The sequence below is a fragment of the Methanoculleus frigidifontis genome, assembly GCF_030464345.1.
Classification (GTDB): Archaea; Halobacteriota; Methanomicrobia; order Methanomicrobiales; family Methanoculleaceae; genus Methanoculleus_A; species Methanoculleus_A frigidifontis.
Window position 1 is genome coordinate 510,319 of record NZ_VCYH01000001.1, and the last position, 109,788, is coordinate 620,106.

Annotated in this window: 88 protein-coding genes and 4 pseudogenes (1 of these 92 only partly in view); 32 read left to right on the forward strand and 60 right to left on the reverse strand. The window is 63.3% G+C overall.

Annotation, left to right across the window (positions count from 1 at the left end; all coding sequences use genetic code 11):
• Window positions 1-558, forward strand: the 3' portion of a protein-coding gene (locus FGU65_RS02510) for a ZIP family metal transporter (protein ID WP_301662819.1). 267 nt of this gene lie to the left of the window's left edge; 558 of the gene's 825 nt are visible here — the last part of the coding sequence; its start codon lies beyond the left edge, outside the window; its stop codon occupies window positions 556-558.
• Window positions 559-598: 40 nt separating this feature from the next.
• Here FGU65_RS02510 and FGU65_RS02515 read toward each other — a convergent pair whose 3' ends face one another.
• The 12 genes from FGU65_RS02515 to FGU65_RS02570 form a co-directional block, all read right to left on the reverse strand.
• Window positions 599-1,078: a chemotaxis protein CheW gene (locus FGU65_RS02515; protein ID WP_301662820.1), complete on the reverse strand. Its 480-nt coding sequence runs from the start codon at window positions 1,076-1,078 to the stop codon at window positions 599-601.
• 15 nt (window positions 1,079-1,093) lie between these two features.
• Window positions 1,094-3,400 carry a methyl-accepting chemotaxis protein gene (locus tag FGU65_RS02520; protein ID WP_301662821.1) on the reverse strand — a complete coding sequence of 769 codons (2,307 nt, stop codon included), beginning with the start codon at window positions 3,398-3,400 and terminating at the stop codon, window positions 1,094-1,096.
• A gap of 886 nt (window positions 3,401-4,286) precedes the next feature.
• A complete protein-coding gene (locus FGU65_RS02525) occupies window positions 4,287-4,919 on the reverse strand; it encodes a V-type ATP synthase subunit D (RefSeq protein WP_301662822.1) in 633 nt (210 codons plus the stop codon).
• A 1-nt stretch (window position 4,920) separates the two neighbouring features.
• Window positions 4,921-6,324, reverse strand: a complete 1,404-nt coding sequence (locus tag FGU65_RS02530) for a V-type ATP synthase subunit B (RefSeq protein ID WP_301662823.1) — start codon at window positions 6,322-6,324, stop codon at window positions 4,921-4,923.
• Window positions 6,317-8,110: a V-type ATP synthase subunit A gene (locus tag FGU65_RS02535; RefSeq protein WP_301662824.1), complete on the reverse strand. Its 1,794-nt coding sequence runs from the start codon at window positions 8,108-8,110 to the stop codon at window positions 6,317-6,319. The genes FGU65_RS02530 and FGU65_RS02535 overlap by 8 nt, the downstream gene beginning before the upstream one ends.
• Entirely contained in the window at window positions 8,107-8,439 is a 333-nt protein-coding gene (locus FGU65_RS02540) for a V-type ATP synthase subunit F (RefSeq protein ID WP_301662825.1), read from the reverse strand. The genes FGU65_RS02535 and FGU65_RS02540 overlap by 4 nt, the downstream gene beginning before the upstream one ends.
• A complete protein-coding gene (locus tag FGU65_RS02545; RefSeq protein ID WP_301662826.1) occupies window positions 8,436-9,599 on the reverse strand; it encodes a V-type ATPase subunit in 1,164 nt (387 codons plus the stop codon). The genes FGU65_RS02540 and FGU65_RS02545 overlap by 4 nt, the downstream gene beginning before the upstream one ends.
• The gene (locus tag FGU65_RS02550; protein ID WP_301662827.1) at window positions 9,596-10,186 is read right to left on the reverse strand and encodes a V-type ATP synthase subunit E; all 591 of its coding nucleotides are present in this window, start codon (window positions 10,184-10,186) and stop codon (window positions 9,596-9,598) included. The genes FGU65_RS02545 and FGU65_RS02550 overlap by 4 nt, the downstream gene beginning before the upstream one ends.
• Before the next feature lie 15 nt (window positions 10,187-10,201).
• On the reverse strand, window positions 10,202-11,644 hold the full coding sequence (locus FGU65_RS02555; protein ID WP_301662828.1) for an ATP synthase subunit C-like protein: 1,443 nt from the start codon (window positions 11,642-11,644) through the stop codon (window positions 10,202-10,204).
• Window positions 11,638-13,629 (reverse strand): V-type ATP synthase subunit I, encoded by a 1,992-nt coding sequence (locus FGU65_RS02560; protein WP_301662829.1) that lies wholly within the window; start codon window positions 13,627-13,629, stop codon window positions 11,638-11,640. The genes FGU65_RS02555 and FGU65_RS02560 overlap by 7 nt, the downstream gene beginning before the upstream one ends.
• On the reverse strand, window positions 13,607-13,939 hold the full coding sequence (locus FGU65_RS02565) for a hypothetical protein (protein WP_301662830.1): 333 nt from the start codon (window positions 13,937-13,939) through the stop codon (window positions 13,607-13,609). The genes FGU65_RS02560 and FGU65_RS02565 overlap by 23 nt, the downstream gene beginning before the upstream one ends.
• A gap of 14 nt (window positions 13,940-13,953) precedes the next feature.
• Complete coding sequence (locus tag FGU65_RS02570; RefSeq protein ID WP_301662831.1) at window positions 13,954-14,817, reverse strand: universal stress protein; 864 nt, start codon at window positions 14,815-14,817, stop codon at window positions 13,954-13,956.
• A 288-nt stretch (window positions 14,818-15,105) separates the two neighbouring features.
• On the opposite strand from FGU65_RS02570, the gene FGU65_RS02575 reads away from it, so the two are divergent.
• The 3 genes from FGU65_RS02575 (at window position 15,106) to FGU65_RS02585 (ending at window position 16,677) form a co-directional block, all read left to right on the forward strand.
• Window positions 15,106-15,234: a hypothetical protein gene (locus tag FGU65_RS02575; RefSeq protein ID WP_301662832.1), complete on the forward strand. Its 129-nt coding sequence runs from the start codon at window positions 15,106-15,108 to the stop codon at window positions 15,232-15,234.
• Between the two features lie 127 nt (window positions 15,235-15,361).
• Entirely contained in the window at window positions 15,362-15,889 is a 528-nt protein-coding gene (locus tag FGU65_RS02580) for a zinc ribbon domain-containing protein (RefSeq protein WP_301662833.1), read from the forward strand.
• A gap of 101 nt (window positions 15,890-15,990) precedes the next feature.
• Window positions 15,991-16,677 carry a 4Fe-4S dicluster domain-containing protein gene (locus tag FGU65_RS02585; RefSeq protein ID WP_301662834.1) on the forward strand — a complete coding sequence of 229 codons (687 nt, stop codon included), beginning with the start codon at window positions 15,991-15,993 and terminating at the stop codon, window positions 16,675-16,677.
• Between the two features lie 3 nt (window positions 16,678-16,680).
• Here FGU65_RS02585 and FGU65_RS02590 read toward each other — a convergent pair whose 3' ends face one another.
• The 5 genes from FGU65_RS02590 to FGU65_RS02610 all read right to left on the reverse strand — a co-directional run bounded on the left by FGU65_RS02590 (window position 16,681) and on the right by FGU65_RS02610 (window position 20,315).
• A complete protein-coding gene (locus FGU65_RS02590; RefSeq protein WP_301662835.1) occupies window positions 16,681-17,538 on the reverse strand; it encodes a methanogenesis marker 8 protein in 858 nt (285 codons plus the stop codon).
• A 104-nt stretch (window positions 17,539-17,642) separates the two neighbouring features.
• Window positions 17,643-18,284 (reverse strand): thiamine phosphate synthase, encoded by a 642-nt coding sequence (gene thiE, locus FGU65_RS02595; protein ID WP_301662836.1) that lies wholly within the window; start codon window positions 18,282-18,284, stop codon window positions 17,643-17,645.
• Complete coding sequence (gene thiM, locus FGU65_RS02600; protein ID WP_301662837.1) at window positions 18,274-19,083, reverse strand: hydroxyethylthiazole kinase; 810 nt, start codon at window positions 19,081-19,083, stop codon at window positions 18,274-18,276. The genes thiE and thiM overlap by 11 nt, the downstream gene beginning before the upstream one ends.
• A 60-nt stretch (window positions 19,084-19,143) precedes the next feature.
• Window positions 19,144-19,794 carry a cytochrome c biogenesis protein CcdA gene (locus FGU65_RS02605; RefSeq protein ID WP_301662838.1) on the reverse strand — a complete coding sequence of 217 codons (651 nt, stop codon included), beginning with the start codon at window positions 19,792-19,794 and terminating at the stop codon, window positions 19,144-19,146.
• A gap of 2 nt (window positions 19,795-19,796) precedes the next feature.
• Window positions 19,797-20,315 carry a TlpA family protein disulfide reductase gene (locus FGU65_RS02610; protein WP_301662839.1) on the reverse strand — a complete coding sequence of 173 codons (519 nt, stop codon included), beginning with the start codon at window positions 20,313-20,315 and terminating at the stop codon, window positions 19,797-19,799.
• A 188-nt stretch (window positions 20,316-20,503) separates the two neighbouring features.
• Here FGU65_RS02610 and FGU65_RS02615 point away from each other — a divergent pair, with 188 nt between their 5' ends.
• Window positions 20,504-20,950: a GNAT family N-acetyltransferase gene (locus tag FGU65_RS02615; protein ID WP_301662840.1), complete on the forward strand. Its 447-nt coding sequence runs from the start codon at window positions 20,504-20,506 to the stop codon at window positions 20,948-20,950.
• Here FGU65_RS02615 and FGU65_RS02620 read toward each other — a convergent pair.
• On the reverse strand, window positions 20,931-22,202 hold the full coding sequence (locus FGU65_RS02620; RefSeq protein WP_301662841.1) for a serpin family protein: 1,272 nt from the start codon (window positions 22,200-22,202) through the stop codon (window positions 20,931-20,933). The two genes, FGU65_RS02615 and FGU65_RS02620, sit on opposite strands and share 20 nt — an antisense overlap.
• 120 nt (window positions 22,203-22,322) lie before the next feature.
• On the opposite strand from FGU65_RS02620, the gene FGU65_RS02625 reads away from it, so the two are divergent.
• Complete coding sequence (locus FGU65_RS02625; RefSeq protein ID WP_301662842.1) at window positions 22,323-22,844, forward strand: hypothetical protein; 522 nt, start codon at window positions 22,323-22,325, stop codon at window positions 22,842-22,844.
• A gap of 40 nt (window positions 22,845-22,884) precedes the next feature.
• On the opposite strand, the gene FGU65_RS02630 is transcribed toward FGU65_RS02625, so the two are convergent.
• The gene (locus FGU65_RS02630) at window positions 22,885-25,830 is read right to left on the reverse strand and encodes a PAS domain S-box protein (RefSeq protein ID WP_301662843.1); all 2,946 of its coding nucleotides are present in this window, start codon (window positions 25,828-25,830) and stop codon (window positions 22,885-22,887) included.
• A gap of 160 nt (window positions 25,831-25,990) precedes the next feature.
• Between FGU65_RS02630 and tsaA the strand changes: the two genes are divergently transcribed.
• Together tsaA and FGU65_RS02640 are read left to right on the forward strand one after the other, a co-directional pair.
• Window positions 25,991-26,542 carry a tRNA (N6-threonylcarbamoyladenosine(37)-N6)-methyltransferase TrmO gene (tsaA, locus tag FGU65_RS02635; protein WP_301662844.1) on the forward strand — a complete coding sequence of 184 codons (552 nt, stop codon included), beginning with the start codon at window positions 25,991-25,993 and terminating at the stop codon, window positions 26,540-26,542.
• Window positions 26,543-26,621: 79 nt separating this feature from the next.
• Window positions 26,622-27,269 carry a class I SAM-dependent DNA methyltransferase gene (locus tag FGU65_RS02640; RefSeq protein WP_301662926.1) on the forward strand — a complete coding sequence of 216 codons (648 nt, stop codon included), beginning with the start codon at window positions 26,622-26,624 and terminating at the stop codon, window positions 27,267-27,269.
• Here the strand turns inward: FGU65_RS02640 and FGU65_RS02645 are convergent.
• From FGU65_RS02645 to FGU65_RS02680, 8 genes are all read right to left on the reverse strand, one after another.
• The gene (locus FGU65_RS02645) at window positions 27,244-28,242 is read right to left on the reverse strand and encodes a radical SAM protein (RefSeq protein WP_301662845.1); all 999 of its coding nucleotides are present in this window, start codon (window positions 28,240-28,242) and stop codon (window positions 27,244-27,246) included. The genes FGU65_RS02640 and FGU65_RS02645 overlap by 26 nt on opposite strands.
• 81 nt (window positions 28,243-28,323) lie before the next feature.
• Entirely contained in the window at window positions 28,324-28,512 is a 189-nt protein-coding gene (locus tag FGU65_RS02650; RefSeq protein ID WP_301662846.1) for a hypothetical protein, read from the reverse strand.
• A gap of 168 nt (window positions 28,513-28,680) precedes the next feature.
• Window positions 28,681-30,801: a catalase gene (locus FGU65_RS02655; RefSeq protein WP_301662847.1), complete on the reverse strand. Its 2,121-nt coding sequence runs from the start codon at window positions 30,799-30,801 to the stop codon at window positions 28,681-28,683.
• 75 nt (window positions 30,802-30,876) lie between these two features.
• Entirely contained in the window at window positions 30,877-32,121 is a 1,245-nt protein-coding gene (locus FGU65_RS02660) for a radical SAM/SPASM domain-containing protein (protein WP_301662848.1), read from the reverse strand.
• Window positions 32,118-32,612, reverse strand: coding sequence for a siroheme decarboxylase subunit beta (ahbB, locus tag FGU65_RS02665; RefSeq protein ID WP_301662849.1), 495 nt, complete (start codon window positions 32,610-32,612; stop codon window positions 32,118-32,120). The genes FGU65_RS02660 and ahbB overlap by 4 nt, the downstream gene beginning before the upstream one ends.
• Window positions 32,596-33,084, reverse strand: a complete 489-nt coding sequence (gene ahbA / locus FGU65_RS02670) for a siroheme decarboxylase subunit alpha (protein WP_301662850.1) — start codon at window positions 33,082-33,084, stop codon at window positions 32,596-32,598. Before ahbA ends, ahbB begins: the two co-directional genes overlap by 17 nt.
• A complete protein-coding gene (locus FGU65_RS02675) occupies window positions 33,074-34,138 on the reverse strand; it encodes a radical SAM/SPASM domain-containing protein (protein WP_301662851.1) in 1,065 nt (354 codons plus the stop codon). Before FGU65_RS02675 ends, ahbA begins: the two co-directional genes overlap by 11 nt.
• A 156-nt stretch (window positions 34,139-34,294) precedes the next feature.
• Window positions 34,295-35,146, reverse strand: a complete 852-nt coding sequence (locus FGU65_RS02680; protein WP_301662852.1) for a hypothetical protein — start codon at window positions 35,144-35,146, stop codon at window positions 34,295-34,297.
• 119 nt (window positions 35,147-35,265) lie between these two features.
• Here FGU65_RS02680 and FGU65_RS02685 point away from each other — a divergent pair, with 119 nt between their 5' ends.
• On the forward strand, window positions 35,266-37,797 hold the full coding sequence (locus FGU65_RS02685) for a cation-translocating P-type ATPase (RefSeq protein ID WP_301662853.1): 2,532 nt from the start codon (window positions 35,266-35,268) through the stop codon (window positions 37,795-37,797).
• A gap of 9 nt (window positions 37,798-37,806) precedes the next feature.
• On the opposite strand, the gene FGU65_RS02690 is transcribed toward FGU65_RS02685, so the two are convergent.
• From FGU65_RS02690 to FGU65_RS02710, 5 genes are all read right to left on the reverse strand, one after another.
• Window positions 37,807-39,102, reverse strand: coding sequence for a sodium-dependent transporter (locus tag FGU65_RS02690; protein WP_301662854.1), 1,296 nt, complete (start codon window positions 39,100-39,102; stop codon window positions 37,807-37,809).
• Between the two features lie 15 nt (window positions 39,103-39,117).
• Window positions 39,118-39,270, reverse strand: a complete 153-nt coding sequence (locus FGU65_RS02695; protein ID WP_301662855.1) for a hypothetical protein — start codon at window positions 39,268-39,270, stop codon at window positions 39,118-39,120.
• A 278-nt stretch (window positions 39,271-39,548) separates the two neighbouring features.
• Complete coding sequence (locus tag FGU65_RS02700) at window positions 39,549-39,977, reverse strand: hypothetical protein (RefSeq protein WP_301662856.1); 429 nt, start codon at window positions 39,975-39,977, stop codon at window positions 39,549-39,551.
• Window positions 39,978-40,168: 191 nt separating this feature from the next.
• On the reverse strand, window positions 40,169-40,408 hold the full coding sequence (locus tag FGU65_RS02705) for a DUF2795 domain-containing protein (protein ID WP_301662857.1): 240 nt from the start codon (window positions 40,406-40,408) through the stop codon (window positions 40,169-40,171).
• A gap of 65 nt (window positions 40,409-40,473) precedes the next feature.
• Window positions 40,474-40,629: a hypothetical protein gene (locus FGU65_RS02710; RefSeq protein WP_301662858.1), complete on the reverse strand. Its 156-nt coding sequence runs from the start codon at window positions 40,627-40,629 to the stop codon at window positions 40,474-40,476.
• A 193-nt stretch (window positions 40,630-40,822) separates the two neighbouring features.
• Here FGU65_RS02710 and FGU65_RS02715 point away from each other — a divergent pair, with 193 nt between their 5' ends.
• Together FGU65_RS02715 and FGU65_RS02720 are read left to right on the forward strand one after the other, a co-directional pair.
• Window positions 40,823-43,735, forward strand: a complete 2,913-nt coding sequence (locus FGU65_RS02715) for a PD-(D/E)XK nuclease family protein (protein ID WP_301662859.1) — start codon at window positions 40,823-40,825, stop codon at window positions 43,733-43,735.
• Window positions 43,732-47,040: a UvrD-helicase domain-containing protein gene (locus tag FGU65_RS02720; protein WP_301662860.1), complete on the forward strand. Its 3,309-nt coding sequence runs from the start codon at window positions 43,732-43,734 to the stop codon at window positions 47,038-47,040. Before FGU65_RS02715 ends, FGU65_RS02720 begins: the two co-directional genes overlap by 4 nt.
• Before the next feature lie 608 nt (window positions 47,041-47,648).
• On the opposite strand, the gene FGU65_RS02725 is transcribed toward FGU65_RS02720, so the two are convergent.
• Window positions 47,649-48,854 (reverse strand): hypothetical protein, encoded by a 1,206-nt coding sequence (locus tag FGU65_RS02725; protein ID WP_301662861.1) that lies wholly within the window; start codon window positions 48,852-48,854, stop codon window positions 47,649-47,651.
• 967 nt (window positions 48,855-49,821) lie between these two features.
• On the opposite strand from FGU65_RS02725, the gene FGU65_RS02730 reads away from it, so the two are divergent.
• Together FGU65_RS02730 and FGU65_RS02735 are read left to right on the forward strand one after the other, a co-directional pair.
• Window positions 49,822-50,856: a DUF3089 domain-containing protein gene (locus FGU65_RS02730; RefSeq protein ID WP_301662862.1), complete on the forward strand. Its 1,035-nt coding sequence runs from the start codon at window positions 49,822-49,824 to the stop codon at window positions 50,854-50,856.
• Window positions 50,853-51,884 carry a DUF3089 domain-containing protein gene (locus tag FGU65_RS02735; protein WP_301662863.1) on the forward strand — a complete coding sequence of 344 codons (1,032 nt, stop codon included), beginning with the start codon at window positions 50,853-50,855 and terminating at the stop codon, window positions 51,882-51,884. The genes FGU65_RS02730 and FGU65_RS02735 overlap by 4 nt, the downstream gene beginning before the upstream one ends.
• Here the strand turns inward: FGU65_RS02735 and FGU65_RS02740 are convergent, their stop codons facing one another.
• On the reverse strand, window positions 51,885-52,388 hold the full coding sequence (locus FGU65_RS02740) for a hypothetical protein (protein WP_301662864.1): 504 nt from the start codon (window positions 52,386-52,388) through the stop codon (window positions 51,885-51,887).
• Between the two features lie 110 nt (window positions 52,389-52,498).
• Window positions 52,499-53,332, reverse strand: a complete 834-nt coding sequence (locus FGU65_RS02745) for a hypothetical protein (protein WP_301662865.1) — start codon at window positions 53,330-53,332, stop codon at window positions 52,499-52,501.
• Between the two features lie 210 nt (window positions 53,333-53,542).
• Between FGU65_RS02745 and FGU65_RS02750 the strand changes: the two genes are divergently transcribed.
• Complete coding sequence (locus FGU65_RS02750; protein ID WP_301662866.1) at window positions 53,543-57,871, forward strand: PAS domain S-box protein; 4,329 nt, start codon at window positions 53,543-53,545, stop codon at window positions 57,869-57,871.
• Window positions 57,872-58,351: 480 nt separating this feature from the next.
• Here FGU65_RS02750 and FGU65_RS02755 read toward each other — a convergent pair whose 3' ends face one another.
• Window positions 58,352-59,098 (reverse strand): class I SAM-dependent methyltransferase, encoded by a 747-nt coding sequence (locus FGU65_RS02755; protein WP_301662867.1) that lies wholly within the window; start codon window positions 59,096-59,098, stop codon window positions 58,352-58,354.
• Window positions 59,099-59,358: 260 nt separating this feature from the next.
• On the opposite strand from FGU65_RS02755, the gene FGU65_RS02765 reads away from it, so the two are divergent.
• Window positions 59,359-59,673 carry a peroxiredoxin gene (locus FGU65_RS02765; protein WP_301662869.1) on the forward strand — a complete coding sequence of 105 codons (315 nt, stop codon included), beginning with the start codon at window positions 59,359-59,361 and terminating at the stop codon, window positions 59,671-59,673.
• Window positions 59,674-59,703: 30 nt separating this feature from the next.
• On the opposite strand, the gene FGU65_RS02770 is transcribed toward FGU65_RS02765, so the two are convergent.
• From FGU65_RS02770 to FGU65_RS02795, 6 genes are all read right to left on the reverse strand, one after another.
• Window positions 59,704-60,681, reverse strand: coding sequence for a 2-hydroxyacid dehydrogenase (locus tag FGU65_RS02770; protein WP_301662870.1), 978 nt, complete (start codon window positions 60,679-60,681; stop codon window positions 59,704-59,706).
• Window positions 60,678-60,836: a YHS domain-containing protein gene (locus FGU65_RS02775; protein ID WP_367652342.1), complete on the reverse strand. Its 159-nt coding sequence runs from the start codon at window positions 60,834-60,836 to the stop codon at window positions 60,678-60,680. The genes FGU65_RS02770 and FGU65_RS02775 overlap by 4 nt, the downstream gene beginning before the upstream one ends.
• A gap of 497 nt (window positions 60,837-61,333) precedes the next feature.
• Window positions 61,334-61,510, reverse strand: a complete 177-nt coding sequence (locus tag FGU65_RS02780; protein WP_301662871.1) for a hypothetical protein — start codon at window positions 61,508-61,510, stop codon at window positions 61,334-61,336.
• Window positions 61,511-61,725: 215 nt separating this feature from the next.
• Window positions 61,726-63,258, reverse strand: a complete 1,533-nt coding sequence (locus FGU65_RS02785) for a site-specific DNA-methyltransferase (protein ID WP_301662872.1) — start codon at window positions 63,256-63,258, stop codon at window positions 61,726-61,728.
• Window positions 63,259-63,348: 90 nt separating this feature from the next.
• Window positions 63,349-64,710, reverse strand: coding sequence for a serine hydrolase domain-containing protein (locus tag FGU65_RS02790; protein WP_301662873.1), 1,362 nt, complete (start codon window positions 64,708-64,710; stop codon window positions 63,349-63,351).
• A 130-nt stretch (window positions 64,711-64,840) separates the two neighbouring features.
• On the reverse strand, window positions 64,841-65,236 hold the full coding sequence (locus FGU65_RS02795) for a HEAT repeat domain-containing protein (protein WP_301662874.1): 396 nt from the start codon (window positions 65,234-65,236) through the stop codon (window positions 64,841-64,843).
• 169 nt (window positions 65,237-65,405) lie between these two features.
• Between FGU65_RS02795 and FGU65_RS02800 the strand changes: the two genes are divergently transcribed.
• The 4 genes from FGU65_RS02800 to FGU65_RS02815 all read left to right on the forward strand — a co-directional run bounded on the left by FGU65_RS02800 (window position 65,406) and on the right by FGU65_RS02815 (window position 69,515).
• Window positions 65,406-67,610, forward strand: a complete 2,205-nt coding sequence (locus FGU65_RS02800) for a PAS domain S-box protein (RefSeq protein ID WP_301662875.1) — start codon at window positions 65,406-65,408, stop codon at window positions 67,608-67,610.
• 727 nt (window positions 67,611-68,337) lie between these two features.
• Window positions 68,338-68,499, forward strand: coding sequence for a hypothetical protein (locus FGU65_RS02805; protein WP_301662876.1), 162 nt, complete (start codon window positions 68,338-68,340; stop codon window positions 68,497-68,499).
• Between the two features lie 144 nt (window positions 68,500-68,643).
• Window positions 68,644-69,087 carry a winged helix-turn-helix domain-containing protein gene (locus FGU65_RS02810; protein WP_301662877.1) on the forward strand — a complete coding sequence of 148 codons (444 nt, stop codon included), beginning with the start codon at window positions 68,644-68,646 and terminating at the stop codon, window positions 69,085-69,087.
• Window positions 69,088-69,098: 11 nt separating this feature from the next.
• The gene (locus FGU65_RS02815) at window positions 69,099-69,515 is read left to right on the forward strand and encodes a hypothetical protein (RefSeq protein WP_301662878.1); all 417 of its coding nucleotides are present in this window, start codon (window positions 69,099-69,101) and stop codon (window positions 69,513-69,515) included.
• Window positions 69,516-69,619: 104 nt separating this feature from the next.
• Here the strand turns inward: FGU65_RS02815 and FGU65_RS02820 are convergent, their stop codons facing one another.
• The 3 genes from FGU65_RS02820 to FGU65_RS02830 are packed head-to-tail and all read right to left on the reverse strand — an operon-like array spanning window position 69,620 to window position 72,306.
• Window positions 69,620-70,669, reverse strand: a complete 1,050-nt coding sequence (locus FGU65_RS02820; protein WP_301662879.1) for a hypothetical protein — start codon at window positions 70,667-70,669, stop codon at window positions 69,620-69,622.
• A gap of 58 nt (window positions 70,670-70,727) precedes the next feature.
• A complete protein-coding gene (locus FGU65_RS02825) occupies window positions 70,728-72,020 on the reverse strand; it encodes a condensation protein (protein ID WP_301662880.1) in 1,293 nt (430 codons plus the stop codon).
• Window positions 72,021-72,075: 55 nt separating this feature from the next.
• Entirely contained in the window at window positions 72,076-72,306 is a 231-nt protein-coding gene (locus FGU65_RS02830) for a DUF3006 domain-containing protein (RefSeq protein ID WP_301662881.1), read from the reverse strand.
• A 228-nt stretch (window positions 72,307-72,534) separates the two neighbouring features.
• On the opposite strand from FGU65_RS02830, the gene FGU65_RS02835 reads away from it, so the two are divergent.
• Window positions 72,535-73,077 carry a hypothetical protein gene (locus FGU65_RS02835; protein ID WP_301662882.1) on the forward strand — a complete coding sequence of 181 codons (543 nt, stop codon included), beginning with the start codon at window positions 72,535-72,537 and terminating at the stop codon, window positions 73,075-73,077.
• A 347-nt stretch (window positions 73,078-73,424) separates the two neighbouring features.
• Here FGU65_RS02835 and FGU65_RS02840 read toward each other — a convergent pair whose 3' ends face one another.
• A complete protein-coding gene (locus FGU65_RS02840) occupies window positions 73,425-76,097 on the reverse strand; it encodes a PKD domain-containing protein (protein ID WP_301662883.1) in 2,673 nt (890 codons plus the stop codon).
• Window positions 76,098-76,368: 271 nt separating this feature from the next.
• Between FGU65_RS02840 and FGU65_RS02845 the strand changes: the two genes are divergently transcribed.
• Window positions 76,369-76,614 (forward strand): hypothetical protein, encoded by a 246-nt coding sequence (locus FGU65_RS02845; RefSeq protein ID WP_301662884.1) that lies wholly within the window; start codon window positions 76,369-76,371, stop codon window positions 76,612-76,614.
• 358 nt (window positions 76,615-76,972) lie between these two features.
• Here the strand turns inward: FGU65_RS02845 and FGU65_RS02850 are convergent, their stop codons facing one another.
• A complete protein-coding gene (locus tag FGU65_RS02850) occupies window positions 76,973-84,079 on the reverse strand; it encodes a right-handed parallel beta-helix repeat-containing protein (protein ID WP_301662885.1) in 7,107 nt (2,368 codons plus the stop codon).
• Between the two features lie 290 nt (window positions 84,080-84,369).
• Between FGU65_RS02850 and FGU65_RS02855 the strand changes: the two genes are divergently transcribed.
• The gene (locus FGU65_RS02855) at window positions 84,370-85,542 is read left to right on the forward strand and encodes a glycoside hydrolase family 3 protein (protein ID WP_301662886.1); all 1,173 of its coding nucleotides are present in this window, start codon (window positions 84,370-84,372) and stop codon (window positions 85,540-85,542) included.
• 36 nt (window positions 85,543-85,578) lie between these two features.
• Here FGU65_RS02855 and FGU65_RS02860 read toward each other — a convergent pair whose 3' ends face one another.
• Window positions 85,579-87,000, reverse strand: a complete 1,422-nt coding sequence (locus tag FGU65_RS02860) for a restriction endonuclease (RefSeq protein WP_301662887.1) — start codon at window positions 86,998-87,000, stop codon at window positions 85,579-85,581.
• Between the two features lie 252 nt (window positions 87,001-87,252).
• Between FGU65_RS02860 and FGU65_RS02865 the strand changes: the two genes are divergently transcribed.
• The 4 genes from FGU65_RS02865 to FGU65_RS02880 all read left to right on the forward strand — a co-directional run bounded on the left by FGU65_RS02865 (window position 87,253) and on the right by FGU65_RS02880 (window position 90,911).
• Window positions 87,253-88,101, forward strand: coding sequence for an esterase/lipase family protein (locus FGU65_RS02865; protein WP_301662888.1), 849 nt, complete (start codon window positions 87,253-87,255; stop codon window positions 88,099-88,101).
• Between the two features lie 282 nt (window positions 88,102-88,383).
• Window positions 88,384-88,824 carry a nucleotidyltransferase domain-containing protein gene (locus tag FGU65_RS02870; protein ID WP_301662889.1) on the forward strand — a complete coding sequence of 147 codons (441 nt, stop codon included), beginning with the start codon at window positions 88,384-88,386 and terminating at the stop codon, window positions 88,822-88,824.
• 1 nt (window position 88,825) lies between these two features.
• Window positions 88,826-89,260 carry a type VII toxin-antitoxin system HepT family RNase toxin gene (hepT, locus tag FGU65_RS02875; protein ID WP_301662890.1) on the forward strand — a complete coding sequence of 145 codons (435 nt, stop codon included), beginning with the start codon at window positions 88,826-88,828 and terminating at the stop codon, window positions 89,258-89,260.
• Window positions 89,261-89,618: 358 nt separating this feature from the next.
• Window positions 89,619-90,911, forward strand: coding sequence for a chloride channel protein (locus FGU65_RS02880; protein WP_301662891.1), 1,293 nt, complete (start codon window positions 89,619-89,621; stop codon window positions 90,909-90,911).
• Between the two features lie 192 nt (window positions 90,912-91,103).
• On the opposite strand, the gene FGU65_RS02885 is transcribed toward FGU65_RS02880, so the two are convergent.
• The 5 genes from FGU65_RS02885 to FGU65_RS02905 all read right to left on the reverse strand — a co-directional run bounded on the left by FGU65_RS02885 (window position 91,104) and on the right by FGU65_RS02905 (window position 95,748).
• The gene (locus tag FGU65_RS02885; protein ID WP_301662892.1) at window positions 91,104-91,631 is read right to left on the reverse strand and encodes a flavodoxin domain-containing protein; all 528 of its coding nucleotides are present in this window, start codon (window positions 91,629-91,631) and stop codon (window positions 91,104-91,106) included.
• Between the two features lie 227 nt (window positions 91,632-91,858).
• The gene (locus FGU65_RS02890) at window positions 91,859-92,017 is read right to left on the reverse strand and encodes an NADPH-dependent FMN reductase family protein (protein WP_301662893.1); all 159 of its coding nucleotides are present in this window, start codon (window positions 92,015-92,017) and stop codon (window positions 91,859-91,861) included.
• Between the two features lie 263 nt (window positions 92,018-92,280).
• Entirely contained in the window at window positions 92,281-92,547 is a 267-nt protein-coding gene (locus FGU65_RS02895; RefSeq protein WP_301662894.1) for an alpha/beta hydrolase family protein, read from the reverse strand.
• Between the two features lie 22 nt (window positions 92,548-92,569).
• Window positions 92,570-94,081, reverse strand: coding sequence for a transglutaminase-like domain-containing protein (locus FGU65_RS02900; protein ID WP_301662895.1), 1,512 nt, complete (start codon window positions 94,079-94,081; stop codon window positions 92,570-92,572).
• 206 nt (window positions 94,082-94,287) lie between these two features.
• Window positions 94,288-95,748, reverse strand: a complete 1,461-nt coding sequence (locus tag FGU65_RS02905; RefSeq protein ID WP_301662896.1) for a DUF3821 domain-containing protein — start codon at window positions 95,746-95,748, stop codon at window positions 94,288-94,290.
• A gap of 246 nt (window positions 95,749-95,994) precedes the next feature.
• Here FGU65_RS02905 and FGU65_RS02910 point away from each other — a divergent pair.
• Window positions 95,995-96,304 (forward strand): annotated as a pseudogene (locus FGU65_RS02910) (IS5/IS1182 family transposase); the annotation flags it as partial.
• Window positions 96,270-96,458, forward strand: a complete 189-nt coding sequence (locus tag FGU65_RS15970) for a type II toxin-antitoxin system HicA family toxin (protein WP_301662928.1) — start codon at window positions 96,270-96,272, stop codon at window positions 96,456-96,458. The pseudogene FGU65_RS02910 and the gene FGU65_RS15970, both read left to right, overlap by 35 nt.
• A gap of 179 nt (window positions 96,459-96,637) precedes the next feature.
• On the opposite strand, the pseudogene FGU65_RS15975 reads toward FGU65_RS15970, so the two are convergent.
• Window positions 96,638-96,877, reverse strand: a pseudogene (locus FGU65_RS15975) (DUF1016 N-terminal domain-containing protein); the annotation flags it as partial.
• Here FGU65_RS15975 and FGU65_RS02920 point away from each other — a divergent pair.
• Window positions 96,859-97,023 carry a hypothetical protein gene (locus FGU65_RS02920; RefSeq protein ID WP_301662897.1) on the forward strand — a complete coding sequence of 55 codons (165 nt, stop codon included), beginning with the start codon at window positions 96,859-96,861 and terminating at the stop codon, window positions 97,021-97,023. The pseudogene FGU65_RS15975 and the gene FGU65_RS02920 sit on opposite strands and share 19 nt — an antisense overlap.
• A 953-nt stretch (window positions 97,024-97,976) precedes the next feature.
• Here FGU65_RS02920 and FGU65_RS02925 read toward each other — a convergent pair.
• From FGU65_RS02925 to FGU65_RS02935, 3 genes are read right to left on the reverse strand one after another with little or no spacing between them, the layout of a single operon-like run.
• Window positions 97,977-98,114 (reverse strand): hypothetical protein, encoded by a 138-nt coding sequence (locus FGU65_RS02925; RefSeq protein ID WP_301662898.1) that lies wholly within the window; start codon window positions 98,112-98,114, stop codon window positions 97,977-97,979.
• 18 nt (window positions 98,115-98,132) lie between these two features.
• Window positions 98,133-98,594: a tetratricopeptide repeat protein gene (locus FGU65_RS02930; RefSeq protein ID WP_301662899.1), complete on the reverse strand. Its 462-nt coding sequence runs from the start codon at window positions 98,592-98,594 to the stop codon at window positions 98,133-98,135.
• A 13-nt stretch (window positions 98,595-98,607) separates the two neighbouring features.
• On the reverse strand, window positions 98,608-99,456 hold the full coding sequence (locus FGU65_RS02935; RefSeq protein ID WP_301662900.1) for a tetratricopeptide repeat protein: 849 nt from the start codon (window positions 99,454-99,456) through the stop codon (window positions 98,608-98,610).
• A gap of 389 nt (window positions 99,457-99,845) precedes the next feature.
• Between FGU65_RS02935 and FGU65_RS02940 the strand changes: the two genes are divergently transcribed.
• The 3 genes from FGU65_RS02940 (at window position 99,846) to FGU65_RS02950 (ending at window position 107,066) form a co-directional block, all read left to right on the forward strand.
• On the forward strand, window positions 99,846-100,595 hold the full coding sequence (locus FGU65_RS02940) for a hypothetical protein (RefSeq protein WP_301662901.1): 750 nt from the start codon (window positions 99,846-99,848) through the stop codon (window positions 100,593-100,595).
• 398 nt (window positions 100,596-100,993) lie between these two features.
• Window positions 100,994-101,296: a hypothetical protein gene (locus FGU65_RS02945; protein ID WP_437344429.1), complete on the forward strand. Its 303-nt coding sequence runs from the start codon at window positions 100,994-100,996 to the stop codon at window positions 101,294-101,296.
• Window positions 101,297-101,402: 106 nt separating this feature from the next.
• Window positions 101,403-107,066, forward strand: coding sequence for a DUF3320 domain-containing protein (locus tag FGU65_RS02950; RefSeq protein ID WP_301662902.1), 5,664 nt, complete (start codon window positions 101,403-101,405; stop codon window positions 107,064-107,066).
• Between the two features lie 153 nt (window positions 107,067-107,219).
• Here FGU65_RS02950 and FGU65_RS02955 read toward each other — a convergent pair.
• The 3 genes and pseudogenes from FGU65_RS02955 to FGU65_RS02965 form a co-directional block, all read right to left on the reverse strand.
• Window positions 107,220-107,690: pseudogene (locus FGU65_RS02955) on the reverse strand (transposase); the annotation flags it as partial.
• Window positions 107,691-107,706: 16 nt separating this feature from the next.
• Entirely contained in the window at window positions 107,707-109,317 is a 1,611-nt protein-coding gene (locus FGU65_RS02960) for an IS1634 family transposase (protein ID WP_301662903.1), read from the reverse strand.
• A 146-nt stretch (window positions 109,318-109,463) separates the two neighbouring features.
• Window positions 109,464-109,631, reverse strand: a pseudogene (locus tag FGU65_RS02965) (IS5/IS1182 family transposase); the annotation flags it as partial.
• Between the last annotated feature and the right edge of the window lie 157 nt (window positions 109,632-109,788).

Below are 109,788 nucleotides of genomic sequence, written 5' to 3' on the forward strand. Positions count from 1 at the left end.
GTCTTTATGCGGGGGCTCGACCTCCTCCTCCCGCACCTCCACACAGGCCTTCCCCTCTCGGGAGCGGAAGGGCCGGCCTCGCCCCTCGGGAGGACGACGCTCCTTGCCATCGCCGTCACGATGCACAACATCCCGGAGGGGCTCGCGGTCGGGGTGGCCTTCGGCGCCGCCGGTGCAGCCGCTGCCGCAGGCCTCCCGTACGAGACACTCGGCGCTGCGGTTGCGCTCACGCTCGGTATCGGACTACAGAACTTCCCGGAGGGGTTTGCCGTCTCGGCGCCGTTCGCCGGGGCGGGCTACTCCCGGCTCAGGAGTTTCTGGTACGGCCAGCTCTCGGCGGTCGTGGAACCGATCGCCGCCGTCATCGGGGCTGCTGCGGTGCTTCTGATCCAGCCGCTGCTCCCGTATGCCCTCGCCTTCGCCGCCGGTGCGATGATCTTCGTCGTCGGGGAGGACGTCATCCCGGAGTCGCAGAGGAGCGGCAACACCGACCTTGCCACGATGAGCCTGCTCGCCGGGTTCGTAACGATGATGGCGCTCGACGTCACCTTCGGGTGACCGGCTTCGAACGGAGCGAGAGCGTGCAAAAAATATGTTTCTAGGCGGTCGCCACCTGCTCCCGCAGGAGGCGCCGGATATCGAGCCAGATGATCAGGTCGGTTCGGTCGGTCTCCCGGCCGTCGCCTTCGTCCTCGACGCCCAGTTTGATGATCCCCTTGACGTAGGCGGCGTTCGAGGCCGCATCGTCCATCGTGTCGATGTCCCGGTCGTTCACCTGGCGGACGCTGCTGACGTCGTCGACGATGATCCCGACGTTCGAGCCGCCGGCTGCCTCCGGAACCAGGACGATGATCTTCCGGTTCTCGGGGTTCTCCCCGTCGTGCAGCCCGAGGAGGGCGTTTAAGTTGAGGATGTTCGTGATCTCGCCCCGCAGGTTGATGATCCCGGCGATATACCCGGGTGAGCGGGGGAGCGGAGTGATTGGCATCATCTCCACGATCTCCCGCGCAAGCTGGATGTCGAGGGCATAGTGCTCTCGTCCGAGCTGGAACTCCACCACATCGATGGTTGTTGCCATACTGCATCCCCTGTATCAGATCCGGAACCGCTGCATCTTCGAACGGAGCTCGCCGGCCATCTGGTTGATCTCGTGGGCTGCGCTGCCGATCTCCTCGGTCGAGGCGCTGGCCTCTTCGGCGAGCGCCGCAAGGTCGTCCATCTGGTTCTGAGTCTCCTTCGTGAGGCGCGTGCCTTCCGCCATCCCCTGCACGACCTTATTGGTGCTGTTTGCCTGGTCTTCAGTGGCACGGGCGATCTCCCCGAGGCCGTGCGCGACCACGTCGGCCTCGCTGATGATGGTGTGGAGCGCCTCGATCGTCTTGGTCACGCTCGCGACGCCGGCCCCGATCTCGGCATGGGCCGACGTGATCGCGCTTGCGGTCTTCTCGCTGCTCGTCTGGATACCGCCGATCACCTTCTCGATATGCTGCGTTGCGCCCTTCGCCTCGCCGGCGAGGTTTCGCACCTCTCCGGCGACGACCGCAAACCCGCGGCCGTGCTCCCCGGCACGGGCGGCCTCGATGGCTGCATTCAGCGCCAGCAGGTTGACCTGGTTGGCGATGTCGGTGATGAGTTTCACGATGTTGTTGATCTCGCGCATCTGGGCGTTGAGCCCCTCGATCTCCTCGACACTCTGCCGGGCGATCCCCTCGACGATCTTCATCTTCTGGTTCGCCTCGTCGCCGAGGCTCTGCGCCTGCTTGCCCTGGCTGGCCGTGTTCTGCGCCCGCTCGAGGACATCCTGCGAGGTGCTGGCGATCTCCTCGTTGGAGGCGGAGAGGTCGGCGAGTTGCCGGTCGATATCCTCGATCTGGTCGAGCACCTGCCTGGCGAGGTCGGCGCACTGCTGGCTCGTGCTCGAGACCTGCTCGGCGGCTTTTGCGATCTCCTCCGAGCCCTTGCTCGTCTCGGCGGTGCCATCCTCGACCTGTACGATGGCCTGGTTTATCTCGCCGAGCGTCGTCGAGACCTGCACGCCGATGTTGTCCAGCGCCTCTTTGAGCTTCTGGAACTCACCGGCGACCTTGAGTTTCTCGGTGAACCGTTCCGAGAAGTCGCCCTGTGCGTAGTGCTGCGAGACACGGATCGTCTCGTCGATGGGGTGAACGATAGCATCAAGCGTCTTGTTGACACCCTCGACCACGGTCCTGAACCCGCCCTCGTGCTTTGCGGCATCCGCCCGTGTGGTGAGTCTGCCGAACATGGCAGCCTCGACGAGCATCTCGGCGTCGTCGATCATCGCGCCGACGTTGTTGCGGACCTGCGCCAGGTTCTCTGCGATCGTGACGAAGTTCTGCCGGATCTCTTCGGTGCGTTCGTCGGCGGGAGCGATAACGAGATCGAACTCGAGGTTCCCGGCCGCAAGAAGGTTCAGGTTTCCGGCGAGGCGGTTAACCTCCTGATCCATATAGGCGGCCTTCTGCTGCGCCTCATCGACGAGGTTCTGCTGCTCGGTCCAGTCGTTCCAGACGTAGAAGGCCATCTCGATCTCACCGCTGCCGTCGAGGATCGGGATGGCGTTTAAGGTCAGGTACTTCTGCACGCCGTCGGGCCACTTCGCGAGGACGTCGGTCCGTGCCCGCTTCTTCGTCTCATAGCATGCGTAGAAGTCGTCACCGCCGATGACCGTGATGTCGTAGTCATAGAGCTTCTTTGCCATCGTCTCTTCGCGGGTTCCCCGCCACATCCGGGCGTACTCATCGTTGATGTCGATGCGGCTCTTGTCTGCCCGCAGGACGGCGATGGCGAGCGGGTTGTCCTGGATCATCGTGTCGACGCGCTGCTGCGCCTTCGTGACCTCTTCCTCTTTGTCATGCTGCTCGGTCCAGTCGTTCCAGACGTAGAAGGCTATCTCGATCTCACCGCTGCCGTCGAGGATCGGGATGGCGTTTAAGGTCAGGTACTTCTGCACGCCGTCGGGCCACTTCGCGAGGACGTCGGTCCGTGCCCGCTTCTTGGTCTCGTAGCAGGCATAGAAGTCGTCGCCGCCGATGACCGTGATGTCGTAGTCGTAGAGCTTCTTTTGCAGGGTCTCTTCGCGGGTTCCCCGCCACATCCGGGCGTACTCATCGTTAATGTCGATGCGGCTCTTGTCTGCCCGCAGAACCGCGATCGCGAGCGGGTTGTCCTGGATCATCTGCGTAAACTGCCTCTTGAGAGCGGCTGCTACGGTCAGTTCCTCCTGGTGAGACGCACCGCGCTCCTCCAGTGCGGCCAGTGCGGCGTTGATCCGGCTCGCGAGCGGCCGGAGTTCGTCTCCAACGGTGTTCTCATCAAGCCGGGAGGCATACTCCCCGGCGATGATCCGGTCAAGTGCTGTCTGCAGTGCTGCTGTATCCAATGCCAATCACCCTGGTTGTCTGTCGAAAGGTGCTCATTTCCGATGTACGGCGACTCTTCGCAGAGATTTCTTCTTCATGAACGGAGACGGCTGCCGTACCTGTCCGCAGGCCGCGACGGGAGGCCTTTCAGAAGAAAAGGCACCGATTGCGTCTCATATCCGGCCTGCTGCGATACGGTAGTCGTTGTGCAGTGCACAGCCTCTCGGTGGCGTGCGCAGCTGGTACCTCATTTCTGTACCAAGTTCGGGTATATTAACATATTGATGACATTTTATCGTTGCCTGAATACTTTTTCTAAATTAAATCAGAGAATATGTATTTTTTTGAACAGATCCTCGTTATTAAGCACGCTTTTTCCCCCGGATCGATTCGCCCCTCAAAACCCTGTTTTCGGGCATCGCTCCGGATGAAAATACAGCACGCCATCCGTGTTTTCGGTGTCTTCCCCGGTGTCAGCGGCCGGATCGGCACCGGCAAAAAGAGAGCGCAGGAGGCTGCACAGCGCGCAGGGGGGTTACCCCATTAGCGCTAACCTTAGATACGGGGGATTCAAGCGTATACCGCGTTCTTCCCCTGATGAGGCTTGTCCCGGGGACGCCCTTTTTTCCGGGCGTCTCCCCGTGCCGTGAGCCGTGGCGGCTAAGCGCCCCCGGGGAGGGGTTTTCCCCTCCCCTGTCTCCCGCGAAGATCCCCAGGACCGCATCAACCCCACCCCTCAAGGGGCGGGGGCGGTCATGGCGATACCCAGGGGAAAGCCGTGCCCCCGAATACCCCGGATTGCGGTCATCCGGAGCAAGAGATGCGACCTCATCACGTGCCTGGACCCCGCCGATAGCAACAGGAATTTCGGTGCACCCATAGGGTACGGTAGCGTATATGGGGGGGCTACCCGGCCCCGCCCCGCTTTTTTGCCTTGGTGATCTTCCTGCGGTAGAGATCCTCCCGCTCCTGCTCTTCGAGCTGCTCCTCGATGTAGCGCAGCGTCTCAACGATGCGGGGGATCAGGACACGATCCATCGCGTTCACCTTCCGGCGGGTCCGGGTGATGCTCCGCTCGAGCGCCCGGAGTGTCTCCTCCTTCTCCCCGAGGAGGAGCGCCTGCTGCAGCACCCGGGCGAACCGGCCGGCGGCGATGACGATCTGCGGCGATGCGCCGATCGGGCAGGACGCAGGAATCTCCGGCGCTTCCCCGAGCGCCGGCATCCGCAGGCCGAGGACCGATCGCTCGCGGAGGGGAAGGTCGCCGGCATCGGGTACGGCGTAGCCGGCCTCCCGGATCGCCGCCGGGCCGTCGATCATCTCCGCATCGCGCTCCAGGGCGTAGGCCTCCGCGAGCACCGCGTCGAAGGCGGCCCGGTCCGCCTGGTACTCCGTATAGCGCCGGAAGAACTCGAGCAGCATCGCGTTCAGCTGGTCTTCGAGGAGGTCGCGCCCCCGCTCCGCCACCTCCCGGCGTTTCCGGAGCCGCTGCAACTCTATCCGGGTCGGGCGGGTGCCGGCGATGATCTGCCCGGCCATGCTACCCGTCCGCCTCCCCGGGGTAGTACTTCTCGATGAGGGCGGGCTCGATCCGCACGAGTTCGCTCTCCGGCAGCATGGAGAGCAGCTGCCACGCAGTATCCAGCGTCTCCTCGAACGTCCGTCGTTCGTTCTCCTGCTGCTGCAGGAACTCCGCCTCGAACCGGTCGGCGAACGTCAGGTAGAGGAGGTCGATGTCGCCGAGGCTCTCCTCGCCGACCACCGCGACGAGGCTTCGGAGCCGCCGCCCCCGTGCGTACGCGGCGTAGAGCTGGTCCTTGACGGCGGCGTGGTCCTCCCGCGTCCGCCCCTCCCCGATCCCGCCCTGCATCAGGCGGGAGAGCGACGGCAGCAGATCGATCGGCGGGTAGATCCCCTTCCGGTGCAGGTCGCGGGAGAAGACGATCTGCCCCTCCGTGATGTAGCCGGTCAGATCGGGAACCGGGTGGGTGATGTCGTCGTTGGGCATGGTGAGGATCGGGATCTGCGTGATCGAGCCCTCCCGCCCTTTGATCCTGCCCGCCCGTTCATAGATGGCGGCAAGGTCGGTGTACATGTAGCCCGGATACCCCCGCCTGCCCGGCACCTCCTCCCGTGCGGCCGCCACCTCGCGGAGCGCCTCGCAGTAGTTGGTCATATCGGTCAGGATGACCAGCACGTGGTAGCCGAGGTCGAAGGCGAGGTACTCCGCGACGGTGAGCGCCATCTGCGGCGTGATGAGGCGTTCGATCACCGGATCGTCGGCGTGGTTCACGAAGACGACGGCTTGCTCGAGCGCTCCTGTCTCCCGGAAGTTCCTGATGAAGAAATCGGCCTCCTCGTAGGTGATACCCATCGCTGCGAAGACCACCGAGAACGACTCGGCCTGGCCGCGGACACGCGCCTGCCGTGCGATCTGCGCCGCCAGGCGGGCGTGGGGAAGGCCGGAGCCCGAGAAGATCGGGAGTTTTTGCCCCCGCACCAGGGTGTTCATCCCGTCGATCGCGGAGATGCCCGTCTCGATGGAGTCGCGGGGGAAGTCCCGGGCGGACGGGTTGATGGGGCTGCCGGAGATCTCCCGCATCGCATCCGGGATGATGAGCGGCCCGCCGTCGATCGGTTCGCCGGTGCCGCTGAGGATCCGCCCGAGAAGGGCCTCGGTCACCCCGATCTTCATCGTCTCCCCGGTGAACCGCACCGACGTGCGGAGAGTGTCGACCGCTTCGGTCCCGCCGAAGACCTGCACGACGGCGGTATCCTCCCTGCTCTCCAGCACCCGGCCTGCCCGCCGCTCGCCGGACGGCACGGTGATCTCGACTACCTCGCCGTAGGCGACGTCCGCCACCCCGGCGACGGTTATCAGCGGGCCGGTCACCCGCGTCACCGTGAGGTACTCCCGGGCTCTGGGAGGCGGGTTATCAGCCACGCGGCGTCACCCCGTAGGCAGCCTTGCCCGCCGTAAGCCCGGCGAAGGCCTCGTCCATCTCCTGCGCTATCACTGCATGCTCCCCGGCGAACCGCTCATCCGGCACGAACGGCATCCGCTCGATGCGGCTCTTCACAGCAAGTCCGCCGACCGCCGCCGCGGAGACGCCGGCGGCGACCGCCCGTTGTCCATGGCGGTAGAACCGGGCGAGCAGGTCGAGCATCAGATACTGCTTTTCGGCAGGGCAGTAGGTGTCGACCGGGTGGAACGCAGACTGGATCAGAAACCCGTCCCGGATCAGCCGTGCCTGGACGAGGACGAGCCGGTCCTCTTCGGGGAGTACATCCTCCCCGACGAGCTGGACCGTCTCTAAAAGTTCGCTCTCCGCCTGGAGGACACCCATCATCTCGGTGCGGTACTCCTCCCAGCGGGGCGCCGCGTGCGCTGTCCACCAGCCCTGCACCGCCCCTGCGTAGGCCGAGTAGGAGGTGAGCCAGTTGATCGACGGAAAGTGCCGCTCGTGCGCCAGGTCGGCGTCCAGCGCCCAGAGCACCCGGACGACGCGGAGGGTATTCTGCGTCACCGGTTCGGAGAAGTCGCCGCCGGGCGGCGAGACCGAGCCGATGACCGTCACCGACCCGGTCCTGCCCGAGCTGCCGAGGACGGCCATCCGGCCGGCCCGCTCGTAGAAGTCGGCGAGGCGGGAGGCGAGGTAGGCGGGGTAGCCCTGCTCCCCCGGCATCTCTTCGAGCCGGCCGGAGATCTCCCGCATCGCCTCGGCCCACCGGGAGGTGGAGTCGGCCATCAGGGCAACGTCGTAGCCCATGTCCCGGTAGTACTCGGCGATGGTGATCCCGGTGTAGACGCTCGCCTCGCGTGCCGCCACCGGCATGTTGCTGGTGTTCCCGATCAGCACCGTCCGGTCCATGAGGCTCTTGCCGGTCGTCGGGTCGACGAGGGCAGGGAACTGCCGGAGCACGTCGGCCATCTCGTTGCCGCGTTCGCCGCAGCCGACATAGACGATGATGTCTGCGTTCACGTACTTGGCGAGCTGGTGCTGTACGACCGTTTTTCCGGCGCCGAAAGGCCCGGGCAGCGCCGCGGTCCCGCCCTTCACGAGCGGGAAGAAGGTGTCGATCACCCGCTGCCCGCTGATGAGCGGGTCGGCCGCCTCGAGCCGCCGCAGTACCGGGCGGGGCTGGCGCACCGGCCAGTACTGCCGCATCCGGACTGTCTGCGTCCGGCCATCGCCTTTGAGGGTTGCAACGACATCATCGACCGTATACCGCCCTTCGGGTGCGATCTCCGCGATCGTACCCTGCAGCGTGGGCGGCACCATCACCCGGTGCTCGTGCACCTCCGTCTCGACCACCGCCCCGAGGGTGTCGCCGCCCACCACCCGGTCGCCCGGACGGACCGCCGGGGTAAAGTCCCACCCGCATTCGCGGCGGAGACCGGGCGCGTGGACGCCCCGGACGATGAAGTCGCCGCCTTCGGCCAGGAGGATCTCCAGCGGCCGCTGGATCCCATCGTAGGTGGTGCCGAGGAGCCCGGGGCCGAGTTCGGCCGAGAGGGGCATTCCGGTCGTCGTCACCGGCTCGCCCGGGGCTATTCCTTCGGTCTCCTCGTAGACCTGGATCGTTGCCACGTCGCCCTCCAGCACCACGATCTCCCCGACGAGCTGCTTGTCGCCGACCCGGACGACGTCGTACATCCGGGCTCCGGCCAGGTTCTTCGCAGAGACGACGGCGCCCGCTATCCTGACGACCTCGCCGGTGATCGTCATGCCGTCCCCCCGCTCTCGCGCATCCCGAGCGCTGCCAGCGCCCGGACCGACCGGGCGAACCGGTCCTCGTGCGGTATCCGCCCTTCCTCCCCCGGACACGCGACGATCATCGGGAACGCACCCTTTTCGCTGCGCACCCGCTCGAGGAGATCTGCGATCAGGACGGCGAGGCTCTCCTGCAGGAGGATGACGCCGACCTCCGGGTCGCGGATGCAGTCGAGCAGCGCTTCGGCCGCGGTCTCTGTGTCGGCGGCGAAATACGTCCGCTTCACCCCGGCGAGCGCGAACCCGGCGACCATCCGCGTCCCTCCGATCGCGGCGATCTTCACGCGGCCGCCCCCCTGACGACGAGGAGCCGCCGGATACGGTCGGGATCCGCCCCGGTCAGTACGCCGACGAGTGCGGCGTGGAGGTTTCTGCGTTCGTACGCCAGCCCCGCCATGTGCTCGAGGAGCGGCCCGACGGTCAGCGGGTAGGCGCCGCCGAGCATCGTCGCGTAGTCGAGGAAGGAGGTCTCAAGCGCCGTGGTGATCGCAGTGGTCTCGCCCCCGGTCTCGTACTTCGGGATCAGCGGCGCCAGGACCGGCCAGTAGTCCGTCCCTTCGAGGATGTTCATCGCCTCGGGGACGGAACCCGCCTCCGCCATATGTTCGAGCACCTGCATCTCGAGGGCAAGCCCCGCGGGGATGAGGTGCTCCACCACCTCCTCGCGGCAGGCGCCGGTCGCCTTCGCCGCGAGAACCGTCGCCACGTTGACGCGGTCGATCCGGGCGCCGACGTACGCTGCCAGCGGCTGGCGGTGCTGCTGCCCGCTGCGGAGCACCCCTCGCGAAAGTTCGGCGTAGAAGAACCGGTCGAGGGCGGCGAGAAGCGGGCCTGCCCGCCAGTCCTCGAGGTAGCCCTCGAGCGCGTCGCGGAACGCCTCGCCGTACGGTGCGTCCCCGATGATCTCGGCCACCTCCTCCATGCCGGCCGCTTCTGCAATCCGCCGCAGCGTCGCGGCGTCCATCCGGCCGGCGGGGAGGAGTTCGTCTACGATCCCTGCCGGCGCGCTGTCCAGGTGTTTCCGCATGATCGCGCTCTTCAGTGTCTCAATCTCAAATTCCATCATCGCCGCCTCCAAGAACGGCGCAATCGCCGCCGGTGCCGCCTGCTGCAGAGTGCCAAGTTCCCGTCGGTGCCACGCCGCCAGGGGCAGCCGGAGATCGGCGGCGTCGGACGGCACCTCCTCGAAGAGGCCGCGGGCACGCAGGACCGCGAGGAGTTCACCGGGCTCGCCCGTCACGGCGAGGGGGGAGATCTCCCGCCGCTCGACGAACGGGGTGCCGGTCGCCTTGACGTAGGCGATCGGGTGGACGAACCGGGCGATCTCCATCACCGGGATGAAGAGGACGACCAGCACGCCGATGATGACGGCCAGGCCGAGTCCTATCAGGACGACGAGGGCGGGCCCGCCGTCCACCGGCAGGTCTCCGATCTCCGGGATCACGGCTCCTCCTCCGAAAAAAGCCGCGCTGCAACCTCCATGACGACCGATCGCTGCATCCGCTGCAGGCGACCTTCGAACGTCTGGTTGACGCGGCGGTCACCCCCCTTCGAGCGGAGAACCGCCCCGCCGGTCGGAACCTCGCCGTCCGGCGCCGTCACGGCCGCAGCCTCCCGGGCAACCTCCCGGATCAGGGGGAGATCCTCCTCCCGCCCTGCGATCACCGCCTCCTCCCCGCCAAGGTCGCGGAGCCCCTCCGCGATCAGCCGGCCGAGTATTGCGGGGTACTCCGGCGAGGCGGCGAGCGCGGGAAACTGTGCCTCGGCCCGCCTGATGCAGTCCCGGATCGCTGCGGACCGCGCTTCGTTCACCGCTGTTCTGGCGTCCATCCGGGCCACGGAGAGGATCCGGCCGGCTATGACCATACCTTCCCGCCGGGCCTCCTCGCACGCCCGTGCATGCGTCCGCCGTCCCTCCTTTTCCGCCTGCCGGCGGAGCGCGGCGGCTTCGTCGTTCGCCTCCTCTTCGATACCTGCGGCGCGACGGCGTGATTCAGCCAGAATTCGTTCGATGATTGCTTCCACAGTCACGTCTGGTCACCTGTATTATCCGAAGATGCCAATCCCGAAGAGGATCAGGATGGCGACGAGCAGCCCGAAGATGGCGAAGGTCTCGGCGATGACGGCGAAGATCAGGCTCCGGCCGAGGGCGGCGCCGGAGCGGGCCGTGGCCTGGATGCCTGCCGCGGCGGTGATCCCCTGGCCGATCGCCGAGAGCCCGGCGAACCCGACAGCAAGCCCGCTTGCGATCGTCGCCAGCCCGACGAGGGCGGTGACGGTGACGTCCTGGGTCAGGATGCCGGTGAAGGCCATGATCAGGACGGCGACGAGGAGGCCGTAGATCGCCTGGGTCTCCGGGACGACCGAGAAGACCAGGCTCCGGCCGAACATCTCGTCGTCCTCCGCGGTCACGGAGACGCCCTCCGCTGCGGTGATCCCCTGGCCGATGGCGGAGAGCCCGGCAAGCCCGACGGCGAACCCGGCGCCGACGGCCGCGAACCCTGCCGCGATTGTTGCGGTGACGTCCCGGGTCAGGATCCCGGTGAACGCCATGATCAGGATGGCGGTGAGCAGGCCGTAGATCGCCTGGGTCTCCGGGACGACCGAGAAGACCAGACTCTTGCCGAAGGCTTCGTCCTTCTCCGCCGTCGCCGAGACCCCCGCCGCCGCGGTGATCCCCTGGCCGATGGCGGAGAGCCCGGCAAGCCCGACGGCGAGCCCCGCACCGATGGCCGCAAACCCGGACGCGATTGTTGCGGTGACGTCCTGGGTCAGGATCCCGGTGAACGCCATGATCAGGATGGCGGCGAGGAGGCCGTAGATCGCCTGGGTCTCCGGGACAACCGAGAATACCAGGCTCTTGCCGAAGGCCTCGGGCCGCCGGGCGGATGCGGTGATCCCGGAGCCGGCGGTGATCCCCTGCCCGACGGCGGAGAGCCCGGCGAACCCGACGGCCGCCCCGGCGCCGATGGCGGCAAGCCCGGCCGCGTCCGAGACCGCGAGGTCGCCGGCGAGGAGGCCGGTGAACGAGAGGATCAGCACCGCGGCGAGGAGGCCGTAGATCGCCTGGGTCTCCGGGATGACCGAGAAGACCAGGCTCCGGCCGACCGACCGTTCTTCCTGGACGGAGGCCGAGACCCCGGCAGCGGCCGCGATCCCCTGGCCAATGGCGGAGAGTCCGGCGAGGCCGACGGCAAGACCTGCGCCGACGGCGGCAAGCCCCATCGCAAACGAGACCTCGCCCCCCTCTCCCCCGAGGAGGCCGGTCGAGAGGAGGATCAGGACGGCGACGAGGAGGCCGTAGATCCCCTGCGTCTGCGGCACCGCCTGGAAGACGAGCGAGGTCCCGAACTTCTCGGGGCGGGCTGCGAGCGCGGCCGCACCTGCGGCGCCGACTATCCCGACCCCGATCCCGGACCCGACGGCGGCGAGCCCGACGGCCAGCCCCGCGCCGGTGACGGCGAGGACGGTGCCGATCCCGATCACCACCGTTTCTCACCCCCGGAGCGGAGACTGTGCCGCCGCACGGCCGCAAACGGGGCGAACGCCCTGCCGCCGCCGGTGTAGAACTTTCCGAAGAACTCGACATACTGGAGGCGCAGCGAGTGGATCATCCCGCCGAGCGCCTGCAGCAGCAGGTTCAGGGTGTGGGCGACGACGGCGAAGGCGACGGCCACCGGGACGAGCCATGGGCTTATCGCGGCGATCATCCCGGTGAGGATGTTGATCGTCAGGGCGATCCCGAGCGTGGCGAGGTCGAGCGCCAGGATCCGGGTGTAGGAGAGCCAGTCGCCGAGGAAGTTCGTCAGCCGGAACGCGCCGAGCGGGCCGTAGGCGACGAAGACCATCCCGATCCCGGTTACGGCGCCGATGACGGCGATGATCTCGGCCGCCGGCGGGAGCGTGGCCCAGCCGAAGAACCCGAGCGCCAGGACCGCGGCCGCCGGCTGCAGGATGAACCAGGAGCACTGCTCGAAGATCCCCTGCCGGGTCCGGTTCGCCGCGACGTTCTGTCGGAGGCCGAGGAGCAGGCCGGCGTTGATCTGCACCACGCCGATCGCCAGCGCCACGACCAGGATCGTGACGGGCTCGGCGAGCGGGTCGATGACGGTAAACGGCAATTCCATGCCGAAGAACCGCGGGAGAAGGTCGCCGAAGAACCCGCCCTGCAGGAGCCCGAAGACGATCCCCGAGACGCCGCAGGCGAGCAGGATAAGCGTCAGATCGCGCACCGACCGGCTGCTCCGACTGAGGAGGTGGTAGCCGAGGTACGCCCCGAGGACGAGAACCAGGCCGTAGCCGGCGTCGCCGAGCATGAAGCCGAAGTAGAGGACGATGATCGGGGCGATGATGACCGTCGGGTCGATCCCGCCGTAGCGGGGCACGGCAAACAAGCTCGTCAGCATCTCGAACGGCTGCGCCCAGGCAGGATTCTGGTACGCGACCGGAACGGGCGTCCGCGCCGGGTCGGGCGGGGAGAAACGGCAGAACGAGGTGCCGCCGGACGCCTCCTCGACCAGCGCCTCGAGCCGGGCACGGTCGGACGCCCGGACGAACCCCTCGATCACCACGATCTCCTGCGTGCTGCCGGTCAGGCTGAAGACCTCGCCCTCCTCCCGCAGCATCTCCGCCTCCTCCCGGTACGCCTGCAGCAGATCGCCGAGGGCGTCCCTGATCGCCGCGATCTCCCCAACAGTCTGCTGCGAACGCTCCCGCACTTCCGCCCGCTCGGCTTCGAGACGGCGGATGACCTCCTCCGGGGTGCCGGCCAGGCCGGGTGCGGCGATCGGCTCCCAGGCCGTCCCGGCGAGCGCCTCCTCGACCGCCGGCAGGCGGCCGTTCACGGTGGCGATGGCAAAGACGGCCGTCTCGTCCGTCTCGTGGGAGAGCAGCAGCACCTCGTCGGTCGCGAGGGCGGCGATGGCGTCCCGGACGGACTCTGCCGCATCGGCGGGGACGGTGCCGGCGAGGACGGTGACGTAGGCGGCGGTGCCGAGGTGTTCGGGGTGCACGCCCAGCGTGCGAAGACGGCCGGCCGCCTGCAGATCGGCTTCAAGTTCTGCGGTGCGCTCCCTCAACCCGGCGAGCTCCTGCTGGAGTGCGATCGCCTGCCCGCCCTCGCCGATCAGCCGGTCGAGGTCTGCGGTGATCTCCGGGAACGGCAAGGCCGGAACCAGAGTCGGTTCCGTAGACCGCGGGACAAAGAGATCGCGCAGTGAGGGTTTTCTTTCCGGAACGCTCTCGCTGATCGCGGCGAGAATACGGTCTATCTTCAGCCGGTAGTCGATGGAAGCGGTCGTGTACCATGCCCGCTCGCCGGGGGTCAGCGCAGGTGCGTTCTCGCCGGGCCCATCGTGGATATCCCGAATCTCCACAAGCCCGGACTCGTGGAGCGCTCTCGCGGCCGCCTCTGCTTCAGCGGCATGGACGCCGATCGTCACGACGAGCATCTCAGCGGGGGAGAGCACCGTCATCACCTTTTATCCGGGAGAGCACGTGCGCCGCCGCGTCCGGGATCCGTTTCCGGACCCTCCGGTGCACTCCTTCCGCTTTCTCCGCTCCTTCGCGCCGGATATGCTCCGCCTCGCCTTCGGCTGCCGCACGTGCATCGCTGAGTATCCTCCGGCGCTCCTCCCGGGCTTCGGCCTCCCAGCGCCCCAGGATAGCCTCCCGCTCGCTGCGGGCGTCTGCGATGATCGCCTCGGCACGCGACCGGGCCTCCGCCACGAGGGCCATCGCCTCCCGCTCCGCCTCTTTTATCCGGGTTATCTCGTCGGCAACCATTCCTCGATCATCTCCTACCGCACCACGAGGACGTGCGATCCGGCGGCGTGCACGACCGCCTCGCTGACCCCGCCGAGCCGCATCGCAACGGCGTTCGATCGTCCTTTTGCACCCATGACGACCAGCCCCGGGTCTGCCGCTGCGATGACCGCCAGCAGCTCCGTGATGGCGTTGCCGGTCCTGACGATCGTGGTCACCTTCCCGGCACCGAGGGTCTCGAACCTGCGCCGCAGCTCCTCGAGCCGCCGTGCGTCGCGGCGTTCTCTCTCCTCCATCTGCGGCGCCGACGCAGGGCCGAGCCGCCGGGTATCCCGGATATGCACCAGCGTCAGGTCCGGGGCGGTGCTGCGGGCGATCGCCTCGACGAACGGGATGCACTTCTCCGCGTCCTCCGAAAAATCGGTGGCGAAGAGGATCCGCTCGAGCAGCCGCTCCTTGGCGAGCGTGCACGCGGCCTCGCTGACCGGTTCGATGCGGCTGAGTTTCAGGATGAGCACCGGGCAGCCCGCATGGTGGAGCACGTTCTCGGTCTCGTTGCCGAGGAACGTCCGCCTGAGCACGCCCTTCGGGTGCGATCCGATGAGAATGGCCGAGACGCGGTCACGCGCCGCACGCCCGACGATCTCGGTCCAGGGTGTCCCGACCGCCACGTCCGCCCTGACGGCGGGCACCCCGGCCGCTATAAGCCGCCGGCTCCAGTCGTCAAGGACGCCCCGGGCGTAGTCGACCGCCCCGGCATCGGCATCCGCCTCCCGCCGCTCGACGACATGGAAGAGCAGGAATTCGCCGGCCCCGGCATCGGCCAGGTCGCCGGCGGCGCAGAACATCCGTTCGGTGACACCGGAGAGGTCGACCGGGAAGAGTATCGTCGCGAACATCGGATCAGTGAGGCTATTGTCCTGCCTCAATATAACCGCTTCGCGCCGCGGGCGGCCCCTGTCAAAACGAAGTGGTATCGCGAACGCTCCTGCCAATGTATTCGATTGGATCGACGTGCTCGCCGCCCGGTTTGCCAGAGAGGGCGAACTCGAGAACTCCGCAAACACTGCAGCGAAGGAGGTGTTCCGGGATACGATGCAGGAGTTTGACGATGCGGGAGCGCCTTCGCCGAGAGTGGCTGCCTCAACAAACCCGGGAACGCGGCGAAGCGTGCGGCCTGCACCGCGATGATGCACACGAAAGAGCGGGTGGAGTCTGCCGCCTCCGCCAACGTCGCCGGGGCTTTTGAGGCCGAGGCCGACAGCCTCATGGCGGCGTTCGACACCCTGCCCGAGGAAGTCCTCAAGGACATCTGATCTTCTCTTTTTTCGGCCGCCCGTTCTCCGAAAGCCTCTGCAGGAATGTTTATCCCGGGGCTGCTCCATTCATTCTTTACGAGCATCACCACTGCTATATGTTCGATCGAGGATTGGAGAATATCACATGGACGAGATAATCGCGAAAGCATGCCAGAGCTGCGGAATGCCGATGAATACCAAGGCCGATTTCGGCACGGAGGCGGACGGGTCGCTGTCGAAGGAATACTGCACCTACTGCTACCAGAGTGGCGCCTACACCGATCCTGCTATCACCATCGACGAAATGGCGGAGAAGGGCGGTGCGATGCTCGCGCAGCTCTATGAGATACCACCCAAGAACGCGAAAGAGTTCGCCAGAGAGCAGCTCGCCAGCCTGAAGCGCTGGGCCGGGCGGGAGGTCCCGCTCTGTGCGAGCTGCGGGATGCCCCTCGCACGGGACGAGGACGCCGGGACCGAGGCGGACGGGTCGCGGAGCGGCACTTACTGCACCTACTGCTACCGGGACGGCGCCTTCACCGAACCGGACCTTACGAAGGCCGCGGCGGTCGCGAAGTACGCGCCGATGATGGCCGCACGCCTCGGCATGCCCGTCGAGAAAGCGAAGGGTATGGTGGAGCAGTACCTCTCGACGCTGCCGCGGTGGCAGGGGTAAGGGCAGGACTGCGCCCCACACTCTTTTTCGAAAAGCCATCTACCTTTTTTCCGTATCTCTATACAGAACAACGGCCAACACTCCTGCCACAGGAGCATCACATGACCAAGGACTCATACACCAGCACCCTGCGGGCGGCCGCCCTCGAGCTGGGCGCGGAACTCTTCGGGGTGGCCGATGTGCGCCACTTCCTGAGCCCGGAGTACACCGGCAACCGGCCACAGGACTTCATGGAGAGCGCCCGCTCGGTGATCGTCCTCGGCGTTGCGGTTCCCCGGGGCTCGATCGAGAGCCTCCCGAAGGGCAGGGCAGAGTACACCAACACCCTGATGGCGGGCACGGCGACGCTGCGGCTCATCGCCTTCCGGCTGGCGCGGCGGATCGAGAGAGACGGCTACCGTGCCACGATTGTCCCGACGGAAGGCAGCGAGTTCGGCTACTGGTACGCGGATCGAGAGACGCTCATGGCCGATATGTCCATCAAGTACGCGGCCTACGCGGCCGGTCTCGGGAGCTATGGGGCAAACCACCTCCTGATCACCGACGAATTCGGCACCCGCATCCGGATGACCGCCGTCGTCACGGACGCGCCTCTCGGCGACGGAGGAGATCCGTCCCGCCCGTTCCTGCACGAAGACTGCAAAGAGTGTATGCGATGCGTCGCGGCCTGCCCGGCCGGGGCGTTCACCGCCGACGGCACGATCGACCGGAAAAAATGCGCAGACTATATGTTCCACACGCTCGGCGGACTTCGCTGCGGCCTCTGCATCCAGGCCTGCCCAAAGTAAGTCTCAGACCAGGGGTTCGGGCTGCCGGTCGCCGGGCACCGGGAGGCGGGTCGGTTTGAGCAGCACCTGCTCGTCCGAACGGCGGATCTTCTCGATGATGAGATCTTTTCCCCGCTCCGTCATCGCGTAGACCGGCACCGAGATCCCGGCCTGGACGAGCGCCCGCGGCCCGGCGACCTCCCGGACCGCACCCGATGCGCAGGCCGTCACCAGGTCAGCGGCAGCGGCGACCACCGCCGCCTCGTCCCGGGTCATGCCGGTACTGTGCACCGCGACGATAAAGGTTGCCGGGTGCGCCCGGCGGATCGCCGCCGTATCCTGCGGGCGGGCGACCGTGACGGCGACGTTTCGGTAGCCCCTGGCCGCTGCGAGCGCGACGCCCGCCCCCTGGTCGATAGCGGCACCCTCCCGGTCGAGGACGATGCCGCCGCCTTTCTCGATCCGGTCGATGACGGACGGGTACGGTGTCGTCCGCACAAGCCCGGACATCCGCCCTCCGATCCCCTGCACCATCGCAGGGTCGGTCACGACAACCGTCCCGGCGCCGTCGCAGGCTATGACCGCGGCGTCGATCAGCCCTGTCTTCATCCCGAAACTGAGCAGTTCGGACGCCCCGAAGCCGACGAACTCCCGGGTCTCCAGCACCGCCCGGTCGGGGGTGCACATCCCGAACGCCCGTATCCGGTGTTCGATGTTCTCCCTGACCGCGTCGGCAGATATCTCGGTGACCGGGCAGGCGAACCGCTTTGCAAGCGGGCAGTCGGCGATGACCGACTCGCCGACCTCGACGACGTTGCCGTTCCTGACGACGACGCGGGTCTTTCCTATCGCCTCGATGATATGCTCGTCCGTATCAGGCATACGTGTATCTCCTCAAAGAATGTGTGGGAGTACTTCGTCCCTGCGGGGAGAAATGTGTCGCGGATCCGCCCCGTATTGGCGGATGCAGATCTGCTCCCGGCGGATCATCGCCGTCTTCGCGCCTCTTTTGCAGCGACGATCTGCGCTTTCAGGCCGCGTGCCGCCGCCGCCACGTCCTCGGCAGCGACAACCGCCGAGATGACCGCGACGCCGTCGGCGCCGGCGGCGATCACCTCCCGGACGTTCCGCTGCCCGATCCCGCCGATCGCGAGCACCGGCACGCCGACCGCAGACCGAATGCTCGCAAGGGCGGCGAGACCGTGGCCGGCACCTGCGTCTGCCTTCGACCCGGTCGCAAAGAGCGGGCTGAGCGCGACGTAGTCGGCGCCGCCCGCCACGGCACGGACCGCCTCATCGGCGCACCTGACCGAGACGCCGACGATGAACTCCGGCGGCACCAGCCGGCGTGCGCATTCGACCGGCAGGTCGCTCTGCCCGAGGTGGACGCCGTCGGCGCCGGCGGCGAGAGCCACGTCCAGCCGGTCGTTCACGATAAAGAGGGCGCCTTCTTCTGCGGTGACCACCCGGACCTCCCGCGCCGCCGTGAGGAGGCTGCGGCAGGAGAGGGATTTGTCGCGGAGCTGGACGGCGTCCGCCCCACCGGCGACCGCGAGCCGGGCGAGCTCGGCGTGGCTGCGGCCATGGCCGATCTGCTCGTCGGTCACGACGTAGAGGTCATAGGTCATCGATCGTCCTCACCCGTGCGTGCTCTGCAAGGTCGTTCCCGGTGAGGGTGAAGACCTCGTCGATCAGCGCCGTCCGGAAGGAGTAGGGGCCGCGCGCCTCTCCTGCAGCACGCTCCCCGGCCCTCCCGAAGGCGGCGAGCGCCGCCGCTGCGGCAAGCACTCGGTCGCGCTCGACCGCGGCGAACGCCCCGGTGACCGACGCCGCCATGCACCCGGTGCCGGAGAGCTGCCCCATCAGGGGGGTGCCGTTCTCGACCAGGACGATCCTTCTTCCGTCTGTGACGATATCGGCCGCCCCGCTCATCGCGACGACAGCGCCGGTCGTGCGGGCGCATTCGCGTGCGGTATCGACCGGATCGCCGGCGATGCCGCCCGAGTCCACGCCCCGGACAGTGCCGCCGGTGCCGGCGATCGTCCCGATCTCGCCGGCGTTCCCCTTCAGGACGGCGACGTCGATCCGGTCGAGGAGGCGAAGGGCGCTCTCGGTCCGCAGTCGCGTCGCCCCCGCCCCGACCGGGTCGAGGACGACCGGGATACCGAGCTCGTTTGCCCGCATCCCCGCAAGGAGCATCGCCTCGACCTGTTCGCGTGAGAGCGTCCCGATGTTCAGGACGAGGGCTCCGGCGGCCGCGACCATCTCGGCAGCCTCTTCAGGAGCCGCGGCCATCACCGGGGCGGCACCGGCGGCGATGGTGACGTTGGCGCAGTCGTTGATCGTGACGCTGTTCGTGATGTGGTGTATGAGCGGCCGCTTCGACCGCACGCGTGCAAGGATATCGGCGCATGTCTTCTGGTTCATAGCATCTTCCGGGCGCGTTGTGTATACCAGAGTATGCGGTATGCGGACTTCAGGGTTCCTTCACGCGGCCGCGAGAGAGAAGACTGCGACGGCGAGGAGGAAGAGCCCCGTCACCCGGGAGACAGCGCGGTGGTTTTGGGCAAGGAACCCTGCTATCGACCGCCCCCGCCCGGCAGGGATGAGCGAGAGGGCAAAGAGCGGCGTCGCCATCCCGAGGGCGAAGAGCAGGAAGTGGAGCAGGTTTGCGGCGAAGTCTGCGGCGGAGGCGCTCAGGGCGAAGAGGAGGATGATCGGTCCCGGGTTGCAAGGGAGTGCGATCAGGCCGAAGAACGCCCCGAAGAGGAGGGCGGAGCCGGCCGGGCTCCCTCCTGTCGGCGCCTGCACCCCGGGGAGACGTCCCGCGACGTCCACCCCGAGGAGCATCGCTGCCCCGACGACGGCGAGCACCGCGTAGAGCGCCGGCGCCACGACGCCGATCGCTGCCGAGACCGAGAGCCCGAAGAGCCCTGCGGTGACGAGGCCGAAGCCGAACATCCCGGCGATCACCCCGGCCGTGACGACCGCGCCGACGGCGGCGGGCGATGCGAGTACCCGCCGCTCGCCGGGAAGGCCGGCAAGGAACGCGATATAGCCGGGGTAGAGCGGGAGGACGCAGACCGCCCCGAGCGGGGTCGCAAGCCCCGCAAGGTACGAGAGGACGAAGGGGAGCATACTCACCCGGAGAGGCGGGCCGCTATCCCGGCGGCGGAGAGGGGCGCGTCTGAGAGGAGCGATGCGTTGCCGGACTCGTCGACGACGAAGAGGGATGGGTACGTGGCAAAGGGCGCCCTCCCGAGGTCGCCGATCATTGCCCGGCTGAACCCGGGCGGCGGGATGGCGGCATGCCCCGTGACCCCCGCGGCGAGGAACCGCTGCTGCATCGTCTCCGGGTCGGCAGCGGGGTCGGGGGAGAGCAGAACGAAGGTCGCCGTTTCGGGGCTGCTCTCCTGGAGCCGGGCGATCTCTGCAAGCTGCGCCGAACAGGCCGGGCACCAGTCGGCGTAGGTCTGGATGAGGACGGGATCGCCCGCCGCAGCAAGACCGGCGATGGTGAACGCTTCCCCGGTGACGAGGTCGGTGATAGGCGTCTCCTGCCAGGCGGCGGCACCCTCCTCCTGCCGCTCGGTGCAGAGCGCCGCCGCCGCGGCGAGAAGAAGGATCAGTACGACTGCGATGAAGTATCCGGATCGCATGCGGTATCACTCCTGCCGGCTAGTTCTCCATTATACTACATGAAGATTTGCCCGGGCGGCATATCCTCTCCGAACGGCTTTTCGGGTATGCACCGGAGAAGCGGGCTGGTATCGCCAACCGGCCGGGTCTCTTGCCCGAAGGCTCTGCCCCGATAGGTTTAGAAGGGGCAGCGGAGTATATTCGGTGAATGACAGAGACTGTCCGTGAACTATCGCCCTCGGAGTTCCCCCTCGCCGAGAAGGTCTGGAAGCACTACCGCGGCCAGAAGGCAGACCCAAAGGCCGAACGGATCTTCGGCGTCTTCGAGGATGGCGACCTCGCTGCGACCGCCCGGTTCACCCGGCACCCGGACGGCAACGAGATGGACTGCGTCTTCACCCTGGATGACTACCGGGGCAGGGGGCTGGCGCGCATCGCCGTCCGGGCGCTGCTCGACGCCTGCGGGCATGAGACGATCTATATCCACTCGACGATCGTCCTGATCGGGTTCTACAAGACCTTCGGCTGGATCCCGATCCCGGAGGCGGAGATGCCGACGTCCATCCGAGACCGGTTCAACTTCTGCTTCGGGGAGATGGAGGGATGCAACATCTGTCCGATGGTGCGGGAGGGGGTCAGGCCGCCGGCGGCCTGAAGACCCGTCCAATGAAGAGGATAGTCCCGGTATCGTCGTCCAGGATCACAAAGACGAACGGATGATCCGCCCGGAAGACGGGCACCTCCTCGTCGATGGGCGCGGCGCTCAGGCTGACAGCGACCCCGGTCGCCGCCGCTGCCTCGGTCCCCTCCTCGTTCACGTTGACGAATGCCTTATGGACGACGGCGGTGATGAAAAGGTTCTTTGTCCCGTCCATCCCCGAAAAGTCCGCAGCACCGGTGAACGCCGCCGGCATCCCCATCGCCGTGAGGGTCTCCGGGAGGCTGTACTCCTCCTCGAGGGCGAACTTCGGGAAGAAGACGTCGACCCGCTCGCGGGCGAGCGCCTGCCGGAGCTCCGCAAGGTTCTCCGCACCGCATGCCTCCTCCGCGGCAGTCAGGTTGCCGTCCTTCGGCAGCAGGACGAGCATCGAGAGGTTGCTCCCGCCGGCGTACGTCATCGCGAGCGCCTGGAGGGTGTCGGTCTCCGCGTAGGGGTAGACGGCATCCTCGCCGGTTCGCTGCATCATCGGGACACGCACAGTTTCATCCGGTGAAACCCGGAAATCGGCGTCCGCCGTCTCGTTCGCGTCGAACTGCAGCTCCCACGTTCCCGTGAAATAAATTGCGTTCGTGATGACGAGCCGGGTCAGGGGATCGATTGAGCCCGCCGGCAGCAGGTCCTGGATCTTCTCTTCGGTTTGTCTCTCGACCCAGCGGTTGATCGTCTGCCGAGACTCTTCAGGAGCGCCGATGAAATCGAGGTTCGTGACATTCGCGGCGTAATACCGCTCCGCCGTCTCGATATACTCCGGCAGGAACGGATACGTCTCCTCAGCCCAGAGGGCGTTCGCTGTCCGGAGGGTGGTGTTTGCATCGCCGCGGCTGAGTCCTCCCGTGAGGGCGGCAAATCCTGTCCGCCGGAGGGTTTCGTTTCCGGGCAGGTGCAGCACCGACGCTATCTCCCCGGCGGTGGTGCCGCGGGCGCCCTCGTAGGTTATCGCAAGGGCGGACGATATGCTGACGGGCGAGAAGAAGATGTTCTCCGTCGCAGAATCATTCGCGAGGCGGTGGTAGAGGTCGCAGGCAAACGCGTTGCTGCCCGCAACCACGTTCCCGGCAGCGGCCGGCGGTGTCGGGCTCTCCGGCTCCGCGGTTGCCGCTCCCGGCACGTCGATGCACCCTGCAGCGATGCCGCCGAGCACGACGACCGCCGCCAGGACGAAAAGACCGATCCATCTCTGGTTCATGGTCTGCTCTCTGCCGCTCCGAAGAGATATACCCAGCGTTGACGACGATTTTTTTCGAAGTCTCCTTCCCGCCGAAACGAAAACCGAGGATTCATGAGATCGCACGGGCAACAGGAATGGATGAGTACGGACGCCGTAGAACGCATTGAAGCGGTGATAGGGGAAACGTACGCGAACGGCAACCTCCTTATCGAAACACTCCGGGATCTTGGGTTTACCCCGTGGAGCCGGACGAAGTCCGACGCCGTCCTCCTCGCCGAAGAGGAGAACCTGGCGCTCTTCCTGGAGTTCGATCCCCGCGATGGTATCTGCCGGAAATACGTGCTCTGCGGGTTGCAGCCCTATGCCAACCAGCGGCTGGGTTTTGTTCCGGAGAGCAGTCTTCAGAAGCTTCGGGGAGCGGATGCCGTCCCGGCCGCGCCGGAGCCGCCGATCCTGCAGGCCGGGGAGAAAGGCAGGCAGATAAAAGAGACGATCCGTGCCCTGGCGAAGACCAACGTCCTCGGCCTCGCCCGCATCTCCCAGGTCATCGAAGAGTCGCCCTACCCCGAAGCGGAGACCGAGACGCTGCTTCAGATGCTGCGCTGCAGCGGCGAGGTCATTGAGGCGCAGCAGGGATGGCTGCGGGTGGTCGGGAGCTGACCGGCGCCGGAAGCATACCCAAAAGCCGTGCCGATGGTATCTACGCGTCCGCCGAAACCCGGTATGCCCCGCCCGGCACGGCGATCTCGAAGCGTGCGCCCTCGCCGGGGACACCCGTCTCCCGGATCGCGATGCCGGTGATGGCGAGGATCTCCCGCACCAGGTAGAGCCCGAGCCCCGTATTTTTGCCGTATCCCCGCTTGAAGATCCGTTCTTTCTGATCGTCCGGGATGCCGGCGCCGTCGTCCTCCCAGAGGATCGTCAGCCCCCCAGGATCGGTGCGGTACGAGACGCAAACGCCGGTCGCGCCCGCGGCGTGGCGGAGGGTGTTATCCAGCAGGTTCTCAAAGACCTTCTCGAGCAGCGGGTCTGCGAAGATCTCGATCGCCGGAAGATCGCTCCCAACGGTGATAGGGGACGCCGGTAGGTCTGCAACGACATCGGCGATCCGTACCCAGACGGGATTTCTGATCCCGAGATTCTGGTAGTCGCGGGTGAACTCGATCTGCCGCTGGATCGTGCGAGCCGCGGCCTCGATGTTCCGGGCACACTCGGTGAGCTCCGGGCTCGGGCTCTCCTGCCGGGCAATATCGATGTACCCGAGCTGAACCATCACCTGGTTGAGGATGTCGTGCCGGGTGACGTTCGAGAGCAGGTGCAGTTTCCTGTTCGCCTCCTGCACCGCCCTTTCCGTCCGTTTCCGTTCGGTGACGTCGCGGATGTTTACGATGATGCCGCGGATCGACGGATCGTCCAGGTAGCTCTGCGCCAGCCCCTCGAGATAGAGCACGTTTCCGTTTTTGTGGGCCATGCGGAAGTCGAACCGGACCGAGGCGCTCCGATCGTCGATCAGATCGCTCCAGTACCCCCGGAGGAGCGGGATGTCTTCCGGGTGAATGTGGTCAAAGATCGACCCCGTAAACGTCTCTATTGGATACCCGGTGATATCGGCGGCGACCGGGCTGATATAGCGGATGGCGGCGTCCGGGTTGACGATCACGAAGACGTCGGAGGAATGGTTCACCAGGAACTGGAAATGCGCTTCCCGCTCCCGGAGCCCCTCCTCCATCCGCTTTCGCACCAGTGCGCCGCCGATGATCTCCGAGGAGATGCGGAGGAGCTCCGCATCCTCCGGGTGCCATTCGGTGGTGTAAACGACATTGTCGAGCCCGATGAACCCGATGACCTCTCCCCGGTTCTGCACCGGCAGGACCAGCACCGACCGGATCTCCTGGCTCTCCAGGACCTCCCGCTCGACAGAAGCGTCGGCGGGGAGCGCCGCGACGTCGGGGACGGCGATGACCTCCCCCCTGCGGAGGCGGGCCATCCACCACGGGAAGGTGTCGCAGGGGAGGTGCTGGAGGGTATCCCGCTGGGGCGACACTCCCTCGGCGCACCACTCGTGGGTATTGTTCATGGTCTCACCGTCGTCATCGAAGAGGAAGAGGTATGCGCGGGAGGCGGCGCTCAAGATGCCGATATCCCGCAGCGAGCCGTGCACCGCCGCATCGAAGTCGTCGCAGGTGATGAACCGCGACGAGACAGCGGCGATGGTCTTCTCAAAGCGGTAGCGTTGCTCGAGGGCGTGCTTCATCCGCATGTACCCGGTGGTGTCGCGCCCCACCGCCTGATAGCCGAAGATACCGCTCGGATAGTAATAGAGCGCCCGGACATTCCAGCGCACCCACCGCACCGTGCCGTCGGCGAGGATCATCCGCTGGTCGATCGTCGTATCGGGGTGTTCGGGAGTGAGTCCTTCCAGTGCTGCGCGTATCCGGTCGCTATTGTCCGGAAGACTGAACGCCGTATCAACCCTCTTTTTCAGAAGTTCCTCCCGCTGTTTCCCGAAGAACCGGCAGAATGCTTCGTTGACGAAGGAACAGATGAAATCCGGCGTAAAACGGCAGATCAGTTCGGTCTGCTCCTCGACGACCGCCCGGTACCGCGCCTCGTTCTTCCGGAGCTCGTCGTGCGCCGCAGCAAGTTCGTCCATCTGCTGGCGTATCTCCTCTTCCGCCGCGGCAAGTTGTTCGTTTGACGCCATCAGCTCTTCGTTCTTCTGCTCGAGCTCCTGCTTGCCGACCACGATCTCGTCCATCTGCTGGCGTATCTCCTCTTCCGCCGCGGCAAGTTGTTCGTTCGACGCCATCAGCTCTTCGTTCTTCTGCTCGAGCTCCTGCTGGGCGGTCTTGAGGGCGGTGATGTCGCGGACCGATTCGATTGCGCCGGTCAGGGTGCCGTCCTCATCGTAGAGAGGCGATGCCTTTGCCCAGAGAACGACCTTCCGGCCCTGTGGATGCGCGTACTCCGTCTCGACGGTGATGCTGCCTCCGTTTCTGGAAATGTTGGCGTATTGCTGCCTGGAATAGTTCGGATCGCATTTGAGAACGAGATCGATCAGCGTTCGCCTGCGTTCGCCGTAGAAGGGGAGCGCGTACTCGAAGTCTCCCTTGCCGACGATATCCTCGGCGGCGATGCCGGTCATCTCCTCGGTCGCCCGGTTCCACGCGATTACCCGCCCCTCCGGATCGATGGCGAACGTCGCGTCCGGCAGGAAATTGATGATATCCGTCATCCGCTTCTCGGACTGCAGGAGCTGCACTTCTGCACGCCGGCGGTAGACGGCATGCTTGACCTTATGCTCGAGTTCGCGGAACTGGGTCTTCGGGTCGCTCCCTTTCTGCAGGTAGAAGTCGGCGCCGGTGTTCAGGGCTTCGATGACGACCTCTTCGCGCCCCCGGCCGGTGAAAAGGATGAATGGAAGCGAGTCGAATTTGCTCCGGACGTACTGCAGGAACGCGATTCCGTCCATCACGGGCATCTGGTAGTCGGAGACGATCGCATCGTACGTCCGGTGCCGCAGCCGCTCGATGGCCTCACCTGCGGACGGAACGGTATCGACGGTCATTTCACCGCTCTTTTCAAGGAAATGCCTGGTAATGTCGAGGAGTGCGGGCTCGTCGTCGACATAGAGGACGGATATCATGGGCGCGTTTTTGATTCCCCGGTTATTTACGCATATTATCTGCCGAGAGACCTGAAAACCGTTTCCCTTTCGGTGTGCGGGTGCGACGGCAGCGCGTTGCCGCGTCCGGTAGAAATACGCCACCATATGGCGTAGGTACCTGCCCAGGAGAAGTACTGCCATGTATGAACCATCACCCGACCCCGACGGCATGACCCTGCGGCCCGTGGGAATCATCAGGAACGCCATCCAGGAACCCTTCCTCGTCGCCGGCAGGGACGGTATCGCGATGCGGGAAGGACACGACGCAAGCATGAACCATATCCAGAGCACGAGCAGAGCGGTATCGGAGCTCGTCATCGACGCCGGCCGCGTCGGGGTGCTCGACGGTATCGAGGAGTACTCCCATATCACGGTGGTCTACTGGGGGCATAAGATTCCGGAGGATAGCCGGTCGCTCACGCACGTCCACCCGATGGGCAGAACCGATATCCCCAAAGTCGGGATCTACGCGACCTGCAGCCCCGCCCGCCCGAACCCGGTGCTCGTGACCGTCGTCAGGCTGCACGCCCGGCGGGGGAACGTGCTGGAGGTCGCCGGCCTCGACGCCGTCGACGGCAGCCCCGTCATCGACATCAAGCCCTACGTCCCGGCCCAGATCCCGGGCGGGGAGGTGCGGGTACCCGCCTGGATGGACATGCTTATGCAGGAAGTCGGCGAGCGGCAGGCGTGAGGTCAGGGGTATGGCTGCCGGGATGCCGGACTATCCGATCCGGCGACCGCTTCCTCGTCGGTGAGCAGGAGTGGCGCAGATGACGGACGACGACGTGATACGGCGGTTCTACGATGCCGTCGCCGATGAAACGGCCGAAGTCTGGTACGCGAGCGACCTGCTGCTCTGCACGATCCGCGACTTTCTGCGCCTGCTCCCGGACCGCCCGGACGTCCTCGACCTCGGCTGCGGCACCGGTCATGAGGCGAAGCGGCTGCACGCTCTCGGCGCCGCGGTGACCGGGATCGATTTCAGCCCCCGGTCGATCGCCATTGCCCGGGAGCGGACTCCCGAATGCGTCTTTCTGGAGATGGACTTTTTCGATCTCGACCCGTCCATCAGCACCTACGACGGCATCTTCGCGGCCGGCTCGCTCATCCACCTCTCCCCCGTCCGGCTGCAGGCGGCCGTGGCGTGTGCCGCCGCGGTGCTGCGCGAGGACGGCATCTTTCTTGCAGTCCTGCAGGTCGGTGAGGAGAACCGTGCAGAGTATCCGGAGATCGACGGGGAGCGGATCGAGCGGGTCGTCTACCGGCATGCAAAAGAGTTTGTTCTTGACTGCTTTTCCCGGGCAGGGCTCGGCTTTGTGCGTGATGCGCCGCTGGCTCAGGAGCTTGCCGAAAGCGGATGGCGGGCATACTATTTTCAGAAAGTCTCTGGTTCTACCGCCCCCGCCAGGGCTCCTTGAGTGTTGCGGGGCAGCGGTCGCGGAGGGGGCAGGACCCGCAGTTTCGCGGGTGCGTGGGGCAGCCGCACGCCGCGGCATAGGCGGCGGTGAGCGCCGCTGCGGGATCGCCCCCGTACGCAGCGGTGAACCGCGCTGCGCCAGCGCCGACCTCGTCCGGCACCGCCTCGGGGTAGTAGCCGCTCCAGGCCACATCCTCAAGCCCGGCATCACGGCAGACCCCGCAGAGCCGCTCCATCTCCTCCCGCGACGGCCCTGGGTGATAATAGAGGACGTTATTCGGCCGAAACCCGATGAGCCGGTAGGGCACGCTCGGGTCGAGCGAGGCGATGAACCCGGCAATGGCGCCCACCTCCCCGTCGGTCATGCCGGGAATCACCACCGTCCGGAAGACCCTGATGGCGTCCCGCCCCTCGCGCACGAGGGAGGCCGCGTTCCGAAGCACCGGCCCGACCGGCGCCCCGGTGAGAGCGCGGTGCACCGGGTCCGACCAGGCCTTGATCTCGAGGGTGATCACGCTGCAGAGGTCGACGATCCGCTCCATCGTCTCCGGCGTTGCAAACCCGCCGGTCGAGATCCCGATCCCGACACCGAGCCCCTGCCGCCCCACCTCGGCCGCGACCTCCTCGATGTAGGGGAGATGGACGATCGGGTCTCCGCCGGTAAACCCGATTGTCCGGATACGCGGGCCCGGGAAAGCGGCTATCTGTTCCCGTGCGTCGGCCACCAACGCCGCCGGCGGGACATACCCCGCGTAGTGCCAGCCGGGGTCGGGGTACTGCGATATCCGGTAGGCGTTGCAGTGGAGGCAGCGGTAGCAGCACCCGAGCAGGGTGACGATGTAGCTTGTGAGCGGCGCCGAGCAGATCGTCGCCGCCACCTCCGCACGCCCGGTACGGCAGACGCCCCGCTCTCCCCGCAGGCGGTCGGCGCTGCACCGCCACTCACAGAGGCGGCAGGACTCGAGATCCGTCATACTCTTTCGTGGCGCTGCACGTTCCCAAGAACCTTTGGGACGGGGGAGGTCTCCCCCGCCGCCACGGCCAGGAGAAGAGGTTTAGATCTTCTCGATCTCGAGATTGTCGAAGGCAACCGTCGTATCGGTACTGGAGACCGAATCTGCCGAGAGCGCTACATATCCGCTGCTGAACATGCTGTCGTAGACCGTGTCCAGGTAGCGGTCGTTGACGTACAGGCTCTGCCGCCGTCCCAGGTCAACAGCGTCTGCCAGGCGTATGTCAGGCATGCGGTAGAGGCCCTGAACCCCGGGTTTACCATCTCCGTCGCCAGAGCCCGGTGCAGGGGAGATGCCTTCTGCGAGATGGTCATCGAGAGACGGAAACCCTGAGATCCCCGATCGCTCCCCTATCCTGCCGAGAGCGACTGCGAAAAAAGTTCCAGGGAATGCCCGGCATCAGGCCGGCACCTGCTCCTTCTTCTCCCGGTCCCAGTGGCGGTGCTGGGCAATGGCCGTCTTGAAATTCCCGGCAAACGAGTGCATGTCTCCCCGGCTCCCGCAGGTCACGACCCCCATATCCACCACGTCTTCTCCGGCGCCGGCATCGGCATACTTCACGCCCCTGATGTCCGATGCCTCCAGAACCTCGATCCCCTCTCCCGTCGCCCCGATCGGCTTGCAGTGCTTGAATGCCTCGTTGACGAAGTGGAGTACATAGCCCTGGCTTTTGAGGGTATCGGTATGCTTGCCGCCCGGGATATAGACGGCGTCGTACATGATCGATGCCGTGGTGACATAGCTCTTGTCGACCTCCATCTCCCTGCCGTCGGCGGATGTGATCATGCCCCGGAACTGCGAGACGACCAGCGGGTGCGCCCCGGCATCTTTCAGGGCCTGCTTCACCTGCATCACTTCGTTGTGGTCGTAGCCGTCCATGGCGAGGATCGCGACCTTCCTGCTCTTCACGGTGTCCCTGACGGTGTTCTCCTGGCTGAGATTCGGGGACTTCTTCGTTCCGGAGGACGCGCCCTTCTCTGCCGGCGGCGGCACCCCGATCCCCGCGGCCACCCGTATCGCGAGGTCGCCGTCGACATTGTTGATGAGGTCCACCACCCGCCGCCGGACTCCCTCGTCTGCGACCTTCCCGAGCTCGAAGTGGAACGCCTTGACGATGTGCTCCTTCTCGGCATCCGACATGCTGTTCCAGAAGAGCTTCGCCTGGCTGAAGTGGTCGTTGAACTTCTCGCCCCGGGCACGGATCTTCCATCCCTCGACCTTCTCCTGGTAGTGGACGAACCCGCCCTCTTCCGCCGGCGCCGGCCGCGGCTTGTTCTCGCCGAGGGCATTTGGGAAGTAGCTGATCTCGCCGCTGTTGATGGTCATCCGGTTGTAGCCTTCCCGCTGGTTGTTGGCGACCGGCGCCAGCGGGCGGTTGATCGGGATCTCCTGGAAGTTCGGGCCCCCGAGGCGTATCAGCTGGGTATCGAGGTACGAAAAGAGCCTGCCCTGCAGGAGCGGGTCGTTCGAGAGGTCGATTCCGGGCACGACATTCGCCGGGCAGAAGGCGACCTGCTCGGTCTCGGCGAAGAAGTTGTCCGGATTCCGGTTCAGGGTCATCTTCCCGATCCAGCGGATCGGCACCTCCTCCTCAGGCCAGATCTTGGTCGCGTCCAGGATGTTGAACTCGAATGTGTGCTCGTCCTCCTCCTCAATCATCTGCACGCCAAACTCGAACTCCGGGTAGTCCCCCATCTCGATCGCCTCCCAGAGGTCGCGGCGGTTGAAGTCCGGGTCCTTTCCTGCCAGTTTCTGCGTCTCGTCCCAGACGAGCGAGTGGACGCCGAGCAGCGGCCGCCAGTGGAACTTCACGAACCGCGCCTTCCCCCCGGCGTTGACGAACCGGAAGGTGTTGACCCCGAACCCATCCATCATCCGGTAACTCCGCGGGAGCGCCCGGTCCGAGAGGACCCACATGATCATGTGGGTGATCTCGGGCAGGTTTCCGACAAAGTCCCAGAAGGTGTCGTGGGCGGCGGAGGCCTGCGGCATCTGGTGGTGCTGCTCCGGTTTGATGGCGTGGACGAGGTCCGGGAACTTGATCGCGTCTACGATGAAGAAGACCGGCATGTTGTTGCCGACGAGGTCGTAGTTCCCCTCTTCGGTGTAGAACTTCGTCGCGAACCCCCGGACGTCCCTGACGGTATCGGCGGATCCCCGAAACCCGACGACGGTCGAGAACCGGACGAAGACCGGCGTCTTCTTGGAAGGATCCTGGAGGAACGCCGCCCTCGTGTACTCGGTCATCGGCTCGTAGACCTGAAAGTAGCCGTGGGCGCCCGATCCCCGGGCATGAACCACCCGCTCGGGGATCCGCTCGTGATCAAAGTGCGTCAGCTTCTCGCGGAAGTGAAAGTCCTCAAGGAGCGTCGGCCCGCGCTCCCCGGCCTTCAGCGAATCGTCGGTGTGGCTGACCCGGACTCCCTGGTTCGTCGTCAGGAACTCGCGTTCTGCGTCCTCGCGGACTGTGTCGAGCTGTTCCTGCTTGCTCTTCTCATCTATCTTTCGCCTCTCGTCCATACCCCCTCACCTGCATCCGTATCGTCCCGACTTCCGGCGGGAATGACGCCCACATTCCGGTCCGGCATCATAAAGCTACCGGAGTGCCGGAGGCTGCGTACGCGCTTCCGGAGAACCGGCCGGCGGGGCGTCTCCGGGAGTTTCCTCGCGGCAGAGCGGGCAGAGCGGGTCTTCCGCCCAGAGGTCGCCGGTTGCGGCGAGCGCCCGGATCCTGCACCCCCCGCCGCAGGTCTCCCGGTACGGGCACCTGCCGCAGGACCCCCCGACCAGGTCCTTCTTTCTCCGGAATGCCGAGAGAACGCCGTTATCCGGATCGTTCCAGACGGCGGAGAAGGGCCTGTCCCGGATGCTCCCGACCCTGAGGGCGGGGAGCTGGGCGAACTGGCAGGGGTAGATGCTGCCGGCAGGATCGATGTTTGCAATCCGGTCGCCCGCGCTGCACCCGACACCGGAACGGGCGAGGAGCGTGCACATGCTCTCGTATGCGGGCGGGTCCTCCTCCCGGAGTCTCCGGAACAGGTACACGGCGTCCTGGGGTGCGTCGACGGTGAGAAACTCCATGGCCTCCGGGTCTCCCTCGCGTGCCTTCTGGACGAGCAGGTCGAGCAGACCGGCGATCTCGCGGGAACCCAGCTGCAGGGCGCCGTAACCCTCCCCTCCCCGGCCGCTCGGCACCAGCCAGTAGACGCAGAACCGCTCTGCCCCACAGTCCAATGAGAGATCGATGAGGTCCGGGATCTCGGCGTAGTTCTCCCGCGTCGCGGTCACCCGGACGCCGCACTTCAGCCCGGCGGATCTGCAGTTCTCAAGGGCCCGGAGTGCCAGCAGAAAGCTCCCGGGAGCGTTTCGCATACGGTCGTGCGTCTCTGCCGTTGCTCCGTCGAGCGAGACGCCCACGTACTCCACGCCCGCGTCGCAGAGCCGCCGGGCAGCTGCAGGCGTTATCAGCGTGCCGTTGGTGCTGAGAGCGGTGGTCAGGCCGCAGTCGTTTGCGTGGCGGGCGAGGTCCCAGAAGTCTTCCCTGACGAGGGGTTCGCCCCCGGAGAAGAGGAGGAGGGGTACCCGCATCCCGGCGAGGTCGTCGATGAGAGCCATCCCTTCCTCCGTCGTCAGCTCGTCCTCCCGCCGCTCTCCCGGCCCTGCCCGGATATAGCAGTGGGAACAGCGGAGGTTGCACCGGTTCGTGATGTTCCAGAAGACGACCGGCCGGCGGATATCAGAGAAGGCGAGCATGCCGCTCGGGGTCCTGCCGCCGTGCCGGTGGCGGAGCACCTCGCTGACCGTGCCCTGTGCGTGGATGTACCTGGTTATTCGGTTCATTGCCCGCGCCCCGGTCCTGTGGCAGGCTCTATCCGCCCGCTCGGCTGTCGCTTGAACTCCTCGGTGCTGATGATGATCCGGTAGTCGGCGGCACCGGTCGCCCGGGAGAGCGCCCCGACTTTCCGGAGCACGGCCTCCCGGTCGCGGCAGTGGAGCACCGTGTAGAGGTTGTACTCCCACCGGCCCGGGACGGTGCGGCGCTCGTAGCAATGGGTCACGTCAGGACTCTCTGCCATGGCGGTTCCGATCGCCGCGGCCCGGTCTCGCGGGACGCTCCAGACCACCATGGCATTGGCCGCAAAGCCGGCCTTCCGGGGGTTGATCCGCGTCCCGAACCGGCGTATGACGCCGGCATCCCGGAGCCGCTCCAGCCTCCCGACAACCTCCTCTTCGCTGATCCCGAGCGTCCTTGCCGCGTGGAGAAACGGCCGCTCCTCGATCCCGATGCCGTCCTGCGTCAACCTGAGAATCTCCCTATCGATCCCGTCCATATCGTTCCTCCTCCAGCCAGAACCGCACGTCGATCTTGAACCGCCGCACCACCGGGAGGTCTAGAACATCCCCGGTCGGGATCCCTGTCCGGCGCCGGATCTCGTCGAGCGTCGCTGCCAGGTCCTCCTCGCTCGCCGCGGCAAGGGTGAACCAGAGGTTGTAGTCGTCGTCGCGCCGGTAGTTGTGGGATACACTGTCGTAGCCGCTGACGACCGCCGCGACCTCGTCCATCCGCCTCTCGGGCACCCGCATCGCAATGAGCGTGGACGAGCGGACGCCGAGGCGCTCCGGCTCGAGGACCGGTGCGATATGTTTGATGACCCCCTGCCGGACGAGGGCCTCCAGCCGATCCATCACCTCCCGCTCCTGCATCCCGAGCGCCTCTCCGAGAACCCAATACGGCCTCGGGTCAAGGGGGAATTCGTCCTGCACCCGCTGGAGCAGCGCCCGGTCATGCGGATCAATCTGCATCGGCACCGCCACCCGGCCTGTACAGACACCAGGGGTCCTCGGCCAGGTAGTCTCCGCCGGCACCCCTGCATTCTTCCGTAAGCCCGTATGCCCGTGCACGGCACCCGCCGCACCCGGAACGGTACTCGCACCGGCCGCATTTCCCGGCCAGTGCATCGCCGGTGCGGAGGTTTCTCAGGACCTCCGATCCGTCCCAGATCTCTCCAAACGCTGTCTCGCGGACGTTCCCGAGGCTCAGCGGGAGGTAGGGGCAGGGGGTGACCTCACCCTTCGGGTCTATCCTGCAGTAGCGGATGCCTGCGATGCACCCCCGTTCCCCGTCCTGCACGGAAAGTCCCATCTCCGCTGCGATCCTGACATACTGCGGGGCGCACGTCGGACGGATGGCGAGGTCCCGGTCTTTCCGCAGCCGGAGGATCTCCCGGATCAGGGCCTCGTACATCTCCGGGGAGATGTCGACGAGTTCCTTCCCCCGCCCCGTGGGGACGAGGAAGAAGAACTGGAAGTCGTGTACCCCGAGGTCTTCTCCGAGCGCCGCGATAGCGTCGAGCTCCCGGTGGTTCTGCAGGGTGACGGTCGTGTGTATCTGGAGACCGATACCGGCGTTTTTGCAGGCCTCGATCCCCTGCACCGCACGCCTCCAGGCACCCGAAACCCCCCTGAACCGGTCGTGCTTCTCCGGGTCTGCAGAGTCCAGACTGACCGCCGCTTTCCTGACGCCCGCCTCCGCGAGCCGGACCGCGGTACGGTCATCGATCAGCGTCCCGTTCGTCCCGAGGGCCATCCGGAGCCCGCGGGAGGTCCCGTATGCGGCAATGTCACAGAGGTCCTCCCGCAGCAGGGGCTCTCCGCCGCTGAGGATCACGACCGGGGATCCGGTTCCTGCAACCTGGTCGAGGAGCGTCTTCGCCTCGGCGGAGGTGAGTTCCGTCCCCTCTCCCCCGCCCCCTGCGTCCAGGTAACAGTGGGCGCACCGCAGGTTGCATCGGGAGGTGACGTTCCATGAAATAAGGGCAGGCTGGTATCTGTTGCCGTCCCCCACGCTGCGTGCCATCACTCAGATCACCAGAAGATACCGGTAGGCTCTCCTCCGGACGGAGAGAGCAGGGGTATACTCGGGCGACGCTATATCAAGGTATCGGGGAGGAGGAATCTGCGTTCTCCCCGGAGACAGCCTGTGACCGGGGAGGCGGCGGCGCGTACCCTGCACTCACCGTGTCCGCACCCAGAGCGATCGCCCCTGCATCTCGCCTTCGTCCAGGCGGAGATCCTCGGTGACCGGGGAGAGCACGGTATTCAGTTCGGCGTCCCGGGCAACGCGGTTGCAGGGAAGGATAATGTCCATCTCGCCGGAGTGGATCATCTCTGCGACCAGCAGCTGGTCGGCGTACGAACCGCCGGACCTGTCCGGGGATATGTCGGAAGGGACGAAGAGGTCCTGCAGCTGCACATAGACGCCGGGGCGGATATTCGGGAGAACATACTGCACCATCTCAGAGTATCCCCGGATACCGGACGTATGGTACGTTGCCACCCGGACGACGTCGCCCTCTTCCAGGTCCGAGAAAACGGTCGGGCCGATCAGGTCGTCCGGGTCTGTCCGGGCTCTCTCCGCAAACCAGCCGGACGGAAACATAAACGAGGATATCGATATGATATCGGTGGCGAGGCGATGGTCGTCGACGGCTCTTCTGGCGAACCGCGTCGACTCTCCCGCTCCGATCTCCAGGTAGCGCCCCGGTCTGTTCAGGCAGAGAAATCCGTACAGGGACAGGGCGTCCAGCACCGGGAGATCGCAGTTCCTCCACGACGGAGTCGCGGACTCACCGGCCGTCCCGACCGGATTGACGGGTATTCTTCGATAGTCGTCACGGAACCCGAGGAGCATGCGGAGCACCAGAACGTACCAGTGCCGGTTCCGTTCGACGAGTGCGTCGAGCGGCAGGTACGGCTGATCGCCGGCCTTCAGGAACTGTTCGGGGATGTCGTACTCGCAGGCGGGCCTCTCCGAAGGGAGCAGGCGGCGCATTCCTTCGACAATCTCGCGTATCGGGTCGGGCATCGGAATCTCCCGTTTCTCTCGCACTGTCGTTTGCCGACGTAGGTGATTATGGCTCTTCCGGCATAAAAGCCTGATTCTGTTCGGTGCAGCACCGAGAACCTTTAAGTACCCTACCGATGATGGGACTAAATACGGCAATGGACGGTGATACACCCCCGCATGCCCGGGACATTCAGTCGGTGCGAACGGCACTCGGCACATCGTTTGATGGCCTCTCCGACGAAGAGGCGCGCAGGAGGCTCGAACGCTACGGAAAAAACATCCTCGAAGAAGAGGAGATCAGCAGGTTCCGCATCTTCATCAAGCAGTTCCAGGACTTCCTGATCTACATCCTGATGGCTGCGGCCGTCATCGCGCTCCTCGCCGCGGACTTCAAGGACTTCGTTGTCATCGTCGCGCTGATCCTGGTCAACGGGCTTATCGGCTACTGGCAGGAACTGAAAGCGGAGTCCTCGATCCGCGCCCTGAAAAAGCTCACGGAGAGCAGGGTGTCGGTGGTCAGGGAGGGAGAGATCCGCCAGGTACCGTCCCCGGAGATCGTCCACGGCGACGTCGTCCTCCTTGCCGAAGGGGATATTGTTACCGCGGATATCCGGCTCTACGAGAGTTACGGCCTCGCGGTCGACGAGGCGACGATGACCGGGGAATCGGTTCCGGTCTCCAAGGATCATCAGGCGGTCCTCGATCCCGGTGCCCAGCCCTACGAGCTCGCCAACAGTCTGCTGTCCGGGACCACCGTCGTGCGGGGCTCAGGGAGGGGATTTGTGGTGCGCACCGGGCGCGACACCTACCTGGCCGGCATCGCGGCGCGGGCGCAGGAGGCATCCCCCGAAAGCCCGTTCACCCGGGCGATCCGGGACTTTTCGATGCGCTACGCTGTTCTAATCATGATTATTCTTGTGCTGGTCGGGACGGTCGCGTTCCTGCAGGGGCGGGAGCTGGTCGGTATCGCCTACCTCCTGGTCGCCCAGCTCGTCTCCGCGGTTCCGGCAGGGCTGCCGCTGGTGGTCACCCTGGTGATGGTGGTCGGTGCGCTGGCGCTCAGCCGGAAACAGACCCTGACCCGGCACCTCCCGTCGGTGGAGACGCTCGGAAGCGCCACGGTGATCGCCTCGGACAAGACCGGAACGATCACCGAAGGGCGGCTGGCCGTGCAGGACGACGTTGCCCTGGACTCCCGTGCTCTCATGCTGGCGGCGGCTCTCTGCAACGACGCCCGGGAGGGGACCGGCGATCCGATCGACGTCGCCCTCTCCCGGTGGGTCGGGGAGTACGGCGAGCTCCGGGAGCGGCACCCCCGCACCTGGGTCTTCCCGTTCGACACGGCGATGAAACTGATGGCGACCGCAAACGAGGTGGACGGCCGCCGCCGGTTCTTCATCAAAGGGGCGTTTGAGGAGCTCGCGAAGCGTGCAGAGAACCGGGACGACCTGGCTGCTCTCGAGGAGCGCTTGAACGCGATGGCCGAGGGCGGTCTTCGGGTGCTGGCGTTCGGTGCCGGGGACTGGCAGGGCGAGGACCCGGACGCGTGGCGCTACGAGATCGTCGGGCTGGTCGGGTTCCTTGACCCGCCGAAAGACGGCGTCCGGGAGTCGGTCATCACCGCCCGGAAGGCGGGTATCCGCGTGCTGATGATCACCGGCGACTACCCGCTGACGGCACGGGCGATCGCCGGGGAGGTGGCGATCTGGAAGGAAGGGGAGTCGGTCCTGACCGGGGGCGAGATCGAGTCCATGGACGACGATGCCCTCTACGCAGCTCTCGCGACCGCGACGGTTCTTGCCCGGGTGATCCCCGAGCATAAGTACCGGGTCGTGCGGGTCCTGCAGGACCGCGGCGAGATCGTCGCGGTGAGCGGCGACGGCGTGAACGACGTCCCGGCGCTGAAGGCGGCGGATCTCGGGATTGCGATGGGTTCGGGGACCGAAGCGGCAAAGAGCGTCGCCAAGATGGTGATCCTGGACAACAATCTGCGGGTGATCGTCGACGCGATCGAGAACGGCCGGGTGATCGTCGACAACGTCCGGAAGGTGATCTACTACCTCCTCTCAACCTCCATCTCCGAGGTGGTGCTGATCAGCACCTCCATCTTTGCCGGATTTCCGCTTCCGCTCGTCCCCATTCAGATCCTCTGGATCAACCTGGTTACGGACGGCGTCCAGGACAAGATGTTCCCGTTCATCAAGGAGGAGGGGGACGTCATGAGGCGGCCGCCCAAACCGCCTGCCCGGCAGTTCTTCGAGCGCCGGCAGATCACCCGGATCCTGATCTTCGGGCTGGTCATGGGCATGGCGAGTTTTCTGGTCTTTGAGCACCTTATTTTCCGGTTCCCCTATGAAACCGCCAATGCGATCATCTTCACCGCGTTCGCGGCGTTCCAGTGGTCGAACGGCATCCAGGCGCAGAAAGAGCACGAGCCGTTCTTTGTGAACATCCGACGCAGCCTGACGATCAATCCGCTCATCTTCCTCAGCGTTCTCATCGGGCTCGTGCTGCAGCTGGCCGCGATCTATATTGTGCCCTCCTGGTTCAATGCCGTGCCCCTGGCACCGGAGCAGTGGGGTTACGTCGCTTTGCTCGCCGTCGTGGCCTTCGCCGTGGTGGAGACGATCAAGTGGGTGGAGTACCTGGCCGACAGGGCGGCAGGGTAAACCGCATTCTCACCCTGCACTCCGGACGATCTGCGCCAGGAGGGCGGCGAGGAGCACCAGCGGAATGGCGTAGCGGATGAGGAACAGGAACGCCCGCTGCATCCTTCTGCTCCCGCCGATCTCGTCGAAGATCCACGCCGGGTTCATGAACCAGCCTGCAACGGTGCTCACGAGCAGGCCGGCCACGATCAGCCCGAGCGTCCCGAAGATGTAGTCGCCGAGGTCGAGGAGCGGCGTGCCGAAGAGTTCCAGGCGAAGTGCGGTGTAACTGAGCGCCGACGGGAGGCCGAGGAGTATGACGGCGCAAAAGACGAGGAGCGTCGCCCGTCTGCGGGAATACCCGTAGGAATCGATGATCGTCGCCACCGGCACCTCGAGCATGGAGACCGCCGAGGTGAGCGCGGCAACGAAGAGCATGGCAAAGAAGAGCACGCCGAGAACGGCTCCGAACGGAATGCCGGCGAAGGCCGAGGGCAGGGTGACGAACGCGAGGTTCACGCCAGCCGCCGGGTCAAGGCCGAACGAGAAGACGAGCGGGAAGATGATCAGGCCGGCGAGGAGGGCGATCAGGATGTCGGCGACGGTGATCACCGAGGCGCTCCTGAAGATGTCTGTCCGCCCGAGGTAGCTGCCGTAGGTGAGCAGGATGCCCATTCCGACCGAGAGGGAGAAGAACGCCTGCCCGAATGCTGCCGCCCAGACGAGCGGATCCGCGAGCCGGGATGTGTCGGGTGCCAGGTAGAACGCGATCCCGGCGAGCGCCCCGGGCGTTGTGAGGGCGTAGGCGACGAGGAGCAGGAGGATCGCCACGAGTACGGGGATGAGGTAGCGTGAGAGCCGCTCGATCCCCTCCCTGACTCCTGACCTGACGGTTGCAAAGACGGTGAGGCCGGTGATGAGGAAGAAGACCAGCGGATAGTAGGAGTTCGTGAATGCCGTGAAGTCGACCGGCCGGTTCAGGGCGAAGAAGAGGGTGTAGGCAAAGACCCAGCTCGCGATCACGAGGTAGTAACTCAGGATCAGGCTTATGGTGGCGACGATGAGGATGCCGACCGGGAAGAACCGTTCACCGATGGCCCGGAAGGCCGGCCCGACCGAGGTCTGCAGGTGCCGCCCGATGGCAAGTTCGAGCATCATGAGCGGCAGGGCGAAGAGGAAGACGGATATCAGGTAGGGGATCAGGAACGCCCCGCCGCCGTTCTGCCCCACGATATACGGGAACCGCCAGATGTTCCCGATCCCGACGGCAGAACCGATGCTGGCGAGGATGAATCCCGTCCATGACGACCATTGTTCGCGAACCATTGGTACCGACGCCCGTTACCGGTCTGAAATGCCCTCCATAACCTTAAGCATTCCTGTTTCCCGCCGTCCCGGGCATGAGGGAAGAGAGAGGCAGACGCCCCGCTCTCCCCGAAGGCGGTCGGCGCCGTACCGCCACTCGCAGAGGCGGCAGGACTCGAGATCCGTCATACTCTTTCGTGGCGCTGCACGTTCCCAAGAACCTTTGGGACGGGGGAGGTCTCCCCCGCCGCCACGGCCAGGAGAAGAGGTTTAGATCTTCTCGATCTCGAGGTTGTCGAAGGCAACCGTCGTATCGGTGCTGGAGACCGAATCTGCCGAGAGCGCTACATATCCGCTGCTGAACATGCTGTCGTAGACCGTGTCCAGGTAGCGGTCGTTGACGTACAGGCTCTGTGAATCGCCGTCGCACTCAATGTGGATATGGTTCGTAACGTCCTCTCCCTTCTTTATGTACCGCGAATACGCAGGGTCAACAAGCTCCTCGCTCTCGTCGTCTTCCCATTTAGAACGGTGTAGGTGCCGTCGGTGTCGAAGCAGAAATCATAGCCGTTGCACCCGTCGTCGAGGTCTTTCATCCGGGTAGAGATGCGGTATCCGTCTCCTTCAAGCACTTTTGCATCGATGTCAAGAATAAAATCACTGAACCGGCGGTTGAGCACATAGGTAAGGGCATACTCGTCCGGCTCGTCCGTGATGAGGAGTTTTCCGTCAGAATAGTCGATATCCCCCAGCGTGGCGTCGGTGGGCTCGTCCCAGGGCACCTTCCAGTTGTCGAAGTCATCGCTAAAGTCCGGCGTCTGCGCCTGCACACCCGTCGTCCCGATACCGAAGATGGCGACGAGCATGACCAGCATGGGCAGCAGTTTCTTCACCATACCACCTCCGGCGGCTGCCTTTACCGGATCTATTAATAATTTTCCTGCCACTCATACAACCGGCACGCGTGCATGCAGGAGACGCATCCCGACGCCGGGCACGTACCGGAAGGCAGGGAACTTCGCTTGTCGCACACGCTGTCCGACCGCCGGAGCTGCCGTGAGCGGGTGCTGCTCCGGGAAAAAAGGTGTTATATTCTCTTCATGAGCTTTTCCGCCTCGGACTTTACATCCTCCTGGCTTTTGTAGTCTCTGTCCTCGAACTGGTTCAGGACGTCGATGACCATCTGCGGAGAGTCGGTAAACTTTGCCCGCTCGATCAGATCCTGCTTCGATGCCGGATAGTCGACGCCGGAGATCTGGACCGCGATGATCTGCGGGTCGAGTTCCTGCATAGCGCTGCTTGCTCCCGATTCCTTCATTCCTGCCATATTTCTCACCATCACATCTGTGCACCGATGGAGTGCGGCACTACCCACCCGTGGATAGTATATAACTATGCCTGCAGCCCGGCAGATGCGTCACGGCATATCCCGGAGCGCCCGAGACGGCGGGCAATATCCGGGTTTTCTCCTTCCCAGGCCGGAGCCGATTGGAGCAGGACCCATGCCCGGCGTTCCGGCGGTTTGCCGCCGTCTTGTACCGCTACCATCGCGGAAGGCATCTCCGGCAACTATTACGCAGCGTTGAGGCCGCAGCCCGGCTGCAGCCCTTCGGCGAGGCGAGAGACCGGATCGAAGGTCGGCGGTAGCCGGCAGCGCCACCCAGTTTTTTGCACCGGCCCGGACCCAAATAACAAAACTCATCCTTCCCCGCCCCGAGATCTCTTCCCAAGAGATTCCCTGATGCCCTCCACTGCTGTATACCGCCTCGACACCATCTGCCGGCAGTTCGCCGAGGCTGCCGCCCAGGACCCTTTCGGCACCGTCCTCATTCTCCCGACGGCGCACCTTGCCCGGGAGGTCGTCCACCGCCTCGACGCGGAAGGCACACCCCTCGTCGCCGACGCCGTGACCACCCTTTCCGGCCTCGCCGCCAGGATATTTGAGAACCGTGCGACCGTCGAGACGCTGATCTCCGACACAGAGTCCCGCCTCGTCGTCGCCCACCTCCTCGCGGCGGAGCCCGGCCGGTTCCCGCTGCTCGCCGGCACCGGTGCCGTCGACGACCTTGCGACGCTCTTTTCGGTCCTGGTTACCCGGAAGGTCGACTATCCGGCCGCCCTCGGCGACCTGCAGAGCGCAAAGAGCGCCGAGATCGGCGATCTCCTCGATGCCTACCGCCGGTTCCTGGACGACCACGCCCTCGTCGACGGCAGCACTCTTTTTTCCTGGGTTGCCCGGCGGGCTACGGGATTCCGCACGGTCTTCGTCTACGGGCTCTTCGAACCGGTGGCGGTCGAGCAGGAGTTTCTGCTCGCGCTCTGTGAGTCTGCGGAGGCGTTCTGCGACATCCCGGCCTCCAGCGACACCGACCGGCCCTGCAGTGACGTCCGGATCACAGAGCGGCGCGACCGGTTGGATGAGGTTCGGGCGATCGCCCAGGAGATCCGCGACCTGATCGCCGCCGGTGTCCGGCCGGGTGAGATCGCGGTCGCCTTCCCCGACTTCGAGCCGGCGATCCCGTATGTCGAGGAGGTCTTCGCCGACTTCGGCATCCCCTACGCCGCCTCCAGCGGCCGGGCGCTGACCGGATCCCCGCTCGTCCGCTCGCTCCTCGACATCCTTTCCGTCCCGATCTTCGGCTGCCGCCGCGAAGACGTCGCCGCCCTCGCCGCAAGCCCGTATACCGGGCTTTCCCCGGAGATCGACCTCCTCTCCCGCGAGAGTGGGATCGTCGCCGGCGCCGGGACCTGGGATGCCCGCCTCGCCGGCCTGGCTGCCACGCTCGCCGGGGAGCAGTCGCTGCCCGGGACACCGGAGCACGCCCGCCGGCGGCTTGCGGCGAAGATCGCGGCGATCGAATCTGCCCGGAAGGACATCCGCAGCCTCTTCGCCGACCTTGCGGCTCTCGACGGGTCAAAGACGATCCCTGAGCACCTCGCCGCCTACCGATCAATCCTTGAGCGCCGGGGCTGGCCGGCGATGCCGGAAGAGGGGAACGCCGCCGTCCTGGAGCGGGAGGAGCGCGACCTCGGCGCGTTCGCGGGTCTCCTCGAGAGCCTGGAGCGGTTCTCCCGGGTACTGCCGGAGCGGCCGGTCCCGCTCGCCGAGTTCGCCTCCCTGCTCGGGCTCCTTGCCGCCGGCACCCGGCCGCCCCGCACCCGGAACCGGAACGCCGTCCAGGTAGTCGGTCTCCGGGAGCTCGCCCACCTGCAGGTTCCCTCCCTCTTCATCGCCGGCCTCGTCGAGGGCGTGATGCCGCGGCTGACCACCCGGCTGCCGCTCGCCACCGACCTTGAGACCCGGCGGCTCGGGACACGTACTGCGGCCGATATCCTCCGGGAGGAGCGTCACCACTTCACCGCGGCGCTCCTCGCCGGCACGGAGCGGCTCTACCTCAGTTTCCCGGCGGCCGACGGCACATCACCCCTGATCCCCTCCCCCTTCCTGGATGCCGTCCGGGACGAGATCGCTACTGTGCCCTGGGGCAGCACCGATTTTCCTGCCTCGCGGACGTTCGCGGCCCGGAACGCCGGCGCCCGACTCGCCCGGGGAGAGGCCGCGGCCGCAGACGCCGATGCAGCCCGCCGCCTTGCCGTCGAGACCGCCCACCGGCAGGGTGCCTACGCCTCCTCCTACGACGCCGTCCTCACCGCCGAATCGGGCGTCGTGGCGACGCTCGCAGACCGGTTCGGCCCTGCGGCCGTCTTCTCCCCGACGGCGCTCGAGACCTATGCCGACTGCCCGTTCCGGTTCTACGTCTCCCGGGTGCTCGGGCTCGCCCCGCTCCCGGCGGTCGACCGCGACCTCACCGGCCTGGAGCGCGGCAGCCTCCTCCACCGGATCGCCTTCCGGTTCTACGCGGACTGGCGGGCGGACGGCAACGCCGCAGTCACCGCCGCGTGCTACCCGGACGCCCTGCAACGGATCCTTGCGATCGGCCGGGAGGAGGCGGACCGGTTCGCCTTCGCCAGCCCGGCGTGGGCGGCCGAGCGCCAGCACCTCCTCGGCTCGCCCGAGGCAGGAGCGGGACTGCTTGAGCGGTTCCTCTGCCACGAGGCTGCAATTGCTGCCTCCGGGTTCGTCCCGGACGCCTTCGAAGTCTCCTTCGGCCTCCCGATCGTTCCGGGAACCTGCGACCCCGGATCGACGCCGGACGCCGTCGCCGTCCCGCTCGGCGACGAGGTCGTCCGGATCCGGGGCAGGGTCGACCGGGTCGACCGCCTCCCGGACGGCCGGTTCCTGGTCACCGACTACAAGACCGGCAGCACCCATCCCGGATTACGCGAGATCGCCTCCGGCCGGGCGCTGCAGCTCCCGCTCTACCTCCGGGCGCTGGAGACCCTGACCGGCACGCCCGGTGTCGCGGGCACCTACTACACCCTCCGCCGCGGCACGGTGCAGAACAAACCGGTCTTCCGGGACGCCGACCTTGCCACGGAGTTCGCAGCCTTCCCACCCTCGCGGAGCGGCGTCGCGGACGTCCGGGAACTGGTCGACGCCTCGCTCGCCCACGTGCAGCGATATCTCGGCGGGATCCGCAGCGGCTGGTTTGCACCCCGCTCTGACCCGGGCCCCTGTCCCCGCTACTGCGACTTTCAAACGGTCTGCCGGTTCGACGCGATGCGGCTGCTCGAGGAGGAGGAAGAACCATGAACCTGACCGAGCGGCAGCGCAAGGCCGCCCACGACCACACCCGGAGCACCTGCGTCACCGCCGGCGCCGGCACCGGCAAGACCCATGTCCTGGTGCAGAAGTACATCGACCTCCTCGCAAGCCAGGGCGACCTCGGCGTCGGCAACATCCTCGCCCTGACCTTCACCGAGAAGGCCGCCGCCGAGATGAAACTCCGCATCCGGCACGCCCTCGCCGCGAAGGAGGGCGACCGCTGGGAGACGCTCCGCGATGAGTTTCTCTGGGCGCAGATCTCGACTTTCCACGCCTTCTGCGCCCGGGTCCTCCGGGAGTTCCCGCTCGAGGCCGGCGTCGCCCCCGGGTTCGCGGTCCTCGACGAGCGGGAGGCGGCGCGGATCCGGGACGAGGCGTTCGCATCGCTCGTCTCCGGCGACCCGCCCGAACCCTGCCGCAGCGCCCTGGTTGCCGTCCTCCGGGCGGTCGGGGTATACGGCCTGCGGACCGCCCTCGAGCGGCTGTACTCCCGCCGCGCTGCCGCGGAGGAGTTCTTCGCCGCCCTCGCCCGGGACGAGGAGACCGTGCTCGCCGCGTGGCAGGCAGCAATCGAGCGCTGCCGGACCGAGGAGCAGGACGCCTTCGCCGCCGCCGCAGCCCCGGCGCTCGATACTCTGCGGAACCTTGCCGCCCGCTACGGCGGCGACGCCGACCCGGGCCAGGAATACCTCCGGGCAGCCGCACCGCACCTCGCCACGGGATCGGCCGCGGCGCTCGCGGAGATCCACGCGGACCCGAAGTTCCGGGCGAACATGGGGAGAAAGCAGAACTGGGAAGGCGACGATCTTGCCAGGCTGCGGACGGCCTACAAGAATCTCAATACCTGCCTCAAAAATCACGCCGGGTTCCTCACGCTCAGCCTCGACCCGGCCGACCCCTTCACCCGTGCGACACTCGCGCACCTCCGCGAGCTTGGTGTGGCCTTTCGGGCGTTCACGGATGCCGTCGATGCCGAGAAACAGCGCCGGAGCGCACTTGATTTCACCGACCTGATCGGCCGCACCCACCGCCTCTTCGCGGATCGCGACGACCTTGTGCAGGCGCACTTCCGCAGTCGCTTCCGGTACGTCCTGGTCGACGAGTTCCAGGACACCGACCCGGTGCAGAACGCCATCATCACTGCGATCATCAGCGACTGTGCGCACCTCTTCGTCGTCGGCGACCCGAAGCAGTCGATCTACCTCTTCCGCGACGCCGACGTTACCCAGTTCAAACGCACCCGCGACCTGATCGAGCAGCGCCTCGGCGGGGCGGCCGTCCCGCTCGACGTCAACTTCAGGAGCACCCCGGCGGTCGTCGGGTTCGTCAACGCCGTCTTCGCCGCCCTGATGGCGACGGCGGACAGGCTCTGGGAGTTTGCGTACGAACCCCTGAAACCCGCCCGGACGAACGACGCCGGTTCGGTCGAGCTCCTCCTCACCCCGAAGGCCGGGTCGGCCGCAGCCACCCGCCGCGCCGAGGCGGAGATGGTCGCCCGGAAGGTTCAGAACCTGGTCGAGCACGAGAGCCGATCCGTCCACTGGGACCGGGACGGCCGGCACCTCGACGAACCCCGGCCCGCCGGGTACCGCGACATCGCCGTCCTCCTCGAGCGGCGGACGAACCTTGCCGCCTACGCGTGGGCGCTTGCCCGCTACGGTATCCCCTACCACGTCCACGCCGGCCTCGGGTTCTACGGGCGGCAGGAGGTCTACGACCTCTACAACCTCCTCCGGTTCCTGGCCTGCGACCGGGACGACGTGGCGCTCTACGGCGTGCTCCGCTCGCCCTACGTCGGCTTCTCCGACGCCGTGCTCTTTTCGGTCGCGGAGGCGGGAGAACCTTCCGCCTCCCTCTGGGAACGGCTGCAACAGTTCGCCGCCGCCGACCCGGACGCCGCCGCGGCGGTCTCCCGTCTTGCCGCCTGGCTCCTGCATGCCCGGCGCATCCCGCCCGCAGACCTCCTCTGCCGGATCGTCGCCGAGTCCGACATCTCCCTGGTCTTCGGCGGCATGCCGGGCGGGGAGCAGGCGGCCGCGAACGTTGAGAAGGTGATCGCTCTCGTCCGGCAGATGGAGGCGGCCGGCCGCGGCACCCTGAACAAGATCGTCGCCGAGCTCGGGCGGTGCATCGACGACGGCGAGCGGGAGGGCGACGCGCCCCTCGACCTTGCGGGCGCCGATGCGGTGCTGGTCATGACGGTGCACGCCGCCAAGGGGCTCGAGTTTCCGATCGTCGTCGTCCCTGACCTCGCCGAGCCGCCCCGCGCCGGCGGCGGCCCAATCATGCTGGAGGACGGGCTGCTGCTCGGGGTCACCGTCCCGAACCCGGGACGCGACTACGAGCCCGAGGAGACGCCGGTCCTGCAGGTTCTCAAGCGGGAGTACCGCAGAAAAGAGGAGGCCGAGCAGCGCCGGCTCTTCTACGTCGCCGCGACGCGGGCGAAGGATCACCTCGTCCTCTCCGGCACGCTCCCGGAAACGGTGCCGGCGGTCCTTGACGGCGAGCGTACCCGGATGGCCTGGCTCGCCCACTGCCTCGGCCTCTCCGGCGAGGCCTACGCCCGGGGATCTGCCCATCTGGCGGTTCCGGGCGAGGACGAGCCCCTCATAATCCCGCTCGTCACCGATCCCGCGGCGATACACGCCGAGCCGCGCCGGGCGAAGCCCGCCGCCCCCGCCATGCCTGACGGCGGCGCTCCGGCCGATTCCCCGGTGATCGTCGCGGACGAGGAGCACGTCTTCTCGGCGAGCGAGATCCGCCGGTACCTCCGCGGGGCGCCCGGGCACACCGCCGGACGGCTCCGGCCGGACGATGCGATGACCCGCGGGCTGATCGTCCACGAAGTCCTCCGCGGCAGAGACCCGGCCGCGGTGCTGCGCTGTTACGGCGTCGCAGGCCGGCCCGAGGAGCTCCGGACTCTCGCCGATCGCTTCTTCGCGGCAGAGGTGATGCAAGGGGCGACGAGCGACCACTGCGAGGTGCCGTTCCGGGTGCGGATCGGCGGCAACGCGTTCGCGGGCGCCATCGACCGGCTCGTCCGGCGGCCGGACGGCTCCTGGATGCTGATCGACTACAAGACCGGCGGCGCCAACGATTACGCCGTCCAGATGGCGATCTATCGCCGTGCCGCCGAAGCGATCCTGGCGGGGCCGGTCACCCCCTACCTCTACTTCGTCGACGCCGACCGCTGGGTCGAGGCCGCGGCGGACGATGAACCGGTCATCGCCGCGGTCATCGCCGCGGTCATCGCCGCGGCCCGCAAAATCGCAGAAGAGCGGCGGCGGGTGTGAGTGATGCGATCCTGCACTGCATGGACATGACAGCAATCTTCCGGCCGGCGGCCCTCTCACCCGTTCATCCCGTTTCGTGAGTACCCCGGTCGAAATAAGGCATCCTGCCGAGCCATCGGTCAAAAGAAGCCCTCAGGAAGGGTTTATTCCGGAGCCGTTTGCATACCGTTAACAAGACTGAGGAGGCAGAGGCTGAGCACGCTTGAATCGTGTCTCGGTACACTGCACCAGGGAGTTTACCCGGTCATCGTCCTGAAAACCCTGGTTACCGAGCCCCGATACCATTGCGAGTTACTGGAGAGCGGGCAGTACCACGCCCACGAGACGGTGTCGGAGTACCGTGTCCGCATGGACAGGTACGATCCCGAGAAGAACCCGTCATGCACCTGATCGACACCCCCCTGGTTCTCATGATCCACGAGACCATGAAGACCATCTTCATCTTCCTCCTCTCCGGGATCGTGCTCATGGCGGGTGTGTGCATGGTTCTGGACGCGCACGGGTTGAGGAATGCCGCCCGTCTGATGGAAGAGGGCGGATTTGTCCGACGATCCCTTCCAGCCGGGGGAGTGATAAAAGAGGGTGATGCTTCGGGCTCAACCGCGAGGTTACTCCGTCGCTCTGCCTGTCTTTATCCCGGTGCGGCTGCTGTCCCTCTTGCCGGAGATGCTCATCACGGCACCGATGTCCGGGTTAATCAGGCATACCGGGAAGTACCCGAATAACGACCTGTAGTCGATCTTCAGCATCCGGTGCCGGACGAGATCGATCTCGATCTTCTCTAAACTGCCCTTCATCTGCGGGGTCACGCCCTCGCCCGGCGGTGCGGTTTCGAGGGTTGAGATGGCCGGAAGTATCTCCTCCCTGATCGCCTCGATCTTCGATTTTGAGAGGCTTTCCGCAAGCGTTCTACTGTATCTCCCCTGAAGATGCCGTACAGCGATCATCTGCGTCAGGAAGATCAGGGCAAAGATCCCTGTGTTGATGTGGATGTCGGCTTCGGCGGATGTGAAACTGCCGTAGGTGATCCCGGGGAGGACGAGCGCCGCGATGAGAACTATGCCGGTGACGGTGATCAGCACGGCGGCGGTGAGTGCGTATTTCAGTCCTTTGCTCCAGGTCTCTTCGTAATGCTCTTTGAACGTGGAATGGATGCCGAGCACTCCCGTGAAAAAACCGCGGGAATACGGCTGCACGTGCGCAACCGCGATATAGAACACGATTATCGCAGCGGACTGGACTATGATGATGATGGAGGAATAAGCCTCGAACTGGCCGTCGATTGCCCAGCCTGCGAATGCAAATGCCGCGGAGAGGGCGAAGAGCATGAGAAAACCCGGGGCCAGCGGCTGGCAGTTTATGAAGAACAGGTTCCAGCCGAGTTCGTAGAGGGAGTTCCTCTGTCGCGAAAGCCCTTTGATCGTCTCCGTTGTGTCGGCGATACCGATGCTGCCCCTTCCGGAGGTCCCCCCGGCCGCGATCTCGTCCCGGCTCTTTCTCTCGCGATCTTTGAGTTCCCTGACGTACCCTATATACGACTTTACATCCGCCATGTCGGTCGGAAGCATGGTGAGGAAGGGGTTCACCATCAGGAACGTGAAGGCTGCCATAATCCAGTACAGGTAGAACTTCCAGGTGAATGCAAACATGAGCCCCAGGTTGATTGCTACCGCCGCCCCGAGGATGAGCGGCGTATATGTAAGGCTCCATTTCGTCTCGTTGAGGCGTTTCAAATCGTCTTTTGCCGTGCTGAAGATCTCTTCCGCTTCAGCCCGGGATGATGTGAGGTTCTGAACAAATTCCTCCGGAGACATCTCCGGGATCTCTTCCGTATTGCGTCTTTTGAATCTATTCCAGTAGGGCAGTTCCATCAGTCATGGTTTCGTTACGATTGCTAATAAGATCGCATCTTTTGCAGTAACCAGGGGTTTTATCTGAATTTTCAGCCGCACGATCCTTCTCCGACAAAAATGGTGGAATGCACTGCGGCGAGCGGACACGCCACAGTGCACCCGGGTCCTGCGGTACTGTCCTCTTCCGGAGCGGCGCCCTCTCCGATCCCGCCTGCAGTTCCGGACGTCTGACCCTGCGGCGGTTGCGGCGGATAGCATGGGAATCCGGACTGGGGAGCCGGCGGCGAAGAGCGATTCTGCCCGGCAGGGATGCCGTCTGATTTCCCCATGTCGCACCGGGGGGAATATCCGGCCTCCCTGGTTTCATGCTCCCTGTGGCGGCCGGGGTTCGAACCCTTTCATCGACGTGAAAGGGCCGCAACTGCGATTGGGCGGACCGCATGGAGATCGAGACTCTCGCGGCCGTGCCGGCCGATGAAGCGAGTCCGGCAGGACCGGTCTGACCCGGTTGTCGGGCGGCGGTGTTCCGGGAGGGGAGGGGATCTTCAACTCAAAGCCTGACGGTTTCTCATGCTCCGTTCTCTGATCTATCTGTGCTCAAACTCCGCTCCAACGGAGCGCGTCGTTCCTGGCGGTGCTTGTTCTCCTGCCACGCCCGGTCGCAACTTCATGGACCCCAGGTCTTTCCTTGAGGACGGATCCCGTCAAGCGTTCCTTATAACCCCGGATCTGCAAGGTTGTCTACCCCTGCTGTACCGTGAGGCTATCCGCGACGCTGTTGCATCCATCCGCTCCTATGTTGGGAACCGGACGATTGCATATGCCTGCCGCGACCCCCTCCCGCTGGCTTATTCTGAGGCCGTTTGGATACCGTTAACAAAGATGTTCCCCCAATCTCCCTGTGTTCTAAAAATACGGAGATTTTGCGATGTTCAAGACTATCCATCCTCTGCTCTGCCTCCTTGCCGTCATCGGCGCCTGCTTCGTCCTTGCAGGCGGCTGCCTGACGGGAGAGGCCTCCGGCCCGCAGGACGGCGGTGCTGCCGGCCACGCCCAGGAACCCGATTACACCGATGCCTACTACTGGCTCTCCCTGCCGTCCGTCGAAAAGGCCGTCGACGTCTTCTACGTCTACCCGACGGTCAGCAGCAGTCCGGACGGGTCTATGAACATCACCAGCGACGACGAACGGGCGCTTGCACAGGGCATTTTTGCCGCACAGGCGAGCGTCTACACACCGCACGCCAACGTCTTCGCCCCCTACTACCGGCAGATGTCGACCCAGGTTGCGGTGGGTCCTGATCAGCTTGCAACCGATACCGACGAGTTCAAACAGGGTGCAATCGACGTGCAGGAGGCCTTCGACTACTACATCGCGAACCTCAACGATGGCCGCCCGATCATCATCGCAGGCCACAGCCAGGGAACGATGGCACTCATAGAACTGATCAGGAACCGGTTCGGGGATGACGAGGCTCTCCGCAGCCGCCTGGTCGCCGCCTACCTCATCGGCTATACGGTGACGGACGCCGATCTCGAAGCGGCAGGCCTGACCGCAGCGAAAGGAGCGACCGATACGGGCGTCGTGGTCACCTACAACACCCAGTCGCCGACGTCCGCCGGCGGCCCGATGCTGATGCCCGGCGCGCACTGCATCAACCCGCTTACCTGGACGACCGATGACGCCTCCGCTCCCGCCTCTGAGAACCTGGGCGCACGGTTCTACGACGATGCGACCGGCGAGTTCCTGCGCGAAGTCGCGAACTACTCCGACGCACGGATCGACCCGGAGACCGGAGCGCTCACGACGACGATACCGGCGGACGAGGACCTGGATATCGGCCCGTACTCCGAGGGCGTGTACCACCGCTACGACTACGCGTTCTGGTACCGGAACCTGGAGCAGAACGTCGGCGACCGGATCGCCGCGTTTCTGAACGCGACGGACAGCGGGCGGCCATGACGGGACACACCGGAGCCCTGGAAGCCCTGCGGGGACGCGAGATCGGCGTTCCCGTGACGCTCCCTCCGTTCGACCCGGACCGCGATGTGCCGGAAGCCCCGGACTACGCCGACCCGGCGAGCTGGATCGCGCTGCCCGCCCACTTCAGCAGAGACCCGAAGTCCGTCGACGTCTTCTGGGTCTATCCGACCGTCCTCTCCGACGACGCGACCTATCTCATGGATACCCGCGACGCCGGACTGCGGGAGCGGGCGGCCTGGACGCTTGTGGAGCAGGCCAGCATCTTCGACGGCCAGGCGAACATCTACGCGCCGTACTACCGGCAGAACAACGTGAAGATCAACCCGCTGATGCTGACCGGCGCGGGACCGATCTTCGCGCTCGGGCAGAGCGACCTCGTTGCCGCTTTTTGGTATTTCCTGGAGCAGTTCAACCGGGGAGAGCGGCCGGTCATTCTGGCCGCCCACAGCCAGGGGTCGGTCAGGGTCGTCGAGCTCGCGAAGGCCGGAGAGCTCCTGGCCGGCGACCCCGCCTCACTGGAGCGGCTCGTGGCGGCGTACGTCATCGGCTACTCCGTCACGCAGTCGGACCTGGATGCAAACCCCCTGATGCGGATCAGCGCGAGTGCGACCGACACGGGCTGCTTTGTCACCTACAATACCATCTCCGCCGACGAGGGCAGGGAGCGCCAGGCTCCGACCGTCCGCCCGGGATCGTTCGTGGTCAACCCGCTCACCTGGACGACCGGCACGGCGCTCGCGCCCGCCTCCGCAAACAGCGAAGCGGTCTTCTTCAGGCACGGCGATCCGGAGCACCCGGCCCGGTACCCGAACTTCGCGGCGGCACAGGTCGTGGACAACGCACTGGTGATCACGGAGATCTCCCATCCCGAAGAGCTGCCGGCGACGAGCGTCACGTTCCCCGAGGGCGTGTACCACATGTACGACTACGCGATCTTCTACGGAAACCTGCAAAAGAACGTTGCAGACCGGATTCGTGCGTACTTTGGGAAGGAGAAAAGGGAGTAGTTATTTCCCGGACCGGCGTCTCCCAAAGACGATTGCCGAAGAGGCGAGAGCAGCAATCAGCGCCCACGGAGAGAGGGGGGAAGAGGGGGCGGAGGAGTCCGCCTCTGTGGGGAGAAGTCCGGCTTCCTCGTCGGCAAGGGTGAAGAAACAGACGTTTCCGTGGTTATCGAGCCCGGTGACGACGATCCCCCCGAAAACGGGCTGAAGGTCGGCGATGCTGCTCACGTTCTCGAGCGTTTCCTGCCACCGGATCTGCCCTGCAATGTCGAGACCTGCGAGCCATTCATAGTCCGAAGTGAAAGAACGCCCCGCAACGATGCATCCGCCGTCCCGTGCATACGTCATGGCATCGAATCTCTCCGAACCGTTTGTCAGGGCCTTCTGCTCCCAGCCGATCTCTCCGGAGGGCAGCAGTTTAACGACAGCTAGGTTTCCGTTCTGCGTTGCCGTAGTGCCAAGGACGATATATCCCCCATCCGGTGCCCGGACGACATCCCTCCCCATATCCAGACCGCTTTCCCCGATTGCCTTCTGCCATTCCAGATTCCCGGCAAAGTCCGTTTGAGTACCCAGATATCTCTCGAACCGTGATTGCCGGAGACCTCGCCGTCCGTCTACTGTGTGTCACCGACGACGACGTAGCCGTCGTCCCCATCCGAAATGATGGCGGTGGCCTGTTCGCTATCGGTCCCGCCGTACGTCTTCTGCCATTCCACCTCACCCGTCGGGTCCAGTTTCACGATCCAGATGTCCGGATAGGACGACACGGCTAGCTCGGCGAGCAGTTCGCTTGGAATCTGCGAAACCGGCAACCCCTCCAACTGTTCCTTTTGCAGATCGGAATCCGCGAGATGGTTCGCGTAGTCGTCCTCGTCGAGAGACAGCCCGACAAAAACGTACCCGCCGTCCGCGGCCGGAACGATCTCGATTTCCATCCCGTAATCGGTGCCGCCGATAACATCCTTACGCCACTGGATCTCGCCTTTCGGGGTCAACTTGACCAGCCACGTCGTGCTGCCGGTAGCGATGTCCGTGCGGTACGTGCCGTACGATTCGTCGTATCCGAGGACCAGATATCCGCCGTCGGCGCTCCGGATCAGGGACCTCGCATACGAAGACGTGTTTCCGAGCGTCGTCTGCCAGAGCACCTCAACGCCTTTGGTTACTTCTCCCGCCACGACGTTCCGTGCCAGCTTGCCCCGATCGTCGATAGAGATTCTCGTGTACCCCAGGTACGCGTATCCGCCGTCCGCCGTCCCGAGAATGCTGTCCAGGCCGACATCGGCCACGTCATCGACGGTTTCCCAGGACGTGACATTGGGAGCGTCCGGCGAGTTTACGGGGAACTGTTCTGGTGCGGCAGATGCAGCCTGGACGCAGACGAGCAGAACTATGCCCGAAATGGTGCTGATTCGATAACAACGATGTTTCGAGCGAGATTTATTCATAAAACTTTTTATCCTATTTCAGATAGGAAAATCTTTCTCAACGGGAGTTCTTTTGAGTCGCAGCACCCGTCGCCCGGGCGCGTGGATGAGGTATCGGCCGAGATCATCGACGCGGCTCGCGGCGGCATATCCTTCCCGGTCAAACGGGTCTCCACAACTATAAATAAACAATAACAACAGGGGTAATTAGGTTCACATGGAGCCCTGCCGATGACACCGTTCCCTGACGCTTCCGCCGAACTCGGGCCTGCCCCCCAAATCCTCGACCTCCTTGATGAGGGCGCGCTGCTGATCGGTCATAAGAACCGTATTGTCTGGATCAACAAAGCACTCCAGCACTGCCTTGAGGTCGACCGGGACGCTTTCTGCGGTAGCGATGCCGGGGAGTTCGCGAACAGGTTTCTTCTGCCCCGGATCGTCGAAGAGGAGTGCAGAGGGGCGATCTCGGCATCGCTCCGCGACCGTTCGAATCTCCACGCCCTTGCCTGCACCATCATGACCGCAGACGGCAGGGAGCGGAGGATCCGCGTCTCCAGCATGACCGGAGAGGATAATCGCATGCGGCTCGTCCGCCTGCAGGATCTTCCCGGACCCGGCGCCGAGCAGGAGATGCTGGCAACTATCCTCTCCTACCTGCCGGAGACGGTGAACATCCTGGATAGGGATCTCCGGTACGTCTACGTGGACAGGGGTTTCGCCCGCCAGCTCGGCCGCGAACCGCACGAGATGGCGGGAAAGACCTGGGAGGAGCTCGGGTTCTCGGCGGAAGGGGCAGGCCCGTACTTCGAGAAGGTCAAAGAGGTCTTCGCCACCGGACGAGGGGTGCGGGGAGAGGTCCGCCATGCCGTCATCCGGGATGTCGAGTACAGCGAGTACATCGCGGTCCCGATCCCCGGGCCCTCAGGCAGCGTCGAGCGCGTCCTGACGGTCTCGCGCGATATCACCGACCGTAAACGGGCGGAACGGGAACTGGCGCACAAGCACGAGCTCCTGCAGACGATCATCGATACAATCCCGGTGATGATCACGATCTATGATCCGAACCTGAAGACGTTCCGGTTCAACCGCGCGCTCCGGGAGACGCTGGGCTGGACGGAGGAGGACGCAACCGGCGGCGATTTCATGGCGTTATGCTATCCGGACCCCGGGTACCGGGAGATGGTCGGCCGGTTCATGCAGTCGCTGGAACCGGGGTGGCGGGACTTTGTGCTGACCGCAAAGGACGGTTCCCGCGTCGAGAGCTCGTGGGCGAACATCCGTCTCTCCGACGACACGCAGGTGGGGATCGGCATCGATATCCGGGAGCGTACTGCGGGAGAGCGGGCGCTCCGGGAGAGCGAAGAGCGGTTCCGCGGCATCTACGAGAGAGCCGGGATCGGTATTGCTCTCGTGGGGCTGGACGGCATGATCCTCGATGGCAACCCGGCCCTCCATCAGATGCTCGGGTATCGCCCGGACACACTCCACGGCAGGCATTTTGCCGATATCACCTTCCCGGACGACCTGCCGGAAGACACGGCGCTCATGGCGTCGCTCGTTGCCGGAGGGATCGACACCTACCGGATAGAGAAACGCTACGTGGCAGCAGACGGGCAGATCCTCTGGGGAATGCTGACGGCGTCGCTCATCCGGGACGAAGACGGGAGCCCGCAGTCGGTTATCGGCATGGTCGAGAACATCACCGACCGAAAAAGGATGGAGGACGCCCTCCGGGAGAGCGAGGAGCGCTACCGTTCCCTTGTCGAGGTCTTGCCGGATGCCGTCGTCGTGCACCGGTATGACGGCACCATCGTGTACGTGAATCCCGCCGGTGTCCAGATTGCGGGTGGGAGAGGGCCTGAAGAGATCGTGGGCAGATCGATTTATACGTTCGTCCACCCCGAGTACCGTGATCTCGTCGCCAACCGGATCCGCCGGATCCTGGAGGAGGGCACAGCTATCCCGGTATTCGAACAGGTGCTCCTGACCACCGTAGGCCAGACCATCTGGGTCGAGATCACGGCGACCCCCATACTCTACCAGGGCGAGCCGTCTATTATGGTGGTTTACCGGGATATCACCGAACGGAAACAGGCAGAAGAAGCCCTCTTCCTTGCAAAGGAGTACAATCGGGCCCTTATCGAGGCGAGCATCGATCCGTTCGTCACCATCGATCCCGAAGGCAGGGTAACCGATGTGAACGCCGCTACCGAGAAGGTGACCGGCTACTCCCGCGAGGAACTGATCGGGACGGATGTTTCCGGGTATACCACCGACCCTGACCGGGCACGTGCAGGAATCCGGAAGGTCTTTGTAGACGGCGAGCTCCGCGACTACCCACTGGAGATCCGGCACCGCGACGGGGGAGCTACGCCCGCCCTTTTCAATGCCGCCGTCTACCGGGACGCGCAGGGGCAGGTGGCCGGCATCTTTGCGGCGGCGCGGGACATCACCGAGCGCAAACAGGCGGAGGCAGCGCTCCGGGAGCAGGCCGACGAGCTCGGTCGGGTGAACCGGGAACTTGACGCGGCGCACCGGGAGGCGAACCTGTACCTCGATATCCTCACCCACGACGTGCGGAACGCAAACAACGTCTCCACGATGTATGCCGATCTGCTGCTCGGCCTGCTTGCAGGCGAGCCGAAGGCCTACGCACAGAAACTGCACGAGAGTATCTGGCGGAGCACCGAGATTCTCAGAAACGTCGCAGCCATCCGCCGGATCCACCAGGAATCGGCCGAGCTATCGCCGGTGGACCTCGACGCCGTCATACGGGAAGAGATCGGGACGTTTCCGGCGGCGTCGATCCGCTACGACGGCCGGCCGGTTCTGGTCAGCGCGGACGGGCTCCTCTCGATGGTCTTTACGAACCTGATCGGGAACGCCGTCAAGTTCGGCGGCCCGGACGTCCGGATAACCGTCCGTGTGGAAGACCGGGACGGCGAGGTGCTGGTCTCGGTCGAGGACACCGGCCCCGGCATCCCGGACGAGGTGAAAGGTGTGCTCTTCCGCCGGTTCGAGCGGGGGCTCGGGCACGGGAGAGGCGAAGGTCTGGGGCTCTATATCGTCCGGACGCTCATTGAGCGCTACGGCGGGACGGTCTGGATCGAGGATCGGGTGCCCGGAAAACCGGGAGAAGGAGCGGCGTTCCGGTTCACCCTGGTCCGGGCGCTGCAGGACGAGGCGGCAGCCGTACGGACGAATCCCGGACCGCGCGAGGGGAACCGGGCAGAGAGCCATGCTCCGGCATGCGGGGATCTCCGCGCGTTCGCCGAACTCGTGACGGATGCGGTTCTCGTCGCGGAAGATGCCGGAGACCTCCGGGAGGCCAATCATGCGGCCTCTGCCCTGCTCGGATATACCCGTGAGGAGCTGCTGCAGCGGCCGGTCTCTGCCCTCTGTAGAGATCGGGAGGCAGGCCGCGAGTTCTGGCAGGAGTTCCTGAAAAGAGGCGCACTGCAGGGCGAATGCGAGCTCCTCCGGAAGGACGGCACCACAATCAACGTGGAATATAGCGCTGCGGCACGGATAGCGCCCGGTATCCACGTGGTCGCCATCCGGCCTGTCCCCGGGCAGACGGAGATGGAGGGGATGCTGCAGTTCGAGCGCGATCAGCTCCTCTCGATCTTCGACGGCCTCGAGGAGATCGTCTACGTCGCCGACCCCGCAACCCATGAGATCCTGTATGCAAACCCCTTCTTCACAAAAGCGCTCGGGAGGGACGTCGTCGGCGGGATATGTTACCGCGAGTTCCAGGGGCTTGCGGCGCCGTGCCCGTTCTGCACCAACGAGATCATCCTGCGGCAGAAGCCGCAGCCCTACCGGTGGGAGTACTACAACCCGGTTCTCGACGTCCACCTGGATATCGTCGACCGGATCATCAGGTGGCCCGACGGCCGGGACGTGCGGCTCGAGGTCGCGATCGATATCACCGAGCGGAAACGAGCCGAACGTGCCCTGCAGGAGAGTGAAGGGCAGTTCCGGGCGCTCCTCGACGCGACGCCCGAAGGCACGCTCCTCATCGACCGGGACGGCACCATCCTTGCCCTGAACGAGGCGATGGCAGCACGGTTCGGGAAGAGTGCGGAAGATCTCCGCGAAACATGCGTATACGACCTCTTCCCGCCCGATCTGGCCGCAGCCCGGAAGAGGCAGGTTGACGAGGCCTTTGCCTCGGCGAGGCCGAACCGGCTTACCGACGAGTACGCGGGGAGGTTCTTTGATGTCATCCTCTTCCCGATTCGGAGCGCAGACGGGCAGGTTAAGCGGCTCGCGGTCATCTCCTCCGACGTCACCGACCGAAAGCAGGTCGAGGAGATCCGGCGGGAGGCATTCGACCGGATCGAGCGGAACATGGAGCAGTTTGCGATCCTCGGCGATCATGTCCGCCACCCGCTCCAGGTCCTACTCGCCCGGGCGGATCTGATGGACGATCCGGAGACGGCGGAGAAGATCCGCGAGCAGGTCAGGCGGATCAACGGGTATATCAAAGACCTCGACCAGGGCTGGATCGAGTCCCGGAAGATCCGGGAGTTTCTACTGCGGAATGAGCTGGTGTAGGGGCAATGCGGCCGGGGTGACCCTGGAAGAGCGGGTGCTGCTGGATAGGCGGCGGGGGGGTGAAACCACCCTCCCCCCACCTCAAAAAAGCCTGAATCGGCGTTCTTTTCCGGTTTTGCCGCCTATTTCGGATCCCAGGTTCCGGCATTCCAGAAAACCGCAGGATCTCGCCCTGATTCAAGTAATACGGCAGAATCCGAGGGTTATATCGACGATATCAGCCGAGGTAATTATTGGAGGATGTCTGGCATGGCCCGGCCCGGGATCGGCCGTCTGCGGGCTTCTGTGAGGGCATATTTTCGGCGAAAATACGAGTATTTAAGGGTTGCTGAACCCGCCGGGCCGATTGCAGGTGCATCCCGGTTCCGGCCTCAGGATGCCGCCCCGCTGCGAGAGCGAGGCGATAGCGGGCATGGGCGATCAGGAGACTTTTCCGGAGAGGAACGATAAAAATCTCCCCTCCGGCCTCTCCCCGACGAATCAGCGGTTTCTCAGAATGAAGAACGCGTAGCCGTACTCGTCACTATGCTCCCGGTGCACCGCGATCTCCCGCTCCGAGAACGCGACGAACGCTTCCGCGTCTGGATTGCCGGCAGCCGCCTTCTTCAGGTCGGGCAGCCGGCTGAGAAGCGGCGTATAGTAGTTCTCCCACCACGCGGCGTCGGGGAGCGGGAAGGTCGCGACGACCTCGTAGCCGGCGTTTTCAGCTATTGCACAGGTCTCCGGGACGGTCGTTATTGCCGGGTAGCAGTCGTTCCAGAACGCCACCGCCTCCGGCGAGGGCTGATCGGTGAACCAGACCGCTTCGCTGAGACAGAAGTAGCCGCCCGGCCGGAGAAGCCGCTTCCATGACCTGAGTCCCGCTTCGAACCCCACGATGAAGATGGAGCTCTCCGCCCAGAGGACGTCGAAGGCTGCATCCGGGAAAGGCAGGTCGTCCATGGACGCTCTCACCGTCGTGATCCGATCGCCCACCCCGGCCGCTTCCGCCTTCCGGGCGAGGTCGTCCAGGTACGGCTGGTGGATGTCGACGGCGGTGAGATGGCAGCGTGGGCAGATGCGGCCGAGCTCGATCGTCTGCATCCCTGCTCCGCACCCGATGTCCAGGACCTCCGGGCGGTCAGGGAGATTGTTCAGCATCGAGAACGCTTTATTCGTACACTCGTTGCTGCCCGGCCCCTGGCGGGGCAGCCCCTCGTGCATGGTGAAGAGAAATGAAATATCCATTCCGGTTACTGCGTCGTCTGATCTGATAAAGAGACGGGTTTACAGGGCGGGCTGTATCCGGCAATGCAGACCTGGCCGAACCGCCCTGCAGCGCCTCGCACCTCCCGGCACCCTTGTATCCTCACCGGCGATAGCCACTGGTACGTCAGATCTCTCGACCGGCATGCCGGCGCCCGACTTCTGCCTCCAGGACACAGACGAGCAGACGGTCTGCCTCGCGGACCTCCGGGGCGCCTACGCGGTCGTCTCCTTCTATTGCTATGGCGGCGTTCTCCAGCCGGAACGCTTCGGTCCTCGGCATCAGCCCGGACTCGACCGCCAGCCACCGGCGCTTCGCCGAAAAGCATGACCTCTCGGTCCGCCTCCTCTCCGATCCCGATCACGTGGTGATCGCGGCATACGGTGCCCGGGTCACGAAGAAGCTCTACGGCAGGGAGTACATGGGCGTCGAGCGGAGCACCTTCATCATCGATCCCGCGGGGAAGGCCGCCGCCGTATGGCGGAAGGTAAAGGGGCATGCGGCCGAGGTGATTGCAGCGCTCTCTGCCCTCACGGCAGCGGGCGCCGATCGATAGGAGCGTTCTCCACGGACCGGCTCTCCGCTCTCACGGCGCCGGAGGGGCAGTGCGGGCGAGCACCCCGGGGTTCACCACATTCTCCGGGCTGCCGGCCGCGAACCGCTCGATGTTCCGCACGGTGATGAACGTGCACTCGTCCATCGACTCCTCGGTCAGGAACGCGATGTGGGGCGTCAGGATGACGTTGTCGAGCTGCCGGAGCGGGCTTTCCGCAGGGAGCGGTTCGTGTTCGAAGACGTCGAGGCCGGCCCCACCGAGATGCCCGGTCCGCAGCGCCTCGACGAGCGCTCCTTCGTCGACCACCCGGCCGCGTGCGGTGTTGATCAGGATGGCGCCGGGCTTCATCCGGGCGAGTTCCCGCGCCCCGATCATCCGTTCGGTTGAGGCTGTCAGGGGGACGTGGAGCGTGAGGATCTCGGATTCGGCGAGCAGCGTGGAGAGGTCGACGAACTCGAGCCCGAGTCGCGCCGCCCGTTCGGGACTCGGGTGCCGTGTAGTCGAGAGAACCCGCATGCCGAACCCGTGGGCGATCTGGACGACGCGTCTCCCGATATCGCCCGTGCCGATGACCCCGATGGTCATGCCCATCAGCTGGTGGCCGCAGTACTCCCGCCAGTCATAGTCTCCCTCCCGGAGCCGGGCATCGGCAAGCCGGACCCGCCGCAGCAGGGCGAGGGCGTAGGCGAAGACGAACTCGGCCACCGCCTCGAACGCGTAGGCAGGAACGTTCGCGACGGCGACGCCTGCACGGGTTGCCGCGTCGAGATCGATATGGTCGTATCCGGTCTGCCAGACCGCGACCATCCGCAGGCGCTCCGCGCCTGCGAAGGCGGCGGCATCCATCCCGTACCGCCCGACGACCACGACATCCGCATCGCGGATACGGTCTCGGAACGCGGCGTCGTCGGCCGGGTAGGTCTCGAAGACCTCGACTTCCCCGAGGCGGCCAAGCCGGCGGCGGTGGTCTTCGGTCAGGAAGATCGGGTCGGCGACGACGATCTTCATGCTTCCATCCCCCGCAGGTACATCCCGGGGTTTTCGTCGAACTTCTTCTTGCAGGCGAGGCTGCAGAACGAGTATGTCCTGCCCTGATACTCGCTCGTGAACCTGACGTCGCGCTCGTCAAGCTCCATGCCGCAGACCGGGTCTTTTACCATCATGATCCGTCACCTCACGCCCTGGAGGGGCAGGTGTCACGGCCGTTTCTGCAGTGGTGCCTGCACCACGTCCCCCCCGCGGTAGAGACAGCCGGATCCGCTCCCGTATCCGGCAGCTGGGGGTCCGGCCCTGGGCGTGCAGATCGCCGGTCTGCACGATATACTTTTTCCCGGATAACCGAAAGAGAGAGCCGAAAGCGGCTCGCTCACGCCGGCAGGCGCATTTCAGCATTATTCTCTACCCGAACGCAGAGGGAGACTTTCCATGAAAGCATGGTATCTTCTGCTGGTGCTGGCGCTCGCGGCACCGGTCACGGCGGATCTGCGGGCTCGCCGCGAAGGTGCGCACCCGGCCGAGTCGTAGAGGAAGGAGTCGACGGGGACGTCCGCATACAGCCCCGCAAAATGCTCCTCCACGATCTGCAGCGACGTGTAGACGCCCTCCTTGACGGCGATCGACGGCACCACGATGACGAACTTGGTAAACCCGTAGCGCCGGTTCAGCTCGAAGATCGTCCCGCAGGTAGACGTAGGTCTTCCCGGGCGCCGGAGTCGAGGGTTCCGGATGGGGACAGGCCACCCATGAGCTGGACTGCATGCAGGTTCCGCAGCACCTCGTCGTCCGTAAGCGTCAGCAGGTTGCCGCCGCCGGGTTCGAAGTGCAGCCTTGCGGCCATATCCCCCTGTCCATGCGCCGCTACAGGCTCCGTATGGTCGCCAGGCCATGCCGGCGCAGGATGGCGGCGAGGTTGGTCTTCACCACGTCGTCGGCAAAAGTGCTGTCACGGAAGACACAGGCTGTAGCGCCGCATGCCACGCGGCAATACCAGCGCAGCGGCTCGGCGTCGTCCCGGCCGAGAAGCACCTACGCAGGATCGATGGAGCCCGGCTCTCACCCACGGAGGTTGCCGCCATCGAGCCTGTAGACCCGGAACCCGACGTCGCTCTCCGGGTGATCGCGGCGGATCTCCTCCGCAGCGCGGCGGAGGCGCTCTTTGGTGATCTCGGCGATGGTGCGGGGCCTGCCGATCGCATCGCAGAATCCGGCGGCGCTCTTCTGCCCTCTGCTGTCTGCGTCCAGGGGTTCGGGCATCTGCACGAGGATGTAGCGGCGTCTGCCGCCGTCGACCGCGTTCTGCTCCAGAACGGCGTGCCCCGTCGTGCCGGAGCCGGCAAAAAAGTCCAGGACGATATCACCGGCGCCCGTCCCGAAGGAGAGGACGTGCCGGATCAGCCCGACCGGTTTTGGGTTGGTAAAGACGTTCTCCCGTCCGAGGACGCTATGAAGCTGCCGTTTGCCGTCGGCGTTCCGCTCGACGTCCAGCAGCAGCGACCGCGGCACCCGGGTTCGCTCCTCCCCGCTCTCCGGATCGCGTAGGTAGATCTTGTACTCGACATGCCACCTGCCGGCGCGGTCCTGCCGCATCTGGACTTTGTCCTCGGCAAGAGCCCTGAGAAACCGGGTCTCCTCCCACTTCCAGGTATCGCGGACGACCCCGCCGTCCGGTGTCCTGATGGCGTAGGTCAGGTTCGGCCGGGGGTCGTCGGGCCGCATCCGCCGAAGCGACTTGAGTTTGTAGGGGCCGAGCGTCGCGGCATGCCGGTCTGTCAGCGTATACCTGGCCCGTTCCGCATCGCTGAGCGGCATGCGCAGGCGGGCGACGGCATCCCGGCTCTTCGCGTAGACCAGGAGATACTCATGATCCACGGCGAAGAACTTTGCATCGTTTCCGCCGCCCGCATGCCGCTTCCAGACCAGCTGCTGCAGGTAGTTCTCTTCGCCGAAGACCTGATCGCAGAGGAAACGCAGGGTGTTCACCTCGTTGTCGTCTATCGAAGCAACGAAAAGCCCGTCATCCCGCAGCAGCAGTCGGGCGAGGATAAGGCGCGGATACATCATATTCAGCCAGTCGGTGTGGAAGCGTCCGCTCGCCCGGGTGTTGCTCGAAACCCGCCTGCCCTCGGTGTCGGAGAGGCCTGCGGCCGCCAGGTAGCCGCGGACCGTATCCCGGTAATTGTCGCGGTAGACGAAGTCCTCGCCCGTGTTGTACGGCGGATCGATATAGATGAGTTTGACCTTCCCGGAATACCGCTTCTGCAGGAGTTTGAGCACCTCGAGGTTATCGGCCTCGATCACGAGGTTCTGGGTCGTCTCCCAGTCCACGCTCTCTTCCGGGCAGGGGCGCAGCGTGCCGGCGGAGGGTGTGAGCGCGAGTTGGCGGGAGCGGCGTTTCCCGTGCCAGACGAGGCCGAACGTCTCCTCGCCGCCGGTCACCGTCCGGTCGCCGACGAGTTCTTTGAGTGCGTCTACGTCGACCACGGCGCCTTCCGCGCCTTCGGTGACGGCTTTGGGAAAGAGGCGCTTCAGCGCAGCGATATTCTCCGCCGGGAGGTTTGGGGTGGTGGCGGTCGGTCTCTTCGTCATCGTCTCGTCCCTTCAGAGCCGTGCGGGCGCCCGGATATCCAGAGTCACTTCGACCCGCCGGAAAATGTGCCTTTCCCTTCCCGGCGGACCTTATGACACCTTCACCATCGCGTCGCAGGTGCCCTCCATGGTGTACATCACCATCCCGTCGACGGTGCCGTTCGTATCGCGGGTGAAGATGAACGAGTCTGCGGACTCGGGGGTCACGAAGAACGTATCGTTCCCCTCGTAGAAGAGCTCGACCGTCTCGCAGGGCACCGCTGAGGTGTACCACAGCCAATCGCCGTCCGGGAAGACGGTAAACGTCCAGGTCTTCTCCCAAACAGGCTCGTAGACACCGATGTATTCCGCACGCGCCGTCTCGTTCAGGGGAACCGCCCGGCGTTCGATCGTCCGGGGCAGGGCGTACGGCTCGCCGAAGACGATCGCCGAGAGGTCCCGGGCGATGCTGACCATCGGGGTCCGGTCATGGTTTGCGAGGAACAGAACGGTCACGTTCTCGTCCGGATAGGAGAGCGTGTACGAGATGAACCCGAAGTTGCGCCCGCCGTGGCCGAAGGCGGTGCGGTTGCCGATCGCCCCGTCGACGATCCCGTAGCCGTGCCGGGTCATCGCATCGACCGACGCTGCGGAGAGGACGGCGCCCGGGGTGTGGAACGCCCGTTCCCAGGCGGAGAGGTCTTCGGTCGTGGAGTGGAGCGAGCCGGCGCCGTAGGAGTTATGGATGTTCTGCAGGTCGTAATGGACGTGCCTGCCGGCCATCGTGGTGTAGCCGCTCGCACGGTTCGCGAAGACGTCGCGGGCGTTGTCCTGCCCGGTGCCGGTCATCCCGCAGGGTGCAAAGATACTCTCCTGCAGGTACGCGTCGTAGGGCATGCCCGACGCCTGCTCGATGATGTAGCTTAAGGTGATGTAGCCGTTGTTAGAGTAGGTGTAGTCTGTCCCGGGCGCAAAGGTGAGGGGGAGCGCGGAAATCCGGCTCACGAGCCCGGAGAGCGGGTAGTCGACCGGGTCGGTCAGGAGAAATCCGCCTTCGGACGGGATCCCGGAGGTGTGGTTCAGCAGGTGGTAGATCCGGATGTCCTTCCAGAGCGGGGCGTCGGGGACGTACCAGACGACAGGGTCGGTGACGTTCAGTCGGCCCTGCTCCTGCAGTTTCATGATCCCGGCGGCGGTGAACTGCTTGGTGTTGGAGCCGATGGGAAAGACGGTCTGCGGCGTGTTCGGAACCGAGAACTCGTAGTTTGCCATGCCGTAGCCCTTCGAGAGGAGCACGGTGTCGTCCCGCGCCACCAGCACGGCTCCGCTGAACCGGCCTGCGTCGGCAAGCGCCGTCATGTAGTCGTCGAGGTCCTGCGATACCGTGTCGCCGCCCTCCGCATGCGGTGCGGACGCGCCGAGGCAGCCGCAGGCAAGGATACCGATCGCCAGAAGAAGTCCTGCAATTCTCATGATAATCACCCGGTCGTTTCTCCCAAGTCCCGCAGAGCCGCCTTTCCCCGTGAGCCCGCGACGTTTCAATCAGGATAAGTGAAAACGGGGGGTATGCAGAGAAGTAGTTTGTGATCCGCGCTCGCCGCAGTCACCCCGTCCGGCGCAGCCGCTCGAGCGCCCGGCGCACCGCCTGCCGGACGCCGGTGTCCCGGCCTCTCAGCGCCCGCACCAGGGCGATCCGTGCCCTGGGGTCGCCGATGCCGCCCAAGAGACGGAGTATCCGCACCTTTCCCGCCCGGTCGGCTCCTTTCAGCGCACCGGCGAGCGGGACCGCCGCGGCGGGGCCGATCCGGATCAGCTCCCGCTCAGCGCTCTTCTCCGATCCGAGCGATGCGATGATGGCCGGGAGCCCTGCCGGCACCGACACGTGCGGCTCTCTCCCGGCGATGATGAGCAGCCAGCGGAGGCTCGAGACGGTGACCAGGCATTCCCGCGCCTCAGACCGGTTCGTTCCGGAGTCGCCGGCGGTGAAGCAGGCCCGCACGCCTCCGGTGCCCGGTTGCCGGGGAAATGCCCTCTTTGTATCCCAAAATCGCCTGAACCGGGGATACATCACCACACATATCCTTATGTGTATCAGAACAGACGTTCTTTCACAGCGGATCGTCCCCCTGATCCGAACCTTCCCCCTCTTTCCCAGGAGGTACCCCCAGATGACCCCGCCGCACCACACCGCACCGGAACTGCCGCCCGCATCGTTTCTGCTCGACGCACTCGATGAAGGGGCGCTGCTGATCGATCAGGAGAACCGTGTGGCCTGGATCAACCGCACGCTCGAACGCCTCCTCGGCATCGACCGCAACACCCTCCTTGGGAGCGACGCGGACCGGTTCCTGCTCCGGCACCTCGGTGGGGCGGGGGCGGAACGGATCACCCGTGACGATATGCCGCCCCTCGTCTGCACCCTCCGCCCCCCGGACGGGCGGGAATGCCACGTCAGCGCCTCGAGCGCTGCCGTCCGGGAAGAGCCTTTTTCAGGCATGCGCCTCGTCCGGCTGTACTCTGACGTATCTGCCGCCCGGCATCCGGCCGGGATAGAAAGACTGGAGTTCTTCCTGCAGAACGCCCGCGATCTCATCTACCGTATCGAACTCGTCCCGCAGCGCCGGTTCTCCTACGTCAGCCCGTCTGCAACGGCGATCACCGGCTACACGCCCGAGGAGCACTACCAAGACCCCGGTCTCGGGATGAAACTGGTGCACCCGGACGACCTGCCGCTCCTGGACGCGGTCGCCCGGGGAGAGATTCCGCCCGACCGGGCGCTGACCCTCCGGTGGATCCGCAAAGACGGCAGCGTGATCTGGACCGAGCAGCAGAACGTCCCCGTCTACGACGATGCCGGGACGCTCGTCGCCATCGAAGGCATCGCCCGGGAGGTCACCGAGCGCAAACAGATGGAAGAGGCGCTGCAGAAGAGCGAGGAAACCTACCGCACGATCGTCGAGACCGCGAACGAGGGGATCTGGGAGATGGACGGGCGGTATATCACCCTGCGGGTTAACCATACGATGGCGGCGATGCTGGGCTACAGCGTCGGGGAGATGGTCGGGAGATCGGTTCCGGAGTTTCTCTACGAAGAAGACTTCGCCGAACACGCCGACCGCATGACGCAGCGGCACGAAGGGCTTGCCGGCAGATACGAGTGCCGCCTGAAACAGAGGGATGGCACCGCCCGGTGGGTTCTGGTCTCGGCGACCGCGAAGCGGGACGAAGACGGCACTTTCGCCGGTTCGTTTGCCATGTTCACCGACATCACCGAACGGAAACGGGCGGAGGAGGCACTCAAAGAGAATGCTGCACGCTACCAGCAGTTCTTCAACAACCCGCTCGTGGGCTACGCCCTCTGCAGGATCGTCACGGACGAGCGGGGCGAGCCGGTGGATTTCATCTACCGGGAGGTGAACCGGGCGTTTGAAGTTCTCACCGGGCTCCGGCGTCAGGACGTTCTGAACCGGCAGGTGACGGAGGTTCTCGTCCCCGGCGAAGTCACCGAGATCACCCGGCGCTACGGTGCAGTGGCGCTGACGGGGGAGCCGGCGACATTTCAGTATTCCATCCCCTCGCTTGCGAAATGGTTCGAAATAGCGGCCTTCTCCCCGTCCCGCGGGGACTTCATTGCGTTCTTTACGGATATCACCGAGCGCAAGCGCGCCGAAGAGGCACTGGTGCGCCGCACCGAAGAGCTCATCCGGAAGAGCGAGGAACTCGAGGCAGCCCGCGACGAGGCGAACATCTACCTGGACATCATGACCCACGACATCCGGAATGCCAACACCGCCTCGGGCATGTACGCCGCTCTTCTGGCCGACCTGACGGAAGGGAACCTGAAGGCCTATGCAGAGAGACTGCACGCCAGCATCGACCGGAGCACCGAGATCCTCATGAACGTCGCCACCATCAGGCGGGCGTCCGAGGATAGCAGCACCCTGGTGCCGGTGAACCTCGATAAGGTCGTTCGGGAGGAGGTGAAGAATTTCCCGAACGCCGCGATCCGGTACGACGATCCGAAGGTCGAGGTGCTGGCAGACGCCCTCCTGCCGGTGATCTTCATGAACCTCATCGGCAACGCCGTGAAGTTCGGCGGCCCGGGCGTCACGGTCACCGTCCGGGTGGAGGAGCAGGACGGCGAGGTGCTGGTCTCGGTCGAGGACACCGGCCCCGGCGTCCCGGACGAGGTGAAAGGCAAACTCTTTCGCCGGTTCGAGCGGGGCAGAGCGCAAGGAAGCGGCCAGGGGCTCGGGCTCTTCATCGTCCGGACGCTTGTTACGCGGTACGGCGGGAAAGCCTGGGTCGATGACCGGGTGCGCGGCCGGCCGGAGGAAGGGGCTGCGTTCCGGTTCACGCTTCGGAAGGCGTGAGAAAGCGGCAAAAGGGCGGCACACCTGCGTTTGTCATCCCGATCAGCGGAGCACGGCTGTCCCGGCTGCCTCCGGGCACGGGGGAGAGCCGGGGGGGTGACCCGACAGTGCAGCCATCGCATCTCCAAAGCCGCCCTCTCCGGAAGGGGAGACGCAGAGCATATCGGATACACGGGCACCGGGAGGACGGCACATGAGACTCGGGGATAAGCCCCATATACGCTACCGTACCCTCTGGGTGCACCGAAATTCCTGGTGCTATCGGTGGGGTCCAGGCACGTGATGAGGTCGCATCTGTTGCTCCGGATGGCCGCAACCCGGGGTATTCGGGGGCGATAGCCGCCACGGTCCACGGCATGGGGAGACGCCCGGGAAAAAGGGCGTCCCCGGGAAAAGCCTCATCAGGGGAAGAACGCGGTATACGCTTGAATCCTCGTATCTCAGGGTAGCGCTAATGGGGGTAAGCCCCCGGCAATGCGGGCATTCACTCTTTTTATCGTCTGGTTTTAGGGAATGAGGACGGATCGCTGCAACGGTAAAAACATTACGTTATATATCACAACGAACAGAATAGGAAGATCAGTGCCGTATGTCGTGTGGTCTCCCTGATGAAGCGCTCTTTATTCTCGATATCTTTTACAAAGGGAGACACTTCCGATCGGATGCAGGGTACCACTCCGAAAAGTTATACAAACTCTATATGAAGAAGTTCCCGGCACGATCCTGCTTGCCGTTCGATGATGCACTCAAAGTTCTGATGAACGATGGGTACATAGCGCAGATCCGGAAGAAGAAGGTGAAGTACTACATTGCCGACATGAAGGTAGCGATCTTCGCCCTGAAAAACCATGGATATAATGTCGTTGACGGCAGATACCATAGGCTCTGATCCAGTGCACAATATTTTTATCGCATGTGATAATATCAGTTAACAATTACTTCCGGTACGCATCTATGATGATCGATCCTGCTCTGGGAGAATGTGAGAAGTATGGGACGCCCGTTTGAAGGATTACTCGGAAACACCTGTGAGTTGAGAATTCTCGAATATCTGCTGCCGCTGTCCGGCATGGAATTCAACGTCACCGAACTCGCGGAAGAGGCAGGCGTGTCGCGTGTCACTGCCGGCAGAGTTGTGAAGAAGTTTGTCGAATGGGGGCTTTTGAACGTGCATCCCGGAAGGGTTCCCCTCTACTCGATCGATGCTGAATCGCCGATTGTACAGCGCATCGAAGATCTGAACAACGCCCTCATCGAGAAGATGCTCGGTGAAGAGCAGCTCGACCGGATTCACGAATTCCTCCGGGACAGGAGTTGCGGCGTGCCCCAGGAGATCTCCGCGGAGAGGGTTTGGGAGCCCAGGTATGTTTCGCCGTTCGAGGGAGCGATCTGGGGAGGCGGCATCGCGGGGCCGGCACCGTCGTATGCGACCGCCGATAGCGATTATGAAACTGAAAAGCCGGGATATTTCCAGTGAGGGATACAGAGATGGCACGGGAAGATTTCTTCAGGAAGGAACTCGTCACCGAACTGCGACGGGTCGAGGCGATGATGCGAAAAGAGGAGAACATTGAGAAAAAGATCTACTACTTCTCCGCAGCCTACGGCATTACGAACCGCACGCTCCGCTATGCGTTCACCGACGACTACCTCATGGCAGATTTTGTCCTCAACACGTGCTATACGGGGCTTATGGACAGATTTAAGCGCATCCGCTCCGGTGATACTACAGTACCTCTCGAGATAAAGCATTTTGATAAGATCCAGGAAGGGCTGCGGCTCCTTGCCGATGCCTTTGCTGAAGATACATCGATACTCAAACCCCTCGAGACCATACTTACCGCTACCTTTGCAACCTCCGGCCCCGGGAATTACCTGCTGGAGAAGGGAGATCTGCAGATCTGATCGCCTCCTTTTCTCTCCCCCTTATCCGGCCTGCAGCAGCCTGCCCTTGCCGATCTTCTGGTATCGGAAGAGTTTGCGGCCGCAGGCGGCGCAGAAGATGGTGATCACGGGAGATCCCGGCTCCCGCCCTGCAGCAGCGTCGTGATGTCCTTCTCGGTCATGCAGAGCCGCAGCATCGCCCGGGCTATCCGGACGGGATCGGTCTCCTCCGAAAAGACGAGCTGCAGCCGCGTCCACCCGGCGTCGTCGTCGGCGAGCTCGACCTGCTGCGCGTCCGGGATGACGGTCGGGAGGTGGTCGCGGAGCCGGGGCAGGAACTCGGCGACCCGCGGGCATTCGTCGCGGCGGACCTGCACCTCGAGGCTGATCGCATCCCTCTGGTCGCAGAAGGTGTAGCGCACCGCCGCCGGCCAGCCGTCGCGGGAGACCCTGACCGCCTCGCTGCCGGCCGTCCGCAGCGAGAAGACGGGCGGCTTCATCTTCGAGAATATCCCGACGGCACGGCGGAAGCGGAGCCGCTGCTGCCGCGCCTCCCGACCGGCGTCTCCTCCGGAGACCAGGCAGCGGGAGTGGTAGAAGTACTCGGCCCGGCCCAGCCGGTAGCGCTCGACCACCAGCAGCCGCAGGTCGAGGTCGCTCTGCTCGGCAAGATAGGCGATCTGGCGGATGAGGTCTGCCGGGGCGCTGTCGATGACCACGATCCCCCGGATCCGGCCTGCCTGCAGGTTCGCGGCGACGCTGCCCTCGAGCTGCGCAAGGTATTCCGTCCGGTGCTCCTCCTCCGCAACGTCGGCCATGAGCTCCAGGGTCGCGGCGAGAAGGCCGCCCGAGCGGGCGTCCGCCTCGTCGAACGGGAGAGCAGCAACCGCCGAGAGGTGGTCGCAGAGTTCTCCTGTCACGTCGCGCCCCGTCTCCCCGTCGCGGGCGAGTTTCACCAGGGCGATAACCGGCAGCCCGTCCGTATCGATGAGAAAGATGTCCGCAAACCCCCCAGCGAGCGGCATCTCGCGGCTGATCGTGACGAGCGCGGTATCGTCCCGGCCGGTCAGGAGGATCGGGTGGTCGGCAAGGACCTCCTGAAGTTCGTACTCGTTTTTGAAAGGCTGCGGCTGCTGGACCAGTTCGTTGTCGTCTCCTATCCGTACTGCAGGCATTGGACGTCTCCGGAGCAACTATCGACGGGACGGGTGATAGGGTTTGCCTCTTCTGCCCTCACGGAAGGTACGCGTCCACGTACGCCAGGAACCGCTCCACGGTTGCCGCCGCATACGGCCCTTCCTCGTAGGCCGCCGTGAGCGTCATGCGGCCGCGGAAGGTTGCGGCCGTCATCAGAAACCCGTACGGCCGGCAGACGCACGGGAGATAGCGGACGTCGCAGAGGCCGAGGTCTGCGCCGGCTTTTCCAGGCACCGGCAGGTACTCGTCCGGGTCGATGATGCCGAGGTTCGAGAAGACCGGGTTCTTCTGGCCGGACGACTGGTAGCGCTCCAGCATCGTATCGAAGAACGCCTCCACCGCCGGCATCCCGCCCGCCATGAGGTCCTCGTAGAAGAGAATGCACCCAAGACCCAGGTTTTCCGCCTTCCGGCGGGCGGTCGCCGCCGCCACGTCGCCGATGATATCGGCAAGGCCTGCCCCCTCGCCCGGCAGCACGAGGGGGAGGTCGAAGGCGACCGAGAGGTTCATCGGCGGGCAGGCGTCGAGGTCGCCGAGATGGCGGCGGAGATCTGCCGAAGTCAGGATCGAGCGGGGAGAGCCCGGGTCGGAGGGATCGCGGCGGATCCGCATAAGAGCGAGGAAGAACGCGCCGATAAGGACGTCGTTGACGGTGGCGCCGTGCCGCCTGCCAAGCTCCTTTGCGCGGGCGAGCCGCTCGGGCGGGAGCGTCCGGTGCACGACCCGGGGCGTTCCCCGGCCGGTCGTTTCGTTCGGGAAGCGCCACCGGTCGACGAAGGGCTCCTCCGCGTCCCGCGCCTGCCGCCGCTCCTCCTCCGAGTATAGGGCGAGGATCCGGTCGGTGCTCCGGTCGTAGGCGCCCGTGGGATCGGGCCGGAACGCCGGGTCGTCCATGATGCCGCGGTAGGCCGCAAAGACCTGCTCTGCAAGAGTGGCGGCGCCGTGAGCGTCGCAGAAGCCGTGATGGCAGGTGACGGCGATCCGGTCTCTTCCGCCGTCCCGGTAGAGGGTGACCCTGACCTGCGGCCCGTGCCAGACGTCGAGCGGCGCCGGCGGGTCGTCCGCCGTGCCCGCTACGATGACGAACGCACCCTCCCACTGCTCCGGCGGGATCTCCTCCCAGACGGGAAGGCCGTCCACAACCGCAAACCGGGAGCCAAGATAGGGATTCGCGGCGATCAACCGCTGTGTCGCTTCCCGCATCGCCGCCTCGTCGACCTCGCCGTCGAGGGTGAAGAGGAGGTGGATCGTCGGGTCATAGATACGCTCGAAGAGGACGTTGAAGACGTCGAAGGCGGGCGCCGGGTGGCGGACGGGCGTGGCAGGCATTCTCTATACGTCTCGCCCGCCAGGGTAATCTGCCTTTGCGTTTGCCGGCCCGGGGTTATGGTATGCGCCGGTGCCGCCCGAGCGACTCGATGAGCCGCTGTGCCTCCTCCTCGGCGTCCCCGCTCTCCCGTCTGATAGCGACGATGAAGACCTCGCCTTCCTTCGCCCCCTCCGGCAAGAAGCGCACCGGCAGGGAGATCTCGACGGACTCGCCGCCCGCGGGCAGGAGCACCGCCCGGCCGTCCTCGATCCGATCCAGCGTCGCCGAAAACTTTCCTCTGGGCATCGCTTCGTCACCTCACGATCCCGTGTATCGGCGGGAGTGGTGATAGCAGGATCGGTGGGGGAACACCGGTATACGTGCCACTGCGATCTCTGGCCGCCCGGACAAAAGCCCACGGGGTCACCGAACCGGAAAAGAGGAATGAGATCCAATGCATCCTGCAAACCCAGACTGCATGTATTACCGTTTCTGAGAAAGAGTCATTTACTCTATCGCATAAAAATAATGAATATGAGCAGATACCTCTGCCTTCTCATCGCGGTGGTCATTGTGTCAGGTGTTGCCGTACCTGCAGCATGCGCCGCGGAACAGGACGTTTCGTACCGGGTGGACGCGTCCCGCACGGTATTGCAGGTGCAGAGCGACGGTGCCGTGCTTGGCCGGGTCACGTACGTCGAGGCCGGTGGAGCGGCGTATATTACCAGGGATATGCGTGTTATTCCTGCAACGGTCGGAGAAACACTCCTGGACGGGGATCTTGTCTCGGTGCAGCCCGGGAAATTTGCCAATCTCAAACTCGTTGACCGGCTCGATGAGACACTGCTGAGCGGCGGAACCGACGGGACGGTCGTCGTCATCGAGCACTACTCCGGCACTGCAGACGCGGAGGAATGCAGCACCGTGCTTGAGGATGCCCTCCCGGATTCCGTGAAGTCCTCCTGGTTCTCTATCGGCGATATCTTCGGGGATATCCTGACGACGATCCGGGAGCTCATCAGCGGTGAGAGTTTCAGCGTGCGCGAGGACACCGAAGGGGCAGGGTCTCGCGGATAGGCATCCGGCTCCGCCACCACTTGTATCGTGCTGCAGTCCCCGGGAAAGCACCACGGGATTCTACCCTCTTCGACCGGACGCTTCTCATGCCGTCACGGGAGTCTGTATCGTCGGGCATGGACCCGCTGCGCTCTCCGCAGGAGAGCATGACGATGAGGTCGCCGGGGTGAACGCATATCCCCTGGTCGCTCATCCGAAGATCTCTTCGAGATTGCGGCGGCAGATGCGGGCAGGAGGAAGGTTGAGCATGCCGCTCTGTTATGGCTGTGCGCATGACCGTCTCCGGACTGCTGCAGAACTCTGGCTGCCCAGACGATCGGAGAGAAAAAGGGAATTGAAAAACTTCTTCAGGCGATCCCAAACCAGACATCCCGGAGCCCGGCGTTGTACTGGGCGATGAAGAGGGCGTCGCCGACCTCGATGATCCCGTTTGCGTGGACGTCGGTCTTTTGGAACTGCTCGGTGCCGCTCGCCGGCTTCGCCACAAGGCCGACGACCTCTTTGAGCACCCGGAGGGTATCGGCCTGGTTGACCGCGTCGTCCCCGTTTGCATCCCCGAAGAGCACCGGCGTGACCCTGACGTACGCCGGGCGCGTGCAGGTCTCGCCGCCGCCGTTTATCGTGAGCGCGACAGTGTAGTTGCCGGCGGCCGCGTAGGTGTGAACCGGGTGCTGCTCGGTCGAGGTCGCGTCGTCGCCGAACGTCCACGACCAGGAAGTCGGATCGCCCTCAGAGAGGTCGGTGAACTGCACCGCAAGCGGTGCCACGCCGCAGGTCCGGTTCGCGGTAAAGTTGGCGCTGAGCGGCCTGGGAGTGACGGTGATGCAGTCCGCCCGTACCAGCGTGTCGCTGTCGCCGGAGGCGGTGACTGTCAGGTTCACCGTATAGCTCCCGGCGGCGGTGTAGGTGTGGACCGGGTGCTGCTCCGTCGAGGTCGCACCGTCGCCGAACGACCACGACCAGCCGGTCGGTCCACCCTCCGAGAGGTCGGTGAACCGCACCGTGAGTGGTGCCTGACCCCGTGCCGGGTCCGCAGTGAAGTCGGCCCGGAGCGGTTCGCCGAGCGGGGCGAAGACGGCCGTACCGGCGTCCCACGGGCGGAGGTGCGTCACCTGCACCCCTACCTCGTGGGTGGCATTATCAAGCCACCGGGTGCCGTTCCATGACGGATCCCCGTCCCCGGCATCCCAGCGGGTGCCGTTGTATTGCCAGACCAGAAGGCTCTCTTCGCCGACACCTTTGAGCTCGCCCGGCTTGTAGTGGAAGGTCAGGTTCAGTGAGACATCCTCCTGATTGGTGAAATTGCCGCTCCGGATAGAGAGCCACTGGCCGATATCAGCCCTTTCACAGGAGTAATCCGGTGTTTCCGGGGGCTGCGGGGGGGCATTGACCGCCCTGATAGTGACTCCTTCGGTGAGGGCGGAGAGGGAGAACGTCGTCATGTTCTTCCCGAGCACGTCCCTGGCCAGGGTGTTGCTCTCCAGAACGAGGTTGTCGGGGAACGCGTCCGGCCGCGTACCGATCCGGATATCAACCGGATTCTCCTGCGCTCTGCTCATGAGGAGGTTATCCCGGACGAGGTTCTGATCGCCGTATTCGATCTGAATCCCGGTGCCGGTATACCCGGTTACCGTATTGGTGCTGATCTGAGAGCCGCTCCCTTCGACCAGGATCCCGGTGCTCCCGCCCGCGATCATATTCTCCCACACGTAATTACTCTCTGCCCCTTCCAAGAAGGGATAGACGGTCTGCTCTTTGTAGATGGCGACGCCGTGTCCGGTGGTCGGGATAAGCGTATTGGAGAAGACCCAGGTGTCGTCGGACGCCCGAATGACAATCCCGTCGCAGAAATCCATAACGAAGTTGTCCGATATGATCGTTTCATGATAATCGTCGATCAGTATCCCGTATCCGGCCGTCTCGGCGATGAGACCTGCGCCCGTGATGACGTTGTCCGCGATCGCGTTGGCCTGCTCGATACCGTTCTCGGCGGGAGCGGCATTTTGCAGGCTGATACCGTAATATGTCATATCCGCGAGCGTATTATTCTCGATGACATTCTCGCCTTTCGTATTCCAGAGTTTCACCCCCTGGATGCCGCCGGTGATGGTGTTATTCTGGATAGTGACCTTCCCGGTGTCCGTCAGATAGAGAACCGCCTGTGCTTTCGGCTGATCGGTATCGACGATGATATTCCTCTCAAAAACAGATCCCTCCGCGTTATAGAACCAGACGACCGAGGCTCCCGTCTTAGCGCTGGTGATATTTCTGATAACGTTGTCGGAAACACGGACGCTCCCGGTGATCTCCATCGCCCTCTTGAACTCCTCGATGGTGTTGTTGGAGACGCCTCCTCCGAAGACGCCTCCTCCGACACCGTTCATGGTGATTGCAACACCGGCCGCCGATGCAGTGCCGTTCAATCTGGAAAACCGGTTCTCCGATACTGCGCAACAAAAACCTTCCAGCTCAAGCCCGTTGCCGATATCCGTGAAGCTATTGCCCCTGACGAAGATGAGATCCCCGTTCAGGCGCAGGATCCCTCTCTCGCCGGTGAACAGGCTGTCCGTAACGCACGTCTGGTTTCCGGTTATGGAGATATAGCAGTTCGATGCGCTGATGTTGTCCAGACAGGAAGCATTATCCGCCGGGGTCTGCACAAGCAGGTCTGCGTCCCGAAACACAGTGTTGTTCGCCTGGATCTCACCGTTGCCGCGGATCGCCGTCGCCATACCGGTATCGGCATCCACGCTGCCCGTCACTGCCGTACTCCCGATCTTGAGCGAATAGCCCCCGAGGTCAACGTCGTCGATCAGCACGACGGACCCGCCTGTCCAGGAATCGTCGGCTTCTAGTTCAGCGAGGTCTCCAAAGGCCCTGCCGGAAGTGATCTCCTGTGCGTAGTATCCGATTTCCTGGTACAGTACGTCGAGGGCAACAACCGTGTACTCAGCCGCAACATTGCGATCGGCGGCAGGGCAGGCGTAGGTATATTTGCACTCGCCGGATTCTCCGATCATCCCGATGTAGTCTCCGGATCGATATATGCGATACCAGCATCCGGTCAGCGGACTCCACCTGAAAACAATCCGATCGGCACCGACATAGCGGACGTCAAGAGGACCCAAGTACGGGGTGTCCGGTTCAATTGTGAGACCGGCGTCCCGGTCCTCGATAACCGGCCTCTCACCATCCGGATGGCCGTCCGTGCCGACAGGAGGATCATCTGCTGTACTGTTCTCATACTGCGTAAGAGAGCGGTTCTCCTCTTCTGCCAGAGCCCCCGGGACGATGCCGCAGGAGAAGAAAAGAAGGAAAACCACCATTGCAACGCGAATCTTCACGGTAAACACCACCCACAAACTGAAAGAGAGAAGCGAGGAAAGGCACTTCGTTCACTCTCCGGCGTCCGGCGCAGGCAGAGCAGGCAGCCTTCTTCCACGTATCACGACGTATGCCTCTCAATGCCCGCCTTTACTCCCGGTTGGCAGAAAGAACAAGTGCCGGGCACTTGCCTGCTCCGGGATAATTTACTAAACTATTCAGGGAGGTATATAGGTATCGACCTTCCCAGAGGCAGATGCACGGACTTTCCCGGAAAAGAGGATTTCCAGATCTTCTAACGGAATCGAGCAGAGAAAAGGCGGCAAAACTATCGTATACCCTTCGGGATGAAAACCTCCCGGAGAGCCCGGAGCCTGCCCCGTATCTGCCGCGGTCAAGGCGTCGAACTGCGAAGTTCTGGCGATGACGGTACGATTTTCAGCGTTTGCCGGCCGGCAAAGGAGACGGGCGCACTCGAGCGCAGCGATCCCTTCGGCAAGGTGAGATTTGTGATATTGTCGCCGTCGTGCAGCGCAGACACCTCTGCGCAAAAGAGAGGAGGGAATTCTCTTCAGGCGATCGCAAACCAGACATCCCGGAGCCCGGCATTGTACTGGGCGATGAAGAGGGCGTCCCCGACCTCGACGACGCCGTTTGCGTGGACATCGGTCTTTTGGAACTGCCCGGTGCCGCTCACCGGCTTCGCCACAAGGCCGACGACCTCTTTGAGCACCCGGAGGGTGTCAGCCTGGTTGACCGCATCGTCCCCGTTCGCGTCGCCGAAGAGCACCGGCGTGACCCTGACGTATGCCGGCCGTGTGCAGGTCTCGCCGCCGCCGTTTATCGTGAGCGTGACAGTGTAGTTGCCCGCAGCCGCGTAGGTGTGAACCGGGTGCTGCTCGGTCGACGTCGCGCCGTCGCCGAACGACCACGACCATGCCGTCGGGCTGCCGGTGGAGGCATCGCTGAACTGCACCGCAAGCGGCGTGGCGCCGCTTGTCCGGTTCGCGCTGAAATCGACGCTGAGCGGCTCGGCGAGCGGGCCGAAGACGCCGAACTCATCCGTCGTCGCGTAGACGAATTGGTTCGCTGTATCGACCCCGGTTGCTCCCTCTACCCGCGACCAGACATCCGCGTGCCGCCAGATACGGAGCGACGACGGACTGGCGCCGCCGAGGTCTGCAGCGGTGTAGTAGACCCTGACCGCAGCCTCCGCGGGGGTCGCATTGCCGATCGCAAGGAACCTGCCGATCGCCTGCAGCCCTTCGGGGGGCGTCGGCGGTGTCTCCACGCCGTCGATCCGGACCGATCCGGTCGCCGTGACGTTGCAGAGGACAGGATGGGCATCGCCGACTTCGAGGAACCCGACGGCAGCCCCGTCGCTCGACAGGAGCGCGACCGCGGCAGTGTCCGCGGTGCCGGCTACCCGGGTGACGGTGAGGTTCTCAAGGGTTATCCCACTGCTGGCGTTGACGACGACCCCGCACGCCGCCCCGCCGGTCGCGTTGATCCGGTCGATCGCGGTCTTCGTGATGGCGGCGCTGGCGGCACGGTCGACGAGCACCGCCGTGACGTTCCCGGTAGCGCTGAGATCAGCCATCGTCGAGCGGGCGATCCGGGTCTCTCCCGAATTCGGCTCGACGGCGACACCGACCACCCCGGATCCACCGCCGGCAAGGTCGCTCACCGTCAGGTCGGCGATGCCGGTCCCCTGGCTCCCGGACCCGACGACGGCGCCGGCGATCTTCGGGGCGGTGACCGATGCGATGACCGTATCGGTGATCGCGGCCGCCGTCGAACCTCCGGCAAGGCGGATCCCCGTCACCGCGTGGTTCTGCGAGGTGATCTCTGCGATCCGGCAGCCGACAAGGCTCGTCCGGTCGGAGTCGCGGATCAGAATGCCGGTCGTCTCGCTCCCGGCCGCCGCCCCGGTGACCCGGCAGCCGGTGAGGGTGGCGTCGTCCGCGCCGTCGAGGAGAATGCCGACCGGTGAGGCCGAGACGTTCTCGGTGGTGAGGGCCGCCCGGTGTGATCCGAGGATGGTGATCCCGGCTTCGGCCGCAGAGGAGACCGTGTTCTCCTGCAGGCGGCTCGCGTCGGTCCGGTCGAGCACGATCCCCTGATCTCCGCCGGTGAGGCTGTTACCGGCGACGGTGTTCCCCGAACCGCCGAGGATCCATATGCCCTTCTCATCGCAGCCGGCGAGGGTGTTTCCGGAGATCCGACTCTCTGTCGTGTTCTCGAGCCCAATCCCGAGACGGGGATCCGAGAGGATACAGTTCTGAACGGTATGCCCGGAGCCCTCGACGATCAGGACACCGCCCAGGGTGTTTTCGGTGACGGTTGTCCCGAGTATGCTGCAGTTCGCCGATTTGAGCGCGGTATAGGCGCTGAACGGCTGGATGACTACGCCCTCCCGGTTGCCCCGGACGGTGCAGTCCCGGATCGTAATACTCGTGCCGCCGTCGACGAGGACGCCCTCCGCCGACGTCGCGCCCTCGAAGACGAACCCGGCGATCACCGTACTCTCGCCGATCACCTCGACGACCGGTTTTGCCGGGTCCTGTGCCGTCACCCGTACGTCCGAAGGAAGATTTGAGGTCGCGAGCAGGTTGACGGACTTTCCGATCTGCAGGTTCTCCCGTCCGGCATACCCGGAGTCGACGACGATGGTGTGGCCGCTTCCGAGGTCCCCGTCGGCGAGCGCCTCGGTGATCGTCTCGTAGTCGCGCGCGAGGTCGAGGTTGTGCACCGGCATGTTCCCGAGCGGGGCGAAGACGACCGGATCTGTCATGGTATACGGCGGCAGACCGGTCACCTGCACGCCGACCTCGCAGGCAGTGGTGTCGAGCCACCGGGTGCCGTTCCATGCGGCGTCGCCGCCCCCGGCATCCCAGCGGCTGGTGTTATGCCGCCACACCGAGAGGCTTTCGGCGCCTACTCCGATGAGGTCCTCCGGTGCGTAGTGGAAGGTGAGGTTGAACCGGAAGTCCTCGCTCCGGACAGCGTTGTAGGTGTTGATATCGAGCCACTGGCCTATCGGAGCCCGGTTGACGGAATAATCGGGGTACTTCGGGGGCGCCGGGGGGGCGAGGACCGGCTTGATCACGAGACCGTTGCTGCTCTCCGTGATGGAGAAGGTCGTCCGGTTCGTCATATTGCCGACGGTGTTGCGCTCGATCATAAATGCGTCCGCTGCGTAGGTGTTCACCCGGATGGCGGGGAGAGCAGTCTCCCCGGCGTTCAGAATGGTGTTGTTTTCTAGAAGCGTGCCGGCGGGGTTTTCGAGATACACCCCCTGGCTGGTGTAGTTGCAGAAGGAATTCTCGATCACCCGATCGCCCGCCCCCTTCAGGGAGAGGGCCTGCGATCCCCGCTCGACGGTGTTCTCCGCGATCAGAGTGTCCTTCGTCAGCTGATACGTCTCGATGCCGGAAGCGAAGTCGCTGATGGCGTTGCCCGATATCCGGACACCATCGACCCGGTCGATCGAGATGCCGCTGCTCCACTGCTCGTTTTTGCCGGCGATGGTGTTGTTGCAGATCTGCAGGTCGGACGGCCCCTCGCCGGTGATCGCATCGCCGCCGTCCACCTGGTAGAGATAGACCCCGCTCGTCATGTTCGTGAGGACGTTCTCCTCGATGACCGTGCCGTTCCCGACCTTCGCGCAGTAAAACCCGAGTTTGCCGGAGTCGATCGTGTTGCTCCGGAAGGTGCTCTCTCCCACCCCGGCGACGTAGACCACCCCACGCGCCCAGGACGGCTGGGTGGTGTTGATGATGGTGTTCTCGGCGAAGAGCGAGGCATCGGCCGCGAAGTTGACGACGTGGTGATACATCGTCGTGCCGGCGATCGTGTCAAGGACGTTTCCGGTCACGGTGTGGTTGGCACCGATGACATCCAACCCCGAGAAGTACCGCTCCACCGTGTTGTTCCGGAGGATGCCGTCCGCACCGTCGATCCGGATACCATACTGCAGCCCGTAGTCTTTGACGCCGGTGTACTCCGCTACCGCATTTCCGCCGATGACCGCGTCGTCTCCATAGACCGCTATCGCAGCTTCCGCGCCGGAGAGCCCGTATGCACCGCTGATCGCGGTGATGCTGTTGTTGCAGACGGCACATCCGTCTCCGTGCAGCCGGATCGCAGCGTTGACGTTCGTGAGGGTGTTGTTCTCGATGTAGCCGTTGCTCCCGGCGAGGTAGATACCGTACGTTCCCGTGGTATCTATCGTGTTGTCACAGATCTCGAAGAAGCGGGGGGTGGCCGGCACGGTGGATTCACGATCCGCATAGATCCCGTGGTGCGTCGTGTTCCGGATCGCATTGCCCCGGATTGTGAGGAGCGGGGTATCGACGTGCATCCGTACTCCGACGCCTGTAACCCCGTCTATCCGGTTATCCTCGAGGGTGATATTCTCGACCGGGTTCCCCCTCACCGTGCCGATCCTGATGCCGTCGCCCCAGGTCGACCACGCCGTGACGTTCGTGATGGTGTTGTTCCGGATGATGCTCCCTGACCCGTCGCTGAGCCAGATGCCGTAGCGCTCGTCGTACAGGGTGTGCCAGATGTTCTCGAGCACATTATCCTCGATAACGGCATTCTCTCCTTTCACGGAGATCCCGGCGTATCCCTCCCCACCGCAGCCGCTGATAGAGGTGCCGTTCCCGGTCACCGCGATCATGCCGGTGCAGGACCTGATCTGGGTTCTCTCCCCGGTCACGTCGAGCGAGGAGGTCGAGGCGATATTCTCAAGCAGGAGGTCGCTGTCCTCTACGACGATCGGGCTGTCCGTTTCGACGGTGCCGTAGGTGCTCAGCGCTTTATTGTCTGAGCCTCCCCGCGAGATATCCACGAGTACGCCCGAAAGAGCGGCATCATCCAGGATGAGCGATCCTGAACCGGTGATCCCGGTGCCGTTCTCGGCCACGAGGGTGGCGTCCCGTATCTGAAGCCGGGAGCCAGCCTGATCGCTCAGCCGGGTATCCTTAAAGAGCGTCAGCGTGCCGCCGTCTGCGTCCCAGACATCGAAGATGCCGGCCGGCAGATCCCCGCCGACCATCCGGCCGAAGTCAACCGTCACCGGACCGCCGAACGGACACTCCAGTGTTTGTGCAGTCTTGTTGTAGCAGAAGACCTCATAGGTGTGCTGGCTGCCGGGCACTTTATAATCAACAAGACTGGTGCCGGCATCCTTCCAGACCCTCCCGGCCCCGTCACGATAGACGGAGTATCCCCCGTCGTGCGGGGTGCCCTTCAGCGGACTGCTGTCCGGCCAGGCAAGGCGGACGGTTTCGGTGCCGAGATAGGTGACCCAGCTGTGCGGCGGGCCGTGAGTCGGCGTTGGGGTGGGTGTGACCGTCGGGGTGACGTTCGGCGTCGCGGTGGGGGTTGTCGTCGGCGTGGCGGTCGGTGTCGGTTCGGCCGGTGCAGTGACGGTGACGATGTCCGTCTGCGAGGTCGTGTTCCCCCCGTAGGCGTTCGTGATCGTCAGGTTCACGGTGAAGGTTCCGTTCGTCGTGTAGGTGAAGACCGGGTGCCGCTCGACCGAGGTGTTCCCGTCCCCAAACGACCAGAGGCACGTATAGTTCACCCCGGTGGAGGTGTCGTTGAACGCGACCGTCAGCGGCGCGGTGCCGCTCGTCCGGTTTGCAGTGAGGCTGGCGTTCAGGTATACCACCGAGAGTGCCTCCGTAGCGTTGATCCGCCCGCCGGTCACGGTCTTGTTCGCAAGAGCGGGGAGCGGGTCGACGGTTCCGAGGATGATCCCACAGACCTGCGACGTCGTGAGGGAGGCATTATAGGCCTTCAGGAGGCCCGCAAGCCCGGCGACGTGCGGAGTGGCCATCGAGGTGCCACTCTTGTACCCATAATCAGGAAGGACCTGCGTCACCTCGGTGACCGAGACGTCGTCGATGAAGACGTAGTCTGGCGCCGTGGTGTTGCCCCGCTCAAGGATGAATACAAACTTCAGGTCTTTCGGGACCTTTGCAAAGCCTTTTTTCTTGTACGTCGAGAGTATGGAGGCTGCGGAGATGGTGTTCTCTCTCCAGGCACCGTTCGAACTCCCTCTGAGTCCTCCGATGGGGTAATACGTACCGGCCACCGTCGGGGACGAGGCGTAGATGCCGAGGGTGTTGTTCGCGGCGGTGAGAGAGTAGTTGCACCAGAACGAAACCTCCGGGAGGCAGTAGTCGCCGAGCGTCACGTTATTCTTCATTTTCAGCCAGAACTCTCCGGCCGATGTCGCATTCCCGAAGGGGTTGTCGGATGCCGACGCGGGCGATGACCGGTAGACGGTCGTATTCAGCCCCCATGCGCCTGATACCGACCAGTTGTTCAGGGTGGCCATCGCATCGGAGAAGCGCTCCTGCCGGTCGAAGTAGATGCTGGTACTGTAGATTCCAGTGCCGGGCGCGGCGAGGTCGACCGTGGTTGCGCCGTAGTTTGAGAAGGTGGAGAGGGCATTTCTGTTGTCGGTCGAGGCGACCGCGATGATATGCGAGCTGTTGAAGGACGCGGGATAATTCGGGGAACTGTCGGTGTTTGCAGCGTCGTTTCCGGCCGAGCAGGTGATGACGCCGTCGAACGAGTCGATCGCCTGCTTCAGCGACGCCGAGTAACTCGCTGTCCCCCACGAGTTGCTGATGATATCGGCGCCGTTATTCTTTGCGTAGGCGATCGCGCTGATCGCGCCCGAGATGGTGCCGGTACCGTCCGGGCCGCTGAACCGCAGCGGCATGATCGTTGCCGTCCATATCACGCCGGCGACGCCCAGGTCGTTGTTCCCGATCGCGGCGATCGTCCCCGCACAGTGCGTGCCGTGCCCGTTCAGATCGTCCGGGTCGTTGTCGTTGTCATAGAAGTCCCAACCGTAGAGGTCGTCGACGTAGCCGTTGCCGTCGGTATCGGTGCCGTCCGCCGTCTCACCCGGGTTCCGCCAGAGGTTGTCGACGAGATCCAGGTGCCGCTGGTACACCCCGGAGTCGATGACCGCGACGACGACGTCGCGTGAGCCCGTGGTGATATCCCAGGCGCCCGGTGCGGCGATATCGGCGCCGGCGGTGCCGGTCTGGCCGCCGACGGTCTGTCCGGTGTTCCGAAGGCCCCAGAGGTAGGAGAAGTACAGGTCGTTTGGTATCCTGTCCGGGTAGCAGTAGTAGTTCGGCTCGGCGTAGAGGACGGCCGGGTCCTGCCGGTAGGCCTCGACCGCATCGGATACGGAGAGGTCATCGGGAAGGCCGACCACCTGCAGGCCGGCAAGGCCGTCCTCCGAGAAGTCGTGCCGGAGCGACGTCCGATGGCGGGTATGGATCCAATCATCGGCCGTTGCCATCAGAGAGATATCCTCCGCCACTCCGGGCTGGAACTGGACGATGATGCTGTCCGGGGCATAGAGGGGGCGGCCTGCCGCATCCGTCGGGAGAAGGGCGCTCTCCCAGGCGGCTTTTGTGCAGGAGGGGACGGCGGCCGACGTGTCTCCAGGCTGCGGGAGCTGCTCCGGTTCCGCGTACGGGTCTTCCGGAGAGCCAGGGAGATCCGGTGCGGCAGAGGAGTTGTCCCCGGCCGCCATGGTCGGAGACGGTTCGGCAACTGTTTCGTTCTCCCCCGGCAGCATCGCAGCGGCGCCGCTGCAGAGGAGAAGGAGAAGAGCAAGAGCAAGATAGACAGACTTCATCGGAATCACCCGTGAATCGGATACGCCCTGATACGAGAGCCGCATGCTGCTCCGGGCGCATGTGGCGGCGCAAAAAATCGCGGAAGACCGGATCGCCATCACCGTGCGCCGGCCGGGATCCAGGTCTCCGAAAGGGCGCACTATCAGGGATACCGGGGTACGATACAGGATATTTTTCAGGAAAGCATATATAGATGCGTATGCGGCAGCCGTCTCCGGGAGCGGGAGGGAGAGCAGCGGCCGCAGAACCGAAAGACAGCCATTTATCCCGGCGGGTTGCAGAGAATACTATGCCATACCGCTCTCTCCCGGGAGTCTGTATCGTCGTGCTCGTCCTCGCGATCGCTGCTGCCGGCTGCACCGCCGCACCTGCAGAGCCGGACGCTTTCAACCGGACGCTGGATGCGCTCACCCTCGAGGAGAAGATCGGGCAGATGCTGATGGTCGGGTTTCGCGGCTCCACCGTCGACGCCGACTCACAGATCGCCCGCGACATCGCTGCCGGGCGGATCGGCGGGGTGATCCTCTTCGACCGCGATGTGGCGCTCGGCAGCAACGAGCGGAATATCAAAGATCCAGGCCAGGTCCGTGCCCTGACCGCCGAACTCCAGGGCTATGCCGCGACGATCCCGCTCTTCATCGCTGTCGACCAGGAGGGCGGGAAGGTCTGCCGGCTGAAGGAGGCGTACGGCTACCCCCCGACCGTCGCCGCCGCGGTGCTCGGCGGGCAGAACAACGAGACCGCCACCCGGGCGGCGGGCCGGAGCCTTGCAGCGATGGTCCGGGAGAGCGGCTGCAACCTCAACTTCGCTCCCGTCGTCGACCTGAATGTCACGGCCGATTCGCCCGCCATCGGCAAACTCGGCAGGAGCTTTTCGGCTGACCCGGACGTTGTCGCCGCGAACGCCGGCTGGATCATCGATGAGCACCACGCGGAGGGCGTGATGACGGCGATCAAGCACTTCCCGGGCCACGGCAGCGCCCTGGCCGACACCCACGCCGGCTTCACCGACGTCACCGCGACCTGGACCGAGGAGGAGCTGCTGCCCTACCGGACGCTCATCGACCGGAACCTCCCCGACATGGTCATGACCGCCCACGTCTACAACGCAAACCTCGACCCCGACTACCCGGCCACGCTCTCCCACGCGACGGTCACCGGCATCCTCCGCGAACGGCTCGGATATGACGGTGTGGTCGTCACGGACGCAATGGACATGGGCGCCATCCACGACAATTACGATCTTGAAGAGTCGCTGCGCCTCTCGATCAACGCCGGGTGCGACATCTTCCTGTTTGCGAACAACCTCGTCTACGACGAAGCGGTCGCCGAAAAAGCGGTCGGGATCGTGAAAAGCCTTGTCGCAGAGGGGAAGATCTCCGAGGAGCGGATCGACGAGTCATGCACCCGGATCCTCCGGCTGAAGATGCGGCACCTGGACGGGAACTGGACTGCGGCCTGATCCCGCAGTGATGCGGCAGCCGGACGGCTGAAGGTTTTATCGGCAGTTGCTGCAGATCGTCGTCTTCCGCAGCAGCCCGGACGTCGTGACGCACGCCGGGCAGGCCGCCGTCCCGCACGCATCGCATACCAGGGTATGGTCAGAGCCGTAGATCCTGCTGCAGATCGGGCATTCGACCTCGCAGTCGGAACAGAGCGGCAGGGAACAGACCGGGCAGGTCCTGCCCGCATGTTCCCGGCAGAACGTCTTCCCGCACGAACAGCAGATCGCGGCGTGATCGGTGCAGACCCATTTCCCGCAGACGGGGCACCGGCCGATATGCTCGCCGCAGTATGCCCTGCCGCAGACCTCGCAGACGGCGACGGTCTCTTTCCTGACGTTGACGAACCCGAGCTTGAAGTGCTGCGGGCAGTACTGGAGGGTATTCTTCAGGACCGTTCCGGAGTGGGCAAACACTTCTTTTGTGTAGACCGTGCCGCGCGCCTCGAACCGAACCGTCCACCTGGGAATGGAGACGACGTCGCTTGCAGAAAGCTCGATATCGCTCCTCTTCGGGACATACATCCGGCTCTGCGGGTCGTCCATTACGGGGGTATATCCCAGATCCCGAGTGTTTTTTGCCGTGATATACGCAACAGCCGCCTCTTCTGCCGCCTGCAGGCTGATCCCCGGCTTCAGCTCGACGATCTGGTACGTCGCATCGCCTGTCGCGGCGTATTCGGGCACGGGGGAAGCGTTCAGCACTTCAGTGAGGAGTCCGGGACTCCGGGCGCGATCGCCGCCCGGTTCCGAAGCGCCTTCCCCGGTGAGCACCGTGCCGTCGAGCAGGTCGACCACGACGGTGCCGTCGTCGGAGAACCAGGGAGGCCGCCAGGCAGGGCCGTCTTTCCTAGCCCTGAAACGGTACGGCACCCTGGCATAGGGATGGAAGATGAGCCGGGCGGTGCTTACCGTTACCAGATGGCCGTTCTGCAGCGGCAGCGCCGTTACCGCAGGATAGTCGACCCTGACGGGCAGGGTGGACGAGAGCGTCAGCCGGTCGCACGGAGGCGCGGAGGCGATCCGCTGCCGCTCTACGATATCGTCGTGGCCGAGAACTTCGATGTTCCTGCTCTCCGCGAAGTTCCGGGCGTCGGGCGCAACCCCGCCTGCGGCAACGAAGACGCCCCGCCAGCCGGGCCCGAGGTCGTCGATCTTCGCGGCGAGGTCCCGGACTTCGGCGATGCCGACGGCGGAAGGAGGATACATGCACGCGACGGCGACCTGCTCTGCCCCTCTCCGGGCGACGAGAGTGAACCCGGCCGCCGGGTCATCCCGCCCGGGTATTTCGGTCGCGTAGCCCTCAGCCCGGTAGATCGCACCGACGACCGCCGCCGGGTTCTGCCCGGGCCCGCCGGCGTCCGCTACGCACTCGTCGTCGAAGACCGGCGTCCCGCACGCGGGACAGAGCATTGGCATGGATATTCTATACTCTGGCTTCCCGTACACCTGCTTTAAGGTAACGAAACAATCCTGGAGGGCTGAATCGGAAAACTGGCTGTCTCAGCCGTGTAATTTCCTGAACGGAGGAGATTCTCAGGGTGAGGTACGGATACGTGCGGGCATCGGCGCCGGGAGAAGGGTCATGCAGACGGCATATCGTCCGCGAGCATCCCCGCTCCGCAAAAACTACATCTTTCGGCGGCGCAGATCTGCATACACGACTGCAGCATGAACCCGGAGAACTGTCCGGTCGTCCTTGTGCACGGGTGGAAGAGCCACCCCGGCGTCTGGAAACGCTTGGCCGGCCGGCTCGAAGAGCGGGGGATCCCTGCCTGGAGATTCGACCACTCCGGGATGCGGGACGAGTCGGCGCCGGCCGTAGCCGCCGCGCTGCAGGGCTACATCGGCCGGATGCGGGAAGAGAGCAGGTATCCGGGAGCGGTCGACGTCGTCTGCCACTCGATGGGGACGCTCGCCGCCCGCTACCTCTTCGAGCTGGTGGACGGCACGGCACGCGAAGAGCATGTCAGGCACCTGATCGGCATCGGGCCGCCGAACAACGGATCATCGATGGCCGAGCTCTTCAACGACCCCGTCCACGGCCAGGATATCATCCGGCTGCTCGCCGGAACCTTCGTGCCCCGCAGCTACCGGCCGGCGGAGGACGGGATCGTCCAGGACCTCCGCCCCGGCAGCAGCGTTATGGCCGCCCTCCGCGCCGCCGGCCCGCGGGACGACATCCGCTACCGGGTGATCATGAGCGCCAACCGGACGGAGACGACCGGCTTTTTTCCCCTGTTCGACGGGAAGACCTGGGTCTTTACCCCGGATGGGACCTGGCAGACCACGTACGCCGGGGACGGAATCATCCCCCACGCCGACTCGCACCTGCCGGGGGCGGGCTACGATATTCTCCCGCTCGACCCCGGAATGCTGCACGGAGAGCCGGAGACCTACTGCCACCTCCGCCTGCCGGGAAACCCGGAGGTGATCGAGCGGATTCTTGAATACCTCACCGAACCCGCGACCCGGCCTCAGGGAGTGTTCCCGGTGCGCGGGGAGAGGGAGCAGGAGTAACGCGATACGCCAACACTTCGGTCAGGCCATTACCTCGATAGCGTTCCGGTTTCGGCAGTCGTCTCCCGGATCACGACTTCCTTCTGAGCCGGGGTGCCGTACTGTGGCAGTATCATATAGGAAACATCCGGATTCCCGGGTGGTGTTCCTCCCCGGCAACTCTCCGGGACGGTCGTGAGTGCGGGACTGGTTGAGTGGGTACTGGAGAAAACAGTATGACCTCCGGGCCGACCGGGAAAGAATGATATGCGATGCAGGAAGAGGTAAGACCAGGAGAAGACGATGGAGGGAGAGATGCGGCGGCGCCACGTAATCGGGGCCGGTGAGCGAGAGGAGGTCATCGCTGCCATCCGTTCGGTTCTCGCAGGTCTTGACGGCGTCGAGGTAGGATACGTCTTCGGCTCGTTCTGCAGAGGGGAGTTTGCAGACGTGGATGTTGCGGTCCTCGTCGCCGGGGAGCCCTCCCCGTACCAGGCGATGCGGTTTGCGAGGATGATCGAGCGGGAGCTTGAGCGGGCACTCTCCCACCGCTTCGAGGTCGACGCAAAAGTCCTCAACACCGCTCCCATCGCATTCCAGCACGAGGTCGTCAAAAGCGGCAGACCAGTATTCTTCCGTGACCGAGGCAGGCAGATCCGGTACGAGGCCGATCTCCTCTCCCGATACCTCGACTACAGAGACACGCTCGAATGGTTCGACAGAGTCCTGCTGACGAGGGCCTGATATGACGCAGTACGACGGGATTACCAGTCACCTGAGGGAACTTGACGAGGCAGCCGAAGACTGGAAGCGGTACCAGTCAATCTCACTTGCAGATCTGAAGGCTGACCGGGACAAGCAGCATATGGTGCTGCACGCGCTCCTCGTCAGCATCCAGGCATCGATTGACATTGCCAACCATCTGGTCGCGGCCCACAGCGCCCGAAGGCCCGAAACCTACCGGGAGAGTTTCGCAATCCTCTGCGGCGAGGGCCTTATCCAGGAAGACCTCGCCGATCAGCTCTCGGACCTTGCAGGATTCAGGAATGTTCTGGTCCACGTGTACTGGAGGCTGAACCTCGACGAGGTGTATGGAGTGTTGCAGGAAGACCTTCCGACCGTGAACCGGTTCAGAGACCTCGTCCGGGCGATGCTCCGAAACCGCCTCTCTCCAGAGTGACAGGCGGGGGCAATCTTCGATACCGAAAGGCCAATGCCTGTCGGAAATGCGCCGGATGCCCTTTTCGTGATATATTCTGCAGGCGTTCTTCGTTCTCCGGGAACCTCCCTGCGGCCTCTGCTGCGCCGACTGCATCCCGTCCCGCCGGGAGTTCTTCGAGTGTTTGCGGAGCTGGGACGCCGTGCTGAATGCGGCGACGGTGCCGGCGCCGCTTCTCTCGGTCCACCCGGACCTGGCCGGGCACCGGCAGGCGCATTCCCGCTGCGGCTGATGCCCCGTGCCGCACGGTGCTTATTTATACCAAAACCGCCTCCCAAGCTCCAATGGGAGAACGATCTGCAGAGGAAGGCGCGATGCCATGCCGGAGATGACCGGGGCCGCATACGATCAGGCAGAACCGGCCGCATGCCCGAGCGGCGGGGCGGACCCGAAACTGCGGGAGATCATCTTCATCGCACTTGTCGCCGTCGCGTTTACTGCCGGGTACATCGTTCTCTACGGAATTTTGATCAACGCCATCTGGTTCGACAACGACCATGCAGGGGCCAACCGCTGGCTGATCCCGGTTGGAGCGCTCTTCTTTTCGCTGCTCGTCGGCCTCTCCCGGAAGTACCTGCATGCGCCGACGGTGATGGAAGGCGGGTTCATCGATTCGATGAAGGGCGGCGGGCAAAAGACCGACTACCGGACATTTCCCGGCGCACTCCTCTCCTCGCTCTTCTCGCTCCTCTCCGGGGTGAGCGTCGGCCCGGAGGGAGGAATCGTCATCCTCGTCGGCGACATCACCGCCTACGTGCAGAAGAGGCTCAAGATCGCACACGAATCCGCCGACGCCTCGTTCGGGGTCAACATCGCCGCCCTCGCCTCGGCGTTCAACGGCATCGTCGGCAACCCGCTCTTTACCGGGATCTTCGCGACGGAGTTCCAGGTGGGCGGCAACAGAAACGCCCTGAAGTTCCTGACCTGGAACCTGCTCGCAGGCACCATCGGCTACCTCTTCTACCTGTCCCTCGGCCTGCCGGCGTTCGCCCGGAGCATCCCGTTCGCCCCGATCGGCGAACTGCATCCTGTATACGTTGTATATGCGGTCCTCCTCGGCCTTGTCGGATCGCTGCTCGCGGTCTTCACCGGTCTTTCCATGCAGGGGATCGCGAAGATCATGGAGAGGATTTTCAGGGGCCGCATCATCCTGCCTCTCCTTGCAGCGGGCGCCGTCACCGCACTTGTCGGCTCCTTCGTCCCGAACCTCCTCTTTTCGGGCGAGAAGCAGATCCACGCAATCATCGCCGACCCGGCGGCGTTCGGGGCTGCGATGCTCATTGCCATGGCGATCGCAAAGATCCTCCTGCTCGCGCTCGCGTTCCAGAGCGGGTTCATCGGCGGCCCCCTCTTCCCCATCCTCTTTTCCTCCACCATGATCGGGCTTGCCCTCAACCTGCTCTTTCCCTTCCTGCCGGTCTCGATCGCCGTCCTCTGTATCGAGGCATCAGTCTTCGCCCTTGCCCTGGGTGCACCGCTGACGGCCATTCTCCTGGTCGCGGCCGTGGGCACGGCCGATATCACCATGCTCCTGCTCCTGACCATATCAGCCGTGACGGCGATGATCCTGGGCGAGGGGATCCGGCGGAGGCGGACGGCGCTTGCGGGGTGACGGGCGGGCTGAAGCACCGAAAAATGCCGGGATCGTGGGAGAGAAACTCCGGCAGTTGCTTTTGCACGCTCACTGACTGCAGGTCGCCTCCGGGATCGGGACTTTCGCGGCGGGAACCCACGTATCACCCGCGTCCTCTCTGGCGAGCAGTTTCGCAGGTGAGGGTTTCGTCATCGGGACGATCCCCGGTCGTTACGCCGCAGGAACCGCCAGCGCCCGGGCGATGCCGTCCGCCCACGCCGCAATATCGTCCCAGTCCCGAAAGTCCCCTTCAGGAAGGAGGTCGCGGCCGGCGGGAAGTTTTCGGATCATCCGGTGCCCGAACCCGAGCTGTGCCGGGTCGAGCGCCCCGAAGAAGACGCGGGTGTCCCGGGGGCGGACCGCCTCACGGAGCTCGCCGATCTCCTCGGGCTGGAGCTCGGGATCGTCGAGCGATTCTGTCCCGGCCGGAAGGTGTAGCGGCCCGCTCGAAAAAAGCCAGACCGGCCGGTCCGCGAGAACGGCACGGTTCTGCCGCACAAACTCCGTTGCCTCCCGCAGCCAGTGCCCCATATAGACGCCGCTCCCTACCACGACGGCGTCGTAGTCTCTAGCCCGCGGCGCCGCACCGACGCTTGCGGCCTCCGCTTCCATCCCCTGGTGCCGGAGTTTTTCGGCGATGAACTCTGCAATCTCCCGGGTCGACCCGTACTTGCTTGCATAGACGACGAGTGTCTTCATCTGGATCCTCCCCTCTCTCGTGGGTAGAAGAGTGATTGATCCCCCCCGGGTCATAAGGGTAATGGATGCCGGTTCCGGCGCATCCCGGTGAGGGATGGGGCAAAGGTGACGTGGCGGTGATTCCGCACGGGATATTTCACACTCCTTTTCCCCTCCGGGCTGCATCTCTCCGCCGGGAGAGATCGGCGATGAGGGGAACTGCATCCGTTGCACGGACAGGGGAGCTTTTAACCGGGACTGCTACCGCCCATCTCCCTGGCAAACTTCCTGGCGGCATCGATATCGGCGCTGTCCGGGTGGCCGTGGCTGAAGAGCAGGGCCACCTGACCTTTGCAGAAATACCTCCCGATAACGTCGGCACCCTTCTCTTTCACGGCCGCCTCCATGACCGTTACCGTTGCGACCCCTTCGGGAGAGATGATGCCGGGGAGGTCGGGCGGTCTTGCGCCGCTCTTGCCCCCGTCTTCTGGTATTTCCGGCGGAACAGCACCCGGGATCCACGTTGCAGCCCTCCAGCACAATCGGTCAGGGAGTCTCCAAATACGATCCTCCGTTCGATACAGGGCTCTTAACACCGTTCAATGCTTGCGGAGCAGCGGTGACCGATCGCCGAAAGCGGCGATCGCATCCGAAAAAAGAAGCGTATCTCTCACCACACGTATCTCCCGCACCAGGTGATCTCGCGGTTGAAGAGGTCGAGCACCTGCCCGGGTTCGCCCGGGAAGTGGCCGGCCCGCGGGTAGACGACCCGCTCGACCGGGACGCCCCGTTTCCAGAGGGCGTCGTAGAACTCCTGCGCCTGGTCGAGCGGCACGCGGATAGCCTCCTCGCCGTGCAGGATGAGGGTCCGGGTGGTGGCGTTCTGCACGTAATATACAGGAGAACGGCCGACGGAGAGGGGGGTGTTCCCCTTCAAACCCGCTCCGCATGCACGAGCCTTACGTGTCGACGGCAATCAGGTCGACGCTGAAATATACGGCACTGAACAGGTCAATATCATACGCCGCCGTATCCGAGACGACCGCCGGACGCTGCATGACCACCCTCGTGGCGACGGCATCGTCCGGAAGAGCCGGATCCATCGGCACATCGACCCGCTTCTGGATGACGAAGCGGGCGGGATCGAGGTTATGGCCGTAGTACTCCTGCAGCTGTGCCCGCTTCTCGTCGGGGATGGCGAACCATTCCCCGGCCTCGGCCAGCGTCAGATCGGTTGGTACCCATCCGTAGCCAGGCACGAAATACTGCGCCCAGAAATGGCAGCTCGGCGTCTCCGTTACCAGCATCTGGTACCCGCCGATGGCGCGTGCGGGAATCCCGACCGCCCGGCAGAGTGCAGCGAAGAGCATGCTCTGCGTGCCGCAGTCGCCGTGACCGGTCTCGAACATGTAGGTGGACTCCGCCACATGCGGTTCGCGGACGTCGAGCGAGACATGCGGTACGTGGCTGTAGGTATAGGTCGATAGTACGTAGGCGTAGATCCTCTGCGCCATGCGGTACGGGTTCGTCTCGTTTCCGACGATCTCGCGTGCCTTCGCCCGGATCGCGTCCGTGATCTCGATGTTCCGTTCGGATGCCGTATACAGCAGGTATTCGGGATCGCTCGTATTGTACTCGCCGACCGCTGCCGGGTCGACGGTGAAGTACTGCTCGTAGGAGGTAAAGCCGATATCGGCGGTGAGCACCAGGTCGCCGCCGACCTTCCCGCCCGGGATCTCATAATAGACGTAGCCGACATCACCGGTGGTGAACGGCCCCTTCACGATGTATTCCGGATACGAAAGGCTCGTGACGGTGACGTTTTGCTGCGACCCGGTCTCGACCGGAAGCGGGAACCAGATCCGTATGATCCCGGTCGACGGGAGGTATTCGTGCGGGATCGCAAGGGTCTCGGTACCCTGGTAGCGCACCGGGCTTCCGTAAGGCCCGGTCTCCGACCGGTTCCCGGAAAGCGCCCATCTGCCGACGACATCCATGTCGACCGACGTGCCTTCAACCTCCCGCCTCAGCCCGGGATGTGCGGAGAGGTAGTTCTGGACAGCGTCGTAGTACAGGGTCTCGTTCTCAGAAACGATCGTCTGGACGCCGGTCTCCAGCCAGTCCCTGATTGCCTGCTCCGCCAGGTCGGGAAATGCCTCCCGCATGGCCGCTGCCGCAGCAGACCGGTTCAGCGAGTACTCCACGTAAGTCCTGAACGCCCGGAACATGGCGTCGCGGGCTTTCTTTGCCCCCTCGGCATCGCCGGCGGCTGCGTAGAGGGCGGAGGCTTCGGAGAAGGTCTTCTCGGCGATGCGGTAGTTGCCGGCCGCATATTCGTCCAGGCCGCGGGCGTATGCCTGATCGGCCGGCGAAGCCGCGGCTGTGGCGGACGGTGTCCCGGTGCATCCCGCCGTGAGGGTGAGGAGAAGAGCGGATACGACCAGAAGGGTGATACTTGACGAGTATCGCATAAAATAAAGAAAATATAGTCGAGATGGATTAACCTTCCTTTTTGAAATCCCCGCGGGCGCAGAGGAGCCGGGAGAATTTCCAAGTACGATCCGGCTGCGGAAACGGAGTGCATACAAACCGACGAAGGGTAGCATACCCGGCACCGGACTATTCCCGTATCTGCAACTTCGCGAAGACCGCTTTTCTGACGGCAAGGAACAGGATCTCACCGATCGGCCGTATCCGGGGAGTCGGCGATCCGGAACGTGACCTCTGCAAAGGTGTCGTCGACAGCGGGTGCGTTGAAGGCATCCTTCAGCGCAGCCTCCGCATCGGACGGGGTCAGACCCTCCAGGCTGACCGGCGCCCTGCCGGGCTCGCTGATGGAACCCGGGGGCACGAAGCGGACACTCTGCTCGCTGTCCATCATCGGGTGCTGGATGACGGCGTCATACCGACCGGGAGCCAGACGGGCGGTCTCGGGCGGGCTGAGGGTGTAGGCAAAGGTGCCGTTCGCCGCGACGCCCGCAGGATCGCTGAAGACGCGGAGGTTCTGCCCGAATATCCAGACATAGACGTTCCCCGGGTTTCCCGAGGCGTTGCCGGAGATGACGAGCGGATCGCCCGGGGCGACCGACGCGGTCACCGTCGGCATCGCAAAGATGACGCCCACCACGGCGTGCTGCGCACGGTTTGCGGCATCCCGGGGTTCCGGCGTGGCATGAACTGCATAGATGCCGGGATCGATCACCGCGTGGAGTGCGGCGGTGTCCCACCGGTACTCCCAGGTATCGTTGGCCTCGACGAAGACCCTGGTGAAGGTCGTTGCATTGCCGTCCGTCACTGGACAGCCCATATCGAGCCGTTCACCGTTCCCGAGGTTCGGCCCGGTCAGGAAGAGATACAGGGCAGTGCCGCCGTCGCATGTCCCGTTGAGCACGATTTCGTCACCGAGAGCATAGGTGCCGGAACCCGAGACGTTCACCGTGATGGTGATCCGGGCGGGGTCGAGGACCTCGAACCTGACGGTGTTCGAGTCATACTCCTTGCCCGCAAGGCCGGTTCCGTCCGTCCAGACCGCCCGGGCGGTGTAGGTGCCCGGTTCGGCACCGGCAAGGTCGATGCCGGGGATAAAGAGCATCGACGCACGGACGGGAACCGACGAGAGGTTGCGGCCGCCGAAGGAGGTCACCGTTGTGCCGTTCGGCAGGGTGGTCTCGATGGCCACCGAGGCAGACGGCGGCCCGCCGTGGAGTCCGTTCAGGTTATTCTCGAGCCTGAATGCAAGCGGACGGTCGCGGGTAACGGAGATGCCGTCCACGGAGTTTGCGGTATCGTTCAGGACGATGTCAAGGGTCACGGACGGAACGTCGACAACGACGAACGGGCTGCCGGGAACCGGGCCGGCCGCATCCTGCGCCGCATAGGTGCCGGTGACCGTGCCGACGTCCGCCGCACGGAGGCCGAAGTTGTCCGGGTCCGTCACAGTGATGCTGTTGTCGGGGTGGACGAGGCGGGCGACCGCCGGGTCAAGCCCGGTCAGATCGAGGCTCTCCTCACCGACGTAGATGGTATCGCCGCTCTGAATGCCCTTCAGCCCGACCCGCGCTGCAGCGGGGGCACAGAGAAGACCCACTATGACCAGGAGAATAGAGCCGACGATGAGCGACGTTCGATACGATCCCATGGACATCCACCACTCTCGAGAGAACCTGACCGGGGAAGAGCGGGAGGCACCGCCTGCGTGCCGCGGCAGGAGTAGCATGATTACATCGGGATATCCTATTAATGCGTTCCGAAGTTCCTGCCGTGTTGACTAACTCCGGTCACTCGACCACAAAAGTGAAGGTGACGGCCGCCCCTGCTGCCCCTCCATGGCTCAGAACGAACGCTGGGGACGACCGTGCCCTGACACTCGCGACTGGAGTATATAATGAGCGGCTGGTTCGGCGGGGTGAACTCTCCATCGCGCTTGACTTCATCGGTCGGTGGGACGACCTGCTTGCGGAGATGAATGCCGGGAAGCGCGGCCGTCCGTATCAGTATCCGGAACCGTTCATCGCATGGATGGCCTGCATCCACACCTTTCTCCTGATGCCCTACCGCCGGATCCAGCAGATAGACCTTCCCTGAAGGTCACTCCCGAGCTCCTTGCCGAGGACGTGATCATTGCCGTTGACAGCACCGGGATTACCGTCACGAACCGGGGTGAGTGGATGCGGGAGAAGTGGAAGGTCAGGCGCCCACATCGCACTCGCCCGCAGCAATCCGGACGGCACAACGACGCCGCTCACAATGCCGAATCATCCGAAACTCAAAGGTTCTACCCTGCGAACCATCTGTACGCAGGCGGGAATTGCGTGCGAAGAGTTCCTGCGGATCTATGAGCAATTGTAAAGAGCAGATCTATCATCGGCGGCCGAGATGGTAACGGTGCGCGATGCGACCAGGCTACGCCGCCTCTTCCCGGATCATCGCCTCTGCCGCGACAGAAATATACTTCACCGCTTCTCCGATGGTGATGAGCCTCGGCACGGCGGCATCGAGGCGCATGTGATCGCCGACAAACTCCTCAAACTCGGCTGACGGTATCCGGACCCATACCCGGCTATCAATTCTTTCGATACTGTCGAAAGAATTCTCTTCCCGTATGGCGCTCGTTCTTTCTTGAGAACGTCCCTGCCGATTCGGTCGCCGATATGCCAGTACAGCAGGCCGACGTGCATGCTCGAGCCGCTCATGCCGGAGGGCATACTCCGGAGAAACGGTACATGCGAAAGAGCACGAGAAAACGGTAGTGATCCTGACTGCAGCATGGCGGAACGTGACCGGAGGAGATCTCGCCGGACAGTTCACGGCACGTGAGCCGGCACGAGGAGGTGTCGTGCTCTGCATCATGAACGGCCATAGCCTCTATCACGATCTCGAGGGGCGACGCACGAAGATCGGCGAGGAGCAGTGAGCGTGACGGTATCGTGTACCATGGCATCGTTGAACGCAGCCGGATCCGTCTGCAGCGATTCCTGCAGTTCTTCTTCCGTCAGGTTCGCGGCCGCTCCCCGGCCCATCGCCACTCCTCCTCGAGGAGAGCACGCCCGGTCTCGCGGTCGACGAACTCCCTCATCGTGGTTCGTACTCATCTAGATGAGTATCAAGGGCTTCGCTCCCGGGCGGGAGGAATGGTGCTGAATTGCGTCCGGCCGTTCGATCGGAAGAGAGGATGGCGGATGGTATGATGGCCGGAACGAATGCACCCCGGTAATTGCGGGTGGGGAGTCTCAGGTGAATGGGTACGATACAGAATTGGTTCAGTAACGTTTATATATCAGCAATCCGGGCTGAATCCTTCGAGAAAACGACCCTCACAGAAGCCCTCAGATGGACGATCTCGGGGCGGGCCATACCCAACATCGTCCGGGAATTACTCGCCCTCATATCGCCGCGATTGCCCTCTGATCCTGCCGTTTTTCGGGAATCGGAGTGATATGCTGCGGTAACTTTTCGTGAAGGGATTTGGGATCGGGGGCTTTCGGTAAAATCGGAAACCGGCGGGGATTTGGGGTTATTTTGGAGCGATAGGAGGGGAGGTTCCAGATCATCCTCTTGGTAGGCGATGGGAATGCAAAAACAGCATGCTGCTAAGGAGCGTCCCTGACTGAGGTCGGATTCTAGTCTTCTCCAACCTCTGTTCATACAATGAACCTCCGTAGGGTTCTAGAACCGAGGTGGGACGTCATCCTACATTAAGGTAGTGTTCCCCAGTCAGGGCATGCAGCCGGCCGGGTAACGTTACCCGGGCATTTTTCTTTATGGGTAACGGTATTGGGTGTCTTTCGGCTGCTAACGTTACCGGATGAGATACCCATCCGGCTGTGGGGGAAAACCCTACCGGACAGACGCCGGTGATAATCCAGTTTATCGACCGAGTTTCTCCAGAATCTCCCATTTCAACTCCCGTGCGCCGGGAAAATCCCTGCAGAACGTGAGGGCTATCTCGACCCTGGCGAGGGCATCCTCCAGCACCTCAAGTGCAGCGGCGTACTTCAGAGACAAGGTGTTGCCGGCCTGTCCTCATCGTCTCGTGTTGATATTTCTCAACGCAGCTTCCCGGTTGTCTTTTGCGAGAGGGTGATACGGGTCAATTTCGAGTGTCCGGTCAAAGCAGGTAAGGGCCTCTTTGTAGCGGTTGAGATTGGTGAGCGCAATCCCTTTGCTAAACCATGCGACTGCGTTGTTCGGTTCGATCTTGAGTGCTCGGGCGTAGCAGTCGATCGCCTCTTTGTAACGGTCGAGGTTGTCGAGCATAAAACCGCGCCAGATCCATGCTTCTCCATTCTTCGGGTCATTTTCGAGCGCCTGCTCAAAGCACTGTATCGCCTCGTCGTAGCGCTTGAGCTTTCCGAGCGTGACACCTTTATCAAACCATGCAGCAGCATATCTCGGGTCGACCTCGAGCGCCTTGTCATAGCACTCGAGCGCCGCTGTATAACGACCCTGCTTACTGCTATCAGAACCTTTCGTATTCCACTCCACAGCAGTATGAAATTCAGCAAGGGGGGATCTCCATGGGAAAATTGGGGTTAATCTCACGTGCCCGGTTAAAGCAGGTGAGCGCCTCGCTGCGGCACCCGAGGTTGTAGAGCGCGTTGCCTTTCCAGTACCATGCTCCATCATTGTCCGGCTCGATCTGGAGCACCCGATCATAGCACTCGACTGCTTGAGCATAGCGTTTCAGGTATCCAAGCGCTCCGCCTTTCCAGTACCATGCTTCTGCAAATTTTGGCATGAACCGGGTTGCCTGGTCATAGCAGGTGGCCGCTTTATCATACCAACCACCGTTGTAGAACAGGTCGCCCTTACTGTACCATGCGTATGCATAGCTTGGATCGATCTCAAGTGCACGGTCGTAACACTTGAGCACCTCGGGATTGGGTCGTTCGAGAACGTAGAATTCCCTGCCGACGCTGTGCCATAAGTACGGGTCATTCGGGTTGATCTGGAGCACCCGGTTATAGCACTGGCTCTGCTCGTCGTCGAGTTCTTGCAGCAACTGTTCATCGTCCCAGTCAAATTCGTCATAGTCAAGGAGATGAACAATTTTAGTCGCAGTGCCTTTCCAGTACCATGCGTATGCATCATTCGAATTTACCTGAACTGCCTGGTCGATGCGTTCGAACACCCCACTGTCGCAGTCGAGGCATTCGATCGCCTCATCGGACCGGGCAAGTGCTTCGAGCAGCACGCATTTGCCAATGCGGGCGTATGCATTTTTCGGGTCAATAATGAGTGCCCTTTCGTAGCACTCGAACGCCTCGTCATAGCAGTCCAGATGGTGAAGATCAGAGCCCTCGCTACACCACTCCACAGCAGTTTTTCCCTCAATTGTTCTCGGCATGTATTACGTTCCTCCGTTGCGTTTTCTGAAACGCTGGATACCGGCCGTGATATCTGAAACTGCTCATGGATGTGCTGTACGATAGACCGATATCCTCGTATTGTTATTCGGTTGCTATAAGTGTGATGATTTTACTCTGAGTGATATCACAACAGTATAACAAAAAAAGAGATTTTTCGGAAAATTACAAAGATCTTGCGGTTTGATTATTCTACCTGGGGTGGAATTTACTGCGAAAGGTGGATTTAACCTCGAATTTAGGATTTTTTCTGATTTAGAGCTTATAAAATAGTCAAATGATTTTGATGTCCTTCCTTTCAGCGTCTTCTTGAGAAACATTTAATTAGAATTCTGAAAAATCCATTTTTATGATAAAATGTCCCTTCCATATGGTCGACATATTCTGGAACTATCCAAAGATAAAAGAAATGGAGTCAATTGCAATTACATTCAATGTAATCAAAGATGTTCCAGAAGGTTCACGCTTTTACCTTGCACTTCTGGGTGGTAGACTCGGAGATATTGATTTTTATTGTGGAATACAATCAGATGTCAGCAATCCTAATGTTGGTTCACAAGGGAAAGGTCTGATTTTTTCACGTTGGCACTCCACAAACCCAGCTGATATCAGAAGAACAGAATTTTCTTGGTGGGAAACTGCTACATATGAGGGTGATTTTATAAGTACCCGCCGGAAATTCAAATGGAATAGAGGAAAATACACATTGAAACTTATAAAACTGGATACAGAACATTTTATGAATAATAAGGGGACATGGATTGGTTTATTTCTTTTTGATCACCAAAACGTTGAAGAATATTATTCTGGAGCACTCCGTTTTGAAAACAAAGGTCTGCATATTGACGCTAGCATATATTCTTTTTTCGAATTTTTTGGTCGTGATGATTTTGAATTGTCCAAAATGCCAGGGGGAAATATACAATTATTTCCACCAGTAATTAACGGCCGTATATTACCCGATACTGCTTATGCTAGCTTTCCGCAGGATAGAGAATCCTATGGACAGGATAACGGAAATTCGTATTGTAATATCTCTTATAATAGTCAAGTTCTTGATGTAATATTCGGTAAATCAGTTCAAAGAGCTGCACCGGTTTACGGTAGATTTTATCCCTAGTGCTCTTTGTTCCCCATTATTATAACAACTGCAGTATTATTATGAATCAAATATAATTATCATAGGGAAGAGCGAATATGCCGTTTCTCTTTCAGAAGAACAAAAATCATTCCTTGAATCTATCATCCACCGCGGTAAATCCGCCGCGGCCACAATCCGGCATGCCTACATCCTGCTCCATGCCGACAAATCGGATAACGAGGTTGCTGACCTCGTCCGATGTCACCCCCGGTCTGTGTTCAACGTCCGGAAAGCGTTCGTCACCCAGGGCCTCGAGGCAGCGCTCCATCGGAAGCTCCGTGACGATCCTCCCGCCCTCGAAAGTTTGATGGCAACGGAGAGGCTCACCTGATCCAGATTGCCTGTAGTCAGCCCCCCCGGAAGGCTGTTCCCGGTGGATGTTACAGTTACTTGCCGATCGCCTCGTAGAACTGAAGATTGTCGATACGATCTCGCTCGATACCGTCGAACAGACGTTAAAAAACGTGATCCAGCCACATGCCAAAAAGCAGTGTGTTATTCCCCCCGACGAAAATGGGAACTTTGTCGCCGCGATGGAAGACGTGCTAGAGGTCTATCAGCAGCCCATTGACCCGACTCATCCTGTCATCTGCATGGATGAACAGCTGATACAATTACATGGCGAGGTGCGGGAGGCGATCCCGGCACAATCGGGCGCGGAACACCATAATCTGAATTAGAAATGTTTATGCAAACTTACATGCTAGAGAGCATTTAACTGCACATCAGCAACGCCCTCATGAGGTTTTAAGAATCATTGATTGTGCTCCAGACGAACGTGATAACATGACCAATACAGCAAGAGAATTAGATATACTTCGACAAAATCTGCTTGATTTAACACTGAAAAATAAGTTGCTGAACTATCGTCCATCGAAACGGAGAACTGTTGAAGTTATTGACGAAAGCCCCCGGGAGATCTATGACATCCTGGTGCTGCAGGAAAAATCAATGCGTTTTTCACCGGCAAGAGTGATCGAGGACGCCCGAGAAACCCTTGACGGAGCTTATGAACGACCATCCACGATCTGGAAAGAGCCCGACGACAGCAGCGAGTTCCCGGAGCACTTCTTTGATATCAATCTCAACACGCCATATGTCTATGAAAACCTGATGGACCGCCTTTTTTACGCATTCAATCAATCACGTTCGGTCTTTGAAGAGCAGGGGTATTCGGTTCTGTATATCGCGCTCGGGTTCCTCGCGTGGAAAGAGCCGCGAGACCCCAAAAGGATCATCAAAGCGCCCCTCATCCTCATACCCGTTGAACTGACACGGGTGGGAAAGAAGAGGGCATTTTCACTTGCATGGACGGGCGAGGATATCACCACATCGCTTACGTTGCAGGCAAAACTTGGTGAAATGGGGATCGAGCTTCCGGAGTTTGAGATGCCGGAAGAGAAGGCGGGGATCGACGACTATTTCGCAGCGGTAAAACTGGCAGTCGCGGACCAGAAAGACTGGAACCTACTCACCGAGACTGTGCTGGATTTCTTTAACTTCAGAAAATTCGTGATGTACAAAGACCTCGATCCCGCCACCTGGCCGGACGACCAGCCGCCTGCCGATCATCTCCTTGTGAAGGCCATCTTCGAACCGCAGCCGTCGGATCCGGATGACCCTGTGATCTCCGAAGACGAGGTCGATACGAAAGTCGACATCGAAAACTCATTCATCGTTTTAGACGCGGATTCATCCCAGATTGCAGCGATAGAGTGCGTCAAAGCAGGGAAGAACCTGGTTGTCCAGGGGCCTCCCGGCACCGGGAAATCACAGACCATTGCGAATGTTATCGCCGAGCTCCTGGCAATGGGCAGATCGATTCTGTTTGTGAGCGAGAAGATGGCCGCGCTCGACGTCGTGAAGAGCCGCCTTGACGCCGTCGGGCTGGGCACGTTCTGTATCGAACTCCACAGCCACAAGGCAAAGAAGAAAGAGGTCCTGAACGAACTCCAGAGGACAATCTGTTCACCGGTGCCACGTTCCATTGATCTCGCTCACGAGATCCGGGAACTCGAGGCCCTCAAAGATCAACTGAACGAATACGTAACGGTTCTACACACGCCCTTCGGCGAGCGAAACCAGACCCCGTTCCAGCTCTTCTCCCTGAAGGCAAAGGCCGATCAGTACTTCCAGCAGCATGGGCGCAAAATGGAGATCGTCCCGTTTCCGGATGCTGAATGGTGTTCGACCGACCAGTGGTCGGAGGCACTCAGCACCCTTGAAAAAATACAGGAGATACTGCCGCTGCTGTCCACCGTGAAGGGTAATCCCTGGAACGGTTGCAGCCCGGGGCGAATCCTCCCTCCCGACCGTGAGGTAATCGAGAGTGTTTTGCGTGAAACAATCGAGAAATACGACCGATGCATGGAAACTGCGGCGGCTCTCTTTGAGGAGAGTGGAATCGCTCCCCCGGCAAGCGGGAACGATATCGCTGCTGTCCGGAACATCGCCGATCACCTTATCGATCCGCCAGCGGTCACCGAAGAGATGCTGCGAGCCGAGATATGGGATTTAGAGGTCTCATCGGCAGACGAACTCATCGGAAAGATCGAGAAGTACCAGTCGCTACGGGAGACAAACTCAGGCATTTTCAGGGATTCTCTCTATGGCGCCGATGTGGATCGCTTCATCACCGAGCACGACACGCTCCTGAAAAAGGCCCGCACCGAATTCCTTCCGGCATACGGTGGTATGCCTCTCCCGGAGGGCTTCACGGTATTCCACCAGCACCTTGGCTCTCTGATGAAAGAGAACGAGCTGAAAGATGCGATCACTGCATTCGATCAGCCCGGATACGCTCTCTTCGGGCAGCGCTGGAGCGGCACCGGGAGCGATCCGGACTTCTTGGAGGAACTCTTCACCCTTGCGCTTCTCTTTCAGGAATGGCATAAGAACGGCAGATTGCCGAAACATTCGGTTGCTATTCTTGAAACCGGGATCCCTGCGCCGGTTCTGAAGGGTGCGTACCAGGCCGGGCAGGGTGATAGTATCCGCGAGGTTCTCCGGCTGCTGCGGGAGTATCAGAGCCTCAAGGCGGCCATCGACTCGACATTTCTCCCGGAGATCACGACTGCAGATATCGAAGTCCTGCACGCGGATTTCGACGCCCTTTCACGGAAGTTTTACCGATCGATTCTGCCGGGCTATCGAAGGCTGAAGGGCGAGATCTGTGCATACTACCGATCTCCTCCTGGGGAGGACGCCCGGCTGCTCCATGACCTCTCCCGGGTTCGGAAGTACCGCGAGATCTCCAAAACCCTTCAGGAGGCAGATAAAGACTGCCGGGCGTTTTTCGGAAGTCTGTGGAACGGCACCTCGTCAGATCCGGCGGTGCTGGAGGACACGATCGAACTTGCCAGGTTGTTCTCGGAGCAGATCCACGACGGCCCGCTCGGCGATCGCTCGTGCCGGATTCTTGAACCCGGTATCTCCTCTGCAGTGCTGTTAAACCCGGAATTTGCATCTCACTATACTGAAGTGCGGGCAGCGATTGAATCGCTCCGGGAGTACCAGGCCATCCGCCGGAGCCTCAGGGACATCTTCGCGGAGCCATACGACGAGACCGACTATGACACATACTTCAATGCGTTCTCTCTTTTCAAGCAGAAGATCCATAACGAAATCGGGCCGCAGTATCTACTCGATGTCATTCCGGACGTCGACACCGTGCTCGGCCATCTCCGGAGTGTTGCAGAGGCGAATCAGCTGGCTGCTGCAGTTGCTGCGGATCAGGCCGGCCCGGAGCTCTTCGGGGTTCACTGGAAGGGCGTTGCATCCGATCCCGTGCTGCTCGCCACCTACCGCGACTGGATTCTGACATTCAGGGAGCTGCTCGCTACCGGACGCATCAACGAGACCACGATAGCGATTCTCTGCGATGGCGGCTACGCAGACGATCTGGTGCACCGGGTGCAGGAGCTCGAACGAGCCGATGCGATCTTCCGCGATTCGTTTATCAGGCTCACAGATCGGCTGAATGCGGATCTTGGGGCGATATTCGGCAGCGAGCTCGGATCCATCGAGTACCGGGCGATCGGCGATCGGCTGGACGTCTGGAAGGCGGCGATGCCGACACTCGTGTACTGGAGCGAGTATCTCCATCACCGCAGCAGAGCGCTCCGGACGGTTGCAGGACCGTTCATCAAACCTATCGAGGATGAAGCGATCGACTGGCGCGATATTCTACCGACGTTCGAAGGGACCTACGCTGACGGGATGCTGAAAGCAGTCTTTGAAGAGGAACCAATCCTCGCCGAATGTATGAAGGAACTTCAGGACCAGAGAGTCGGACGGTTCAGGGAGCTTGACAGGCGATTCATTGATCTGAATAAGAAACGCCTCTACACGAGAGCGCACGCATGCATGCCCCGGATTCCCGCCGGAGCGTCACGGAACTCTGAAGCAGGCATTTTACTCGGGGAATTCAACAAGAAGCGCAACATCATGCCCATCCGGAAGTTGATGTCCCGGGCAGGCCGGTTGATACAGGCGATCAAACCCTGCTTTATGATGAGCCCGATCTCCATTGCCCAGTTTTTAGATTCGAGGACCGCCGATTTTGACGTGATCCTATTCGACGAGGCGAGCCAGGTGCGGCCCGAAGACGCACTGGGCGCCCTGCTGCGCGGAAAGCAGCTCGTAGTGATGGGGGACACCCGCCAGCTGCCTCCCACCCGGTTCTTCGACACGATAGGCGAGACCTCCGATGAAGAGGATCTCGACGAGATCGCCGTGGCAAGCGATATGGAGAGCATCCTCAATCTCTGCCGGCAGAGTTTCATGACCCGGACACTCCGGTGGCATTACCGGTCACGCCACGAATCGCTCATCGCGGTCTCGAACCGGCTGTTCTACGACAACCAGCTGTACGTCTACCCCTCACCGAACTGCGACGCCGAGACGCACGGGCTGAAATTCGTCCATCTCCCGGATACCGTCTATGATCGCGGGCGAAGCGGGGTGAACCGGGAGGAGGCACGCCACATCGCAGCGATGGTCATTGAGCATTTCCAGAGATGCCCGGAGAAGACGCTCGGCGTCGGAACACTCAACGTACGGCAGCAGGAAGCGGTGCTGGAAGAGATTGAGGTGCTGGTGAGCCAGCACCCCTTCATCGAGCAGCGGTTCAGGAGTGAAAAAGGCGAGAACCTTTTCGTCAAGAATATCGAGACGATCCAGGGCGACGAGCGCGACGTCATCATTGTAAGTGTTGGCTTTGGATTCGACGAGAACCACAAGCTCTCCCACAATTTCGGCCCCATCAACCAGGAGGGTGGGGAGAGGAGGCTGAACGTTCTCATGACCCGTGCACGGGAGAAGTGCGTGATTGTCTCCAATTTCACCGCGCGGGATCTGGCGGTAGGCGCAACCTCAGCGTTTGGGCTGCGGGCGCTGAAGGCGTTCCTTGAGTATGCGGAGACCGGCAGTCTCGAGACCCGGGACCTTCCCGGCGGTGAGAGCGATTCGCCCTTCGAGGATGCGGTGTACGAGTTCCTCCGCGACAGCGGTTACGATGTACAGAAACAGGTGGGATGTGCGGGCTACCGGATCGATCTTGCGGTGGCGGACCCGGACCGCCCGGGCCGTTATCTGCTGGGAATTGAATGCGATGGCGCACAGTACCATGCGTCGAAGGTGGCCCGCGACCGTGACCGGCTGCGGCAGGAGGTTCTGGAAGGACTTGGCTGGACGATCTACCGGATCTGGTCGACGGACTGGTACAGGCACACGCCTGAAGCCAGGGCGTCTCTCATCGGCGCAGTCGAGGCAGCACGATGCCGGGTGGAGCCGGAGCCCGAGAGCGATCCGTTCCCCGACGTTCTCGATGCCGAGGAACTGGCCTCGGACCTTCCGGAGTCTGAATCGTTGCTGCTTCCGGGCTCGATCGACGATGACATTCCCGAGTATGAGAAATGCCCCCTGGTCGACCTCCTTGCCCTGGACGATCTGATGGAGATCGACGATGAGACAAAAATCCAGGCGATCATGAGGCTGGTCGAGGTTGAGGGGCCGATCCATAAAGAGGCCGTGATCCAGCGTTTCCGAACCGAGTGCGATATGAAACGGGTGACCCCCCGTATCCGCGAGCATATCGATCATCTCATCTCGTGTGCGGAATACGATCAGAAGATTCATGCAAAGGGCGATTTCCTCTGGCCGAACGGGGATAGGGAATGCAGGTCCGTGCTGAGAAAACGCAACGGCGATTCCGCACCGAACATCGCCTGGATCTGCCCCGAAGAGATCGCAGAGGCCATCATCTACGTCCTTGAAAAACAGCACTCGACTGAAAAGAGAGATCTGGCGGTGCAGGCCTCCCGGCTGCTGGGGTTCAGGGTGACGCGGTCAGGGACGCTGGACGTCATCGAAAGGGAGATCGAGAGACTGATGGACGAGAGCGAACTGGAGATGCTGCCGAGCGGGATGATCTATTTCGCGTCCTCATGAAGGGTCGGAGTGTTTATCTCTACTGTCAGTGACAAAAGAGAATTGCGATTAACCCTCTCTTCCATCAAGGATTTGCTCTTTCGTTCCGTCACTGCTGAGCCGCTTCCTTCCTGAACTCTTGCTTTTAGGGGTTCTTTTGGATTTTCTCGAGAGCTACCGCTCGGCAGCTTGCGCTTTGAGGGTAAGAAGTTGGCGGAGATTGAAATCTATGCAGGAGAAAGTGTTCTTGACATGGACTCTGGCGACCGTCGTGACCATGAGATGCCCTGCCTTAAGCACCCGTTTCATCCAGGCGAACGGCCGTTCCACCAGTGATCGGGTTCTGCTGATGGCTTTATTTCGCCGGTTCTCCTTGATCGACAACGGATGACCGCGAGTCGCCCGATGCATGGTCTTGTCCATGGACGCCTTCGGTTTCACCCCGAAGTAGCCTTTGTCGCGATAGACCGTTTCGCCTTTCCGGGAGAGATCGATCCTGCTGTCATGGAGCGACGCGGTGGTGGTCTCGATCCGGCGGATGAGCTGGTGATCTTTGTCCATCAGAATATGGAGTTTGTAGCCGAACTGGGATTTCGAGCCCTTCTTGGCCCAGGTGCCGTCGCGGCTGCGCCGCGTCCGTGCCTCCTATATTCCCGGCCACTCATAACGAGGTCGGCGGGTCTATCCCCAGATCCAGATACAGCTGCCGTTGCGCATCCAGCATCTCGCCCACCCGCAGTGCTTTTCCCGGCTGTTCGAAACATTCGATGAGATCCAGTTTGTCCAGTACGCCCGACAGCGTGTAGTCTTTGAGCAGCCCTTTCACCTGCATCTGTTTTTTGATGTAGGAGAGGTAGATCAGTGCCACAAACTGGACGAAGAGCTTTCCGTCAAGGCTCTGCTCGGACGACACCAGAGCCCGTCGCATGCTCAACCGTTCCTTGAGGTTGCCGAAGGCCTTCTCGACAACATCCTTGGTGCGGTAGAGTTCAAGAGCCGTCACCGCATCCATCGTCTCATTGGTGATCAGGGCAAAGAATCCATAATAGCGCCTGGCTTTGCTGATAACCTCTTCCCTGATCGTTACGTGCGTCCCCCGTTTGGGCGTCGTCCTGATGAGGAAATACTTCTGGTAGAGTTTTTCGTGTTCCGGAACACGCTCCCCGGTTTCCAGTTCCTGCTTCAGTGCGAGCAACCGGCGGTCAAAGGCCTGCTCGTCCTCAGCCGCTTTGGCGATATTGTAATAGTAGTGGATGTAGAGGCGACGCGGTTCCTGGAGCGTGTCTCCCTTGTATGGGCGCTTCTGGGCGTACTTCCAGGTGGTTCGGACGGTTCGGCAGTAGAGCTCGTAATCCTCGTTGTACTGCTCGAAACTGCGAAACGTGTCGTAGATCCCGTCCAGTTCGTTTCGGACAAATGATAGGGACATCTTCACCGACATGAGAAACTTCACATGATCCCTGTACAGGCAGTTGATGTTGGCTTCACTGTAAAAGCCGCGGTCCATGACCAGTTTTATCCTCGAACAGCCGAGAAGATCCAGGTCGGTGAGCAGATGCCGGATGGTCTTGGAATCAAGGATATTGCCTGCGAGTTTCCGGTAATAGAACGGGAGGTTGGACTCTTGCCCGAAGACCAGCGCCAACTTCAATTGAGGCAGGAGATCGTGCTCTTTGTTGTAGCCATACTGTACCTGGCGGAGTGTTTCCGAGTAACTGGACAGGGATGTCGTGTCATAGGCCCAGAACTCCTGTTCCAGCCTTCGTTTTCCCTGGAGGGTGAAGAATCGCTGTTTGGCCTCCTCGGTGATAGTGGCGAAGACCTCACTGCTGCGCTGCGAGGTGATGCTTTTGCCGTACGGATGCTTGTGGAGAGTGCTCCATTTCTCAAAGCGGTACAAGGGCGTGCTGTCTTCAAGGATAAGATAGTAGGCAATGGACAGGATCTGCTGGTAGGTGTCGGGGAAACACCGGTGTACGTCCTGCGCGATCCCCAGCTTCTCACCGATGGCATCGAGCAGGTACGTGGCACCGTAAAAGGATCGATGGCTCATTGCAGGTGCATCGGGTCTATCGTTCACGGATACCGTATCCTCGTGCTTCTTTCGGTTTCTTCCGTCAGTAGGCACGATCTCGCCGGTTGCACTGTCCAACCGCCCGATCAGGGTGCGGCGAGCCCGTGACTGTTTCTTTTCTTTGTCCCAGTATGAGACGGAGTGATAGGCGTAGGTGATCCCGGATCGTTTGTCCGTTTGGTAGACTATTGCCACCATGCGAGTTCCTGCCTCGTTACGTGTCTATAACCCATAACGGGAGATGAATCTATCGATTTAAGTTATACAGGGGAGCCTTTTGAAATTTTAGAGGCAGAAATGCAGGGGATTACTCGGCATCGTTATGTGTCAGCGGGAATCCAGGGTGCCTGCTCGCCCCGGGGTGTGTCGGCAGAGGCGTGTCCGGGGTCGGCGGTGATGAACGAGGCGTCCTGCATGACACCCCGCTTGATCGTGAGACCCTGCTCCTCGAGCTGCCGCTGGAACTCATCCCAGATCGCAGTCTCCTTCCCGGTTTTGGCCAGGCGTTCCCGGTTTTGGCCAGGCGTTCCCGGTTTTGGCCAGGTGTAAACGGCGGTGTAAAATTCCCCACTATCGGCGGGATACATTTCCCCACCCGACAACCTTCATGCACGTGCTTGAGGGTTGTGGCAATGCTAACGATGGAGGAATTCTTAATGATCCGCGATC

Coding starts and splice junctions, on each gene's coding strand:
- FGU65_RS02515 (WP_301662820.1), bottom strand. CDS start 1,078: ATGGCAACAACCATCGATGTGGTGGAGTTCCAGCTCGGACGAGAGCAC.
- FGU65_RS02525 (WP_301662822.1), bottom strand. CDS start 4,919: ATGGCCGGGCAGATCATCGCCGGCACCCGCCCGACCCGGATAGAGTTG.
- FGU65_RS02535 (WP_301662824.1), bottom strand. CDS start 8,110: ATGACGATCACCGGCGAGGTCGTCAGGATAGCGGGCGCCGTCGTCTCT.
- FGU65_RS02560 (WP_301662829.1), bottom strand. CDS start 13,629: ATGACGGTGCTCTCCCCCGCTGAGATGCTCGTCGTGACGATCGGCGTC.
- FGU65_RS02565 (WP_301662830.1), bottom strand. CDS start 13,939: ATGGTTGCCGACGAGATAACCCGGATAAAAGAGGCGGAGCGGGAGGCG.
- FGU65_RS02570 (WP_301662831.1), bottom strand. CDS start 14,817: ATGTTCGCGACGATACTCTTCCCGGTCGACCTCTCCGGTGTCACCGAA.
- FGU65_RS02575 (WP_301662832.1), top strand. CDS start 15,106: ATGATGCACACGAAAGAGCGGGTGGAGTCTGCCGCCTCCGCCAACGTC.
- FGU65_RS02580 (WP_301662833.1), top strand. CDS start 15,362: ATGGACGAGATAATCGCGAAAGCATGCCAGAGCTGCGGAATGCCGATG.
- FGU65_RS02585 (WP_301662834.1), top strand. CDS start 15,991: ATGACCAAGGACTCATACACCAGCACCCTGCGGGCGGCCGCCCTCGAG.
- FGU65_RS02590 (WP_301662835.1), bottom strand. CDS start 17,538: ATGCCTGATACGGACGAGCATATCATCGAGGCGATAGGAAAGACCCGC.
- thiE (WP_301662836.1), bottom strand. CDS start 18,284: ATGACCTATGACCTCTACGTCGTGACCGACGAGCAGATCGGCCATGGC.
- thiM (WP_301662837.1), bottom strand. CDS start 19,083: ATGAACCAGAAGACATGCGCCGATATCCTTGCACGCGTGCGGTCGAAG.
- FGU65_RS02605 (WP_301662838.1), bottom strand. CDS start 19,794: ATGCTCCCCTTCGTCCTCTCGTACCTTGCGGGGCTTGCGACCCCGCTC.
- FGU65_RS02610 (WP_301662839.1), bottom strand. CDS start 20,315: ATGCGATCCGGATACTTCATCGCAGTCGTACTGATCCTTCTTCTCGCC.
- FGU65_RS02615 (WP_301662840.1), top strand. CDS start 20,504: ATGACAGAGACTGTCCGTGAACTATCGCCCTCGGAGTTCCCCCTCGCC.
- FGU65_RS02620 (WP_301662841.1), bottom strand. CDS start 22,202: ATGAACCAGAGATGGATCGGTCTTTTCGTCCTGGCGGCGGTCGTCGTG.
- FGU65_RS02625 (WP_301662842.1), top strand. CDS start 22,323: ATGAGTACGGACGCCGTAGAACGCATTGAAGCGGTGATAGGGGAAACG.
- FGU65_RS02630 (WP_301662843.1), bottom strand. CDS start 25,830: ATGATATCCGTCCTCTATGTCGACGACGAGCCCGCACTCCTCGACATT.
- tsaA (WP_301662844.1), top strand. CDS start 25,991: ATGTATGAACCATCACCCGACCCCGACGGCATGACCCTGCGGCCCGTG.
- FGU65_RS02640 (WP_301662926.1), top strand. CDS start 26,622: ATGACGGACGACGACGTGATACGGCGGTTCTACGATGCCGTCGCCGAT.
- FGU65_RS02645 (WP_301662845.1), bottom strand. CDS start 28,242: ATGACGGATCTCGAGTCCTGCCGCCTCTGTGAGTGGCGGTGCAGCGCC.
- FGU65_RS02650 (WP_301662846.1), bottom strand. CDS start 28,512: ATGCCTGACATACGCCTGGCAGACGCTGTTGACCTGGGACGGCGGCAG.
- FGU65_RS02655 (WP_301662847.1), bottom strand. CDS start 30,801: ATGGACGAGAGGCGAAAGATAGATGAGAAGAGCAAGCAGGAACAGCTC.
- FGU65_RS02660 (WP_301662848.1), bottom strand. CDS start 32,121: ATGAACCGAATAACCAGGTACATCCACGCACAGGGCACGGTCAGCGAG.
- ahbB (WP_301662849.1), bottom strand. CDS start 32,612: ATGGACGGGATCGATAGGGAGATTCTCAGGTTGACGCAGGACGGCATC.
- ahbA (WP_301662850.1), bottom strand. CDS start 33,084: ATGCAGATTGATCCGCATGACCGGGCGCTGCTCCAGCGGGTGCAGGAC.
- FGU65_RS02675 (WP_301662851.1), bottom strand. CDS start 34,138: ATGGCACGCAGCGTGGGGGACGGCAACAGATACCAGCCTGCCCTTATT.
- FGU65_RS02680 (WP_301662852.1), bottom strand. CDS start 35,146: ATGCCCGACCCGATACGCGAGATTGTCGAAGGAATGCGCCGCCTGCTC.
- FGU65_RS02685 (WP_301662853.1), top strand. CDS start 35,266: ATGGGACTAAATACGGCAATGGACGGTGATACACCCCCGCATGCCCGG.
- FGU65_RS02690 (WP_301662854.1), bottom strand. CDS start 39,102: ATGGTTCGCGAACAATGGTCGTCATGGACGGGATTCATCCTCGCCAGC.
- FGU65_RS02695 (WP_301662855.1), bottom strand. CDS start 39,270: ATGACGGATCTCGAGTCCTGCCGCCTCTGCGAGTGGCGGTACGGCGCC.
- FGU65_RS02700 (WP_301662856.1), bottom strand. CDS start 39,977: ATGGTGAAGAAACTGCTGCCCATGCTGGTCATGCTCGTCGCCATCTTC.
- FGU65_RS02705 (WP_301662857.1), bottom strand. CDS start 40,408: ATGGCAGGAATGAAGGAATCGGGAGCAAGCAGCGCTATGCAGGAACTC.
- FGU65_RS02710 (WP_301662858.1), bottom strand. CDS start 40,629: ATGGTAGCGGTACAAGACGGCGGCAAACCGCCGGAACGCCGGGCATGG.
- FGU65_RS02715 (WP_301662859.1), top strand. CDS start 40,823: ATGCCCTCCACTGCTGTATACCGCCTCGACACCATCTGCCGGCAGTTC.
- FGU65_RS02720 (WP_301662860.1), top strand. CDS start 43,732: ATGAACCTGACCGAGCGGCAGCGCAAGGCCGCCCACGACCACACCCGG.
- FGU65_RS02725 (WP_301662861.1), bottom strand. CDS start 48,854: ATGTCTCCGGAGGAATTTGTTCAGAACCTCACATCATCCCGGGCTGAA.
- FGU65_RS02730 (WP_301662862.1), top strand. CDS start 49,822: ATGTTCAAGACTATCCATCCTCTGCTCTGCCTCCTTGCCGTCATCGGC.
- FGU65_RS02735 (WP_301662863.1), top strand. CDS start 50,853: ATGACGGGACACACCGGAGCCCTGGAAGCCCTGCGGGGACGCGAGATC.
- FGU65_RS02740 (WP_301662864.1), bottom strand. CDS start 52,388: ATGGGGAGGGATGTCGTCCGGGCACCGGATGGGGGATATATCGTCCTT.
- FGU65_RS02745 (WP_301662865.1), bottom strand. CDS start 53,332: ATGAATAAATCTCGCTCGAAACATCGTTGTTATCGAATCAGCACCATT.
- FGU65_RS02750 (WP_301662866.1), top strand. CDS start 53,543: ATGACACCGTTCCCTGACGCTTCCGCCGAACTCGGGCCTGCCCCCCAA.
- FGU65_RS02755 (WP_301662867.1), bottom strand. CDS start 59,098: ATGGATATTTCATTTCTCTTCACCATGCACGAGGGGCTGCCCCGCCAG.
- FGU65_RS02765 (WP_301662869.1), top strand. CDS start 59,359: ATGGCGGCGTTCTCCAGCCGGAACGCTTCGGTCCTCGGCATCAGCCCG.
- FGU65_RS02770 (WP_301662870.1), bottom strand. CDS start 60,681: ATGAAGATCGTCGTCGCCGACCCGATCTTCCTGACCGAAGACCACCGC.
- FGU65_RS02775 (WP_367652342.1), bottom strand. CDS start 60,836: ATGATGGTAAAAGACCCGGTCTGCGGCATGGAGCTTGACGAGCGCGAC.
- FGU65_RS02780 (WP_301662871.1), bottom strand. CDS start 61,510: ATGGCCGCAAGGCTGCACTTCGAACCCGGCGGCGGCAACCTGCTGACG.
- FGU65_RS02785 (WP_301662872.1), bottom strand. CDS start 63,258: ATGACGAAGAGACCGACCGCCACCACCCCAAACCTCCCGGCGGAGAAT.
- FGU65_RS02790 (WP_301662873.1), bottom strand. CDS start 64,710: ATGAGAATTGCAGGACTTCTTCTGGCGATCGGTATCCTTGCCTGCGGC.
- FGU65_RS02800 (WP_301662875.1), top strand. CDS start 65,406: ATGACCCCGCCGCACCACACCGCACCGGAACTGCCGCCCGCATCGTTT.
- FGU65_RS02815 (WP_301662878.1), top strand. CDS start 69,099: ATGGCACGGGAAGATTTCTTCAGGAAGGAACTCGTCACCGAACTGCGA.
- FGU65_RS02820 (WP_301662879.1), bottom strand. CDS start 70,669: ATGCCTGCAGTACGGATAGGAGACGACAACGAACTGGTCCAGCAGCCG.
- FGU65_RS02825 (WP_301662880.1), bottom strand. CDS start 72,020: ATGCCTGCCACGCCCGTCCGCCACCCGGCGCCCGCCTTCGACGTCTTC.
- FGU65_RS02830 (WP_301662881.1), bottom strand. CDS start 72,306: ATGCCCAGAGGAAAGTTTTCGGCGACGCTGGATCGGATCGAGGACGGC.
- FGU65_RS02835 (WP_301662882.1), top strand. CDS start 72,535: ATGAGCAGATACCTCTGCCTTCTCATCGCGGTGGTCATTGTGTCAGGT.
- FGU65_RS02840 (WP_301662883.1), bottom strand. CDS start 76,097: ATGATCGGAGAATCCGGCGAGTGCAAATATACCTACGCCTGCCCTGCC.
- FGU65_RS02845 (WP_301662884.1), top strand. CDS start 76,369: ATGCCGCAGGAGAAGAAAAGAAGGAAAACCACCATTGCAACGCGAATC.
- FGU65_RS02850 (WP_301662885.1), bottom strand. CDS start 84,079: ATGAAGTCTGTCTATCTTGCTCTTGCTCTTCTCCTTCTCCTCTGCAGC.
- FGU65_RS02855 (WP_301662886.1), top strand. CDS start 84,370: ATGCCATACCGCTCTCTCCCGGGAGTCTGTATCGTCGTGCTCGTCCTC.
- FGU65_RS02860 (WP_301662887.1), bottom strand. CDS start 87,000: ATGCCAATGCTCTGTCCCGCGTGCGGGACGCCGGTCTTCGACGACGAG.
- FGU65_RS02865 (WP_301662888.1), top strand. CDS start 87,253: ATGAACCCGGAGAACTGTCCGGTCGTCCTTGTGCACGGGTGGAAGAGC.
- FGU65_RS02870 (WP_301662889.1), top strand. CDS start 88,384: ATGGAGGGAGAGATGCGGCGGCGCCACGTAATCGGGGCCGGTGAGCGA.
- hepT (WP_301662890.1), top strand. CDS start 88,826: ATGACGCAGTACGACGGGATTACCAGTCACCTGAGGGAACTTGACGAG.
- FGU65_RS02880 (WP_301662891.1), top strand. CDS start 89,619: ATGCCGGAGATGACCGGGGCCGCATACGATCAGGCAGAACCGGCCGCA.
- FGU65_RS02885 (WP_301662892.1), bottom strand. CDS start 91,631: ATGAAGACACTCGTCGTCTATGCAAGCAAGTACGGGTCGACCCGGGAG.
- FGU65_RS02890 (WP_301662893.1), bottom strand. CDS start 92,017: ATGGAGGCGGCCGTGAAAGAGAAGGGTGCCGACGTTATCGGGAGGTAT.
- FGU65_RS02900 (WP_301662895.1), bottom strand. CDS start 94,081: ATGCGATACTCGTCAAGTATCACCCTTCTGGTCGTATCCGCTCTTCTC.
- FGU65_RS02905 (WP_301662896.1), bottom strand. CDS start 95,748: ATGGGATCGTATCGAACGTCGCTCATCGTCGGCTCTATTCTCCTGGTC.
- FGU65_RS02935 (WP_301662900.1), bottom strand. CDS start 99,456: ATGCCGAGAACAATTGAGGGAAAAACTGCTGTGGAGTGGTGTAGCGAG.
- FGU65_RS02940 (WP_301662901.1), top strand. CDS start 99,846: ATGGTCGACATATTCTGGAACTATCCAAAGATAAAAGAAATGGAGTCA.
- FGU65_RS02945 (WP_437344429.1), top strand. CDS start 100,994: ATGTTACAGTTACTTGCCGATCGCCTCGTAGAACTGAAGATTGTCGAT.
- FGU65_RS02950 (WP_301662902.1), top strand. CDS start 101,403: ATGACCAATACAGCAAGAGAATTAGATATACTTCGACAAAATCTGCTT.
- FGU65_RS02960 (WP_301662903.1), bottom strand. CDS start 109,317: ATGGTGGCAATAGTCTACCAAACGGACAAACGATCCGGGATCACCTAC.